The organism is Bacillus sp. 105MF (assembly GCF_000374885.1).
Classification (GTDB): domain Bacteria; phylum Bacillota; class Bacilli; order Bacillales; family Bacillaceae_G; genus Bacillus_A; species Bacillus_A pseudomycoides.
The window spans coordinates 115,344-230,686 of record NZ_KB895569.1 but is presented as its reverse complement, the minus strand read 5'-3'; the positions used below and the strand labels follow the sequence as shown (position 1 = coordinate 230,686).

Annotated in this window: 108 protein-coding genes, 1 tRNA gene, 1 other RNA gene, 1 pseudogene and 1 other annotated feature (1 of these 112 only partly in view); of the genes and pseudogenes, 81 read left to right on the top strand and 30 right to left on the bottom strand. The window is 37.0% G+C overall.

The annotated features are described in order from the left end of the window. A protein-coding gene (locus C564_RS0109375; protein ID WP_018765134.1) for a chromate transporter crosses the window boundary here: on the bottom strand, positions 1 to 131 show its 5' portion. It extends 1,030 nt beyond the left edge of the window; the window shows 131 of its 1,161 coding nt (coding positions 1–131); its start codon is at positions 129 to 131; its stop codon lies off the left edge, out of view. Positions 132 to 356: 225 nt separating this feature from the next. Between C564_RS0109375 and C564_RS0109370 the strand changes: the two genes are divergently transcribed. Further along, a complete protein-coding gene (locus C564_RS0109370; RefSeq protein ID WP_018765133.1) occupies positions 357 to 782 on the top strand; it encodes a CHRD domain-containing protein in 426 nt (141 codons plus the stop codon). Positions 783 to 825: 43 nt separating this feature from the next. Here the strand turns inward: C564_RS0109370 and C564_RS0109365 are convergent, their stop codons facing one another. The 3 genes from C564_RS0109365 to C564_RS0109355 form a co-directional block, all read right to left on the bottom strand. After that, positions 826 to 3,501 (bottom strand): PRD domain-containing protein, encoded by a 2,676-nt coding sequence (locus tag C564_RS0109365; RefSeq protein ID WP_018765132.1) that lies wholly within the window; start codon positions 3,499 to 3,501, stop codon positions 826 to 828. Between the two features lie 102 nt (positions 3,502 to 3,603). Beyond that, a complete protein-coding gene (locus C564_RS0109360) occupies positions 3,604 to 4,338 on the bottom strand; it encodes a polysaccharide deacetylase family protein (RefSeq protein ID WP_018765131.1) in 735 nt (244 codons plus the stop codon). A gap of 199 nt (positions 4,339 to 4,537) precedes the next feature. Further along, positions 4,538 to 5,608, bottom strand: a complete 1,071-nt coding sequence (locus C564_RS0109355) for a glycosyltransferase family 4 protein (RefSeq protein WP_003202041.1) — start codon at positions 5,606 to 5,608, stop codon at positions 4,538 to 4,540. Between the two features lie 644 nt (positions 5,609 to 6,252). On the opposite strand from C564_RS0109355, the gene C564_RS0109350 reads away from it, so the two are divergent. Continuing rightward, positions 6,253 to 7,578 carry a UDP-glucose dehydrogenase family protein gene (locus C564_RS0109350; protein ID WP_018765130.1) on the top strand — a complete coding sequence of 442 codons (1,326 nt, stop codon included), beginning with the start codon at positions 6,253 to 6,255 and terminating at the stop codon, positions 7,576 to 7,578. A 270-nt stretch (positions 7,579 to 7,848) separates the two neighbouring features. Then, positions 7,849 to 8,967, top strand: coding sequence for a non-hydrolyzing UDP-N-acetylglucosamine 2-epimerase (wecB, locus tag C564_RS0109340; RefSeq protein ID WP_018765128.1), 1,119 nt, complete (start codon positions 7,849 to 7,851; stop codon positions 8,965 to 8,967). Positions 8,968 to 9,036: 69 nt separating this feature from the next. Here the strand turns inward: wecB and C564_RS0109335 are convergent, their stop codons facing one another. Together C564_RS0109335 and C564_RS0109330 are read right to left on the bottom strand one after the other, a co-directional pair. After that, positions 9,037 to 10,137: an LCP family protein gene (locus C564_RS0109335; RefSeq protein ID WP_018765127.1), complete on the bottom strand. Its 1,101-nt coding sequence runs from the start codon at positions 10,135 to 10,137 to the stop codon at positions 9,037 to 9,039. A gap of 27 nt (positions 10,138 to 10,164) precedes the next feature. Next, positions 10,165 to 10,806 (bottom strand): YigZ family protein, encoded by a 642-nt coding sequence (locus C564_RS0109330; RefSeq protein WP_018765126.1) that lies wholly within the window; start codon positions 10,804 to 10,806, stop codon positions 10,165 to 10,167. Positions 10,807 to 11,046: 240 nt separating this feature from the next. Here C564_RS0109330 and C564_RS0109325 point away from each other — a divergent pair, with 240 nt between their 5' ends. The 15 genes from C564_RS0109325 (at position 11,047) to C564_RS0109250 (ending at position 29,046) form a co-directional block, all read left to right on the top strand. After that, the gene (locus C564_RS0109325) at positions 11,047 to 11,889 is read left to right on the top strand and encodes a DegV family protein (protein ID WP_018765125.1); all 843 of its coding nucleotides are present in this window, start codon (positions 11,047 to 11,049) and stop codon (positions 11,887 to 11,889) included. A gap of 378 nt (positions 11,890 to 12,267) precedes the next feature. Further along, complete coding sequence (locus C564_RS0109320) at positions 12,268 to 12,582, top strand: winged helix-turn-helix transcriptional regulator (protein ID WP_016112543.1); 315 nt, start codon at positions 12,268 to 12,270, stop codon at positions 12,580 to 12,582. A 274-nt stretch (positions 12,583 to 12,856) separates the two neighbouring features. Further along, positions 12,857 to 14,134, top strand: a complete 1,278-nt coding sequence (locus C564_RS0109315; RefSeq protein ID WP_018765123.1) for a C40 family peptidase — start codon at positions 12,857 to 12,859, stop codon at positions 14,132 to 14,134. A 517-nt stretch (positions 14,135 to 14,651) separates the two neighbouring features. Next, on the top strand, positions 14,652 to 15,998 hold the full coding sequence (locus C564_RS0109310) for a DEAD/DEAH box helicase (protein WP_018765122.1): 1,347 nt from the start codon (positions 14,652 to 14,654) through the stop codon (positions 15,996 to 15,998). Then, on the top strand, positions 15,998 to 16,702 hold the full coding sequence (locus tag C564_RS0109305) for a ComF family protein (RefSeq protein WP_026008514.1): 705 nt from the start codon (positions 15,998 to 16,000) through the stop codon (positions 16,700 to 16,702). The genes C564_RS0109310 and C564_RS0109305 overlap by 1 nt, the downstream gene beginning before the upstream one ends. Before the next feature lie 126 nt (positions 16,703 to 16,828). Continuing rightward, complete coding sequence (gene cspC, locus C564_RS0109300) at positions 16,829 to 17,026, top strand: cold shock protein CspC (RefSeq protein WP_001162040.1); 198 nt, start codon at positions 16,829 to 16,831, stop codon at positions 17,024 to 17,026. 667 nt (positions 17,027 to 17,693) lie between these two features. Next, positions 17,694 to 18,236, top strand: a complete 543-nt coding sequence (hpf, locus tag C564_RS0109295; protein ID WP_003201824.1) for a ribosome hibernation-promoting factor, HPF/YfiA family — start codon at positions 17,694 to 17,696, stop codon at positions 18,234 to 18,236. Between the two features lie 413 nt (positions 18,237 to 18,649). After that, a complete protein-coding gene (secA, locus tag C564_RS0109290) occupies positions 18,650 to 21,160 on the top strand; it encodes a preprotein translocase subunit SecA (protein ID WP_018765119.1) in 2,511 nt (836 codons plus the stop codon). Positions 21,161 to 21,494: 334 nt separating this feature from the next. Continuing rightward, positions 21,495 to 22,596, top strand: a protein-coding gene (gene prfB, locus C564_RS0109285; protein WP_098161088.1) for a peptide chain release factor 2 whose coding sequence is annotated in 2 segments (ribosomal slippage) — positions 21,495 to 21,566 and positions 21,568 to 22,596 — 1,101 coding nt in all. Because the reading frame shifts where the segments join, the coding sequence is not laid out codon by codon here. A 454-nt stretch (positions 22,597 to 23,050) separates the two neighbouring features. Further along, entirely contained in the window at positions 23,051 to 23,374 is a 324-nt protein-coding gene (cccB, locus tag C564_RS0109280; protein ID WP_003201828.1) for a cytochrome c551, read from the top strand. A 768-nt stretch (positions 23,375 to 24,142) separates the two neighbouring features. Then, positions 24,143 to 24,829 carry a cell division ATP-binding protein FtsE gene (gene ftsE / locus C564_RS0109275; protein WP_003209063.1) on the top strand — a complete coding sequence of 229 codons (687 nt, stop codon included), beginning with the start codon at positions 24,143 to 24,145 and terminating at the stop codon, positions 24,827 to 24,829. Continuing rightward, positions 24,819 to 25,712 carry a permease-like cell division protein FtsX gene (gene ftsX, locus C564_RS0109270; RefSeq protein WP_018765117.1) on the top strand — a complete coding sequence of 298 codons (894 nt, stop codon included), beginning with the start codon at positions 24,819 to 24,821 and terminating at the stop codon, positions 25,710 to 25,712. The genes ftsE and ftsX overlap by 11 nt, the downstream gene beginning before the upstream one ends. Positions 25,713 to 25,830: 118 nt before the next feature. Next, entirely contained in the window at positions 25,831 to 27,267 is a 1,437-nt protein-coding gene (locus tag C564_RS0109265; RefSeq protein WP_018765116.1) for a S41 family peptidase, read from the top strand. 174 nt (positions 27,268 to 27,441) lie between these two features. Next, a complete protein-coding gene (locus tag C564_RS0109255; protein ID WP_026008511.1) occupies positions 27,442 to 28,644 on the top strand; it encodes a PDZ domain-containing protein in 1,203 nt (400 codons plus the stop codon). A 90-nt stretch (positions 28,645 to 28,734) separates the two neighbouring features. Further along, complete coding sequence (locus tag C564_RS0109250; RefSeq protein WP_003201842.1) at positions 28,735 to 29,046, top strand: heavy metal-binding domain-containing protein; 312 nt, start codon at positions 28,735 to 28,737, stop codon at positions 29,044 to 29,046. A 158-nt stretch (positions 29,047 to 29,204) separates the two neighbouring features. On the opposite strand, the gene abc-f is transcribed toward C564_RS0109250, so the two are convergent. The 4 genes from abc-f to C564_RS0109230 form a co-directional block, all read right to left on the bottom strand. Then, complete coding sequence (gene abc-f, locus C564_RS0109245) at positions 29,205 to 30,839, bottom strand: ribosomal protection-like ABC-F family protein (protein ID WP_018765114.1); 1,635 nt, start codon at positions 30,837 to 30,839, stop codon at positions 29,205 to 29,207. Between the two features lie 284 nt (positions 30,840 to 31,123). After that, the gene (locus C564_RS0109240) at positions 31,124 to 31,657 is read right to left on the bottom strand and encodes a flavodoxin family protein (protein WP_018765113.1); all 534 of its coding nucleotides are present in this window, start codon (positions 31,655 to 31,657) and stop codon (positions 31,124 to 31,126) included. Between the two features lie 6 nt (positions 31,658 to 31,663). Beyond that, positions 31,664 to 32,032 (bottom strand): MerR family transcriptional regulator, encoded by a 369-nt coding sequence (locus C564_RS0109235; RefSeq protein WP_018765112.1) that lies wholly within the window; start codon positions 32,030 to 32,032, stop codon positions 31,664 to 31,666. A 51-nt stretch (positions 32,033 to 32,083) separates the two neighbouring features. Next, entirely contained in the window at positions 32,084 to 32,977 is an 894-nt protein-coding gene (locus tag C564_RS0109230) for a LysR family transcriptional regulator (RefSeq protein WP_018765111.1), read from the bottom strand. A gap of 302 nt (positions 32,978 to 33,279) precedes the next feature. Between C564_RS0109230 and C564_RS0109225 the strand changes: the two genes are divergently transcribed. The 3 genes from C564_RS0109225 to C564_RS0109215 all read left to right on the top strand — a co-directional run bounded on the left by C564_RS0109225 (position 33,280) and on the right by C564_RS0109215 (position 35,777). Further along, positions 33,280 to 34,302, top strand: coding sequence for a YeiH family protein (locus C564_RS0109225; protein ID WP_003201850.1), 1,023 nt, complete (start codon positions 33,280 to 33,282; stop codon positions 34,300 to 34,302). A 105-nt stretch (positions 34,303 to 34,407) separates the two neighbouring features. After that, complete coding sequence (locus tag C564_RS0109220; RefSeq protein WP_018765110.1) at positions 34,408 to 35,169, top strand: MerR family transcriptional regulator; 762 nt, start codon at positions 34,408 to 34,410, stop codon at positions 35,167 to 35,169. Continuing rightward, the gene (locus tag C564_RS0109215; RefSeq protein WP_018765109.1) at positions 35,166 to 35,777 is read left to right on the top strand and encodes a hypothetical protein; all 612 of its coding nucleotides are present in this window, start codon (positions 35,166 to 35,168) and stop codon (positions 35,775 to 35,777) included. Before C564_RS0109220 ends, C564_RS0109215 begins: the two co-directional genes overlap by 4 nt. Positions 35,778 to 35,796: 19 nt before the next feature. Here the strand turns inward: C564_RS0109215 and C564_RS0109210 are convergent, their stop codons facing one another. Then, positions 35,797 to 37,206 carry an amino acid permease gene (locus C564_RS0109210; protein ID WP_018765108.1) on the bottom strand — a complete coding sequence of 470 codons (1,410 nt, stop codon included), beginning with the start codon at positions 37,204 to 37,206 and terminating at the stop codon, positions 35,797 to 35,799. 212 nt (positions 37,207 to 37,418) lie between these two features. Here C564_RS0109210 and C564_RS0109205 point away from each other — a divergent pair, with 212 nt between their 5' ends. From C564_RS0109205 to C564_RS0109115, 19 genes are all read left to right on the top strand, one after another. Next, on the top strand, positions 37,419 to 37,847 hold the full coding sequence (locus tag C564_RS0109205) for a DUF4362 domain-containing protein (RefSeq protein ID WP_018765107.1): 429 nt from the start codon (positions 37,419 to 37,421) through the stop codon (positions 37,845 to 37,847). Between the two features lie 310 nt (positions 37,848 to 38,157). Further along, positions 38,158 to 40,134 carry an excinuclease ABC subunit B gene (gene uvrB / locus C564_RS0109200; RefSeq protein ID WP_018765106.1) on the top strand — a complete coding sequence of 659 codons (1,977 nt, stop codon included), beginning with the start codon at positions 38,158 to 38,160 and terminating at the stop codon, positions 40,132 to 40,134. A 5-nt stretch (positions 40,135 to 40,139) separates the two neighbouring features. Next, positions 40,140 to 43,010 carry an excinuclease ABC subunit UvrA gene (gene uvrA, locus C564_RS0109195; RefSeq protein WP_006096545.1) on the top strand — a complete coding sequence of 957 codons (2,871 nt, stop codon included), beginning with the start codon at positions 40,140 to 40,142 and terminating at the stop codon, positions 43,008 to 43,010. Between the two features lie 318 nt (positions 43,011 to 43,328). Further along, positions 43,329 to 43,703 (top strand): phage holin family protein, encoded by a 375-nt coding sequence (locus C564_RS0109190; RefSeq protein ID WP_018765105.1) that lies wholly within the window; start codon positions 43,329 to 43,331, stop codon positions 43,701 to 43,703. A gap of 162 nt (positions 43,704 to 43,865) precedes the next feature. Further along, a complete protein-coding gene (gene hprK / locus C564_RS0109185; protein WP_016112515.1) occupies positions 43,866 to 44,795 on the top strand; it encodes an HPr(Ser) kinase/phosphatase in 930 nt (309 codons plus the stop codon). Between the two features lie 23 nt (positions 44,796 to 44,818). Beyond that, positions 44,819 to 45,631, top strand: coding sequence for a prolipoprotein diacylglyceryl transferase (gene lgt, locus C564_RS0109180; RefSeq protein WP_003201869.1), 813 nt, complete (start codon positions 44,819 to 44,821; stop codon positions 45,629 to 45,631). Positions 45,632 to 45,696: 65 nt separating this feature from the next. Continuing rightward, the gene (gene ppaX, locus C564_RS0109175; RefSeq protein WP_003201871.1) at positions 45,697 to 46,335 is read left to right on the top strand and encodes a pyrophosphatase PpaX; all 639 of its coding nucleotides are present in this window, start codon (positions 45,697 to 45,699) and stop codon (positions 46,333 to 46,335) included. A 21-nt stretch (positions 46,336 to 46,356) separates the two neighbouring features. Continuing rightward, positions 46,357 to 46,878 (top strand): acyltransferase, encoded by a 522-nt coding sequence (locus tag C564_RS0109170; protein ID WP_003201873.1) that lies wholly within the window; start codon positions 46,357 to 46,359, stop codon positions 46,876 to 46,878. Between the two features lie 131 nt (positions 46,879 to 47,009). Next, entirely contained in the window at positions 47,010 to 48,521 is a 1,512-nt protein-coding gene (locus tag C564_RS0109165) for a tetratricopeptide repeat protein (protein ID WP_003201874.1), read from the top strand. A 77-nt stretch (positions 48,522 to 48,598) separates the two neighbouring features. Further along, complete coding sequence (gene trxB / locus C564_RS0109160; protein WP_003201876.1) at positions 48,599 to 49,555, top strand: thioredoxin-disulfide reductase; 957 nt, start codon at positions 48,599 to 48,601, stop codon at positions 49,553 to 49,555. A gap of 173 nt (positions 49,556 to 49,728) precedes the next feature. After that, the gene (locus C564_RS0109155) at positions 49,729 to 50,538 is read left to right on the top strand and encodes a DUF368 domain-containing protein (RefSeq protein ID WP_018765104.1); all 810 of its coding nucleotides are present in this window, start codon (positions 49,729 to 49,731) and stop codon (positions 50,536 to 50,538) included. A 214-nt stretch (positions 50,539 to 50,752) separates the two neighbouring features. Next, on the top strand, positions 50,753 to 51,478 hold the full coding sequence (locus tag C564_RS0109150; RefSeq protein ID WP_003201880.1) for a (Fe-S)-binding protein: 726 nt from the start codon (positions 50,753 to 50,755) through the stop codon (positions 51,476 to 51,478). 16 nt (positions 51,479 to 51,494) lie between these two features. Beyond that, positions 51,495 to 52,928 carry a LutB/LldF family L-lactate oxidation iron-sulfur protein gene (locus tag C564_RS0109145; RefSeq protein ID WP_018765103.1) on the top strand — a complete coding sequence of 478 codons (1,434 nt, stop codon included), beginning with the start codon at positions 51,495 to 51,497 and terminating at the stop codon, positions 52,926 to 52,928. After that, the gene (locus C564_RS0109140) at positions 52,909 to 53,610 is read left to right on the top strand and encodes a LutC/YkgG family protein (protein ID WP_018765102.1); all 702 of its coding nucleotides are present in this window, start codon (positions 52,909 to 52,911) and stop codon (positions 53,608 to 53,610) included. Before C564_RS0109145 ends, C564_RS0109140 begins: the two co-directional genes overlap by 20 nt. 244 nt (positions 53,611 to 53,854) lie before the next feature. Next, positions 53,855 to 54,313, top strand: coding sequence for an NUDIX hydrolase (locus C564_RS0109135; protein WP_001190078.1), 459 nt, complete (start codon positions 53,855 to 53,857; stop codon positions 54,311 to 54,313). Between the two features lie 20 nt (positions 54,314 to 54,333). Continuing rightward, positions 54,334 to 55,215, top strand: a complete 882-nt coding sequence (gene rapZ / locus C564_RS0109130; RefSeq protein ID WP_003201889.1) for an RNase adapter RapZ — start codon at positions 54,334 to 54,336, stop codon at positions 55,213 to 55,215. Positions 55,216 to 55,218: 3 nt separating this feature from the next. After that, positions 55,219 to 56,172, top strand: a complete 954-nt coding sequence (locus C564_RS0109125) for a gluconeogenesis factor YvcK family protein (protein ID WP_003201891.1) — start codon at positions 55,219 to 55,221, stop codon at positions 56,170 to 56,172. 87 nt (positions 56,173 to 56,259) lie between these two features. Then, complete coding sequence (gene whiA / locus C564_RS0109120) at positions 56,260 to 57,210, top strand: DNA-binding protein WhiA (protein WP_003201892.1); 951 nt, start codon at positions 56,260 to 56,262, stop codon at positions 57,208 to 57,210. 23 nt (positions 57,211 to 57,233) lie between these two features. After that, positions 57,234 to 57,491 carry an HPr family phosphocarrier protein gene (locus C564_RS0109115; RefSeq protein WP_018765101.1) on the top strand — a complete coding sequence of 86 codons (258 nt, stop codon included), beginning with the start codon at positions 57,234 to 57,236 and terminating at the stop codon, positions 57,489 to 57,491. Positions 57,492 to 57,584: 93 nt separating this feature from the next. On the opposite strand, the gene C564_RS0109110 is transcribed toward C564_RS0109115, so the two are convergent. From C564_RS0109110 to ric, 4 genes are all read right to left on the bottom strand, one after another. Continuing rightward, the gene (locus C564_RS0109110; protein ID WP_018765100.1) at positions 57,585 to 58,814 is read right to left on the bottom strand and encodes a DUF438 domain-containing protein; all 1,230 of its coding nucleotides are present in this window, start codon (positions 58,812 to 58,814) and stop codon (positions 57,585 to 57,587) included. Between the two features lie 12 nt (positions 58,815 to 58,826). Then, positions 58,827 to 59,054, bottom strand: a complete 228-nt coding sequence (locus C564_RS0109105) for a DUF1858 domain-containing protein (protein WP_003201898.1) — start codon at positions 59,052 to 59,054, stop codon at positions 58,827 to 58,829. Positions 59,055 to 59,380: 326 nt separating this feature from the next. Further along, positions 59,381 to 60,034, bottom strand: coding sequence for a Crp/Fnr family transcriptional regulator (locus tag C564_RS0109100; RefSeq protein ID WP_018765099.1), 654 nt, complete (start codon positions 60,032 to 60,034; stop codon positions 59,381 to 59,383). 216 nt (positions 60,035 to 60,250) lie between these two features. Next, a complete protein-coding gene (gene ric, locus C564_RS0109095; RefSeq protein ID WP_003201903.1) occupies positions 60,251 to 60,958 on the bottom strand; it encodes an iron-sulfur cluster repair di-iron protein in 708 nt (235 codons plus the stop codon). A gap of 350 nt (positions 60,959 to 61,308) precedes the next feature. Here ric and C564_RS0109090 point away from each other — a divergent pair, with 350 nt between their 5' ends. The 6 genes from C564_RS0109090 (at position 61,309) to C564_RS0109065 (ending at position 66,705) form a co-directional block, all read left to right on the top strand. Next, positions 61,309 to 62,031 carry a YwiC-like family protein gene (locus C564_RS0109090; RefSeq protein WP_018765098.1) on the top strand — a complete coding sequence of 241 codons (723 nt, stop codon included), beginning with the start codon at positions 61,309 to 61,311 and terminating at the stop codon, positions 62,029 to 62,031. A gap of 164 nt (positions 62,032 to 62,195) precedes the next feature. Next, positions 62,196 to 62,903 carry a class I SAM-dependent methyltransferase gene (locus C564_RS0109085; RefSeq protein WP_018765097.1) on the top strand — a complete coding sequence of 236 codons (708 nt, stop codon included), beginning with the start codon at positions 62,196 to 62,198 and terminating at the stop codon, positions 62,901 to 62,903. Between the two features lie 163 nt (positions 62,904 to 63,066). Beyond that, positions 63,067 to 64,302: an FprA family A-type flavoprotein gene (locus C564_RS0109080; RefSeq protein WP_018765096.1), complete on the top strand. Its 1,236-nt coding sequence runs from the start codon at positions 63,067 to 63,069 to the stop codon at positions 64,300 to 64,302. Positions 64,303 to 64,323: 21 nt separating this feature from the next. After that, positions 64,324 to 65,544, top strand: a complete 1,221-nt coding sequence (locus C564_RS0109075; protein ID WP_018765095.1) for an NAD(P)/FAD-dependent oxidoreductase — start codon at positions 64,324 to 64,326, stop codon at positions 65,542 to 65,544. 26 nt (positions 65,545 to 65,570) lie between these two features. Continuing rightward, on the top strand, positions 65,571 to 65,735 hold the full coding sequence (gene rd, locus C564_RS0109070; RefSeq protein WP_000759862.1) for a rubredoxin: 165 nt from the start codon (positions 65,571 to 65,573) through the stop codon (positions 65,733 to 65,735). Between the two features lie 259 nt (positions 65,736 to 65,994). Then, on the top strand, positions 65,995 to 66,705 hold the full coding sequence (locus C564_RS0109065) for a Crp/Fnr family transcriptional regulator (protein ID WP_018765094.1): 711 nt from the start codon (positions 65,995 to 65,997) through the stop codon (positions 66,703 to 66,705). A 203-nt stretch (positions 66,706 to 66,908) separates the two neighbouring features. Here C564_RS0109065 and clpP read toward each other — a convergent pair whose 3' ends face one another. The 8 genes from clpP to C564_RS0109025 form a co-directional block, all read right to left on the bottom strand. Further along, positions 66,909 to 67,490, bottom strand: a complete 582-nt coding sequence (gene clpP, locus C564_RS0109060; RefSeq protein WP_001049163.1) for an ATP-dependent Clp endopeptidase proteolytic subunit ClpP — start codon at positions 67,488 to 67,490, stop codon at positions 66,909 to 66,911. Positions 67,491 to 67,740: 250 nt separating this feature from the next. Continuing rightward, positions 67,741 to 68,616 (bottom strand): DUF421 domain-containing protein, encoded by an 876-nt coding sequence (locus C564_RS0109055; RefSeq protein WP_018765093.1) that lies wholly within the window; start codon positions 68,614 to 68,616, stop codon positions 67,741 to 67,743. Between the two features lie 20 nt (positions 68,617 to 68,636). Continuing rightward, on the bottom strand, positions 68,637 to 68,843 hold the full coding sequence (locus C564_RS0109050; RefSeq protein WP_003201916.1) for a DUF1657 domain-containing protein: 207 nt from the start codon (positions 68,841 to 68,843) through the stop codon (positions 68,637 to 68,639). A gap of 11 nt (positions 68,844 to 68,854) precedes the next feature. Beyond that, positions 68,855 to 69,205 (bottom strand): stage V sporulation protein AE, encoded by a 351-nt coding sequence (gene spoVAE, locus C564_RS0109045; RefSeq protein ID WP_016112492.1) that lies wholly within the window; start codon positions 69,203 to 69,205, stop codon positions 68,855 to 68,857. Next, entirely contained in the window at positions 69,202 to 70,218 is a 1,017-nt protein-coding gene (spoVAD, locus tag C564_RS0109040) for a stage V sporulation protein AD (RefSeq protein WP_018765092.1), read from the bottom strand. The genes spoVAE and spoVAD overlap by 4 nt, the downstream gene beginning before the upstream one ends. Then, positions 70,219 to 70,695, bottom strand: coding sequence for a stage V sporulation protein AC (gene spoVAC, locus C564_RS0109035; RefSeq protein WP_003201921.1), 477 nt, complete (start codon positions 70,693 to 70,695; stop codon positions 70,219 to 70,221). A gap of 34 nt (positions 70,696 to 70,729) precedes the next feature. Beyond that, positions 70,730 to 71,218: a YhcN/YlaJ family sporulation lipoprotein gene (locus C564_RS0109030; RefSeq protein WP_018765091.1), complete on the bottom strand. Its 489-nt coding sequence runs from the start codon at positions 71,216 to 71,218 to the stop codon at positions 70,730 to 70,732. 115 nt (positions 71,219 to 71,333) lie between these two features. Further along, entirely contained in the window at positions 71,334 to 71,540 is a 207-nt protein-coding gene (locus C564_RS0109025; protein ID WP_003201925.1) for a DUF1657 domain-containing protein, read from the bottom strand. 182 nt (positions 71,541 to 71,722) lie between these two features. On the opposite strand from C564_RS0109025, the gene C564_RS0109020 reads away from it, so the two are divergent. The 17 genes from C564_RS0109020 to ssrA all read left to right on the top strand — a co-directional run bounded on the left by C564_RS0109020 (position 71,723) and on the right by ssrA (position 88,257). Next, positions 71,723 to 71,798 (top strand) — tRNA-Arg (locus tag C564_RS0109020). 453 nt (positions 71,799 to 72,251) lie between these two features. Continuing rightward, positions 72,252 to 73,559 (top strand): RNA polymerase factor sigma-54, encoded by a 1,308-nt coding sequence (rpoN, locus tag C564_RS0109015; protein ID WP_018765090.1) that lies wholly within the window; start codon positions 72,252 to 72,254, stop codon positions 73,557 to 73,559. A 9-nt stretch (positions 73,560 to 73,568) separates the two neighbouring features. Next, positions 73,569 to 73,814, top strand: coding sequence for a glutaredoxin family protein (locus tag C564_RS0109010; RefSeq protein WP_018765089.1), 246 nt, complete (start codon positions 73,569 to 73,571; stop codon positions 73,812 to 73,814). A 135-nt stretch (positions 73,815 to 73,949) separates the two neighbouring features. Continuing rightward, positions 73,950 to 74,978, top strand: a complete 1,029-nt coding sequence (gene cggR / locus C564_RS0109005; RefSeq protein WP_018765088.1) for a gapA transcriptional regulator CggR — start codon at positions 73,950 to 73,952, stop codon at positions 74,976 to 74,978. Between the two features lie 26 nt (positions 74,979 to 75,004). Then, entirely contained in the window at positions 75,005 to 76,009 is a 1,005-nt protein-coding gene (gap, locus tag C564_RS0109000; RefSeq protein WP_006096526.1) for a type I glyceraldehyde-3-phosphate dehydrogenase, read from the top strand. A 136-nt stretch (positions 76,010 to 76,145) separates the two neighbouring features. Beyond that, the gene (locus C564_RS0108995) at positions 76,146 to 77,330 is read left to right on the top strand and encodes a phosphoglycerate kinase (RefSeq protein WP_018765087.1); all 1,185 of its coding nucleotides are present in this window, start codon (positions 76,146 to 76,148) and stop codon (positions 77,328 to 77,330) included. A 32-nt stretch (positions 77,331 to 77,362) separates the two neighbouring features. Continuing rightward, positions 77,363 to 78,118: a triose-phosphate isomerase gene (tpiA, locus tag C564_RS0108990; protein WP_003201936.1), complete on the top strand. Its 756-nt coding sequence runs from the start codon at positions 77,363 to 77,365 to the stop codon at positions 78,116 to 78,118. Further along, positions 78,115 to 79,644 carry a 2,3-bisphosphoglycerate-independent phosphoglycerate mutase gene (gpmI, locus tag C564_RS0108985; RefSeq protein WP_018765086.1) on the top strand — a complete coding sequence of 510 codons (1,530 nt, stop codon included), beginning with the start codon at positions 78,115 to 78,117 and terminating at the stop codon, positions 79,642 to 79,644. Before tpiA ends, gpmI begins: the two co-directional genes overlap by 4 nt. A 33-nt stretch (positions 79,645 to 79,677) precedes the next feature. Then, positions 79,678 to 80,970, top strand: coding sequence for a phosphopyruvate hydratase (gene eno, locus C564_RS0108980; protein WP_003201939.1), 1,293 nt, complete (start codon positions 79,678 to 79,680; stop codon positions 80,968 to 80,970). A 177-nt stretch (positions 80,971 to 81,147) separates the two neighbouring features. Next, positions 81,148 to 81,696 (top strand): hypothetical protein, encoded by a 549-nt coding sequence (locus C564_RS0108975; protein ID WP_018765085.1) that lies wholly within the window; start codon positions 81,148 to 81,150, stop codon positions 81,694 to 81,696. A gap of 316 nt (positions 81,697 to 82,012) precedes the next feature. Then, a complete protein-coding gene (locus C564_RS0108970; RefSeq protein ID WP_018765084.1) occupies positions 82,013 to 82,381 on the top strand; it encodes a CidA/LrgA family holin-like protein in 369 nt (122 codons plus the stop codon). Then, positions 82,378 to 83,070: an LrgB family protein gene (locus C564_RS0108965; RefSeq protein WP_018765083.1), complete on the top strand. Its 693-nt coding sequence runs from the start codon at positions 82,378 to 82,380 to the stop codon at positions 83,068 to 83,070. The genes C564_RS0108970 and C564_RS0108965 overlap by 4 nt, the downstream gene beginning before the upstream one ends. 94 nt (positions 83,071 to 83,164) lie before the next feature. Beyond that, complete coding sequence (gene secG / locus C564_RS0108960; protein ID WP_003201945.1) at positions 83,165 to 83,398, top strand: preprotein translocase subunit SecG; 234 nt, start codon at positions 83,165 to 83,167, stop codon at positions 83,396 to 83,398. 199 nt (positions 83,399 to 83,597) lie between these two features. After that, positions 83,598 to 84,338, top strand: a complete 741-nt coding sequence (locus C564_RS0108955) for an alpha/beta hydrolase (RefSeq protein WP_018765082.1) — start codon at positions 83,598 to 83,600, stop codon at positions 84,336 to 84,338. Positions 84,339 to 84,668: 330 nt separating this feature from the next. Continuing rightward, entirely contained in the window at positions 84,669 to 87,083 is a 2,415-nt protein-coding gene (rnr, locus tag C564_RS0108950) for a ribonuclease R (RefSeq protein ID WP_018765081.1), read from the top strand. 221 nt (positions 87,084 to 87,304) lie between these two features. Next, positions 87,305 to 87,772, top strand: a complete 468-nt coding sequence (smpB, locus tag C564_RS0108945; protein WP_001123909.1) for an SsrA-binding protein SmpB — start codon at positions 87,305 to 87,307, stop codon at positions 87,770 to 87,772. A 126-nt stretch (positions 87,773 to 87,898) separates the two neighbouring features. Beyond that, positions 87,899 to 88,257, top strand: a transfer-messenger RNA (tmRNA) gene (ssrA, locus tag C564_RS34545). Positions 88,258 to 88,557: 300 nt separating this feature from the next. On the opposite strand, the pseudogene C564_RS33370 reads toward ssrA, so the two are convergent. The 3 genes and pseudogenes from C564_RS33370 to C564_RS0108930 all read right to left on the bottom strand — a co-directional run bounded on the left by C564_RS33370 (position 88,558) and on the right by C564_RS0108930 (position 91,380). After that, positions 88,558 to 90,052, bottom strand: a pseudogene (locus C564_RS33370) (peptide MFS transporter). 229 nt (positions 90,053 to 90,281) lie between these two features. Further along, on the bottom strand, positions 90,282 to 91,049 hold the full coding sequence (locus tag C564_RS0108935; RefSeq protein ID WP_018765080.1) for an NADH dehydrogenase: 768 nt from the start codon (positions 91,047 to 91,049) through the stop codon (positions 90,282 to 90,284). 1 nt (position 91,050) lies between these two features. Next, on the bottom strand, positions 91,051 to 91,380 hold the full coding sequence (locus C564_RS0108930; RefSeq protein WP_003201969.1) for a PadR family transcriptional regulator: 330 nt from the start codon (positions 91,378 to 91,380) through the stop codon (positions 91,051 to 91,053). A gap of 367 nt (positions 91,381 to 91,747) precedes the next feature. On the opposite strand from C564_RS0108930, the gene psiE reads away from it, so the two are divergent. The 12 genes from psiE to tyrS all read left to right on the top strand — a co-directional run bounded on the left by psiE (position 91,748) and on the right by tyrS (position 104,180). Then, a complete protein-coding gene (psiE, locus tag C564_RS0108925) occupies positions 91,748 to 92,152 on the top strand; it encodes a phosphate-starvation-inducible protein PsiE (protein WP_003201971.1) in 405 nt (134 codons plus the stop codon). Between the two features lie 261 nt (positions 92,153 to 92,413). After that, positions 92,414 to 92,932 carry a spermidine N1-acetyltransferase gene (gene speG / locus C564_RS0108920; RefSeq protein ID WP_016112470.1) on the top strand — a complete coding sequence of 173 codons (519 nt, stop codon included), beginning with the start codon at positions 92,414 to 92,416 and terminating at the stop codon, positions 92,930 to 92,932. A 199-nt stretch (positions 92,933 to 93,131) separates the two neighbouring features. Beyond that, a complete protein-coding gene (locus C564_RS34540) occupies positions 93,132 to 93,314 on the top strand; it encodes a DUF3955 domain-containing protein (RefSeq protein WP_098018459.1) in 183 nt (60 codons plus the stop codon). Positions 93,315 to 93,779: 465 nt separating this feature from the next. After that, positions 93,780 to 95,327, top strand: coding sequence for a spore germination protein (locus C564_RS0108910; protein WP_371391950.1), 1,548 nt, complete (start codon positions 93,780 to 93,782; stop codon positions 95,325 to 95,327). Then, positions 95,324 to 96,430 carry a spore germination protein gene (locus C564_RS0108905; protein WP_018765079.1) on the top strand — a complete coding sequence of 369 codons (1,107 nt, stop codon included), beginning with the start codon at positions 95,324 to 95,326 and terminating at the stop codon, positions 96,428 to 96,430. The genes C564_RS0108910 and C564_RS0108905 overlap by 4 nt, the downstream gene beginning before the upstream one ends. Beyond that, positions 96,411 to 97,613: a Ger(x)C family spore germination protein gene (locus C564_RS0108900; protein WP_018765078.1), complete on the top strand. Its 1,203-nt coding sequence runs from the start codon at positions 96,411 to 96,413 to the stop codon at positions 97,611 to 97,613. Before C564_RS0108905 ends, C564_RS0108900 begins: the two co-directional genes overlap by 20 nt. A 347-nt stretch (positions 97,614 to 97,960) precedes the next feature. Continuing rightward, positions 97,961 to 98,449, top strand: coding sequence for a YndM family protein (locus C564_RS0108895; protein ID WP_018765077.1), 489 nt, complete (start codon positions 97,961 to 97,963; stop codon positions 98,447 to 98,449). A 222-nt stretch (positions 98,450 to 98,671) separates the two neighbouring features. Beyond that, entirely contained in the window at positions 98,672 to 99,067 is a 396-nt protein-coding gene (locus C564_RS0108890; RefSeq protein ID WP_018765076.1) for an SET domain-containing protein, read from the top strand. 114 nt (positions 99,068 to 99,181) lie between these two features. Beyond that, the gene (locus C564_RS0108885; RefSeq protein ID WP_018765075.1) at positions 99,182 to 99,742 is read left to right on the top strand and encodes a sigma-70 family RNA polymerase sigma factor; all 561 of its coding nucleotides are present in this window, start codon (positions 99,182 to 99,184) and stop codon (positions 99,740 to 99,742) included. Then, positions 99,712 to 101,106, top strand: coding sequence for a DUF4179 domain-containing protein (locus tag C564_RS0108880; protein WP_018765074.1), 1,395 nt, complete (start codon positions 99,712 to 99,714; stop codon positions 101,104 to 101,106). The genes C564_RS0108885 and C564_RS0108880 overlap by 31 nt, the downstream gene beginning before the upstream one ends. 474 nt (positions 101,107 to 101,580) lie before the next feature. After that, positions 101,581 to 102,498: a UDP-N-acetylmuramate dehydrogenase gene (gene murB / locus C564_RS0108875; RefSeq protein ID WP_018765073.1), complete on the top strand. Its 918-nt coding sequence runs from the start codon at positions 101,581 to 101,583 to the stop codon at positions 102,496 to 102,498. A gap of 127 nt (positions 102,499 to 102,625) precedes the next feature. Next, positions 102,626 to 102,847 (top strand) — a binding site (T-box leader). Between the two features lie 70 nt (positions 102,848 to 102,917). After that, on the top strand, positions 102,918 to 104,180 hold the full coding sequence (tyrS, locus tag C564_RS0108865) for a tyrosine--tRNA ligase (RefSeq protein WP_018765071.1): 1,263 nt from the start codon (positions 102,918 to 102,920) through the stop codon (positions 104,178 to 104,180). Positions 104,181 to 104,503: 323 nt separating this feature from the next. On the opposite strand, the gene C564_RS0108860 is transcribed toward tyrS, so the two are convergent. From C564_RS0108860 to C564_RS0108850, 3 genes are all read right to left on the bottom strand, one after another. Beyond that, on the bottom strand, positions 104,504 to 105,682 hold the full coding sequence (locus C564_RS0108860) for an NAD(P)/FAD-dependent oxidoreductase (protein ID WP_003201996.1): 1,179 nt from the start codon (positions 105,680 to 105,682) through the stop codon (positions 104,504 to 104,506). Between the two features lie 44 nt (positions 105,683 to 105,726). Further along, the gene (locus tag C564_RS0108855; protein WP_003201998.1) at positions 105,727 to 106,167 is read right to left on the bottom strand and encodes a DUF1641 domain-containing protein; all 441 of its coding nucleotides are present in this window, start codon (positions 106,165 to 106,167) and stop codon (positions 105,727 to 105,729) included. A gap of 451 nt (positions 106,168 to 106,618) precedes the next feature. After that, entirely contained in the window at positions 106,619 to 106,969 is a 351-nt protein-coding gene (locus C564_RS0108850; RefSeq protein ID WP_003202000.1) for a winged helix-turn-helix transcriptional regulator, read from the bottom strand. 319 nt (positions 106,970 to 107,288) lie between these two features. Here C564_RS0108850 and C564_RS0108845 point away from each other — a divergent pair, with 319 nt between their 5' ends. The 4 genes from C564_RS0108845 (at position 107,289) to C564_RS0108830 (ending at position 111,152) form a co-directional block, all read left to right on the top strand. Next, positions 107,289 to 108,506: an MFS transporter gene (locus tag C564_RS0108845; protein WP_018765070.1), complete on the top strand. Its 1,218-nt coding sequence runs from the start codon at positions 107,289 to 107,291 to the stop codon at positions 108,504 to 108,506. Positions 108,507 to 108,562: 56 nt separating this feature from the next. After that, a complete protein-coding gene (locus C564_RS0108840; RefSeq protein ID WP_018765069.1) occupies positions 108,563 to 109,405 on the top strand; it encodes an aldo/keto reductase in 843 nt (280 codons plus the stop codon). Positions 109,406 to 109,547: 142 nt separating this feature from the next. Then, positions 109,548 to 110,108, top strand: a complete 561-nt coding sequence (locus C564_RS0108835) for a biotin transporter BioY (protein WP_018765068.1) — start codon at positions 109,548 to 109,550, stop codon at positions 110,106 to 110,108. Positions 110,109 to 110,249: 141 nt separating this feature from the next. Next, entirely contained in the window at positions 110,250 to 111,152 is a 903-nt protein-coding gene (locus tag C564_RS0108830; protein ID WP_003202008.1) for a thioester domain-containing protein, read from the top strand. Between the two features lie 36 nt (positions 111,153 to 111,188). Here C564_RS0108830 and C564_RS0108825 read toward each other — a convergent pair whose 3' ends face one another. Continuing rightward, positions 111,189 to 111,827, bottom strand: a complete 639-nt coding sequence (locus tag C564_RS0108825) for an NAD(P)-dependent oxidoreductase (RefSeq protein WP_018765067.1) — start codon at positions 111,825 to 111,827, stop codon at positions 111,189 to 111,191. A 324-nt stretch (positions 111,828 to 112,151) separates the two neighbouring features. Here C564_RS0108825 and C564_RS0108820 point away from each other — a divergent pair, with 324 nt between their 5' ends. Further along, positions 112,152 to 113,588, top strand: coding sequence for an alanine/glycine:cation symporter family protein (locus C564_RS0108820; RefSeq protein ID WP_018765066.1), 1,437 nt, complete (start codon positions 112,152 to 112,154; stop codon positions 113,586 to 113,588). A 300-nt stretch (positions 113,589 to 113,888) separates the two neighbouring features. Then, a complete protein-coding gene (locus C564_RS0108815; RefSeq protein WP_006096459.1) occupies positions 113,889 to 115,070 on the top strand; it encodes a NupC/NupG family nucleoside CNT transporter in 1,182 nt (393 codons plus the stop codon). Positions 115,071 to 115,343 lie beyond the last annotated feature (273 nt).

Here is a 115,343-nt window from a genome sequence, read left to right as displayed (position 1 = left end):
CCCCGCTCATCCATCCATTTTCGTTTTTGTACATATTCGTGATGAAAGTACCCAAGATGAGCCACGGGTCCTCCAAAAGAAGTAAGGCCTAACTTGAGTGATACGAGAAAGATTTCTATTATTGTTTTCAAGAAGAACCTCCTAAAGAAATTTTAAATCTACGAGCATTATATAGTAAGCAGTGTGCTGTCAGGAATGATTGTTATGTAATATTTTTGTAAATATTTCTTGAGTAGACTAACCATCATGAAAAAGCATTTCTGAAAGAGTCATAATTAATCGTGTCCCGGCAATAAATTAGTTAAAGAGATACCAGCTATTCAAATTGAAATTTATATAAGGAGAATGTTGCTAGTATGACAAAACATTTTGTTGCTAAGCTGAAAGGCGGTAATGAATTACCTCCTGTAAAATCGAAAGCCTATGGGGTCGCGGAGCTTATTTTTAATAGCGACTTTACGAAACTACATTATAGGGTGATATTGAAAAATATTGAGAAGGTAACATCCTGTCAAATTCATTTAGGGAAAGGAAATCAGACCGGGCCAGTAGTTGTGTTTTTATATGGACCTGTGAAGCATGGAATTAGCGTAAATGAAGGAACGATAACGGGTGTGGTGTCCACTGAAGATTTAGAGGGACCTTTGCAAGGGAAGACGTTTGAAAATCTTGTGCAGGCAATTGATGAAGCGAATGCATATGTAAATGTTTATACAAAAGCACATGCAAGCGGAGAAATTCGTGGGAAGGTAAAAGAATATATCAGGTCCATGAGCCGGTAAATAAACATGCCCATGAATTTTGAAGTTCACGGGCATGTTTACGTTACTCTCTTTTTTCTGGTTGATTCTTTATGAAGAAGTCCATTACATAAAAAACTTCATCATCTGGAATTTGTATTTCAAATGTGTTTTCAATTGGTTGCAATGCTTTTTTTACTTTCATATACATCCAATATTCATCTTGTCTACGTGCTTCTTTGTCAGGATAAGGGAGGAGCTTTTCTCCCTTTTGTAGCCGGTCAATCATACAGCTCATATGCAAAATAACTCCCATTAAACTATCGGGGTTTAACTGTAAGGAGATGAGCTCTTGAATTGTATTGAGCGCGTACCGTATTGTTTTAATCATCAGTGCCCCATCATCGCGCTGCATTTGTTGCCCGAGAATATCAGCCATTTTTGCATATGTTTCTTCATAGGTAATTAATTCTTGAATCGGTTGAATGGCTTTGTAGTTTACAATATCTTGGAAATGATAAGTTAAACATGGTACTTGTACATCAAAGTTTGTCACAATACAAATCATATTGCGTTCTTTCTTTATATTTTCGATCATTTTTGTTAAATCTTTTTCATGAACGATACTAATCGGAATAATTTCTATTAAATCTTTATCGAATCGTAAATAGTTTTCAAGCATTTTTTGAATGGCCAGTGCGCTTCCTTCTCCTGTTAAACAAGCTGTTAAAATGACTGATTTCATTGGAGCGAGTGGCTTTTTCTTTTCTTCTTGTACATTAAGGTAAAACGGTGTTAAGTTTTTCACGGTTTCGTATAATGCATCTAATGAGTACCCGAGCTGAGCTTTTCTTGCTGCTTCTAATGCGTGCGGTGTACTTGTCATCGAAAGAACGCGTACAGGGATATGAAATTCTGTCTCTAGTATATCCCCGATATAGGCGAGTGAACCCATATCGACAAGTAAGAGAAGACCATTTATATGTCCCAGTGTTTTCATGTACACTTTTACTCGTTCTAAGAAATCTTTCGGTGATTCATGAAGCGGCATATCAATTCCTGTTACTTCATCAATACCGAGGAGTTCATTCGCGACATTTGCCATTTCTGTTGCGATACCATTGCCGTGGGCTAAAATTAATACTTTTACTTCTGTTTGGAAAGCAGGAATGGGATCAACAACGAAAAACATCGTTAAGAATCCAGCTTCATCAATTGGCATCGTTACTTGTAATTCTTCTTCTAATAGTTGAATACATTGCATGGCAACTGAGAAAGCTTCTTTATATTTCGTACGAATTTGATTCAGCTGCGGATGATGAATTTGTTTCCCGCCCTGCAGTCGTTGTAAAGTTGTCTGTACATGTAAATTTAAAGCAAGAAAGACTTTTTCATCAAATGTCTTAGCTAAATGTTTTTCGGCTAGTTCAGCGATTTTTTCGCATACAGAAACAATATTGCGATCGACAATTTTAAAGACATTTTCATGACTTGTCTTTTGTGACATTTGATTAAAATACTGAACGAAAAAGCTTTGGAGATCATTGTCTATTAGTAATTCTAATTCTTCTTCTTCAATACCGCGTGCTTGTAATTCTTCATATTTATGATCAATGTAATCATAAATGGAAGAACGTGAATCTTCTGTTTTATGTTTGCTCCATCCTTCGTCACTCGTAAATACAAATGTTTCGTTTGGCACTTGATACAGATGACGGCTTTTTCTTTCAATAAACAAGCCTTCCTTCATGTACCATGGCAAGTCAGCACTTGAAACGCGGACATGATCTCTTTTCTTTGTTACGAAATCAGAATAGGCTTTCGCACAGGCAATTTGTACATCGGTTTTTAATTGTCCGATATTGTTTGGACATTGATAAAAGACGAAAGCACGCATTGCGTTCGGACTGACATGAATTTTTTTTCGCAGACGAATTGCTTCATTTGTAAAAAAGAGCTGCAAGAGGGCGAAGCGTTCCTGATGCGTTCGCTCACGAAGTGGTGGAAGCGTTACGGTCATCGGAATCCGTCTTGTAAAGGTTTTGAGTAAAAAAGAGTTTGGTTCTTCTGTTGTTGCAGTAATAATTAATACTCGTGCTCGGCGCTCGTTCTCTGTTTCTCCAAGGCGGCGATACACACCGCGGTCAATAAATGTGAATAACATTTCTTGACCTTCTGGCGGGAGGCGGTGCACCTCATCCAAGAAGAGAATTCCTTCGTGGGCTTTTTCGATTAACCCTTTTTGGTCACTTGCACCAGTGTAAGCCCCCTTTTTTATCCCGAAAAGTTGTCCAAGCAGGAGCTGTGGATTATTTGCGTAATCCGCACAGTTAAAAACGATAAACGGTGCATCTTTTGGGAGCTGATTTACTTCAATTGCATACTCGTGCATTAAAGAGGCAAACATAGATTTCCCGACACCCGTTTCTCCAAGTAGTAATGTATGCATACCATTTGGAGGATAGAGTACAGCAGCCTTTGCTTTTTCAATCGCAATTTTGAGGCTTGTGTTTTTTCTTGCAAAGGCATCGAGTGAAGTATTATTTTGTGAATGCGCTTCCACGTGGGAGTTGGCTCCTAAATAGAAACGGACAGGGCGTGTTCCCGTTTTGGATAAACGACCATCTTTCACAAGTTTATTTAAATCGCTGCTTACATTTGCACGGTCTAGCTGTAGAAGTGTAGCGAGTTCAGATGCTGTTACACCTTCTGAGTAATTCCCTTTTTGCATTGCATTATAAATGAGGTCCATTCGTTTCATTTTTCTTCACCTCGAAACTTCGTCACTATTTAAAATTTTACACAAAAATGGGAAGTGTGGGAAGAGAAAAAGAATAAACAGCTCTAGTATATACTAAAGCTGTTACAATCTTGCGTCCTTCCAGAAATTCACTTCTGAATGAGAGGAAGGATTATAGGGAAGAAGTGTGTATCCTTTCGCCTTAAGGTAGTCAATTACCTTTGGAAGAATTTTCACTGTAACGCTAGAATCATGCATTAAAATAACTTCAACTTGTTCGTCGCTTTGGTTCATAACACGCTCTAATATAGCAGAAGGATTATGATAACTTTTCCAGTCATATGTATCGATTGTCCAATCCCACATTTTGTACTGAGCGGAAACAAGTGCATCACGATAATTCTTTTTTAAATAAGGCATACTACCATATGGAACGCGAACAAGGTGTGTATCTAAATTTGCTATATGGCGGACAATAGAGCGGGCCTGCTCCATTTCGGTAATTAAAACGGATGGATCACCAGTATATAAACGCTTTACGTCATGAGACATGCTATGAAGACCGATATAATGACCTTCTTGTATGAAACGTTTCATTGTTTGTGGATAATGTGAAGCCTTGCCACCAATTACAAAGAAGGTTGCCTTTCCCTGCTTTTGCTTTAAGATGTTTAAAATTTGTGATGTGTATTTGTTTGGCCCATCATCAAATGTTAAGTATGCAATTTTAGGCGGAAGGGCCGCGTTCTGAATCGTAGATTGATGTGTAAGTGGGGAGTTAGCGGCTGCTTCAGTATAAGATACCGAACATGTAGTAATACTTAAAAATATAATAATACATTGAAACGTTTGCTTCATCAAAATACTCACCCTCAGTCTAACAGTCATGGAGAAGGAGTTAAGATTGTAGTCTCATTATCCTCTTTACATGTATATCTTTCTCCAATAGAAGAACTCTCAAACAAACTATATTTTGGAAATAAAAAATAGCACTCTTTCTTAAGAAGAAAGAGTGCTATTTGAATATTTTACACTAATAAAGGCTATACTACAGTTATTATTCGCGTTTTTTTACTTTTTTATAGAAGGAAATAATTGGTTTGTAACGTTCGTGCACAAGACCAATTACTTCTGCTACGATTTCAGTAAAGAAGATTAAAGCGAACAGAAGGATAATGGATAACCACAATGTTGCGCTAGTGAAAATAATTGCATTTACGCTAAAGAAAATACCAAATGCGTAAATGATAAGTACCGTCGTACGATGAGAAAAGCCCATTGCCAATAGACGATGATGTAAATGCGATTTATCTGGTGCAGAAATTGGTTTTTTATTCACAATTCGTCTGATAATTGCAAATGTGGTATCAAAGATAGGTACACCTAAAATGATAATAGGAACAAGGAAACTGAATAACGTTACACTTTTGTATAATCCCAGTAACGATATAACAGAAATACAATATCCTAAAAATAATGCACCTGTGTCTCCCATGAAAATTTTAGCTGGATGGAAGTTATAGAATAAAAATCCAAGTGTACTTGCAAGTGCAATGAGTGCTAGTGGCAGAATAATAACAGCACCAGTACCCATAGGGCTAGTAAAGGCCATATATGCTAATGTTGCAAGGACGATAGATGAAATCCCAGCGGATAATCCATCTAATCCATCAATTAAGTTAATGGCATTTGTAATACCTACAATCCAAAATACTGTAATTGGATATGCAAGGATACCAAGTTCAGTATCTCCTAAGATTGGAATATACAACACCTGTACTAATAATCCACTTTTTACAATAAGTACGGCAACTAACAGTTGTCCACCGAACTTTACCTTTGCTGATAATTCGTACATATCATCTAAAATACCGATGATGATAATGATAACAGCACCTATAGTAATCGACATCATTCTTTGTTCATATAATCCACTAACAAAGAACCCAACGGCTACACCAATGAAAATTGCCAGTCCACCTAGACGAGGCATAATTTTTTGGTGTACTTTACGTGCGTTTGGCTTATCAGTTGCTCCAATCTTAAATGCTAATTTGATAACGAAAGGAGTAACAACTAATACGGTAATGAAAGATGCCAAAACAGCATAAATCACTTGTGAGTCCATTAATACCCCACCTTTTATATTTTAACGTAATTTTTCGAACAAGTTATCTGAAAATTATGATGATTGTTTGCAGGCTCATAACATATGGTATCACAAAAAGATTAGAATTCAATCTTTTTTTCTATTCACTGTAATTGGAAATAGATAAAATATATGACAAGTTTATAATAAATACGATGTCGCACAAGAAGGTTATAATATATCTTATCATTAACTTGTATTGCATAGTTTTTAAATTGTGGTACAGATTTATGACATTTACATATAAGTCTGTTCCTAGTAGGGATGGTAGGATGTGACCGATTCTCTTTACTATAAGTGTTGCACGTTAAAATACGTACGTTTCGCGTTAAAATATGGAAATATGAAATGAGCCAGTAATAAAGCAGTTTGTAAAGAAAAATGTCCAATTGGAGGGCGTTATTTTACAAAATCTTAAAAAAGGAAAGGGCAGGTGTCTCATATAATAGGGAGTGAGGGCTTGCATGCTATCTCATTTTTATATATTTAAAAGCAACAACTTCATGTCTTAGTACGGGAAAAAGAGTGCCTTAAAGACATCGACATATATTCAGTTTTAGTATGAAAGGGGGAAGCCCAGAATATCTAAACTATAATCTTAGGTATTCTGGGCGGAACATCTAATGAAAATTACGGTGATAGGTACTGGATATGTAGGATTAATTACTGGAGTAGGATTAGCCACATTAGGTCATTCGGTTACTTGTTTTGATATAAATCAAGGGAAAATAGCGAAAATGAAGCAAGGGGAAATGCCAATTTATGAACCTGGTCTGGGGCAATTAGTAGATGCAGCAGTCCAAGAAAAACGATTAGCATTTACATCAAGTCAAACAGAGGCATTTAAACATTCAGATTTCATATTTGTAGCAGTAGGAACACCATCTTTACCGGATGGAACGGCAGATTTAACATATATTCGTAATAGTTGTTATGAAATTGGTATGTGTGCCAATTCAGATATAATTGTGGTTACAAAAAGTACGGTTCCTGTAGGTACGAACGATCAAATGAAAGAATGGATTCAGGAGAAGCTACAAGGGCGGCATATGATACATATGGTATCGAATCCGGAATTTTTACGTGAAGGTTCTGGTATACATGACTTTTTTCATGGTGATCGCATCGTCATAGGAGCGGAGACAGAAGAAATCGCGCAGAAGGTAGAGAGGCTATACAGTAAGCTGTTAATTGAAACGTTTGTTACAGATATCCGCAGTGCGGAGATGATTAAATATGCTTCAAATGCTTTTTTGGCTACGAAAATTAGCTTCATAAATGAAATTTCTAATATATGTGAGAAAGTGGGCGCAGATGTGTTAGAAGTAGCAGGTGGCATGGGAATAGATCGGCGAATCGGTCCCCATTTTTTACAGGCAGGTATCGGTTATGGGGGTTCATGTTTCCCAAAAGATACAAATGCTCTCGTTCAAATTGCAGGTAATGTTGCGCATGATTTTAGATTGTTAAAAGCAGTAATTGAAGTGAATAACAAACAACAGATGTTGCTTGTTCGGAAAGCTAGAAGCGTAATGGATATGAGGGGAAAGCAGGTTGCGGTGTTAGGAGCAGCCTTTAAGCCGAATACAGATGATATTAGGGAAGCACCGTCTCTTCTTATTATAAAAGAGTTATTAGAGATGGGAGCAAATGTAATTGTATACGACCCGCAAGCTATTTTGCATGTGCAGCAGTTGTTTGGAGAAGAAATAAAATATACAACTGATTTAGATGAGGCAATCACAGAAGTGGACGCGGCGTTTATTGTAACCGATTGGGAATGCATACGAACGTATCCATTAGAAAGGTATGTGCAACTTATGGGTGAACCTATTTTATTTGATGGGAGAAATTGTTATACTGGGAAAGATGTTGAGAAACATAGAATGGATTACTATTCCGTTGGCAGAAAGAGCATTCGTAATAGGAAAGTTTCTACCGTCTGTTAAGAACGCTTTTTTTGTCCTTTTATCTTCTCAATATATAATGGTGAGTGTAACAATACTATATAAATCCATGTTGATTAGCTGGTATATAAGTTGCGGCTATGAAAATAAAAGGAGATTTCCACTCGTTTTCTCCGTTTGTTTTCACATGGCATGGGAGCTAATGGGTCTGATCGCTTCTATGCATAGCCGGACGCTCTTTCCCACTCAAAAGGGGAGGTTTTATGTTAGTTTTTCATATATCGTAACTAGTGAAAGAAAAGAGGCATTGAAATGACTGAACGTTTAAAAGTAATGACGATTTTTGGAACACGTCCAGAAGCGATTAAAATGGCACCTCTTGTGTTAGAGTTGCAAAAACATCCTGAGAAAATTGAATCAATTGTAGCAGTGACAGCACAGCATCGCCAAATGTTAGATCAAGTATTGAATATCTTTGGTATTACGCCGGATTTTGATTTGAATATCATGAAAGACCGTCAAACATTAATTGATATTACAACACGTGGTTTAGAGGGCTTAGATAAAGTAATGAAGGAAGCAAAGCCACATATCGTTCTTGTACATGGTGATACAACAACTACTTTTATTGCGAGCCTTGCTGCTTTCTATAATCAAATTCCGGTTGGCCATGTTGAAGCTGGACTTCGTACATGGGATAAATATTCTCCATACCCGGAAGAAATGAACCGTCAATTAACAGGTGTAATGGCAGATCTTCATTTCTCGCCTACTGCAAAATCAGCAATGAACTTGCAACAAGAAAATAAAAATGAAGCACGTATTTTCGTAACAGGAAATACAGCGATTGATGCACTAAAAACAACAGTGAAAGAAGAATATAGTCATCCAGTACTAGAGAAGCTTGGAAATGACCGACTTGTACTTATGACAGCACATCGTCGTGAAAATTTAGGTGAACCAATGCGCAATATGTTCCGTGCAATTAAACGCCTTGTTGAAAAGTACGAAGATGTACAAGTTGTGTACCCAGTTCATATGAATCCTGTTGTTCGTGAAACAGCTAACGATATTTTAGGAGATCATAATCGTATTCACTTAATTGAACCACTAGATGTAATTGATTTCCATAACGTTGCAGCACGTTCATACTTAATGTTAACAGATTCTGGTGGTGTGCAGGAGGAAGCACCTTCTCTTGGCGTACCGGTTCTTGTTCTACGTGATACGACAGAACGTCCGGAAGGTATTGAAGCAGGTACATTAAAATTAGCAGGTACAGACGAAGAAACAATCTTTACACTTGCAGACGAATTATTATCTAATAAAGAAGCACATGATAAAATGGCGCAAGCATCTAATCCTTATGGTGATGGCCTTGCTTCAGAGCGTATTGTAGAAGCAATTTTACAATATTTTAATAAAAAATAAGTAGAAAAAAGAGCCGCTCCTCATATCTGTTGATATAAGAAGCGGCTCCTTTCTTTTAAGTAGTAATCTCTACTGATGATTTCGCATTAACCATTCCGCGTTAGCGTTCGTAGACGGAGATTCCTGTTCTTTTTTCTTAGTAGATGAATTTGTTGAATTCGTATCAGAATTAGAACTTGTATTGGTTGTAGAATTCGTGTCTGTTTTATCTTGTCCTAAGTTTTTCAAAATTTCATTACGAACATTTTGAACGCTCATTTCATCCGGAATAAAGTAATAGATATCATTTAGTTTTTTATCTTCACCTTCTAATTTAATCGTTTTTATGTTAGAAGGATCGAATCCAGATAACTTATTATATAAGGCAAGTCCATCGGATACAGGTATATCAGTTTTTACATATTTTCCAACAACCTCCGCTAAATCTTTAATCTTAAAGACTGTAGAAGCGGAATTTAGTTTATGGACAACCGCGGCAAGTACTTGTCGTTGTCTTGCAGCTCGGCCATAATCTCCATTTGGATCTTGCTTTCGCATACGGACATAAGCGAGTGCTTCTTCGCCATTTAATTCTTGTTGTCCTTGTTTAAATTGAATCAGCTTGTAGTAATCTATATCAGATCGTTCCTCGAAATTAAATGGAACATCGACTGTAATGCCACCAACGGCATCGACGATTCCTTTAAAGCCTTTGAAATCAATTTTCACGTAGTGGTCAACAGGCACCCGTAAAAAATTCTCGACGGTGTCTAATGCCATTTTTTCTCCGCCGTAAGCATGCGCCGCGTTAATTTTATCTTTTTTATTTTTTCCAGCAATCGTAACACGTGAGTCACGCGGGATACTCATGAGTGAAACATTTTTTGTTTTTGGGTTAATTGTTGCGAACATAAGAGAATCTGTTCGTCCATTTTGTCCATCCGTTGCATAATCTTCAATTCCCATAATAAGGACGCTGAAAGGTTCTTTTGTAATTTCTACATCTTGCGTACGTAATTTTGATTTATCACGAGTAAAGCCACTATACATCTCCATGAGTGAAGAGTAAGAGTTAAACATGTAAAGCCCTACACTACCAATTAAGGACATAAAAATGAGATAGATAAACAATCTACGTCTGCGCTTTTTTTTCACTCTTCTTTTCTGGAGATGATGATAACGCTCTTCCATACATAAACTCCTTTTAATATATATATGTTATTGTTGCACAATGTCTTGTTCTAAATACAGCATGTCATCTTCTTGTATTGTACATTTCCCATTTGTTAGTTCAATCATCCACTCTGTGAAAGTTTGTTTTTGATCTTCTTCCACATAAGTGTCAAATGTCACATTTTCTAGGTAATGAATCTCTTTAATAGCATATTTTGAGTGGCGTAATTCATTTTCAATTTTTCCAAGTAGTGTATAATCAATTTCTGTCTTCATAACTCGCATTAATTTTCGTTCGACAACACCTACATAGTTAATTCCTTCACTTGTACATTTTCCATATGCACGAATTAAACCACCGGCACCAAGTTTAATGCCGCCAAAATATCGTGTGACAACAACAACGGTATCTTTCAATCCACGTTTTTTTAATACTTCTAGCATAGGTACACCAGCTGTACCGCTTGGTTCACCGTCATCATTTGCCTTTTGAATTTGATCTTGCTCCCCAATTAAATAGGCTGAGCAGTTGTGTGTTGCGTTCCAATGCTGCTTTTTTATCTTTTGAATAAATTCTTGTGCTCCTTCTTCTGTTTTCGCTCGACTTATATAGCAAATAAACCGTGACTTTTGAATGACAATTTCGTGCTCACCGTAGCCTTTGATTGTTAAATATTGTAATAACAATGATATACGCCCCTACCTTTCAAGATTACTAGTACTTTTTATTGTAAAAGGGGGAGTTTTCAGATTCAAACATTTTTTGTAGGAAAATAGCAAATTCTATTATAAATTTAATATTTTTGTTGTAAATTGTCCAAGTGTTTATTATAATCTTACCCCGGCATTTTTCATACATTAATGCACCTTTTCCTATTTTCGTGTAAAATTAGGAAATAAAAACTTTTTTATAAGGCAGGTACGAAAATGAGAACAGCTATTGTTACTGATAGTACAGCATATATACCGAAGCATATTCGTGAAGAACTCAATATACATATGATTCCATTAAATGTGATTTTTGGAACGAATTCTTATCAAGAAGAAGCAGAAATTACAGCGGATGATTTTTATGTAAAAGTACGTGAACATGAAGAACTTCCAAAAACTTCTCAACCAGCAATTGGAAAATTTGTGGAACTATTTGAAGAACTGGCAAAAGAATACGATGCGGTGATTTGTATCCATCTTTCAAGCGGAATTAGCGGTACATATCAAACAGCAACGACAGCTGGGCAAATGGTCGAAGGGATAAACGTATATACGTATGATTCTGAAATTAGTTGTGAAGTACAAGGGTTTTATGTGCGTGAAGGTGCAAGAATGGTAAGCGAAGGAAAGGCGCCAGAAGAGATTTTAGCTAGGTTTGATGAAATGAAGCAAACGATAGATGCTTATTTTGTTGTTGATGATCTCCATCATTTGCAACGCGGTGGCCGTTTAAATAGCGCGCAAGCATTTATCGGTAGCTTATTGCAAGTAAAGCCAGTTTTATATTTTAGAGATAAAGTTATTATCCCGTTTGAAAAAATTCGCACACGCAAAAAGGCACTAAAGCGTATCGTTGAAATTTTCGATGAACATGCGAGTAAAGGTATGCCGATGGAAGCTGTTATCATTCATGCAAATCGTGAAGAAGAAGCGAAAGAGTGGCAGCAAGAATTAGAGGAAAAGTACCCTCAGGTTACAATCCGCATCAGTTATTTTGGTGCTGTAATTGGAACGCACTTAGGAGAGGGATCACTAGGTCTAGGGTGGTATACAAAATAATAAAAATGTAAAAGCTCTCTTTTTGTAGAGAGTTTTTTACGGATATACGTATGCCTATTTGACAAGTTAATATTTTGAAGTGATAAAATTTAATTTATATAAATACGGATTGAAAGACCGACATAAAGTGAAACTTTAATCAGTGGGGGCTCCATCCCCCACTGATTATTAGCCCTCGCCAATCGGGCTTAGGGACAGTGCCTTTTTTAGCCCTATTCCATGTGAAAACAGAAGGAGAAAATGAGTGGGAGTCTCCTTGTGTTCTTCATAGTCGCAATTTATATGTTGGGAAATCAAAATGCATTTATAAAAATAAGGAAAGTTTTATTACTTACTTTTTATAAGAAACTATTTTATAATAAAGGAGAGGTGAAACATATGGAGCATAATTCTTGTTTATGTCCAAAGTTTGAGTCGGCTTTTACACTTCTTAGTAAAAAGTGGACGGGTTTAATTATTAAATCTTTGTTAGAAGAGCCGAAGCGATTTAGAGAAATTGCGGATATTATCCCAAATATGAGTGATCGTATGTTGTCAGAGCGTTTAAAAGAATTAGAGAGCGAAGGTGTAGTCGTTCGTAATGTGTATCCAGAAGTACCTGTTAGAATCGAATACGGATTAACAGACAAGGGAAAAGCATTAGAAAGTGTTATGAATGAAGTCCAAAATTGGGCTGAAAAATGGGTGAAATAATAGATTGTTCGATGAATAGAGAGAAAAAAGCACAAGGAGTGTTCCTTGTGTTTTTTTTATAACAAATGTATGACAATTGTACAAAAAATAGCGCGATTCCCTTAAGATTCTACAAGAAAATACAGGATTAGAAGGAAAATGTCAGGAAATTACAAACGTAATATTACATTTATTTTACAAAATCGTAACATTGATAAAATATCTCCCGAAATATGGTATAAATTTAAATAGATTATATACGGAAAAGAAAAAAAGAAAGCGGTGTAAAAACAAAATGAAAAAGCTAAAAATGGCATCTTGCGCATTGGCTGCAGGATTTATGATGTTTTCAGTGGTAACACCAAATGTATTTGCGGAAAAGATTGAGGATGTAAAAACACAAATCAACTCACAAAATGACACTTTACATAAACAACAACAAGAACGTGACGAGCTTCAAAAACAAATGAATGACTTAAATAAAACGGTTCAAGATTTAGATACGTCTGTTCAAGAAAATGCAGCAAAACTTGATGAAACAACGAAAAAAGTTGGAGAAACACAAGCATTAATCGAGAAGAAAAATCAAAACATTGCAGATTTACAAACGAAAATTGCAAAACGTGAAGAGTTATTAAGAAAGCGTTTAGTAGCGCTTCAAGAGCAACCAAATACAAACGTTGTAACAGAAGTTGTTGTAAACTCTAAAAACATTGCAGATTTAGTAGATCGTTTAACTTCTGTTTCGAAAATTCTTGAATCTGATGAAGATATCATGACAACACAACAACAAGATCAAGCAACTGTGAAAAAAGATGTTGAAACGGTAAAAGAAAAACAAAAAGAATTAAAAGAAGCGCAAGTAAAAATCGAAACTGCAAAGAAAGAACTTGATGCTGAAAAAGCGAAAAAACAAGAAGCAGTGAACGATTTAAGCGGTAAAATGGATACAGTTGTAAACAGCATGACAAGCACAGAGGGTCAATTAAAAGAGCTTGAAAAGCAAGCATTATACTTACAACAACTAGCTGAAAAAGAAGCGCAAGAAAAAGCAGCACAAGAAGCTGCTGCGAAGAAACAAGCAGAGCAAGCTCAGCAACAAGCTCAGCAACCGGCACCAGCAAATAATGGTGAACAAGCTAAGAAAGAAGATGTTAAGCCAGCACCAGCACCTGCTCCAAAACCAGTTTCAAAACCAGTTTCAAAACCAGTTCCAGATACAGGTGTAATTGGAAAAGCAAAAAGCTTAGTTGGTATGAAATATGTTTGGGGTAGTTCTTCACCGTCAAATGGCGGTTTTGACTGTAGTGGATTAGTTTCTTATGTATATGGTTTAGGACAACAAGATACAAGAAGTTTATGGGGATCTGTACAAAAAATTAGCGCATCTGAAGCGCAACCAGGTGACCTTATCTTCTTACAAGGTACTTACAGAGCAGGCGTATCACACGTTGGTATTTACATTGGTGATGGTCAAATGATTCACGCTGCTGATGAATCAACTGGTGTTACGTACGGTAGTGTAAATAGCAGTTATAACACAGCTCATTTCTTAGGTTACGGTAGATTATAAGATTTTTAACTAAATAAAACATGTGTATAAAGTCGATAGCTTACTATTTTAAAAGTAGGTTATCGGCTTTTTTGAGTTTTTACGAGAGAAAGAGAAAGGCTTATAGTAAAGCTATATAAATATGAATACGCATAGAAAGACCGACATAAAACCATTCCTTTTAGGTGGGAGAGAGTATCCGCTTATGGATAGGAGCGGTCAGTGCCTTTTTTAGCCCCATGCCAAGTAAAAACAGAAGGAGAAAATGAGTGGAGAACTTCTTTTGTTTTCATAACCGCGACTTATATGCCAGAAAATTAAAATGGATATATAAGTGTAAATTGAAAAAATGAAATAAAACCTTTCTTTTTAGACGGGAGAGAGCATCCGCTTATGGATAGGAGCGGTCAAGTGCCTTTTTTAGTCCCATGCCATGTTTAAAACCAAAAGAGAAAACAAGTAGCGGTCACCTTTTATTCTTCGTAACCGCGACTTATATGCTGAAAAATCAAAATGGATTTATATAGGGGGCGTTACTATGCTAGTAGGAAGACAAATGCTACGAGAAGAACTTTCGTTTTCGAAAGATGAACTAGAGCGTTTGGAAAGACAAGGAGATATTTCTTTGGAAAGAGGTGTAATAAAGAAATCGTCACATTATGTATGTCAGCGCTGCGGAAATAGCGAGCAACGGTTATTTGCTTCGTTTTTATGTAAAAGGTGTAATCAAATGTGCACGTATTGCCGAAAGTGCATCACGATGGGGCGAGTGGGAGAATGTACAGTAATTGTTCGCGGTACTCGTGATATAGAAAGCGAGTCCTTGTCACAACCTTTGCAGTGGGAGGGACAGCTATCACCTGGACAAGAAATAGCAGCGCGCGGCGTAACGGAAGCTGTCCGCCGAAAAGAATCTTTTTTTATATGGGCAGTATGCGGAGCTGGTAAGACAGAGATGCTTTTTTATGGTATAGATGAAGCTTTACGAAAAGGCGAGCGGGTTTGTATTGCAACACCGCGGACTGATGTGGTGTTAGAGCTCGCACCCCGTTTACAAACTGTTTTTCCAGATGTACCGATTGCTGCGTTATATGGTGGTAGTTTGGACCGTGAAAAGGAAGCGAGACTCATCGTTTCTACAACGCACCAGTTGCTTCGTTATTATAGAGCATTTGATGTTATGATTGTGGATGAAATTGATGCTTTTCCATATGCGATGGACAAGATGCTTCATCATGCAGTAGAGCAAGCGAGTAAAGAGCGAGCTGCGCAAATTTATTTAACTGCAACCCCGGCAGAAACATGGAAACGTAAGCTATGGAGTGGTAAACAAAAAGGTGTAATCATTCCGGGGCGTTATCATGGTCAGCCTTTGCCAGTTCCAAGGTTCCGGTGGTGCGGTAATTGGAAAAAGGCGCTAAAACGAAAAGAAATCCCGCATGTTGTTTTTGAATGGCTACAGTATCATCTCCTTAAACAATCTCCTATTTTTCTATTTGTTCCTCATGTACGTTATATTGATGAAGTAAGTGTATTATTAAAAAAAATAGATGATCGCATTGAAGGTGTTCATGCGGAGGATCCAAAGCGAAAAGAAAAGGTAGCTGCGTTTCGAAAAGGAAATATCCCATTATTAGTAACAACGACGATTTTGGAACGCGGCGTGACGGTAGAGAATTTGCAAGTAGCTGTGTTAGGGACGGAAGAAGTCATTTTTTCGGAAAGTGCACTTGTACAAATTGCTGGCAGGGCCGGCAGAAGTCATCGCAGGCCAGATGGTGATATTCTTTATTTTCATTATGGAAAAACAGAAGCAATGATACGCGCAAAAAAACATATTCAATTTATGAATAAAAAGGCAAAGCAAGAAGGGTTGATACATTAATGCATTGTCTACTTTGTCATGATTTTATTTCAGAAAGCGTTAGCTGGTATTCTTTTTTTATTCAGTCTGACAGGCGGTGTATATGTGAGCGATGTGAACGGAAACTTTCCTATATTATAGGAGAAATTTGTGATGACTGCGGCAGACCATTTGAGTCTCTGTCAGAGGAGTATAGAGAAGGTAACCTTTGCAAGGATTGCGTAAGATGGCAGGAAGAGAGAAATTTTCTACCTATAAAAAATCGATCTGTGTACGTCTATAATGATTGGATGAAGGAAGTATTAGCTCAGTTTAAATTTCGTGGGGATGCTGAGCTTGTTCGTATTTTTTATGCGCACTTTGTAGCTACATTTCGTAAGTGTTTTTCAGACTGTCATGCGATGATTCCGATTCCGCTTAGTAAGGAGCGAGAATACGAGCGTGGTTTTAATCAAGCGGAATTGTTAGCATCTTGTTTACCACTTAGTTTTCTACAAACATCTTTAAGTAGAAAAGACACGGAAAAGCAAAGTAAAAAGAAACGTATAGAGAGGCTTTCAGTAGCGAATCCCTTTTATTTTCACAAAGAAGAAATGTTTATTGGGCAGCATCTTTTACTCATTGATGATGTGTATACGACAGGAATTACGGTTAGGCAAGTTGCAAAGTGCCTGTATGATGCAGGTGCTCAAAAAATTTCTAGCCTTACTCTTTGCCGTGGGTAATATATGTATGTCGAAAGATACAATAAAAAGGCGACAAGACTTCTTTGACTTGATATGTTGTCATTCGTTATAGTCAAATTATGGGGTAAATGCCCTTATTTTTAGAGTGAAGGGAATGGAACGAACATGCAAGGAAGAGTAAAATGGTTTAATGCAGAAAAAGGATTTGGGTTTATCGAGCGTGAGGACGGTGATGATGTTTTTGTTCATTTTTCTGCAATTCAACAGGATGGGTATAAGTCGTTAGAAGAGGGACAAAAAGTAGAATTTGACATTGTAGATGGTGCGCGTGGACCACAAGCAGCGAATGTTGTGAAATTATAATTTCGAACGAAGAGTTTTGTGAGAAACATAGAGCTGGGGTTGTGGCAACGGTTTATATATATTCAATTTGATCTTCCGAAATATAAATTGCGGCTATGAAGAACAGAAGGAGACTTTCACCTATTGTCCCCTTCTGTTTTTTTTTTTTTTGCGTGGCATGGGGAAAAAGTCCTGTCCACTCTTATGCAAAGACGGACGCTCGTTCTCACCAAAAAGAAATGGTTGTATATGGTTCTTTCAATTTATAACTTTAATTTGATTTCACGGCACATAAATTACGGTTATGAAAAACAAACAGAGACTTCCGCCCATTGTCTCCTTGTGTTCTTACATGGCACGGGGTTAAAAAAAGTCCCTGCCCGCTACTAGCCATGGGCGGATGCTCCCTCCCACCTAAAAGAGATGGTTGTGTTTTCGGTCGGTCTTTCCATTCAAATGATAAAAATGTTGTCAAAAAGTTGTTTCTTTTCTGTAACGAATTGTCCATACTTATATTCGTTATTTACGATGTTAATAGGGTAAAATGTAAATAGAAACGATGCATCTTTTCTTTTCAACAAAAAACGATAAAAAATTTCAATTTCCCTAACTTTTTCAAAAAAGTTAGCAGGATTTTTTAAGCCATTGTCGAAATTGTATACATAGGCTTGAAAGGAGGAATTCATCTATGAAATTCAACATTCGTGGTGAAAATATTGAAGTAACTCCAGCATTAAAGGAATATGTAGAGAAAAAACTTAGCAAATTAGAGCGTTATTTTGATACATTCCCAGAGGTTAAAGTTAATTTAAAAGTATACTCTGACAAGCAACGTGTCGAGGTAACAATCCCATTTACAGATTTATTACTTCGTGCAGAAGAAACTCATAGCGATATGTACGCTGCAATTGATTTAGTGGTTGATAAAGTTGAGCGACAAATTCGTAAACATAAAACAAAAGTAAATCGTAAATTACGTGAAAAAGGCTCTCCGAAAACTGCATTTATCCTTACAGAGCCAGCGGCAACGTTGGAGGAAGTGAAAGAGGATGAATTAGAGCTTGTACGTACAAAACGATTTGATTTAAAACCAATGGATGTTGAAGAAGCCATTTTACAAATGGATATGTTAGGTCATAACTTCTTCGTCTTCACAAATGCGGATACAAATGAAACTAATGTTGTCTATGGCCGCAAAGATGGAAAATATGGATTAATTGAAACAAAATAATAAGTAAAGAACGCAGCTGTAAAAGGCTGCGTTTTTTTATTGTTTATAAAATGTTTTACGTGTAGACTGATGAAACATATGAAAGTCTTTGAGTTTTCACTCTGTTATTTTTGGAAAGACATACCGCTGTCTCAGAATGGAACAGGAAACAAAGAAGTTTAGTAAAGGATGAAATCGCTATAAAACGCCTATTAATCAAAATTTCAGCTAATTTAGGCTATGCGTTTGGCCAGTTGTTGTCATAGCTATAAAACAAGTGTTACAATTATCATTAGGTTTATACTTTTTTTGTTTTTTTAATTAGGAGAGAAAATGCTAGAAAATAAATTTGCGTTTTATAACGACTGATTAGTGAACAGAAATATAGAGCACGATCGGAAGTTTTATTTTAATAAAAGAGGAGCGTATTTCCTATGATCGGTATTTTAAAAAAGGTGTTTGATGTAAACCAGCGCCAAATTAAACGTATGCAGAAATCTGTGGATCAAATAGAAGGGTTTGAATCATCGATTCAATCGTTAACTGACGAACAATTAAAAGGGAAAACAATTGAATTTAAAGAGCGTCTTACGAAAGGCGAGACAGTAGACGATTTATTACCAGAAGCTTTTGCGGTTGTTCGTGAAGCAGCGACACGCGTTCTTGGTATGCGCCCCTATCCTGTGCAATTAATGGGTGGTATTGCCTTACATGAAGGGAATATCTCTGAGATGAAAACAGGGGAAGGTAAAACATTAACTTCTACTTTACCGGTTTATTTGAATGCTTTAACAGGTAAAGGTGTTCATGTTGTTACAGTCAATGAATATTTAGCGCAGCGTGACGCAGGGGAAATGGGACAACTACATGAGTTCCTTGGCTTAACAGTAGGAATTAACTTGAATAGCATGTCACGTGAAGAAAAGCAAGCTGCTTACGCTGCTGATATCACATATAGTACAAACAACGAGCTTGGTTTTGACTATTTGCGTGATAACATGGTGCTATATAAAGAGCAACGTGTTCAGCGTCCGCTTCATTTCGCAATCATTGATGAAGTCGATTCCATTTTAGTTGATGAAGCGCGTACGCCGCTTATCATTTCTGGACAAGCACAAAAATCAACAGAACTATATATCTTTGCAAATGCATTTATTCGTACGTTAGAAAATGAAAAAGATTACTCATTTGACGTGAAAACGAAAAATGTCATGTTAACAGAAGACGGGATTACGAGAGCAGAGAAAGCTTTCCATATTGAAAACTTATTTGATTTAAAACACGTTGCACTTCTTCACCATATTAATCAGGCGCTTCGTGCACACGTTGTAATGCACCGCGATACAGATTATGTTGTACAAGAAGGCGAAATTGTAATTGTAGACCAATTCACTGGTCGTCTTATGAAAGGCCGCCGCTATAGTGAAGGTTTACACCAAGCGATTGAAGCAAAAGAAGGCGTAGAAATTCAAAATGAAAGTATGACATTAGCAACCATTACATTCCAAAACTACTTCCGTATGTACGAAAAGTTATCAGGTATGACTGGTACAGCGAAAACGGAAGAAGAGGAATTCCGTAACATTTATAATATGAATGTTATCGTGATACCAACAAACAGACCAGTTGTTCGTGATGACCGTGCCGATTTAATTTTCAAAACGATGGAAGGAAAATTTAATGCGGTTGTTGAGGATATTGTAAAACGCCATAAGCAAGGGCAACCAGTTCTTGTTGGTACAGTTGCAATTGAAACATCTGAACTTATTTCAAACATGTTAACACGTAAAGGTGTACGTCATAACGTCTTGAATGCGAAAAATCATGCGCGTGAAGCGGATATTATTACAGAAGCAGGATTTAAAGGCTCTGTAACGATTGCGACAAACATGGCTGGTCGTGGTACGGATATTAAACTAGGCGAAGGTGTAAAAGAAGCTGGTGGCCTAGCGGTTATCGGTACAGAACGTCATGAAAGTCGTCGTATTGATAATCAGTTACGTGGTCGTTCTGGTCGTCAAGGAGACCCTGGTGTGACGCAGTTCTACTTATCAATGGAAGATGAATTAATGCGCCGCTTCGGTGCAGATAATATGAAAGCGATGATGGATCGCCTTGGTATGGATGATTCACAACCAATCGAAAGTAAAATGGTATCTCGTGCTGTAGAATCTGCGCAAAAACGTGTAGAAGGAAACAACTACGATGCACGTAAACAGCTCTTGCAGTATGACGATGTACTTCGCCAACAACGTGAAGTAATTTATAAACAACGTCAAGAAGTAATGGAATCTGAAAACTTACGAGGCATTATCGAAGGTATGATGAAATCTACTGTAGAACGTGCTGTTGCCCTTCATACGCAAGAGGAAATTGAAGAGGATTGGAACATTAAAGGTCTGATTGACTACTTAAATACAAACCTTCTTGAGGAAGGTGATGTTAAGGAAGAAGAATTACGTCGCCTTGCACCAGAAGAAATGAGCGAGCTAATCATTGCAAAATTAATAGAGCGTTATGATGAAAAAGAAAAACTTCTACCAGAAGAACAAATGCGTGAATTTGAAAAGGTTGTTGTATTCCGCGTTGTAGATACGAAATGGATGGATCATATCGATGCGATGGATCATCTTCGTGAAGGTATTCATTTACGTGCTTACGGTCAAATTGACCCGCTTCGTGAATACCAAATGGAAGGATTCGCAATGTTTGAATCCATGATCGCTTCCATTGAAGAAGAGGTTTCTCGTTACATTATGAAAGCAGAAATCGAACAAAACTTAGAGCGCCAAGAAGTAGCTCAAGGTGAAGCAGTTCATCCGAAAGATGACGGTGAAGAAGTGAAAAAGAAACCAGTCGTAAAAGGTGAACAAGTAGGACGTAACAACCTATGCAAATGTGGCAGTGGTAAGAAATATAAAAACTGCTGTGATATTGGGAAATAAGGAAAAGTGGCGCCGACTGTTCAGCCCCGTTGGCTAAGGTTCTTTCCTGTGCGGAAGGTTCTTAGACATGAGGGGCTAGGAGGCAGAACTGGATCAAAAGAAAAGCGGAAGCGGCTCGTTCAGAATGTGAGAAGGATGGAGCTCCTGACAGAGAGGCGTAGTTTGCCTCGCAGGAGGGCGCTCCAAATCGACCTTACACGAAATTTTATTTTCAAAATGGAAAAGTTTTAAAAATATCCATATAATAAAAAGGGACAAACTCTCTCTGTAATAAGCGGAGGGAGTTTCCCTTGTTTTATATAAAAGCGATAGCAATTACATAGAGGTGAAGAGCATGGAATTAGTAGAAATTAGGCAAGAATTAGAGAAAATGGCTAAGAGATTAGCGGCTTTTAGGGGGTCTCTTTGACCTTCCTACAAAGGAAAAACGCATTGCAGAATTAGAAGAAACAATGATGGGTGCAGGCTTTTGGGATGATCAACAAGGCGCACAAACTGTAATTAATGAGGCGAATGCGTTAAAAGAAATGGTTGGGAAGTTTCGTCAGTTAGATGAAACATTCGAAAATTTAGAAGTGACACATGAACTTTTAAAAGAAGAATATGATGAAGATTTACATGAGGAATTAGAATCTGAAGTGAAATCTTTAGTTCGAGAAATGAATGAGTACGAGCTTCAGCTATTATTAAGCGATCCTTATGATAAAAATAATGCAATTTTAGAACTACATCCAGGTGCTGGTGGAACAGAATCACAAGACTGGGGTTCTATGCTATTACGTATGTATACACGCTGGGCTGAAAAACGCGGGTTTAAAGTAGATACAGTCGATTATTTACCAGGCGATGAAGCAGGAATCAAAAGCGTAACATTGTTAATTAAAGGTCATAACGCTTACGGTTACTTGAAAGCAGAGAAAGGTGTACATCGTCTTGTACGTATTTCACCGTTTGACTCTTCAGGCCGTCGTCATACATCGTTCGTATCTTGTGAAGTTGTACCTGAATTTAATGATGATATCGAGATTGAAGTGCGTACGGAAGATTTGAAAATAGATACGTACCGTGCAAGTGGTGCGGGTGGACAGCACATTAATACGACGGATTCAGCGGTTCGTATTACACATACGCCAACGAATACGGTTGTAACATGTCAATCCGAGCGTTCGCAAATTAAAAACCGTGAACATGCGATGAAAATGTTAAAGGCGAAATTATATCAAAAGAAATTAGAAGAACAGCAAGCGGAGTTAAATGAAATTCGTGGTGAACAAAAAGAAATTGGCTGGGGTAGCCAAATTCGTTCTTACGTATTCCACCCATACTCTCTAGTGAAAGACCACCGTACAAATACGGAAGTTGGTAATGTACAAGCGGTTATGGATGGAGAAATTGATCCGTTTATTGATGCATATTTACGCTCTCGTATTTCTTAAGAAAAAAAGCCAACGGACTGTTGGCCTATCGTTGAGGAGATAGAGGGGAATAATGAGGTACATCTTGTCTGTATTGATAAGAGAAGGAGGAAGAGGAGTTGGGTGACAACTTCTCTTTTTGATGAGCTTGGTTTTATGATACAAGGTCGTATATTGTTTTGTAAAAAGTAAAAAATATTAAGAAGCAAGCTATAAATGATAAGGAAGCCGTATAGAATTTTTTCTTTTCTGTTTTGTAAAAACAGTATCTTTATAGTAATTTACATTTGTTCACAGAATTGAAACAATTGGTGAAAGCTTTATATGAGTAGGGTTCTCATCCCTTTTGTAAAAAATATCCTATGGAGGTTGGTTTTTCTATAAGGGGATAATTATTATAATGGCAAGTGAGAGCTATGTGAAAGTATGGCTATATCAATAATAAGAAGGATATCAACAATGGGGAGCGATATAAGTGAAAAAGAAATTGTTGGCTATTGCATTAGGAACATCATTAGCTTTTACTATAGGAGCATGTGGAAAGAAAGAAGAAAATAAATCTTCTAATCAATCTGCAAGTACAGATAGTGCAGAGCAAATTTTCAAAAAAAGTTGTGCAGGTTGTCATGCTAGCGACTTATCTGGTGCAACTGGACCTGATTTACGAAAAGTAGGCGGTAAATACGACGCGGCGGAGATTGAAAATATTATCAAAAAAGGACGCGGTTCAATGCCAGCGGAACTTATTCAAGGTGAGGATGCAAAAAAAGTATCAGAGTGGTTAGCAGAACATAAGTAAGAAAAGTGGAAGTAGCTTGTTTAAAATCGTAGGACGTTGGAACCCCCGACAGAGAGGCATTTTTTGTCTCGTCCGAGGGAGTGAAACGGCCGGAGATTTTAGCCACTGCAGCTAGACAAAAGAAAAGCGGAAGTGGCTTGTTTAGAATAGAAGGAAGAAGCAAAGCCACTGAGCATTCTAGCTGCTAAAGCTAGAACGTAAAAAAAGTGGAGCTGACTGTTTAGCAGTGTTGGCTAAGGGGCTTTTTTGTGTGGAAGGTTCTTAGACATGATGGGCTAAACAGTCAGTTTTTTGGGCTATTTTATAAAAAGCTAGACTTATAAGATGATTCATAAAATGATATAGACTTGTTTATGATATATATGTATCTATTTTGATTTTAAAATAGATAAACTGCTGCTATGAAGAACAAAAGGTGACCTGTACTCGTTTTCTCTCTTTGTTTTAACTTGGCATGGGGTAGGAAAAGGAGCTTTGAATAACTGCTTTTTCTTGTTTCTTTTTGCGCTGTAACATAACTGTAACAAAATTGTATCCGAATTGGAAACCTAATGATGTTACAATGTAGTTTGTAGAATTTTGCTGAAACATGTACATAAGCAACAGTGATAGACTGAAACTGCTGTTACTGTTATTTGAAACAACAGAAATACTTTAATAGGTTTGTAGTACAGCAGAGTGTAAGTAAGAGTGGGAACTTTTGCTTTCATGTTCAGATAGACAGAAAAAGTATGTCGAAAAAAATCATTAAGTATTGGGTGATAAATAATGATAAAAATGACGAATGTTTATAAGGAGTATCCAAATGGTATGAAAGCCATCGATGGACTCACAGTTAGCATTAAGCAGGGTGAATTTGTATACGTAGTTGGACCGAGTGGAGCCGGAAAATCTACATTTATTAAGATGATGTATCGTGAAGAAAAACCAACAACAGGATCTATCAATGTGAATGGACTTGTAATTGAAACGTTAGCAGAGCGAGATGTACCATATTTTCGCCGTCAGTTAGGCGTAATTTTCCAAGACTTTAAATTGCTACCTAAATTAACGGTATATGAGAATGTAGCGTTTGCTTTAGAAGTAATTGAAGAAGAGCCTGATGCAATTCGTGAGCGTGTTACTGAAGTACTGGGTCTTGTAAGCCTTGAAGATCGTGCGGACGCACTTCCAACTGAACTTTCAGGTGGAGAACAACAGCGTGTGGCGATTGCAAGGGCGATTGTAAATAAGCCAAAAGTTGTGATTGCCGATGAGCCGACAGGAAACTTAGATATTGATACAGCACTTGATATTATGAGTATCTTTAAACGTATTAATGAGCGCGGTACAACAATTGTTATGGCAACACATAACGCAGATATCGTAAATACAATTCGTCATCGCGTAATTGCGATTGAAGGCGGAAAAATTGTTCGAGATGAGATTGAGGGAGGATACGGATATGAAGACTAAAACCCTTAGTCGGCATTTACGAGAAGGTGTAAAAAATCTATCCCGTAACGGATGGATGACGTTTGCTTCTGTAAGTGCAGTAACAGTTACATTATTACTTGTAGGTGTCTTTTTAACAGCGATTATGAATATGAACCACTTTGCAACGAAAGTGGAGCAAGATGTAGAAATTCGTGTACACATTGATCCAGCAGCGAAAGAAGCGGATCAAAAGAAATTGGAAAAAGATCTTAGCAAAATTGCAAAAGTAGATTCTGTTAAATATTCTTCTAAAGAAGAAGAGTTAAAACGTTTGATTAAAAGCTTAGGTGACAGCGGGAAAACGTTTGAGTTATTTGAGCAAGATAATCCACTTAAAAACGTATTTATTGTAAAGGCGAAAGAACCAACAGATACAGCTACAATTGCGAAAAAAGTTGAAAAAATGCAGTTTGTAAGTACAGTTCAATATGGTAAAGGCCAAGTTGAAAAATTATTTGATACAGTGAACACAGGCCGTAATATTGGGATTTTGTTAATTGCTGGTCTATTATTCACAGCAATGTTCTTAATCTCTAATACAATCAAAATTACAATTTATGCACGAAGCACGGAGATTGAAATTATGAAACTTGTAGGTGCGACAAACTGGTTTATCCGTTGGCCGTTCTTATTAGAAGGTTTATTCTTAGGTGTACTTGGTTCAATTCTCCCAATTGTTGTAATTTTATCTACTTATAATTCGCTTCAAGGTATGTTTAACCAGAAGCTTGGAGGAACGATTTTCGAACTTCTTCCATATAGTCCGTTTGTATTCCAACTTTCCGGTTTATTAGTATTAATTGGTGCATTAATCGGTATGTGGGGAAGCGTAATGTCAATTCGTCGCTTCTTAAAAGTATAAAAAGTTGCAAACATAATTCGTACAAGCTTATCATATAGTAGAAATAGGTAAAGGCATCACACAATGTGTGATGCCTTTTGCTACACCACCTGTGTGTTCTGGAAAGGGGAATTCCGCATTGAAACGTAGAGTTGCGATTATTGGAATGATTGTTGCATTTTTAATTGGTGCTGGCGGAATGTTTGCAGGTATGTATATGTTTGGAATCAATCCATCATATATGGCGCAAACAATTACAGGCGATAGTGCCGGCACGAAACAAGGGGATTTAGCTAAAATTAATGAGGCGTATGCACTGATTGATTCGCGTTATGTGGAAGACGTGAAGGATGAAAAGCTTGTTGAGGGTGCGATACAGGGTATGTTGTCGACGCTGAAGGACCCTTATTCCACGTATATGGATAAGGAAACAGCGAAGCAATTTACAGAGTCGCTTGATCCGGAGCTTGAAGGTATTGGTGCTGAGGTGAACAAAACGGATGGAAAACTGATCATTGTCTCTCCGATTAAAGGGTCACCAGCAGAAAAAGCAGGCATTAAGCCAAATGATCAAATTTTATCAGTAAATGGAAACAGTGTAAAAGATTTATCACGTGAAGAAGCGGTCTTAAAGATTCGTGGTAAACAAGGAACGGACGTTACGCTTGAGATAAAGCGTTCAGGAGTTGCAGATCCACTAGAATTTAAAATTAAACGTGAAAAAATTCCGATTTTTACTGTGTTTAGTTCTGTAAAGAAAGAGAAGGAGAAAAATATTGGTTATATCCAAATTACATCTTTCTCTGAAAATACAGCGAAAGAATTTAAAGATCAATTAAAAGAACTTGAAAAGAAAGATATAAAAGGCCTTGTCATTGATGTACGTGGTAATCCAGGAGGTTACTTAAATAGCGTACAAGATATTTTAGGATTAATTATGACGGACAAAAAGCCAATGATGCAAGTTGAACAACGAAATGGTGAGAAAAAGAAATTCTCAACTGCATTAAAAGAGAGAAAATCATATCCGATTTCAGTATTAATTGATAAAGGAAGTGCATCGGCTTCAGAAATTTTAGCAGGTGCATTAAAAGAAGGCGAAGGATATGATTTAGTTGGTGAAAAAACATTTGGAAAAGGTACTGTTCAGCAAGCTGTTCCGTTTAAAGATGGCAGCAATATTAAACTGACAATGTTTAAATGGCTTACACCAGATGGCAATTGGATTCATAAGAAAGGAATTGCTCCAACGGTGGAAGTGAAACAGCCAGATTATTATCATGCAACGCCAATTCAAATTGAGAAAACACTTTCTTATAATTCAAATGATGTACAAGTGAAGCATGCGCAAGAAATGCTGAAAAGTTTAGGATATGTACCTGGACGTGAGGATGGATACTTTAGTAAGGAAACAGAGTCGGCTTTAAAAGCATTCCAAAATGCAAATGAAATGGAAATGACAGGTCAGCTTGATAAAAAGACAGCTGAAGCGATTCAAAATAAAATCATTGAAAAGATTCGCTCTGGTGAAAATGATCTGCAATTGCAGGCAGCATTAAAATTAATGGCGAAATAAGGAAAAATACAGGCATATTATTGCCTGTATTTTTTTGTAGGTGTTTATCCCGCTACTTATGAACGGTAACACTTCTATCTCAAAATTTAGAAAAAGAAAAGAAGGTAGATGGGGGATGGAGAAAACGCCACTGATTAAAGTTTCACTTTATGATAAGATAAAAAGAAAGAATAAATGGTGGTGAAGCGATTCGTGGAGGCGTGGTCTTTTGAGATAATGCGAGCAGTTGGGCGTTTTTTCTTACACCCTGCTGTCTATGTATTTTTGATAAGTAGCATTTTTGTTGGATACTTACGTATATTACGAGAACGAAAAGATTTTTCTTTTAAAGTATATGATATTTGGTTTGAACTACGAACATCCTTATTTTCAGGAGTTGGATATGGATTCGTTGTATCCATCATAACAGTTGGAGCCGGACTAGTTATGTCGCAAGCAAGTATATGGATGATTTTAATTTGGACACTAGTATTTGGACTAGCTGCTCAATATAGATATTTATCTTCTGCTTACACATTTGGCGTGGCGATTGTAGCAGCTTTATTATCTTCTAAACTTCCAATCTCTTTCTTACAGCTTGGAGAAGGAGAAGAGAGTACCATTGCATCACTTGCCATTTTACTAGGCTTGATGTTAGTAGTAGAAGGATTATTAATTTCGAAAAATGCGGTGCGGCATTCAACGCCTAAAATGCGTAAAGGAAAGCGCGGTTTAAATATTGGACTACATGAATCAAAGCGTTTATGGCTCGTTCCGATTTTTATTCTTGTGCCGGGAGATGCTGTTACACAATTTGTTTCGTGGTGGCCGGTCATTTCTGTTGGTTCACAAACGTATTCCTTATTCCTTGTACCGTTTTTAATTGGCTTTATGCGAACAATTAGAAGTGAGGAACCGACAGAAGCATTATTATTTACAGGAAGACGTATATTTGGTTTAGCAACCCTTGTTCTTGTTTTAGGAGTGATCAGTTATTGGTGGCCTGTTGTAGCTATTCTTGCGATGGGAGTCGCGATGCTTGGTCGCTTTACTATTGCGATGCGGGAACGTATAGCTGATGAAACGTGCCCAGCATATTTTGCAGCGCGCGACGATGGATTAGTTGTATTAGGTATAATTCCGAATACAGTCGGTGTAGAAATGAACCTGAAGCCCGGAGAGGTTATTACGAAAGTAAACGGTGTAATTCCTAAAAGTGCAGAAGAGTTTTATGATGCGCTTCAGTCCAAGACGACAGGGGCATTTTGTAAATTAGAAGTACTTGATACAAAAGGCGAGCTCCGCCTTGCTCAAACGGCACTATATGCAGATGGACATCATGAATTGGGAATTGTGTTTGTAGAACAGAATCATAAGTGGGATACGGAAGCAGTGTAATTTAAAAGACCTTGTATATGTAATTTTAACAGAATTAGCGTACCATATAGGTAGGTAAGAAAAAGATACATATATAGGGGGCTGTAAAAAATGATTGTAACAACAACTTCTGTTATTCAAGGGAAAGAAATTATCGAGTACATTGATATCGTAAACGGTGAAGCAATTATGGGTGCAAATATCGTCCGCGACTTATTTGCTTCTGTTCGTGACATTGTCGGTGGCCGTTCTGGTGCATATGAAAGTAAATTAAAAGAAGCACGTGATATTGCGATGGAAGAGATGAAATCTCTTGCGAAGCAAAAAGGTGCAAATGCGATTGTTGGCATTGACGTAGACTATGAGGTAGTTCGCGAAGGGATGTTAATGGTTGCGGTAAGTGGAACAGCTGTCCGTGTGTAGAATATAAAGAAAGAAGCCGTGCTTAATGCACGGCTTTTTGTATGCTTGCTTATGTCGTATATTGTCGAAGTGTCGATATATTTGCAGCATCTTAGCATGTCGAAGCATCAATATTTCTTGGGAAATGGCAGCGGCCTCGTCGAGATATAGGGAAGACATTAGAGTGCTTCCTTACAATTCCTGATTTTCTCCAATAACTGCTCATATTCTTGTTCAAGAATTGTAACATCATCCTGTCGATCAGGCATCGAAATTCGGCTGATGATTTCTGTTAATTTTGTTTGCAATCGCAACAGTTCTTGCTCGGTAGTGTTTACAGAAGTTTGTTCTGTTCGATTCATATATTGATCATAATTTCCGTGGAAGAGTCGTGGTTCAGTCTCATCTATGTGTAAGATATAATCTGCAACCGAACGAATAAATGCACGGTCATGGCTAATGAAAAGGACGGTGCCAGGATATTCTTGCAACATGTTTTCTAGTTCTTCCTGAGTTGTTAAATCTAAATAGTTCGTCGGTTCATCGAGCAGAAGCATGTTATAGTTTCCTAAAAACACTTTCGCTAGTGCTACCTTTGTTCGCTCGCCACCGCTCAATACATGCACAGGTTTATGCACATCTTCGCGCCGGAAGAGAAGGCGAGCTAATATTGTTCTGACGAAAGCTTCCGTATAATTTGTTTCTTCTAAAACATTCTCTAAAATTGTTTTATCTGTTTTTAAAATAGATAATGTCTGTTCAAAGTATCCAATTTTACAGCTTTTTGAAAGCTGAATGCCACGCTCATTTGAGAGAATCATTTTGAATAACGTTGTTTTCCCGCTTCCGTTTGCACCTAAAATGGCAATTTTTGCACCGGGAGAAACACTGCCGTTCATATTTTGAAACAGTGTACGGTCGCCTAGCCTTTTCGTTGTTTTATTAAATTGTACAGCTGTTTTACTATGAATCGGTGCATGGTGTTGTACATCAAACTGAGTTTGAGCTAACTCTTTCGGTTTTTCTTTCTTTTCTAGTTTTTCAAGTCTCGTTTCTAATGCTTTTGCTGCTTTACTAACGTTTTCTTGGCCATGGGCAGCACCTAACTTATAAAGCCTAGACTCAGAAGAACTATACCGGGTTGGAACCTTTGTCATACTAGAAGCGCGCTGTTTTCGGTGTAAAATAGATTGTTCTAATCGTTTCTTTTCTTGTACATATTGTTCATATTCAGCTCTTTGTTCAGTGCGTTCACGTTCTTTTTGTTCCCGATAATTTGAATAGTTCCCTTTATATTCACGAACTGTACCGTCTTCAATTTCAATGATCTTTGTACAAATCGTATCTAGAAATGCACGATCATGAGAAACTAGAACGAGTGCACCTTTATAAGATAAGAGTGCTTGTTCTAATTGCTCTGTGCCATACATATCTAAATGACTTGTCGGTTCATCTGCAAATAAGATGGAAGCTTCCTGCTCAAGAGCATGAGCGATCTTTAAGCGCATTCGTTCACCGCCACTCATTGCATCTGAAACGTTTGAAATGTTCCACTTTCCTTTTGCGAAAGTGGAAGTATATTCCAATGTTTCCTCGCTAAATTGAGGGATAATGGCGATCGAACCATAATGTGAGACAGAACCTTCGTCCGGCTCTATTTCTTTGCTTAATATTTGTAGTAGCGTAGATTTTCCGGCTCCATTGACTCCGACAATGCCGATGCGGTCATTTCCTTGAATTTCAAGCGATTGTACTGTAAATATAGTGCGGTCACCAAAGTTTTTTTCAATATTGCGTGCGAATAAAATGGTCATAAAAAAACCTCCCTAGTTTCACTAGAGAGGATAGACGTCACCCATAGATGTAAAAAAGTGTGCAGAAATAAGCGATGCACATATTTTTACACGATCGCGATAAAAGAAAGTATCGACAAATGGACAGACTAATCCTCTTCTAGTTTTCATCATTTTGTTTCACTATGCGTGATGGATGAATAAATAAGAGAATTAGAACTTCATTGGCCGGATTACCTTCCTTTCATAATGTTATTTTTATTGTATGCGTATACAAAGAGAATTGTCAAACTAGTTCCTGGTTATTATTTCCGGAATTGTTCATTGTATAGTTTCGCTTTTGCTAATGCTTCTTTATCGTTTGAAATTTCATCCGGTGCATTAGCATCACCGATAATGTAGCCTTCAAAAGAAGAACCGGTAAAATCAAAGATGTATTGAAATTGTGCGATAAGTGGTAATGCTTTTAACTTTGGATTATCTCCACCAACAATGACAACGTACATCTTTTTTTCTTTCATCTTTTCTTTAAAATGAAGGGATCTATCACGTAAACTTTGTGACCAGCGATCAACAAAGTTTTTCATATGTCCGCTCATCCCATACCAATATAGAGGTGTAGCGAAAATAATTGTGTCGTGTTCTAGCATTTGCTCAATTAGGTTTTGGTAATCATCATCTACTGGTTGAAATCCTTCTGCTTCATGACGTTGGTCTGTAATAGGATGAACGGTATGATCTCGTAAATAAATTTGTTCTGCATCGATACCATCAATCATCATGTGTGTAAGGGCTTCTGTATTTCCATTTGAACGGGAGCTTCCGTGTATAACGAACATATGCAATCATTCCTTTTTCTTCGTTTTTTTTAGGAGTGAAACATGCTTCTGTAAATTCGCTTGAATATTGGAGAGCAGTGAAATTTGCTTTGTTACCTCAGCCAGCTTGTCTTCGTAAAGTGTAAGAATACTACTGCATGGATTTTCGTATAATTGTGGTTCAATTTCTAAGCAGCGCAGCATTCTTGCAGTTTCTTCTAAATTTAAGCCAAGCTGTAAGTACATCTGAATGAGTTCAACTTTTCTGGTGGCACTTGCCTCAAAATCACGATAGCCATTTGTAAGGCGTTTCGAAGGAAGCAACCCTTTTTCTTCATAATGCCTTAATGAACGTTCACTGACGCCAGTTCGCTTTGATAATTCTCCAATTCGCACTGCATTTCACTCCTTTCGTATATATTGTAAACCTTCACACTAATGTGAAGGTCAACTCTGTTTTTGTGCAAATGAATGAACGTGGTCTAAAAAGACTTGAATGGCTTTGGAAGGAATAAAGTATTTGCCACGAACGATAGAGAAAGGACGGATGAGTTTTTCGTTTGGAACTTCGACATGGAAAAGTTCTTTTGCTTGTAGCTCTTTCCTTACGGTCCAGTCAGAAAGGATTGCAATGCCGAGCCCAGCAGCAACGGCTTCTTTTACGCTTTGAATGCTGCTAAATGTAAAGAAACGCTTCAGTTTTAAATGGTGCTGATGGATAAAACGATCGCTATAGGCGCGTGTTCCAGATCCCATCTCCCTGAGGATCCATACTTGATCTTGAAGTGAAGCTTCGTTAATTGCATGTGCACCCAGAAGAGGATGTTTTGGTGGAACGACTAGTTTCATTTCATCTTTCATAAAAGTCTCTACATCTATATCAGTGTATACGACTTGACCCTCTACTAAGCCAATATCGATTTGGTTGGAACGAATGCTTTGGAGAACTTCTTCTGTGTTGGAGATAAACGTGTGTACTTCCACACGCGGATTTTCATTGGCGTAGCGTGCTAATATTTTTGGGAGTAAATATTCACCAATTGTAAAACTTGCCCCGATGCGCAGTGTACCTGTAACAACGTTATGTAGTTCGTTAATTTCTTGTTTTGCTTCTTCATAAAGGGATAGCATTTGCTTCGCATGTATGTATAGAATATTGCCAGCTTCCGTAACTTGGACGTGTTTTGGAGAACGCTGAATGAGTGTAGTGCCAAATTCGTTTTCTAAATTGCGAATATGCATGCTGACGCCAGGCTGAGAGAGATTGAGCAATTCTGCCGCACGAGAGAAATGCTTTTGTTCTACGACGGTCACAAATATTTTTAAAATATCGACGTTCATGATGTTTGCTCCTTTGCTCTTTTGTTATTGATCTAGAGATTAGCTTCGGCTTTTCTATTGTCTAGCTCCGGCAGCTAAAATCTCCGGTCGTTTCGTCCCCTCGGACGAGGCAAAAAGTGCCTCTCTGTCGGGGGCTCCAACGCCCTGAGATTTTGAACGAGCCGCCTCCATTTTTTTAGTTTATCATAAGTTTTTCTGATGGTTGAGATTGAATATTGGTATTAAACTTATTATTGGAATGCTTTTATAATGGAAGTATAAGAAACATGCATGTTTTAATACGATTATTGGAGTGATCCAAAGTGGAACAAACACTTGTTATACAAAAGAAGAAGCGTCTCGGTTTTTCGCAGGGGATTGGGATTACATTGTTGATTGCGATTAGCGCGAAATATTTAGCGGAGCTCCCATTTTTAAATATTATGGGCCAATTAGTTATCGCTATTCTAATTGGAATGATTTGGAGAGCTACAATTGGTGTTCCAAGCGAAGCGATAGCGGGAACGAATTTTGCGAGTAAGAAGTTACTTCGCTTCGGAATTATTTTGCTAGGTATGCGATTAAATCTTGTTGATATTGCAAAGGCTGGGCCAAAGGTGCTAGTTATTGCAGCGATTGTCATTGCTTTTACACTTGTTGTTGTATACGCATTAACACGTGTTTTTAAAGTAGATAAAACACTTGGGATTTTAACAGCATGCGGGACGGCAATTTGCGGCGCGGCCGCGGTCGTGGCAATTGCACCGCAAGTGAAAGCGAAGGACGATGAAACAGCGGTCGGTGCAGCGATTATTGCTATTTTAGGTACAATTTTTACGTTGATTTATACTTTATTATACCCAGTTCTTGGATTATCCCCGTATGGTTACGGTGTATTTTCTGGAGCGACGCTGCATGAGATTGCACATGTCATCGCTGCTGCGGCGCCAGGTGGAAGCGCGTCTGTTGATATTGCGGTTATTGTAAAATTAACGCGTGTTGCCATGCTTGTACCAGTAGCGATTTTAATTGGCTTATGGTTTAAGCGTAGTGAGGGAAATGGGCAAAAAGGCTCTTGGCGTGATATTCCGATTCCGTGGTTTATCTTAGGGTTCTTGGCAATGAGTGCATTTCATTCATTAGGTGTTATACCGGAAGTGGTAGCAGGCTATATCGTAATCCTTGCTTATATGCTCATTGCGATGGCAATGGCGGGACTTGGTTTAAATGTAGAATTTACGACATTCCGTAAATTAGGAAGTAGAGCATTTGTAGCTGGATTGGTAGGATCTGTGTGCCTTTCTGTTCTTGGGTATATTCTCGTATATGCGTTAGGCTTTATGTAAGGTAACAAAAGGAGACATAGTGAATATGTCTCTTTTTTGAATTTTTTTACAAAAACACTTGAAAGTTACGTTACGTCATCTTTTACAATGAAAGAGGAAAGGGTGATGGAAATGATCTCGATTCAAGAACTTACAAAGGAAACAGGAGTTACGGTAAGAACACTTCGTTATTATGATCAAATTGATTTGTTGAAACCAAGCGGGAAAACAGATGGTGGACACCGTTTATATAGTGAAGGGGACGTCATTCGTTTGCAACAAATTTTATTTTTAAAAGAAATGGGTTTCTCGTTAAAAGAGATTATGAATATACTAATGACAGATGAATTTAGCTTAAGAGAATCATTGGAAAAACAGCTTAAGTTTGTACAAGAAGAGCAGAAAAAGTTTAATCGGATGGAACGGATTTTACAAGCTGTTGTGTATTCGGCTGAGTTAGAGGGAGAGTTAGATTGGAAAATTATGTTCGAACTTATTCAACTTTCGAGGCAGTCTCCTCGTATACGTGAAATATTTCAAAAGCAAGTGTTTTCAGAGGGTGAGCAAAAACTTCTTCGCAATTTGCCAAATATGAGCGAGGAGGATGAGAATGTTCGAGAATGGGTAGATGTGTTAAAACAGTTACGCAGCTTTATGAAAGAAGGGAAGGATGCATCTCATGATGCTGTGCAAGAAACTATAAAAAAGCTAATGGCTAAGTGTTTGGAGATGGCAAATGGGGATGAAGCATTTCTAGATAAATTATGGGAAGTACGAAAGTCAAAAGAAGACTCGCAGAAGATGAATATGTATCCAATTGAAGAGGAGCTTCTAGTGTATATGGATGAGGCTTTTCGTATATATGATGAGAAGGAGCGCGGAAAATGAGTATACTTGCAGAGTATCGTTGGTATTTCTTAATTGGTGCAGAAATTGTGTTTTGGATATCAGCAATTGGTTTCTTTTTACTTCGTTACGGATTTCGATTACGGAAAGCTAGTTTCATTGCTGGCGTTGTGTTACTTGTCAATGAAGTCTTTATTTTAGCTTTAGGTGTCATGGATTATTATGAAACTGGTAAGTTTTCTAACTTTCAAATCATTACATTAGTGATATTGCTATATGCACTCTTTTATGGGAAAAAAGATTTAAAGAAATTAGATATACGTGTACAGAAACTCGTTGCGAAATGGCGGAATGAACCACTTACACATATAGAAGAACCACTAGAGCTAACAGGCTGGGCTTACACAAAGCAGGAGATTGGAGAATGGAGTTTACATCTCGTTTTGTTTATCGTTGTTCATATTGTCTTTTTCTTTATGTATGGATTCGTGCCGATTGAGCAGTGGGGAAATTGGCTTGAAAAAGGAATTGTGTTAAATGAGGCAGCCAGCCGTGTGAGTCAAGTTTGGGGAATTGTATTTTTAGTTGATACGGTAATTACATTTTCATATGTGTTTTTTCCGAAAAAAGAAAAAAAGCTGCTGTCCTAATGGGACAACAGCTTTTTCATTATGCAACGTCTTCTTTTTGTTTATTTTGTAGCGTACTATTTTTGTAACCGTAACTGAAGTAGACAACAAGTCCAATTACAAGCCATACTACAAAGCCGATCCATGTTGTTGCTGGGAGCTGCAATGCTAGGTATCCACAGAATAGAACAGCTAAAGCAGGAATCCATGGTACTAATGGCACTTTAAAAGCACGCGGTAGTTCTGGTTGTTTTTTGCGTAAGATGATTACCCCAATGGATACAACGATGAATGCGAATAGTGTACCGATATTTGTTAATTCTGCTAGTTTGTTTAAAGGAATGAAACCAGCAAAGAAAGCAACCATAGTTGCAGTAATCCAACTATTGATAACAGGTGTTTTTGTTTTCTTGTTCACGCGAGAAAGTGCTTTTGGTAGTAAGCCATCGCGGCTAATTGCGTAAAATAAACGTGTTTGTCCATATAACATAACGAGTAACACAGTTGTAATTCCAGTAATTGCTCCTAAAGAAATGAAACCTGCGATCCAATCTTGTTGGATGTATTGTAGTGCAAATGCAACAGGGTTTTTAACACCTAACTGATCGTAAGGCACAATTCCAGTTAAAATTAATGAAACAACGATATATAAAATTGTACAGATTGTTAAAGAAGCAATAATGCCGATCGGCATGTTACGCTGTGGGTTTTTCACTTCTTCAGCAGCTGTTGATACAGCGTCAAATCCGATGTAAGCAAAGAATACAGTTGCAGCTCCAGTTGTTACGCCAGAGAAGCCGAACGGCATAAATGGTGTCCAGTTTTCAGGTTTGACATAGAAAGCGCCAACACCGATAAATAGTAAGACAACAAAGAGTTTGATAGCTACCATGATCGCATTAAAGCGAGCTGATTTTTTTGCTCCTCTTGTTAACAACAATGTCATTAGAAAGATAATACAGATTGCCGGTAAGTCTACGTATGTTCCAGCTTCAGGATTATATGCGCTTGTTAAAGCGGTAGGTAATGTAATCCCGAATCCACTTAATAATCCTTGGAAATATCCTGACCAACCAGAGGCAACAGCTGAGGAAGCTAAGCCGTATTCTAAAATTAAATCCCACCCTAAAATCCAGGCGATTAATTCTCCAAATGTTGCATAGCTATAAGTGTATGCACTACCAGATACCGGTACAGTTGATGCGAATTCAGAATAACATAGTGCTGCAAATACACAGGCTAAACCGGATAAAATAAACGATAGAATAAGTGCTGGTCCTGCGTGTTCTGCTGCGGCAACACCAGTAAGAACGAAAATGCCTGTTCCAATAATGGCGCCGACCCCGAGCATTGTGAGATCAAATGCACCGAGTTCTTTCTTTAAAGATGCCCCTTTTTTTTCTGCCTGTGCTAATAATGCTGAAATGGATTTTTTCCGAAATAGATTCATATAGATCCCTCACCTCTTAGCTGTTATAATATTCTGAAAAACATTCCCATTTTGTCGTATCTTGTCGAATCTTTGTAGTTCGTATTCTAAAGTAAAATAATATTTTTGTAAATATTTATTTTTTAGAAAATTCTACCTATTAATATTATTCTTCTAGTTAATCTCGTGTTGAATAATAGTATAAAGCCAAAACAAGCTGGAGAGGATTTAATATGAGAAAAGGAATTGCTTCATTGTGTTTTCTATTTTGTATTGGAAGCTTAGTAGCATGTTCACAATCGGGCGGTAAAATTGATGAGAATAATGATGTGATTGCAAAAGGACATAAAATTTCTAATTTACATAAATTCGAGAAGTTCTTCATGAATGTTGAAAAAGGTAGAGCGGATAAAATATGCATTGTGAATTATACACATGAAGGAGATCCAATCTTTCAAACGCTAGAATATGTTGGGAGAGAAATCAGCTATAAGGTAGATAATTCTTATGATAAATTTGCTGGTAAAGATAAAGGAATTTACTCCGATACTTGTAAAAAGATAATGAAAGATACTCGTGAAGATATAAGGTATACGCTACATGATTGTGTGAAAGAAACAGGTCATAATGGATATGACCTGTTACGTATACCGGCAAAATAAATGGGATTAAAAAAGGAAGGGGCTTATAAAAAGAAGAAACCTTCCTTTTGCTATGTTTATCCCGCTATTTGCGGGCAGTAAGACCCCCATCTCAAGATTCAGAGAGAAACGAGGAAGATAGGCGGGGGACAACTGCCCGTAAAAGACAGATTCATTAATCATCAGTGGAGATGAAGAAAACCCCTACTGATGGAAGTTTCACTTTATATTGTCGAAAACTTTACCGAATATCTGTTCGTTTTCTTGGTTTTTTCATGGGCATTCGTGGTAAAATGAGAATACAGATTTTTTACGAGGAGGTCGGTTTTGTTTGGAATATCAATTTGAGATTGTCTCAGAATATTCCCCGCAAGGTGATCAGCCAAGAGCGATACAGCAGCTGGTAGCGGGGATTAATAATGGTAAGAAACATCAAGTGTTGCTTGGAGCGACAGGAACGGGAAAGACATTTACGATTTCGAATGTTATTAAAGAAGTGAAGAAGCCAACGCTTGTAATGGCTCATAATAAAACATTAGCAGGACAACTGTATAGTGAACTCAAAGATTTCTTTCCGAACAATGCTGTTGAGTATTTTGTGAGTTATTACGATTATTATCAACCGGAAGCGTATGTACCACAAACCGATACGTTTATTGAAAAAGATGCACAAATCAATGATGAGATTGATAAATTACGTCACTCAGCGACATCAGCTTTATTTGAACGAGATGATGTCATTATTGTAGCAAGTGTTTCTTGTATTTACGGCTTAGGTTCGCCAGAAGAATACCGTGAACTTGTGGTTTCTTTGCGCGTTGGTATGGAAAAGGACCGTAATCAATTGCTTCGTGAACTTGTTGATGTGCAGTACGGTCGTAATGATATTGATTTTAAACGCGGAACATTTCGAGTGCGCGGAGATGTAGTTGAGATTTTCCCAGCATCGCTTGATGAACATTGTATTCGGATTGAGTTTTTTGGCGATGAGATTGATCGTATCCGTGAAGTGAATGCCTTAACAGGTGAAGTATTAGCAGAACGTGAACATGTAGCAATCTTTCCGGCATCTCACTTCGTTACACGTGAAGAAAAAATGAAAGTTGCCATTGAAAATATTGAAAAAGAATTAGAAGAACGTTTAAAAGAATTAAATGATAACGGTAAATTGTTAGAAGCCCAGCGTATTGAGCAGCGAACTCGTTACGATTTAGAAATGATGCGAGAGATGGGATTTTGTTCGGGGATTGAAAACTACTCCCGTCATTTGACGCTCCGTCCAGCTGGTTCAACACCATATACATTAATAGATTATTTCCCTAAAGATTTCCTAATTGTTATGGATGAGTCGCATGTAACAGTGCCACAAGTAAGAGCGATGTATAATGGGGACCAAGCGCGTAAACAAGTGCTTGTTGACCATGGATTTCGCTTGCCGTCAGCGATGGATAATAGACCGCTTATGTTTGAAGAGTTTGAAGAGAAAACGAATCAAGTTGTGTATGTATCAGCAACACCGGGTCCATATGAACTAGAGCTTACACCGGAAGTTGTGGAGCAAATTATCCGTCCAACGGGGCTTTTAGATCCGCAAATTGATGTAAGACCAATTGAAGGACAAATAGATGATTTATTAGGAGAAATCCATGACCGTATTGCGAAAAATGAGCGTGTATTGATTACGACATTAACAAAGAAAATGTCAGAGGATTTAACAGATTATTTAAAAGATGTTGGTATTAAAGTAAACTACTTACATTCTGAAATTAAAACGCTAGAGCGGATTGAAATTATTCGAGATCTTCGCCTTGGTAAATTTGATGTGCTTATTGGTATTAACTTGTTGCGAGAAGGGCTTGATATTCCAGAAGTATCACTCGTAGCGATTTTAGATGCGGACAAAGAAGGGTTCCTACGTTCAGAGCGATCATTGATTCAGACAATTGGTCGTGCCGCGCGTAATGAACACGGTCATGTAATCATGTACGCAGATCGCATAACGAGATCGATGGGAATTGCAATTGAAGAGACGAAACGCCGTCGTCAAAAGCAAGAAGCTTACAACGTGGAACATGGCATTACACCGAAAACAATTCAAAAAGAAGTACGTGACGTGATTCGTGCAACAACAGCTGCAGAAGAAACAGAAGTGTATGAAGCTGGGCCGGCTAAGAAAATGACGAAGAAAGAACGAGAAAAAACAATCGCGAAGATGGAAGCAGAAATGAAGGAAGCGGCAAAGGCACTAGACTTCGAGCGTGCAGCTGAGCTGAGAGATTTACTGCTAGAATTAAAAGCGGAAGGGTGAAAATAGTGAGCAAAGATTTTATCGTTGTAAAAGGTGCGAGGGCGCATAACTTGAAAAATATTGATGTAACCATTCCGAGAAATCAGCTCGTTGTTGTGACAGGTCTGTCTGGTTCAGGGAAATCATCATTAGCATTTGATACGATTTATGCCGAAGGGCAGCGCAGATACGTGGAGTCTTTATCCGCGTATGCGCGCCAATTTTTAGGGCAAATGGATAAACCGGATGTGGATACAATTGAAGGGTTATCACCAGCAATTTCAATTGATCAAAAAACGACGAGTCGTAACCCGCGTTCAACAGTCGGAACGGTGACAGAGATTTATGATTATTTACGCCTATTATTTGCGCGTATTGGGACACCAATCTGTCCGAACCACGGGATTGAAATTACATCACAAACGGTAGAACAAATGGTAGACCGTGTTTTGGAATATCCAGAGCGCACGAAATTACAAGTGTTAGCACCGATTGTATCAGGTCGTAAAGGTGCACACGTGAAAGTATTAGAGGATATAAAGAAACAAGGTTATGTTCGCGTTCGTGTTGATGGAGAAATGCTTGATGTGTCTGAAGAAATTACGTTAGATAAAAACAAGAAGCATTCCATTGAAGTCGTAATTGACCGTATCGTTGTGAAAGAAGGGGTTGCAAGCCGCCTTGCAGATTCTCTTGAAAGTGCATTGAAACTAGGTGGAGGTCGTGTATTAATCGATGTGATTGGAGAAGAGGAGCTTTTATTTAGTGAGCATCATGCTTGCCCGCATTGTGGTTTTTCGATCGGTGAATTAGAACCTCGTATGTTCTCTTTCAATAGCCCATTTGGTGCGTGTCCGTCTTGTGATGGGCTTGGCTCAAAATTAGAGGTAGATTTAGAACTTGTAATTCCAAATTGGGATTTATCGTTAAATGGGCATGCGATTGCCCCTTGGGAACCGACTAGTTCGCAATATTATCCGCAATTGCTGCAATCTGTGTGTAATCATTACGGCATTGATATGGATATGCCTGTGAAGGATATACCGAAAGAGTTATTTGATAAAGTGTTGTACGGAAGTGGAGAAGAGAAGGTTTATTTCCGTTATGTGAATGACTTTGGACAAGTGAAAGAAAGTGATATTTTATTTGAAGGAGTTATTCCAAATATTGAACGTCGCTACCGTGAAACAAGTTCTGATTACATTCGTGAACAAATGGAGAAGTATATGGCGGAGCAGGCGTGTCCGAAATGTAAGGGCGGCCGCTTGAAGCCAGAAAGCTTAGCTGTTTTTGTTGGCGGAAAAACGATTGCGGATGTAACGAAGTACTCTGTTCAAGAAGTTTATGATTTCTTCGAGGGCATTGAGCTGACAGAAAAACAAGAAAAGATTGCTCGTTTAATTTTACGTGAAATTAAAGAGCGCGTAAGTTTCTTAATTAACGTTGGACTTGATTATTTAACATTAAGCCGTGCAGCAGGAACATTATCAGGTGGGGAAGCACAGCGTATTCGTCTTGCAACGCAAATTGGTTCTCGTTTAACTGGTGTATTGTATATTCTTGATGAACCTTCTATCGGTTTACATCAGCGTGACAATGATCGCCTGATTCGTACACTACAGGAAATGCGTGATTTAGGAAATACGCTAATCGTTGTTGAACATGATGAAGATACAATGATGGCGGCCGATTATTTACTTGATATTGGCCCTGGCGCAGGAATTCATGGTGGGCAAGTTGTGTCATCTGGCTCGCCAGATGAAGTAATGAATGATGATAATTCATTAACAGGGCAATATTTAAGCGGTAAGAAATTTATTCCGGTCCCACTTGAGAGACGTAAAGGGGATGGGCGTAAGGTCGAGATTATTGGTGCAAAAGAAAATAACTTAAAAAATGCGAAGATGTCATTCCCGCTTGGGACATTTGTAGCAGTAACCGGCGTATCTGGATCAGGAAAAAGTACGATGATCAATGAAGTTCTATATAAATCGTTAGCACAGAAATTATATAAGGCGAAAAGTAAGCCAGGAGCTCATAAGGAAATTAAAGGCCTTGAGCATTTAGATAAAGTTATTGATATTGATCAATCACCAATCGGACGTACACCGCGCTCGAATCCAGCAACATACACAGGCGTTTTCGATGATATCCGTGATGTGTTTGCGCAAACAAATGAAGCAAAAGTACGTGGGTATCAAAAGGGACGTTTTAGTTTTAACGTGAAAGGTGGCCGTTGTGAGGCTTGCCGCGGTGATGGGATTATTAAAATTGAAATGCATTTCTTACCGGATGTATATGTTCCATGTGAAGTATGTCATGGAAAACGTTATAATCGTGAAACGTTAGAAGTGAAATATAAAGATAAGAACATTTCTGAAGTACTAGGAATGACGATTGAAGATGGGGTAGAATTCTTTGCCAACATCCCGAAAATTAAACGGAAGTTGCAGACGCTTGTAGATGTAGGGCTGGGCTATATGAAATTAGGGCAGCCGGCTACTACATTATCGGGTGGTGAAGCGCAGCGTGTGAAACTTGCATCTGAATTACATCGTCGTTCTACAGGTCGTACGTTATATATTTTAGATGAGCCGACAACCGGCTTACATGCACATGATATTGCACGACTTCTAGAAGTATTACAGCGCCTTGTTGAAAGTGGGGAAACTGTGCTTGTTATCGAGCATAACCTAGATGTAATTAAGACAGCAGATTACATTGTTGACCTTGGTCCAGAAGGCGGAGACAAAGGTGGTCAAATCATTGCGTCAGGTACGCCGGAGCAAGTTGTAAAAGAAGAGCGTTCCTATACAGGGAAGTATTTAAAAGAGATTTTAGAGCGTGATACGGCTCGTATGAAAGAGAAGATGAATGAGGTTGAGGTAGGGAGCTAAGCCAATTGGCTAGCTCCTTGTTTTTGTTTGGGAGAGGATTTAGCGTGACAGGTATACAAGTATAAGGGCTGGAATAAGTTGTTATATAGACTTATTTCGATTTTCAGCATACAAATCACGGCTACGAAGCCAAAAGGAGACTCCTACTCATTTCCTCCCTCTGTTTTCACATGGCATGGAGCGAACCTCCTATGCATGGGTGGATGCTCTCTTCCCAAAAAAAAGAAAGGTTTTCCCTCGCTTTTTTTTATGGTTACTTGGCGTTTGCTATCCATTAGCGTATGATTAAGTATATATATCAAAAGGATGTGTAAGAAAATGAGATGGATTCTATCACTTCTTGTGAATAGCGTCGTATTAATTGTTGTATCAGGTCTTCTAAAGGGAATTGCACCAGACGCATTTTACATAGAAAACATACAAACCGCGATTATCGCGAGCGTTATTTTGTCGATTTTAAATGTATTTGTAAAACCGTTATTAATTTTAATTACGTTACCGATTACTGTTTTAACATTTGGTTTCTTCCTAATTGTAATTAATGCAATTACATTAGAGATGACAGATTCTTTGTTAGGTGATGCTTTTAACATATCAGGATTTGGTGTAGCAATTCTTGCGGCAATTTGTATTTCTATTTTAAATATGCTGATTGATAAAGTAATTGTCGAGCCATTATCTGAGAAAAAATAGAAAAATGACAAAAAGAAAAACATTTCATGAATCTCATGAAATGTTTTTTTCTATTTAGTAGAAACCATATTTCTTGTTTTCAGAAAAAAATGGTACAATATCGGTTAGAATGGAATTTTACATCAAATGAGAATGAACCCGCAGCGGAGTGGAGGTTTACATATGCCGAAAGTAAGGACAAAAGATTTAATTGAGCAATTTCAATTGGAATTAGTAAGTGGTGAGGAAGGAATTCATCGTCCAATTGATACAAGTGATTTATCGCGACCTGGAATTGAAATGGCAGGATTCTTTACATATTATCCAGCAGATCGCGTACAGCTTCTTGGAAAAACGGAGCTTACTTTTTTTGATACATTAACAACTGAGCAAAAGCAAGAAAGAATGACAGCTCTTTGTACAGAAGAAACGCCGTGTATTATCGTAACGCGTAGTCAAGATGTACCTGGAGAATTATTGCAAGCATCACGTGAGTTTGGTGTGCCTCTTTTACGCTCTTCCCAAACGACGACAAGACTATCAAGTCGTTTAACAAATTATTTAGAAGGTAAGTTAGCACCAACAACTGCCGTTCACGGTGTATTAGTAGATATTTACGGCGTTGGTGTTTTAATTACAGGTCAAAGTGGCGTCGGGAAAAGTGAAACAGCACTTGAACTTGTTAAACGCGGTCACCGCTTAGTTGCGGATGATAGCGTAGAAATTCGTCAAGAAGATGAAGATACGTTAGTAGGAAGCTCACCAGATTTAATTGAGCATTTACTAGAAATTCGTGGTCTAGGTATCATTAACGTCATGACGTTATTTGGTGCAGGGGCTGTGCGAAACTACAAGCGTATTACACTTGTGATTAATCTTGAGATTTGGGATCAAAAGAAAAACTATGATCGTCTAGGTCTTGATGAAGAGAAAATGAAAATTATAGATACAGAACTTACGAAGATTACACTTCCAGTTCGTCCTGGCCGAAACTTGGCTGTTATTATTGAAGTAGCAGCAATGAACTTCAGATTAAAACGAATGGGAGTCAATGCAGCACAACAATTTTCTGAGCGCTTAATGAGTGCGATTGAACTAGGAAATCAAGAATAAATTAGGAGAGAGAGGTCATACATATGCTGTTAGGTTCTGTACCACAGCTAGATCGTGTAGCGATTCAACTTGGACCGTTCCCAGTCTATTGGTATGGGATTATTATTGGGACAGGTGTTTTGCTTGGACTTTGGCTAGCTACGCGCGAGGGTGAACGATTAGGTATTCCAAAAGATACTTTTGTCGATCTTGTTTTAATTGCGGTACCAATTGCGATTATTTGCGCACGCGCATACTATGTTATTTTTGAGTGGGAATATTATGTGCAAGACCCAAGGCAAATTATTAATATTCGTCAAGGTGGATTGGCGATTCATGGTGGTTTAATCGGAGCGGTGATTACGGGGATTTTCTTTGCGAAAAAACGCGGTATTTCCTTCTGGAAGCTGGCTGATATTGCAGCACCAAGTATTCTTCTTGGACAAGCAATTGGCCGATGGGGGAACTTTATGAACCAAGAGGCTCACGGCGGTGAGGTAACAAGACAGTTTTTAGAAGGCTTACATTTACCAGAGTTTATTGTGAATCAAATGTATATTGATGGTGTATATTATCATCCAACGTTCTTATATGAATCATTATGGAATTTTGCAGGTGTAATTCTATTATTGTTATTACGCAAAGCGAATTTACGCCGTGGTGAATTATTCTTTACGTATTTAATTTGGTATTCAGTTGGACGTTTCTTTGTGGAAGGCTTACGTACGGATAGCTTAATGTTAGGACCGCTTCGCATTGCGCAAGTGATGTCCATCGGGCTTGTTGTTATTTCTATCATTTTCATTATTGTGAGACGTATAATGGGGCAAGCTGATAAAAGATATTCAGAAAACTAGAGAAAAGTAGCATCTTATATGAGATGCTGCTTCTTTCATATTCAGGCAGTGAAAGGATCGAGCATATGAAAATAAATACAGTGTTATTTGATTTAGATGGAACATTAATAAATACAAATGAACTTATTATTTCTTCTTTTTTACACACGTTAAATAAGTACTATCCAGATCAGTATAAGCGCGAAGATATATTGCCATTTATCGGTCCATCTTTGCATGAGACGTTTCGTTCAATGGATGAGGGCAAGGTAGATGAGATGATTCAGTGCTATCGTCAGTTTAATCATGACCATCATGATGAACTAGTGGAAGAATATGAAACTGTCTATGAAACCGTTCAGGAATTAAAGAAACAAGGTTATAAAATTGGAATTGTGACCACGAAGGCGAGACAAACAGTAGAAATGGGTTTAAAGCTTTCAAAATTAAAGGAGTTCTTTGATGTTGTTGTAACAATTGATGATGTAGAACACGTGAAACCACATCCAGAACCCATTCAAAAAGCATTGAAACTATTGGATGCAAAACCGGAAGAAACATTAATGGTTGGTGATAACCATCATGATATAGTAGGCGGACAAAACGCAGGTACGAAAACAGCGGCAGTGGCATGGACGATTAAAGGTAGAGAGTACTTAGAATCGTATAAGCCGGATTATGTACTAGATAGAATGAGTGATTTATTATCCATTTTGTCTGAATAGTAGATAAGGGGAGAGAGCAAAGTGCGACGGACAACGCGCTACCCTGTTTCAGGAGCAAATTCATTATGGAATGTGTATAAAACAGTATCCTTCTTTAAGGTAATGAAAAATTTTATTGTTATTCAAATTGCACGCTATACGCCATTTTTATCCGTGAAGAACTGGTTGTATCGCACGTTTTTACGGATGAAAGTCGGAGAGCAAACATCATTTGCACTTATGGCTATGCCTGATACTATGTTTCCAGAAAAGATTACAGTTGGAGCAAATTCAATAATTGGCTACAATACAACGATTTTAGCTCACGAATATTTAATTACGGAATATCGTCTTGGAGAAGTAATCATAGGGAATGAAGTGATGATTGGAGCAAATTCCACTGTATTGCCAGGTGTGAAGATTGGGGACGGTGCTATTGTTTCAGCAGGTACGCTTGTTCACCGTGATGTACCAAGCGGTGCTTTTGTAGGTGGAAATCCAATGCGTATCATTTATACGAAGGAAGAGATGGCAGAGAGGAGAAAGTCAATGTTAAAAATGTAACATTTCCCTTCTCTTTTTATGAATAAAAAGGAAATAATTGATTATAATATACTGTTTTGTTTTTTACGGAATCGTTTATACTTATAAATAGAAGAAGGTATGAACGAAGAAAACAAAAAACTGGAGGATATATGGGGAAAAATCAAAGAATATTTAAGGAGAACGGACAAGTTATCTCTTTTAATCAATTAGCTGATTTCTTTTATAAAAAAGGGATGAAGTCTTATCGCAATCATAAATTACAAGATGCGATTAAATATTTTCGAAGAGCGGCACAAAGTGAGAAAGAGCCGTTTATTTTATGTCAATTAGCTACGGTATTATCGGAAGTCGGTGAGTATCAAGAATCAAATCAAATTTTCTTGAAACTGATTCGTTCGAATTCTAATATTGAACAGTGCTATTATTTTGTAGCAAATAATTACGCATATCTTGGCTTGTTTCAGCAGGCGAAGAAGTATGCGGAGCAATATTTAGAGATAGCTACAGAGAAGGAATTTGTGGAAGAGACGTTAGAATTGCTTGAAATTATGGAAGAAGAATCAATGGATGCGGAAGAGTTTGAAGATGAAGATGAGTTAATTGTCATGCAGGAACAAGCGAACCGTTATATTCGCAACGGACAATTAGAAGAAGCAATTGCTACACTTGAAGTTGTTACGAAAGATTATCCGGAATTTTGGTCGGGTTATAATAATTTAGCAATTGCTCATTTTCAGTTAGGAAATGTAGATAAAGCATTAAAGTTAACAGAGATGATTTTAGAGAAAAATCCTGGTAATATGCATGCGTTATGTAATACGCTTATTTTTCTATATTCAATTGGAGAGCATAAGCAAGTAGAAGCGTTAGCGAAGCAACTAGAATCCGTATATCCGATGTCATTTGAGCATCGATTAAAGCTAGGAACAACATTCGCGACAATTGGTCACTTTGCATCGGCATATAAATGGTTAAGGTTATTAAAGCGTCAAGGTTATGAAGGAGATGTCAGCTTTTACTATTGGTTTGCATACTCTGCTTATATGATAAAAGATCAACAGACAGCGGAAAAGATGTGGCAATCTGTTGTAGAATTACACCCTGATAAAAAAGGGAAAGAGCCGTGGAATGCCCTGCATTTAGCTGATGAAGGACAGAATGTTTTGTTTGAAGAGCTGAGGAAATCTTTCCAGCAAAGTACAACGTTAGAAGAGCAAATGTTAGCACTGTATTTAATGAATGAATTAACAACACCTGAGAAGATTGGCTTTTTCTTTGATGTGACGCAGGCGAAAAATCGTGTGCCAATTGTTTCGCAACTGGCAAAATACTTCTTTTTAATGAGCAGTCATAAGAGTATTCCGAGCGAGTTACAACCGTTTGAACAATGTATTCGGATTGCGGATGCCTTATATAACTATACAAATAAAGAAGATGAATTGATTGAAGAGTGCTTACATTTTTGGTTTTGTACTTTTATACGCCTATATACATCTGGGACGGTATTTACAAACGTGTTTGGTTGGTCTGCGGCAATCGAGTATATTGTGCGCGGAGAGCAGAGAAATAAAATGACACAGGCCGAACTTGGAAATATATATAATGTATCTGTGGCAACTGTGAGAAAATATGTGCAAGTAGTAAAGCGTACTCACGCGTAGGCAAATCATTGGGAAAAAACAGATGCTAACAGTATAATGAGGGTAAGTTATGGTAGGAATGAATAGGAGTGAATAGTGTGTCAGAAGAAAAAATTTATGATGTCATTATTATTGGTGCTGGGCCAGCTGGGATGACAGCTGCAGTGTATACGTCTCGTGCAAATTTAAGCACGCTTATGCTTGAACGTGGTATTCCAGGCGGACAAATGGCAAACACAGAAGATGTAGAAAACTATCCAGGTTATGAATCTATTTTAGGACCCGATTTATCAAATAAAATGTTCGAGCATGCGAAGAAATTCGGTGCTGAATATGCATATGGTGATGTGAAAGAAGTCATCGATGGCAAAGAATACAAAACAGTTGTAGCTGGTAAAAAAGAATACAAAACACGCGCAATTATCGTTGCAAGTGGTGCAGAGTATAAAAAGATCGGTGTACCAGGTGAAAAAGAACTTGGCGGCCGTGGTGTATCATATTGCGCGGTATGTGACGGCGCTTTCTTTAAAGGGAAAGAACTTGTTGTTATTGGCGGCGGAGATTCTGCTGTTGAAGAAGGTGTGTATTTAACACGTTTCGCATCAAAAGTAACAATCGTTCACCGTCGTGATGCTCTTCGCGCACAGAAAATTCTTCAAGACCGTGCTTTCCAAAATGAGAAAGTGGACTTCATTTGGAATCATACTGTAAAAGAAATTAACGAAGAGAATGGTAAGGTAGGTAGTGTAACACTTGTAGATGTTAACACTGGTGAAGAACAAGAATTTAAGGCAGACGGTGCTTTTATCTATATCGGAATGTTACCATTATCAAAACCATTTACTGAGCTGGGCATTACAAATGAAAATGGTTATATCGAAACAAACGAACGCATGGAAACAAAAGTTCCTGGTATTTTCGCAGCTGGTGATGTTCGCGAAAAGATGCTTCGTCAAATTGTAACTGCAACTGGCGATGGCAGTATTGCAGCACAAAGTGCACAGCACTACGTAGAAGAGTTGTTAGAGGAATTAAAAACTGTAACAGAAAAATAAGGATGTAAATCCTTTTCGAAGAAGAAAGCTACCTTCGTATAGAAGGTAGCTTTCTTTATTTTTCGTTTGGAATGTAAAATATTTGTCAAATTTCTCATGGAGCACACAAATGGTTATTGTTATACTAGAATCTACGGAAAAAATGATTATGGGAAATGAGGAGTTTATTCAGTATGGAATGGCGTAATATATATCGTGGTTTTTGTATGGGAGTTAGTGATTTAATTCCTGGTGTAAGCGGCGGGACAATTGCTGTTGTACTAGGGATTTATGAAAGATTGCTTGCGGCAATTAGCGGATTCTTTAGTCGTGAATGGAAAAAACATTTAGGCTTTTTAATTCCGCTTGCTGCTGGTGTGGCGGTGGCACTTTTAACATTAAGTCATGTGATTAAGTATTTGCTGGAATATCATTATGAGCCAACACAGTTTTTCTTCCTTGGTTTAATTTTAAGTATTTTACCAATGTTAATGAAGGAAGCGAATGCAAAGGAAACATTTAAAGCAGGACATATTGTTATACTAATCGTTGCAGCGGCTCTTGTAGCTGTAACAGCATTCTTTAAGCCAGATAAAGCGGCAGATCCAATTACTATGTTAACAATTTTAAATACAATTGGGCTATTTTTGGCAGGATGGATGGCGAGTATGGCTATGCTACTTCCAGGGATTAGCGGATCATTTATTTTATTAATCATTGGTGTATATCCAACAGCGATTAATGCATTAACAACATTAAACCTACCGCTAATTGCAGTCATTGGTGCAGGTGTTATGGTTGGATTTGTGGTGAGTAGTAAAGGGATTAGCTACTTATTAGCACATTTTAAAAGTGCAACATTCGCTGCAATTATTGGGCTTGTCATCGGATCGATTGCAGTAGTGTTTCCTGGGATTCCAGCCGGTGGTATGTCGATTGTAAGTTCTATTATTACGTTTATTTTAGGATTTGCGATTGTATCGTATTTTAGTAAGAAAAAGTGATTGAGAGATAGCTCTCAATCACTTTTTTTGTTATTTGTATTTATATTTTTTGTATTTTTTACCAAGAATATACGAAAGCGATCGTTTTGGTGAAAAAGTTACTTGAGCTTACTTTTCTGCTTTATCTTGCCCCTTAACATTTGGTAGGAAAGTAAACCACCTGTAAAAGTACAATTCATGATGGGCTACTTTACTTTATTTGGGGGTGTCAAATATGAAAGTGTCAATATTTATCACTTGTGTTGCAGATGTTTTTTATCCAGAAGTAGGAAAAGATGTTGTGGAAATTCTTGAAGATTTAGGGTGTGAAGTTGATTTCCCTAAAGACCAAACCTGCTGCGGACAGCCTGCTTATAATAGCGGTTATCATAAAGAAACAAAAACAGCTGCAAAACATATGATTAAAGCTTTTGCTAATTCGGAATATGTTGTAGCGCCATCAGGATCTTGCGCTATGATGGTTCACGAGTTTTCTAGTTTATTTTCTGAAAGTGAAGCAGAGTGGAAGAAAAAAGCTACTGAACTTGCAAATAAAACATATGAATTCACACAGTTTCTTGTTGAAGTATTAGGGAAAGAAGACTTAGGTGCGGAGCTTCATAAAAAAGCAACGGTTCATACATCTTGCCATATGAGCCGATTAATGGGGATTAAGGAACCGCCGCAAAAATTATTAAAATGTGTAAAGGGACTGGAAGTTGTTTCGTTACCACATAATTATGATTGCTGTGGATTTGGGGGCACATTCTCAGTGAAAATGCCAGAAATCTCTGAGCAAATGGTCGATGAAAAAGTAAAGCATATTATGGAAACCGGTGCAGAACTGTTAATCGGGATGGATTGTAGCTGCTTAATGAATATAAAAGGACGTTTAACACGCAATGGTTATCCAATTGATGTAAAACATATTGCTCAAGTATTAAATGAAGATCGAAAATAAGAGGGGGGATATAAAGATGGGAATGAAAATTGGGAATGATCCTTTTCATAAGCGTGCTGAAACAGGTATAGGGGATCAATTCATGAGACAGGCTGTCAGGAAAGCGCAAGATGGTCTTAGAGGCAAGAAATTAAAAGCTACTGAGAGTCTTGGGAATTGGGAGGAATGGCGAGCTTTAGGGGAAGAAATTCGAAAGCATACATTAGAAAACCTTGATTATTATTTGTATCAACTGAGTGAAAATATTGAGAAAAATGGTGGTTTTGTTTATTTTGCAAAGACTGCAGAAGACGCAAGGGAATATGTAAAAGGGATTGTAAAAAAGAAAAACGCGAAAAAAATTGTGAAATCAAAATCTATGGTAACGGAAGAGATTAGTTTAAATGAAGCGATTGAAGAGGCTGGAGGAGAAGTGTTAGAAACGGACCTTGCCGAATTTATTCTGCAAGTGAATGACCACGATCCTCCATCACATATTGTTGTTCCGTGTCTTCATAAGGATAAAGAACACATTTGTGAAATATTTAAAACAAAGTTAGATTATACTGGAACATCTGATCCTACGGAAATGGCGAGGTTTGTAAGGGATTATTTGCGTGATGATTTCTTTACAGCGGATGTAGGGGTGACAGGATGTAACTTTGCTGTTGCAGAGTCTGGGTCTATTTCTATCGTGGCAAACGAAGGAAATGCAAGACTTACCACGACGCTTCCGAAAACGTTAATTACAGTTATGGGAATGGAACGTATTGTTCCAACATGGGAAGAGCTTGATGTATTAGTAACACTTCTATGCCGAAGTTCTGTAGGACAAAAGTTAACAAGTTATATTACAGGGTTAACCGAGCCCGGTGGGACAGACGGACCTGAGGAGTTTCATTTAGTCATTGTTGATAATGGTCGTTCTAATATTTTAGGAACAGAATTTCAAAGTATCCTTCAGTGCATTCGCTGTGCGGCATGTATTAATGTATGTCCCATATATCGGCATATCGGTGGACATGCGTATGGCTCCATTTATCCAGGACCGATTGGAGCTGTGTTGACACCACTTTTAGGAGGATATGATGAATATAAAGATTTACCTTATGCATCTAGCCTTTGTGGAGCTTGTACAGAAGCGTGTCCAGTGAAAATACCGTTACACGATTTATTAATTAAACATCGCCGCCACATTGTAGAAGAAGCGAAACAATCACCTGTGGCTTGGAACGTTGCTATGAAAGGTTTTGAAAAAGCGGTGAATAGCTCCAGATTATTTTCTCTTGCTGCAAAGACCGCTCCGTATGCATTAAAGCCTCTTATAAAAGGGGACAAGATCGAGCGTGGAATCGGTCCGTTAAAAGCTTGGACGGATGCGAGAGATTTTCCAGTTCCAGAAAAACAACCGTTTAGAGATTGGTTTAAAAAACGTGAAAAGGAGAACGATAATGGCCATCCAAAATCGTGAGGAATTTTTATTCCAATTATCAGAAAAGCTTGGCAGAAAACGTCCGGAAGCAGTAAAAAAACCGAACTGGTCTTTTTCTCCGCAGTGGACTGTTTTTGACGGATTAACACAAGATGAACTTGTATTGAAATTAATAGAGCAATGCGAGGTAATCCATACACAAGTTAAGCGAACAACAAAGGCCAGGCTTGTTGAAACATTACAATCTTTTCTCACAGAATGGAATATTCAATCTGCTGTGTATTCTGATGATGAACGGTTTGAGGAATATGGTCTCAGTCAATTTTTAAGCAATGAAGGTACAATGCATTTTCGTAAGTGGGGCTTAGATCATAAAGAAGAGAACATAGAATTTGCGAAAGCTGCTGACCTTGGCATTACGTTCAGTGATATCGCTCTTGCTGAATCAGGAACCGTTGTTCTATTTAATGATGGATTAAAAGGAAGGCACGTTAGTCTTCTTCCTGAGTCATATATTGCAATTGTTCCTAAAAGTACGATTGTGCCAAGGTTAACCCAGGCTACAAAAGTCATTCACTATCAAAATAAAGCGGGAGACAAATTGCCAGCTTGTGTGAATTTCGTTTCTGGTCCGTCAAATAGTGCAGATATTGAAATGAATCTCGTCGTAGGTGTACATGGGCCAATCAGAACAGCGTATATTATTGTGGATGATCAATAAGGATTTACGTCTCCTTACCAAATAATGAGTTAAAAGATTTGACTTGATCTTTGTATATTGCGTATAAGATATGCCAATTGTGAGGGATTCTATTTTGTAATCCAACAGCGATGGGAATTAATTTCCATCGTTTTTTTGTTTCTTTAGGCCGGGAGCTCCTTCATTGTGACAAAGTGTTTTTGATAGTATAATGAAATGAGTATGTGATGAAGAAATTCATCATAAGTAGCTGAGGTGAAGAAACATGCAAAGAGTAACAAACTGTGTGTTAATCAAAGATAATGAAGTTCTCCTATTACAAAAACCTCGTCGGAACTGGTGGGTTGCACCGGGCGGGAAAATGGAACGCGGTGAAACAGTAAGAGATTCCGTTGTTCGCGAATATCGTGAAGAAACAGGTATTTATTTAAAGAACCCAGCGTTAAAGGGGGTCTTCACTTTTGTCATTCAAGAAGGTGATAAAGTTGTTTCTGAATGGATGATGTTCTCCTTTTTAGCGACAGATTTTGCAGGAGAAAACAAATTGGAAAGCGAAGAAGGCATCATTGGCTGGCATACATTTGATAAAATTGATGAGTTAGCAATGGCACCAGGAGATTATCACATTATTGATTATTTAATTAAAGGAAATGGAATAATCTACGGTACGTTTGTATATACACCAGATTTTGAATTACTTTCATATCGATTGGATCCGAGCTAAACCGTCAAGGAGGGGATACAATGACAGCGAATAATGATATTAAAATGGTAATTATTACAGGAATGTCCGGTGCAGGAAAAACAGTAGCCTTACAAAGTTTTGAAGATTTAGGATATTTTTGTGTAGATAACTTACCACCGATGTTATTGCCGAAGTTTGTTGAACTTATGGCAGATTCGAAAGGGAAAATGAATAAAGTGGCACTTGGTATTGATTTGCGTGGCCGCGAATTTTTTGAACATTTATGGGGAGCGCTTGATGATTTATCAGAACGCACTTGGATCATTCCTCATATTTTATTTTTAGATGCGAAAGATAGCACGCTTGTAACGCGTTACAAAGAAACGAGACGTTCGCATCCGCTTGCGCCGACTGGTTTGCCGTTAAAAGGGATTGAGGCAGAGCGTGATTTATTAACAGACATGAAGGCAAGAGCTAATATTGTACTCGATACGTCTGAGTTAAAACCGAAAGAATTGCGCGAGAAAATTGTTCATCTGTTTTCAACAGAAAATGAGCAAGCGTTTCGTGTAAATGTGATGTCATTTGGATTTAAGTACGGTATTCCGATTGATGCTGATTTAGTATTTGATGTTCGTTTTTTACCAAATCCATATTATATTCCACAGATGAAGCCTTTAACAGGACTGGATGAAGAAGTTTCGTCATATGTGCTCAAATTTAATGAAACACATAAATTTTTAGAAAAGCTGACGGATCTCATTACTTTCATGCTTCCTCATTATAAAAGAGAAGGTAAGAGTCAACTTGTAATTGCAATTGGATGTACAGGTGGGCAACATCGTTCTGTTACGCTTGCAGAATACCTTGGAAAACATTTGAAACCAGAATATATCGTTCATGTATCTCATCGTGATGTGGAGAAGAGAAAGGGCCATTAGGGGATGAAAAAAGAGAGAAAACCTAAAATTGTCATCATGGGAGGAGGAACTGGACTATCTGTTTTATTAAGAGGATTGAAGAAATATCCTGTTGATATTACAGCGGTTGTTACAGTAGCTGATGATGGTGGCAGTTCAGGTAGATTGCGTGATGAGTTAGAAATTCCACCACCAGGCGACATTCGTAACGTACTTGTTGCGTTATCAGATGTAGAGCCGCTTGTGGAAGCTTTATTTCAACATCGTTTTACATCCGGAGAAGGTTTAACGGGTCATGCATTAGGTAATTTATTGCTAGCTGGGATGACGTCGATTACAGGAGACTTTTTCCATGCCATTACAGAAACGAGTAAAGTGTTAAATGTAAGAGGGCGTGTTTTACCAGCGGCCAACCAAAGTGTTGTGCTTCATGCAGAACTGGAAGATGGGCAAATTGTAACAGGCGAATCGAAAATCCCGTATTTTGGGAAAAAGATTAATCGTGTGTTTTTAACACCGGGTGATGTAGAACCACTGTCTGAGACATTGATGGAGATTCAGCGGGCTGATTTGCTTGTTTTTGGTCCTGGTAGTTTGTATACAAGTATCTTACCGAATTTAATCGTGAAAAAAATCGGGGACGCTGTTCTTACTGCAAAGGCGAAAAAGGTATATGTATGTAATGTCATGACACAAGCCGGTGAAACGATGGGGTATACAGCATTTGATCATGTGCAAGCTTTGCATGATCATCTTGGAGCACCTTTCATCGATACAGCGATTGTAAATAATCATGATATTCCTGCTGAATTACGTAAACTGTATGCAAAAGAGCTGTCTGAACCTGTTGTGGTTGATGAAGATCGTTTTGCTGAAAGTAAGATTCGTTTAATTCAAGATGAATTAGCAAAGTATGATGATCAAGTTGTAAGACATGATACATTAAAACTAGCTTCTATTTTATATTCGTTGTTATAAGCATGCGTTATCTCTTTATGAGATAACGCTACTCATTCATATAGGACAAAATTGTTGTTCCCAAATATCGTATAAGGAGGTGGGGCTGTGTCATTTGCATCAGAAACAAAGAAAGAGCTGACAAAGCTTGAGATGAAGGAGTGCTGTGAGAAAGCGGAGTTATCAGCATTGCTTCGAATGAACGGATCACTTTCTTTTTCAAACCGTCGTCTTTCGATTGATATTCAAACAGAAAATGCAGCAATTGCCAGAAGAATTTACACATTGCTGAAAAAAGGATATGACGTAACGGTAGAATTACTTGTTCGTAAAAAGATGCGACTTAAGAAAAATAATGTATATATCGTTCGGCTTGTTGAAAAATCACGTGAAATATTAGCAGATTTGCATATTGTAAGAGAAGACTTTTCATTTATTCGCAATATCTCACAGGAATTGATTGAAAAGAAATGCTGTAAACGATCGTATTTAAGAGGTGCATTTTTAGCAGGTGGTTCAGTAAATAACCCAGAAACATCATCTTATCATTTAGAGGTCTTTTCGCTATACAAGGAACATAATGATTCTATATGTGAACTGATGAACGGATTTGATTTAAATAGTAAGACGTTGGAAAGGCGTAAAGGGTATATTACGTATTTAAAAGAAGCGGAGAAAATTACGGAGTTCTTAAACATTATTGGTGCACATAATGCGTTGTTAAGATTTGAAGATATTCGTATTGTTCGCGATATGCGTAATTCGGTCAATCGTTTAGTGAATTGCGAAACAGCTAATTTAAATAAAACAATTGGTGCTGCTTTAAGGCAAATCGAAAATATTCGTTACATTGATGAGACGGTGGGACTGGATGTCTTGCCAGATAAACTGCGCGAGATTGCACAATTACGTATTAATTATCAAGATGTAACATTGAAAGAATTAGGCGAGATGGTATCTGGGGGGAAAATCAGTAAATCAGGTATTAATCATCGCTTGCGTAAAATCGATGAAATTGCAGAGAAATTACGCGCGGGGGAACCGGTAGCAAAAAAATAACGGTAAAGGGGAGAAATGGAGCTATGGTTCAAAAACAGGTTGAGGTTGCATTAAAAAACGGCTTGCAAGCACGTCCGGCTGCGTTGTTTGTACAAGAGGCGAATCGTTTTCATGCTGATATTTTCATTGAGAAAGATGGTAAAACAGTCAATGCGAAGAGCATAATGGGAATTATGAGCTTAGCGATTGGATCTGGCAGTAACGTAACGATTATAACAGAAGGGGCAGATGCAGAAGCTGCTTTAGAAGCGTTGGCTGCTTATGTGCAAAATAAACAGTAAAAGCTATCGCATGTAGCGATAGCTTTTTTACTGTAAATGGTCGATATGTTGTGTTGAATCGTCAATGAGTTTACTTTATCATTCTCATATAAATTATGAAAGAATCCGTTTTTCTCCTTGGAGCTCACGAATTGGTTGAATGTTTTGTGTGAATTCGACAGTTCCTATATATTTTCCATCTGCATTTCGCACTGCGAAGTAACGAATATATACATATTTATCTTGAAATTGAATCCAAAAATCTTCGCAATCTTTTTTTCCAGATTTGAAATCTTCTAAGAGCTTTTCAACGACATGAACGCTTTTTGGTGGATGACAGTTTTGCACTGTTCGATCAATGACAGCTTTCGTACGAGCAAAGATTCGTTCTTTTCCATGAGAGAAGTAACGCACAACATCATTTTCATCAATGAATGTAATATCAACAGGTAAGTGATTTAACATTAGTTCTAACTGTTTTAAAGATAATATACCTGTTTCAAAACGAATCAGGCCTTCGGATAGGGCTTCTTCTTTGATCATATTTCTTTCTGGTTTCCATGTACTTGTAGGACTTGTTAAGCAGTAGCCAATTTCATCACTTTCATGAGCGATTTTTAGCCATTCATCTTCTGTAAGAGTTTGAAGGGCCATCGGAAATAAAATATTTTCTTCTTTAAAAATCATTTCAGTTACGTCATGGATGACGAAGGAAACGCTGTCTAAGACTGATTTTTTATCTTGATTATAATTTACTAATTTTTGTTTTGCTTCTTTAATAGCAGCACGAATTCTGTCATCAACGCCCCACATAACTTGAGTTGGTCCATAAATGCCGTATTTCTCTAGATAAGGGAAAAGTAGATTTTCTTTCCGGCTATAATGTTTATCAACATCGATTAATAAATTTAAGTCTTCTATTAGTTTATAAATATTTTCTTCGCTATCTTCTTTTTCAAAACGTTCATAGTGAAGTTGAAGTTTGAAATTCACAAGTAGATCGATTTCTTTGTTTTCCATTTTAAATGTATGAATGGGATGGCCTGGTTGCTCTTCTTGTTTATTAGATTGATGAATTTCTTCAATGGATCCTTTAAAAACAGCTGTATGAACGGAGCATAAGCGTTGGACTTCTTCAACTGGAATTCCTTCTTCTTCCATAAGTGCCTGTTCGAGCTTTGAAATTTCTGCTACGGTAATATTTCCGATCGCTTCTTGAAACTGAGCTGTTACATCTTCAATATTTTTTCCGTTATGAAGATCTTTAATAATAGTCTTTAAGACTGTTTGTCGTTCAGAGTTATTTATACTTTCTTGTTCCCTGTTATTAATGATTTCGCTCATAAGAATTCTCCTCTACTCGTTAATGTGAAATTCATTATTTTTAAAACTTTCCTTTACTGTATCAAGTGAAATTCCTTTCATTCGGCATCCGTTTGGAATTGTCATTATACGGCCGGCTGTTTGAAGCATATTAGGTTTCGTTATATTTTCAAAGCCAAGATCTTTTAAAAGAGGGATGATCTCAGGGTATTGGGTAGTTAAATCATAAACAGTTTGATGAAAATCAATTAACTTTGTCATTATTCTCACCTCGAAAACAAATGATAGTAATTTTCAATTACAATGTAACATAAAGGTAGGGATAGAATTGTGAGTCAAATCACACATTCTTTCTTTTTAACAAGTTTGTCACTTTTGCTTTTATCTTACTATTCTCAATTAGTAACATTGCGATATTAAGATTTAAAGGGAAAAAGGAAGTTAGAGCAGAGTGCACAGTCTTGTAAAAAGCTGTCATGAAGGATCGCCATCAGTGGAGGATGGAGAGCCTCCACTGATGGGAGTATCACTAATGAAAGGGTGATGACTTCGAATAGAATATTGATTTAGGACAGCTTGGGATCAGATTATATAATTTCATTTTCCAACTTGTTTAGATCGATAAGGAAATGACCATCTCCATCCGTAGCAATTAGTTCATTTTTTCTTAAGTAAGTAATGGTTCGGCTCATAGTTTCTCTTGATGTTCCAATCATGTTGGCGAGCTCTCGGTTCGTAAAATGGGTTGTTATTTTATATTTTTCATTTATCTGTACATCATTTGACTTACATAGGCGTAGCAGTAGCATAATAATTCTCGCATATGTGTCATGAAGAATTTGTTCTTCTAATCTATTTTGAAGATCTACGATTTTCTCTCCAAGAACTCTAAATAATTTAATACATAATTCAGGGTACTTAATTAAAATCATCTCAAAATCAACGATAGGAATGACAATTAATTGGGCATCTTCAAGAATTTCAGCATGAGCAGGAAATGAACCTTTTCGAAAGAAGCCAGAGTGAGGAAACATTTCTCCATCTTGAAGTATAGAAACAATTTGTTCTTTGCCAGAGCGAATAAAAAATACTCGGTCAAGTGTATCACCCTGCATAAATACAAATGATTTTGCTTTATACATTCGCATTCGTGAAATTTCCACAATGGGTTGAATTTCTTCTTCTGAAAGTTCTTTAAAGAGGGAAACGCCCTGTAAGTGTTTTTTTATTATTTCTGACATGTATTCATCACTCCTAACATCATCCAAAAGATAGTGCTTTTCTTATTAATGTATCCTAAATAGAAAAATGAAGCAGTGATAAAAATCATACTTTTGGTGAAGGTGAGATGAATTTCAAAAACAAAATTGGAACTTGTAAGATTTGTGAAAAATAAGAGAGGAAGATGGAGGTATACGCTTTTCATGAATGCAGATGTCGGCCTGTTTTATTCTTATTTAAGCTTGTGCAATTGCACGTGGAAATAAAACGTTATTTTCTAAATGTATATGCTCGAATAAATCAGATTCAAGAGCTTCAAGTCGTTGATAGACAAGACGATAAGTGCCACAAGCGCCTACTGGGGGAGTAAAGTCATTTGTAACTTTACGAAGTTCTTTAATAATATCACCAGCGTGGTTGTGTTCATTTTCTAATTCATCTACTACTTTGCGTAATTTCATATAATTTTCATCAGTTGGATTTTGTTCAAATGCTAAAATCAAAGGGAAATCTTCTGTTTCTTCTTTAATTAAATGTTGCTCTAATTCTGTTTTTAATTCATGGAATAGCTTATGAATTTGAGCTAAATGTGGTTGTCCTGCTCCATGAACGCGTAATACTTTTGTTACGTAGGGGCTTAACAACGGTAATTCTTCATTCAAATAGCGATGATGTTTATTCACAATATAATCGATTAATTCACTATACGAAGCTGTTTTCCAATCAATTTCAGATTCGTTTAATTGTTTTGTTTCATGATAGAGCGTATTTAACTTTGTTAAAATTTCTTCTGAGGATAAATTTCTTTCATTAATAGCATCGATAATGGGTCTATTACCACCACAGCAAAAATCTATTCTATATGATTTGAAAAGGTCACTTGCCTTTGGAAATTGTGTAACAATATCACCAATAACGGAATCTTCGGTAAAAATATGTTTCATATGAATACCTCCATAAAGTTTAAATGTTTGATCTGGGTTAAGAATATCGATAATTTAGCGTTCATGTGGTGATATAAATCACTTATAATGAGTGAATTTTATCATTAGTGATTTTTATATAAATTTAAAATTGCAAAGAAAAAATAATGCAGTGATTTTACTCACAGTATCCTTTTTGAACATGGCTTATCTTTAATGAAAGAGGATATAGGGAATCTATTTTATATAAATATTGATCTCGATCCTTTTGTTTGATTCAGTAGCAAAGCATTATAAAAACATTTGAAATATTTTTGTATGTAGCACGTATGACATTATTGATCAAAACTTTGGGGGAGAGTGTCGAAAGAATGAAGTTAATTATTCCAAAGCAGCATGGAGCATGGGGAATGTTACTTATTCCATTTATCTTGAGCGTTTTAATTGGTAAAGGGACGTGGTACCATATTCCGCTTTTTTTTGCATGGTTATTCGTATACTTAGCTACGTATCCTTTACTAATGTATGTGAAGCAACCAAGGAAGAAGTATTACCTATATTATTTCTTTCTTTATTTTAGTGTGGCCTGTGTGTTCGCGATTGTCGCTCTTATATATGAATGGCGTATTTTATTGTTCTCCATTGTTATGCTTCCATGCTTTTTCATAAATATTTATTATTCACGTCAAAAAAACGAACGAGCTTTGTTAAATGATATATTTGCTATTATTTTGTTTTGTAAAGGTGGAATAATTAGTTATTATTTCACAATGAAAACAGTTGATGAGAAAGCATGTGTAATTGTAGTGATATCATTTTTATATTTTATGGGAAGTACGTTTTATGTAAAGTCGATGATTCGTGAGAAAAAGAATCCAACGTATCGTTTGGTTTCGTGGGGTTACCATTCTTTACTCGTGATTATTACTTTAATTGTATCACCGTGGTTTAGCATTATCTTTATACCAAGTTTAGTACGATCCATAATATTTTATGGTAGAAATATTTCAATTTTAAAATTGGGTATTTTAGAGATTGTAAATTCGATTTACTTTTTTATTACAGTAATGTTGTTAGCCAAAGCCTTACTGTAATAATTTCTCGTAATTATTACAGTAAATTTGTGATGGTTCAGTAATATTTTGATAAGGAAACTGATTCAAATAGCTTTTTTACATTTCATATATATTATCCTGCTATTTACGGGTAGTAATTGACTATGATTTGAATGCTAGATACTGAAAGGACTGTATAAATAATGACTTTCTATCAAACGTTAACGCCATATTATGATGAACTTTTTCCTGCAAATGAGAAACAAACAAATTTTATAGTCTCTTATTTACAAAAAGGTAGCTCTATACTGGATGTGGGCGCAGGAACAGGTAATGTAGCCCAAGCGCTAGTTGAAAAGGGTTTTGCTGTTACTGCAATGGAACCAGAGGAGACACTGGCTGCAAAAATTCGAGAGAAGGCTGCAGTTTACGAAGGGATATTTAGTGTAAATACATTTGGGATGCAACAAATTAAAAATGTGCCTGGAGTATTTGATGGTATTTATTGTATTGGAAATACACTTGTTCATTTAGATAATACGAAAGAAATCTTTAATTTTATCTGTGGATCTTATGAAAAATTAAAAGTAAACGGAAAACTAATGATTCAAATTGTAAATTATGAAAAAGTATTAGATGAAAATAATTTCAAATTTCCAATACTAGAGAAGAAACATTTCTCCTTTAAGCGTAATTATACGCTAGAAGGAGAAAAAGTATTATTTACTGCAACATTGAATGTAGATGATAAAGAATTATCAAATAGTATTTCGTTATATCCTATTACGAAAAAGGAATTACTGCCTATGTTAAAAGAATCTGGTTTTCGGACTATAGAAACGTTCGGTAATTTTGAGAAAGAGGCTTATTTACCTAATAAATCAGCATTAGTGCTTGTAGCTACAAAATAAATACGTTATTCAAGATGCCTTAGTGAAGGAGACCTTTCCCATTCGCTAAGGTGTTTTTTTATTTAGTTTTGCAAAATGTGATTCCAGTCATCTTTTTATCTTAGGAAAATTTTTATAATACAGTTGTTGTTAACAGATACCATTTGGAAGGCAGTGAAACAATATGGATAGAGAAGTGAAGCTAACAGAAGATATATATTGGGTTGGAAAGATTGATGATAGGGAAGTACCGTTTCATCGTTTGATTTTAGCAAAAGGAACAACTTATAATGCGTATCTTTTAAAAACTGAAAAACCAACAGTGATTGATACAGTTGATCTAGAGTTTGGAAGAGAATTTGTAGAATGTTTAAGTAAATTAATTGATCCACAAGAAATTCAATATATCGTAGTAAATCATACAGAGCCAGATCATTCAGGTGGCTTGGCAGCATTAGCCTCAAAGGCTACAAAGGCTACAATTGTATGCACAGAAATTGCAGTACCTGAGTTGCAGGAAATGTACAAATTGCATCACAGAAATTTCTTAGTCGTCAAAGATGGAGATACATTAGATATTGGTGGAAAAACGTTGAAATTTAAAGAAACCCCATATCTTCATACAGAAGAAACAATGATCACGTATTGTATCGAGGATAAAATTTTATTCCCATGTGATATTTTCAGTACACATGTAGCGAATTATGAATTCTTTAACGATGAAGTGAATGAAGATATTACGGAAGATTTCATAGGCTACTATAATGCGATCATTCATCCACATAGAAGATATGTTAGAACGTTAATAGAGGCATTAGAAGGTTTAGATGTACAAATGATCGCTCCATCTCATGGGTACATTTTACGAAAAGATGTCCAAAAATATATCGATTTATATGCAGAAATGAGTAAAGATACAACGCAAGGTAAAAAAGTAACAATTGTATATACAACTATTAAAAACAACACGAAAAAAATCGCGAATATCATTAAAGAAACATTCGAGGCAGATAATATTAAAGTAACAGTATTTAATGCTGATAAATCGGATAAAGCTCAGATTCTAGGAAGTATTCAAGAAGCAGATGCAGTCTTCATCGGATCGTCAACTAAATATGCAGATATGATTGGAAACTTAGAAGAAATTTTAATAGAAATGAAGGAAATGAACTTAGAAGGGAAAATCGCAGCTGTATTCGGATCATACGGTTGGAGTGGTGAAGCAATCGAGGTAGTACAAGATTACCTAAATGAAACAAACATGAGAGTCCAAAGTACATCAAATGTTATTAAATCTACAGGTATGACTCATGTTGAATTCCCTATTCGCATAAGATTTTCTCCAAAGAGTGAAGAAAAAACACAACAAATCAAACATGCAACAACATTTGTTACAGATTTATTATTAAGCTCTATTTAATAGAAAAACGTAGGTGAAGACATGGAAAAGAATTTTGTTATTATCGGAAGCGGAGTAGCTGCTGTAAATGCTGCAAAAATAGTTAGAGACCATGATAAAGATTCAAATATATTCATTTTTGGTGAAGAATCATCTTTACCCTATAACAGAATTAAACTATCAAAAGAGTTATACACAGATTTGCATAGCGAAAAAGTTTTAATCAAAAAAGAGAAGTGGTACCAAAAAAATAATATATCAATTTTTACAAATACAAAGGTGGTAAAAATTGATACGGAGCAGCAACATATTGTTACAGCGAATAATGAAAAAATTGCTTATTACAAACTGTTAATCTGTACAGGTGCAAATAATAAGAAGCTACGAATAGATGGAATAAATAAAAAAAATGTCTTTACGATTAGAGACATGCATGACGCGGGTGATTTTAAAACATGTTTAGAAGGTAAAAAGAGTGTTGTAAACATTGGGGGAGGCGTACAAGGATTAGAAACAGCTTGGTCTATCGTGAACGCGGGTAAAAAAGTATCCATTGTGGAAGTTGCAGATAAATTAATGGGAAGACAATTAGATGAGAAAACGTCTCTTTTATTAAAACAAAAAATTGAAAGTGCAGGAGTAAAGGTATATGTAAATACAACTATTGATTCTATTCTCGGAGGAGAAGAAGTAACTGGAATTAAAGTAAATGGTGATCAACGAATTGCTTGTGATAGTGTTGTGTATTCAATTGGAGTCACTCCTAACATTTCACTAGTGAATTATACTCCTATCCACGTAAATAGAGGTATTGTTGTCAATGAGATGATGGAAACGAATGTGGAATCTGTATATGCTGCTGGGGATGTAGCGGAGGTAAATGGTGAAATTGACGGTCTATGGGGACGAGCAATAGATCAAGGGAAAATTGCAGGTAGTAACATGGTTTCTATTTCTGCTACTTACAAGAAAGCAATTCCAGTTACAATCTTTAATGCGTTTGATATATCTTTATTCTCAATTGGATGTATTGATGAAAAACAATGTGATACAACGATTGTTGAAGAGGATGGCAAAGAGAAATATACAAGGTTGTTTATTAAAGATAATAAAATAGTAGGTGTTATCTCATTAGAAGGAGTAGTTGCATCTATCCCTTACAAATCCGCTATTGAAGAACAAGTATCATTGGAAGAGATTGATATGAAAAATACGAATATAAGTGAAATAATGAGCAAGGTAAAAGAGAAACTACAATCTTAATATGGTAATAGAAAGAGGGCATTATAATGAAAAAATATATTTGTTTACCATGTGGTTATATTTATGATCCAGAAATTGGAGATCCAGATGAAGATATAGAACCAGGAACAAGTTTTGAAGATTTACCAGAAGATTGGGTGTGTCCGGTATGTGGAGAAGATACTGAACATTTTGCGCCAGTAGAAGAATAGTACAAAAAGTAATGAGAAGATTATTTAATCTCTCGTTACTTTTTTATAAGGAAAGAGTTTTTAAGTGATTGGGGTCACACGTGAGGACTTTAGGAAAAGCTATAATAATGTAGATACGATTAAAATTCAGCAAAAGTAGAGAAGTAAGGCGAGAGATAAGCTGTCTGTAAAAGCTCGGAATAATCATTAGAGGATAAAGAGGATTCTTACTGATTAAAGTTTCACTTTATATAATATATTTAAAGTTAGGTGAGGTAATGTGAAAGAAAAATGTTATCGTAAAAATACAGTGAAGCCTTGTCCAAGAAAGGTCCTTATTTTTCAGTCCCTATCTGATGAAGAAATTTTAAAAATAGCTTCAATGACAAAACATAAGCAATTTAAAAAGGGGCAACCATTAATTCATGAAGGAGAGAAGTCAGATACATTATTTATTATTAATCAGGGGCAAGTAAAGTTATCCAAATTAACTCTTCAAGGAAAAGAGCAAATCTTGCATATTTTAACAAGTGGTGAATGTTTTTGTGAATTGAATATATTTAATTGCGATGAGAAGAGTAATTTCAGTGCATATGCTATAGAAGATACAAAAATTTGTATGTTAACAAAAGCTGATATGGATAGTATTATGGAGCGGAACCCAGGTATTGCATTAAAATTGTTAAAAACAGTTACAAAACGGTTAGCACATACGGAGAATTTAGCACACAATCTGGCAACAAATGATCCGGAAGTTAGAATCGCCTATATAATTCTAGAATTTTGTGAAACGTATGGTAAAGATACTGATAAAGGAATACTTATAAACTTACCATTGACACGAGAAGAAATGGCAAACTATATAGGAATGACAAGAGAAACAATTAGTCGTAAATTAAGTAAATTTGAAGAGTTAGGATTTATGACGTCAATTGGAAATAAGCAGATTATAGTTGAAAATAAGTTAGCTTTTAGAGAATATATCGAGTAAATGGGTAGGGATATTAAACTAAAAGCAATGTTATGGAGACTACACATAATATTGAATTCCTTTCTACTTTTGGAAACATATTGCTCTTAATCTGTTCTTTCGTAGAATTAGCCACTACTTTATAAGAAAAAAGCTATCGCATGTACGATAGCTTTTTTTGTGAAGCGGCTCTTTTGAACGAGCCGCTTCCGCTTTTAAGTATATTAACGATTTGTAAAGATTTTATCGATTAAGCCGTATTCTAGTGCTCTTTCTGCTGTCATGAAGTTGTCGCGGTCTGTGTCGCGTTGTAGAACTTCTAATGGTTGACCTGTGCGATCAGCAAGAATTTGGTTTAATTTTTCACGTAAGAATAGGATACGTTTTGCAGCGATTTCGATTTCAGTCGCTTGACCTTGTGCTCCGCCAAGTGGTTGGTGAATCATTACTTCACTGTTTGGAAGTGCATAACGTTTTCCTTTTTCACCTGCTGCAAGTAGGAAAGCACCCATAGATGCTGCCATACCGATACAAATTGTTGATACTTGTGGTTTAATAAACTGCATTGTATCGTAAATTGCCATACCTGCTGTGATAGAACCGCCAGGACTGTTGATGTAGATGTGAATATCTTTTTCTGGATCCTGAGATTCCAAGAATAAAAGCTGGGAAACGATTGAGTTTGCTACGTTGTCATCAATTGCGCTACCAAGCATAATGATGCGGTCTTTTAATAGTCGAGAGTAAATATCGTAAGCGCGTTCTCCACGATTTGTTTGTTCAATTACTGTAGGAATTAAATTCATCTGTTATTTCCTCCTTTGAAAGCTTTCTTAGTCTTATAATACAATTATGGTCAATAAAGGTCAAACGAAACCACTTTAAATCAAAAAAATATGTAGTTGTATCATGATTTATTCGCTATGTTTTTGGAATTCCCTGCTTATGTATCTTCAACATCATAACCGAATTATATAAATTTAAACGTAATAGGAGAAGTATAGTATTCGCGAAAAACAAAAGAACGCCTTTTTCGTAGAAGCGTCCTTTTGTTTCCTATTCTTTTAAGAGGTAGGTTACTTTATTTAAAATATGTTCGATTTGTTTTGCATTTTTGCTATACATTTGACTTGCTGATTTCGATTTTGTTTCTAAAGAAAATAATTCAAGATCAGCATGACATTTTTTTAAAGAAGCTAATAGCAATGGCTTATTTTGAGGCGAAGGCATTTGGATTTTGTCATTATAGATGTCGACAGTAAGTTGTCCGTAAGAGTCGACTTGTCCAAGAAAGACATTTTCTATTACAACTCCAATCTTCTCTAACTCCATGTGAAGCCAAGCGCGATTATGACCGCTAGCTGAAAGTGGTTCATCTAGTACATTGCCATCCATAATTACTGTATGTGTTTCCTTTTCGTTCGGCACTTTTAGTCCGATGTCTTTTGCGGTTAGTGGTTGTCTATCCTTTTTCAATAAGACGTTTAATTCGCCATTTGGCTCTAATACAGCAAATTCAACATCAGCTATGTTGAATACATCTTTTTTACGAAGGAGTTCGAGTAATTCATCGCTTGTATATTTTTCCTTTTTCAAATTATCTTCGAGTACTTTTCCATCTTTTATAAAAACAGTAGATTTTCCCTCAAAGAAGTCTCTTACTGTTTTGTTTTTTAAAGAAGCAAGTCCAGCGAAAAAAGGTACGATCGCAAAAACAAGTATACTGGAAACACCGTGGAAAAAGTTTTGTTCTAGCCCAGTCGATACTTCAGCAGCGATATCACCAATTGTCATACCGGCTATGTATTCGAAAAAAGAAAGCTGAGAGATTTGTCTTTTTCCAAGCCATTTTGTGATAGCGAATAAAATAATCAAGATACATAAAGAACGTATAATGACAAGTGGCCATTCTGGTATGTGAATGTGAGGCATATAAATTCCCTCCAGTTTGCCTAAAATCCTTTATATTGTGGTTCTTCCCGTTCTAACATCGAAATTCTGTTCTTTAAATCAGCGATAACACTATCCATTTCTAACATACATTCATGGAAAACGCGTTTTGCTTCTTCGTCAGCCGCGTCTTGTGAAAGGGTACTTAAACTTGCTTGTGCACCTTTTAAACTAGCGAGGCATGTTTTTACACTAGCAACAACGGTCATGGGAACACCTCTTATCCTTTTGGTTTAAATAGTAATGCGCCGATAAATCCGAATATAATGGCTGCGGAGATACCAGCACTTGTTACTTTAAACATACCTGTTATAACGCCGACAATCCCGTGCTTTGCCGCCTCTGCCATTGCTCCATGAACAAGGGCGTTTCCGAAACTTGTAATCGGAACGGTTGCCCCAGCTCCGGCAAAATCGATTAGTGGTTCATATAAATTAAATCCATCTAATATAGCACCAGCAACAACGAGTGTTGCCATTGTGTGAGCGGGCGTGAGCTTACCGACATCAAACATAAGCTGCCCGATTACGCAGATGAGTCCACCGATGACAAAAGCCCAGAAAAATATCATTGCTCTACACCTCCAAATTCAATCGATACGGCATGGGCGATGCACGGAATGGTTTCTTCTTGTTGAAATGTAAGAGGAGACAATAAAGCGCCGGTCGCTACGACAAGCATCCTTTTGAACTCACCCTTCTTCATTCGGTTTAATAAATGTCCGTATACGACTGTTGCTGAACAACCTGCCCCGCTTCCACCAGCTAATACGGGTTGGCCTTCCCGATAAATGAGCAATCCACAATCTTGAAATTGCTCGCTCTTTACTTTTGTTCCGTGCTTATGCAGTAAATCATAGGAAATTTCACGTCCGACATGACCTAGGTCGCCCGTTACGATTAAATCATAGTGAGATGCATCAATTTGCATATCGCGTAAATGTGCTTCGATTGTATCGACAGCAGCTGGAGCCATCGCGCCTCCCATGTTAAAGGGGTCAGTTAAGCCCATATCAACAACCCGTCCAATTGTTGCGGATGTCACACGCGGTCCATCTCCTGTACTACTTAAAAGCGCAGCACCAGCACCAGTTACGGTCCATTGAGCGGTAGGTGGTTTTTGACCGCCGTATTCAGTTGGATAGCGGAATTGTTTTTCCACGGCTGTATTATGACTTGATGAACCTGTTAATAAATATTTTGCTCCTTTTGCATTTACAATGCTTGCACCGAGAGCAAGGCCTTCCATAGAAGTAGAGCAAGCACCAAATAATCCAAGATAAGGAGTGCCAAGTGTACGACAAGCAAAGCTTGAAGGTGTAATTTGGTTAATTAAGTCTCCGGCGAGTACAAATTGAATATCTTCTTTACGAAGTCTTGCTTTTTCCGTTGCACGGCTACAAGCTTCTTCAAATAAAATTTTATGCGCCTTTTCATAAGAATCTTGTCCGAGCCATAAATCTTCATGAAGAGTATCAAAGTCTTCAGGGATTTTTCCTTTTGCTTCAAATGGCCCACCGACTACACCTGTTGAGATGATAACTGGTTTATTTTCAAATACCCATGTTCGGTGTCCTTGTAACATTTACAAGCCTCCCCATTGAACAAGAATGGTTTTAATAAGAGCGATTACGAAAGCAGAAAATACACCAAATAAAATAACAGATCCTGCTAATTTAAACATGTTGCCACCTACCCCAAGGACAAAGCCTTCCGTTCGGTGTTCGATGCATGCGGCGATAACAGAATTGCCAAAACCAGTAACCGGTACGGCTGTACCAGCGCCAGCAAATTGTCCAAGACGGTCATACACACCGAATCCAGTTAGTAACATAGAGATGAAAATGAGTGTCGCTACTGTTGGGTTTCCTGCAGATCTTTCAGTGAAATCGAAATAGGTGATATAAAAGGTAGAGATGAGTTGGCCGATAAAACAGATAAGACCGCCAACAAAAAAAGCTTTTATACAATTTTTTAAAACAGGCCGTTTCGGTTCGCGCTGTTGTGCAAATTTTTTATATTCCTGTTGTACAGGTGTTAAATTTTTGTCTTTACTGGACATTTGGATCCTTCCTTTTCTTTTAGAAAACGTACAATTACGTATCGGATTTCACTTCTGATTGAATGAGTTTTAATTGCTTTTTGATCTGATCCTTGTTTACTTCTTTTTTCTTAATTTTGTTCTCCAGGTTATCTAATAGCATGAAAATTTTTCGATCTGTACTTACTTGAATATTGAAAGTAGGATACTCATCGCTCAATTGTTTTTTGATTTTGGTGCGCAGAGGTTTTAAACCGAATCTTTCGTGATGCTCTGGTTTGACAGCTATGTAAAGATCTAAGTTGGAGTTAACGGCTGTGGCTTTTATTATTTCCTCCATAGCAAGTACTTTCTTCTTTGCTTCTTGAGAGATAGACTGATTAAAGGATTCTGTACTCATCTTCGTTAACTTTGGACCATTCTTTTCCTCTGTTCGTTTCGCTTCTTCTTTTTTTACTTTTTTATCTAATGGACTACTACCACAGCCGGTAAATGAGCTGAGTAGTAGTACGAATAACGCGGTTATGATTCCAAGTTTTCGCATTACGATCATTCCATTTCTATTGCTTTATGTAATCTGAGTGAAAAAGGATGATATGGAATCATCCTTTTTCTGTTTCTCAAAAAGTGAGTGCCATGAGATGGTATAGTACTTTCACTTATTGTTGTCCGTATTGAGGCTCTTCTTGCTGAACTTCATCAACACGTGGGTTTAAAGAATCAATAATAGATTGTGTTTGTTGTGCAGCTGTTTGGAAAAGTTGTTTTGCTTGTTGGTTGTCCGTATCAAGAGCGAACCCCTCTAAGCTTGCTTGCGCACTTTTTAATCCAGAAACAGTTTGTTTTAATTTTGTAATTACAGTCATTGAATGAAGCCTCCTTAAGAATATGAATTCAATGATTATAATTTGTGAGTAGCCCCAAAAATATAATTACCAAATTTAGGATTGACGATTTGTTTTTGAAGAAATAGTGAGGAGAGCTTTTTTATATGATAGTAGTTGCGTACATTGACATAAGAAGATATAATTACCAATATATCGTTTATGCGCCCATAGCTCAGTCGGATAGAGCGGTGGTTTCCGGTACCACGTCTGCCGGGGGTTCGAATCCCTCTGGGCGCGTCAAAAAGTCTTAACTTACATTTGTAGGTTAGGACTTTTTTATTTCCTTCTTGTTATATCTGTTCATAAGATTTACTATTAGTACATGGTAATAAAAATGTTCTATATATTCATTTAGATTTTCAAGCCTATAAGCCGGGGCTATGAACAGAAAAGGAGGTCTCCACGCACTTTCTCCTTTTGTGTTCGCTTGGCAAGGGGCTAAAAAAGGAACTGACCGCTTCTACGTATGATCGGATTATCTCTTCCATTCCAAAAGAAAGGTTTTATGTCAGTTCTTCAACTTGTATTTATATATATTTTTTATTGTTTTCTTTCAATATTATCCATTTTTCAGTTGTAAGATGTAAATTTCATTAATACATATAAATTAATAATATTTGGAATGGGTATCTGCGCAGGATTCTCCTTTTAGGAAACTTATTGTACAATAGAAACAAGGGGGAGATTAGATTGAAGGCAAGTCTTTTACAAGAACAAAGCTTACGTTTGGCCATGACACAAGAGTTAAGACAAGCGATTACAATGCTCCAATATAATGTGCAGGAATTATCGGAGTTTTTGTATGAGCAATCGTTAGAGAATCCCCTTATTGAGTTAGGTGGCTTTGAGAGGGAGAAGAAAAAGAGCTCAAGCAAAAGTAAAAGTACAAGCAAACAAGTTAATAATCAAATGGAAATTTACAGTGTGGATTCGACAACGATTCAGCAACACTTATTAGATCAAATACAGTATTATAAAATAGATGAAGAGCAGCGAAAAGCAGCTTCTTTCATCATTATGAACATGGATGAGAATGGTTATTTACAAGAAACCAATGAAGAATTAGCAGAACTACTTGCAGCACATATTGATGTAGTGGACTGTTCTATGGAGCTTGTCCAGTCATTAGAGCCAGCAGGGGTGGGAGCGCGTAATATTCAGGAGTGTCTATCACTTCAATTGAAGCGCTTACAAAAACGGGATGAGCTGGCAGAAATGATTGTGGATGAACATTTCGTGTATTTTGTTAAGAAAGATTGGCGGAAACTTATCCATGTTATGAAATGTAATAATGAAGAATTACAATCAGCTGTTGATTGTATTACATCGCTTCAGCCAAAACCAGGGCTTGCGTTTAGCTCTGAAAAACCGCTTTATATTGTTCCTGATATGGCTGTTAAAAAAGACGGCGATCGTCTCGTTTTACAAATGAATGAACGTAACATGCCAAGGATTGAAATTCATTCAGAGTATAGTGCACTTCTTCATAATAGTGAAAGTGAGGTTGCTTCTTATGTATCTGAGAAGTATCAGCATGTGCAGTGGATTATGCGCAGTTTAAAGCAACGGAAACAAACGCTTTTGCAAGTGATGGAAATCATTATGAAGAAACAACGTGATTTCTTTTGGCAGGGGCCAGAGTACTTAAAACCACTCTCCTTAAAAGAAGTAGCTGAAGAACTAAGTGTACATGAATCTACAATTAGCCGTGCTACCCGTAATAAATATGTACAAACGCCGCACGGATTGTTTGAAATGAAGTCATTTTTTAGTAACGCAGTGGTTACAACAGAAGATGAGGCTGTTTCTACAAAGCGTGTTAAACAATTGATGCAAGCGCTTGTAGAAAAAGAAAACAAGAAAAAACCACTTTCAGATCAAAAAATTTCAAAATTGTTAGAAGAAGAGCATGAAATCGTTATTTCAAGAAGAACGGTTGCGAAATATCGAGAACAAATGAATATTCCTGCTTCTTCTCTTCGAAAAACAATTGGATAGGTGAAGAAGATGAAGGTTGTTTTATATACGAAAACGGATTGTGGCCTTTGTGAGAAGGCAAAACAGCTGTTGAAAGAAGTGCAACATGAATATTCTTTTGAAATCGAGGAAATAGATATATATGAAGATGATGAGCTTTTAGAAAAGTATCAAATTATGATTCCTGTTGTGGAAATTGACGGAAAACAGGCGGAATGCGGTGTCATTCACAAAGATGTCATAATAAACTATATAAAGAATGCAGTTAAGAGTTGAATAAGTTTCTATCTCCTGTTACAATAATAAACGTAGCAGGGATTATTTTTTTAAACCTAGTGGGACGTAAAATGTCACTATGGGACACAAAGTGACCACGAGGGAAAATGAACCGATGCAGTGAGGAGAAAAGATATGCGCTCATGGATTCAAAATACAAAAAAATTATTACCTGATCTGCTACCTGTTATGCAAACGAGAATGCAAATTCTTCAGCACATTCGTCTCATGCAGCCGATTGGCAGAAGAAATTTATCTGCAAGTCTTGGTATGACAGAACGAGTATTGCGAAGTGAAGTACAAGTTTTGAAAGAACAAAACTTAGTTCACGTCGCCTCTTCTGGAATGACTTTAACAGAAGAAGGAACAACTGTGGTTCTTGCTTTGGAAGACTTTATGAAAGAAATTTCCGGGTTAAAGGTTTTAGAAAAACAACTTAAGGAAACATTAGACTTGGATGAAGTTTTCGTTGTCCCTGGTGATAGTGATGAATCACCTTGGGTCAAACTGGAGATGGGCCGTGCTTGTGTGACTTGTATAAAAGACCGTCTGACAGCGAATAATATCGTTGCTGTGGCTGGAGGAACAACGCTAGCTGCTGCTGCGGACATGATGCAACTAGATTGCAAAGATTTACATATGCTATTTGTCCCAGCGCGTGGTGGAATTGGAGAAGGTGTCGAATTAGAGGCCAATACCATTTGTGCGAAGATGGCACAAAATACGATGAGTAATTATCGCTTATTGTATGTTCCAGACCATGTAAGTAGCGAAGCATATGCGTCTATTGTGACAGAGCCTTCCGTGAAAGAAGTTCTTGAGTTGATTCGATCTTCCAATATCGTCATTCATGGAATTGGTGATGCGTTAACAATGGCACGGCGCAGAAATACTTCAGAAGCAGATTGGATGAAAATTAAAGCAAGTGAAGCAGTCGGCGAGGCCTTCGGTTATTATTTCAATGAACAAGGTAATGTCGTTCATAAAGTACAAACAGTAGGTATGCAACTGAAAGATTTACAACACGTATCTCACGTTGTTGCGGTCGCTGGAGGATCTTCAAAAGCAAAAGCAATACAGGCTGTAATTAAACAAGGGCACACTTCGATTCTAATTACAGATGAAGGTGCAGCGAAACAATTAACAAAGGGTATTACCCTTTAATATAATCCCCCAAGGAGGAAATTCAAATGACTAAAATTGGTATTAATGGATTTGGACGTATCGGACGTAACGTATTCCGCGCAGCTCTTAACAACCCAGAGGTAGAAGTAGTAGCAATCAACGACTTAACAGACGCTAAAACTTTAGCTCACCTTTTAAAATATGACACAGTTCACGGAACTTTAAATGCAGAAGTATCTGCTAACGAAAGCAGCATCGTTGTTAACGGTAAAGAAATTAAAGTTATCGCTGAGCGTGACCCAGCTCAATTACCATGGAGCGACTACGGAGTAGAAATCGTAGTAGAATCTACTGGACGTTTCACTAAAAAAGCAGACGCTGAAAAACACTTAGGTGGATCAGTTAAAAAAGTTATCATCTCTGCACCAGCTTCTGACGAAGATATCACTGTTGTTATGGGTGTTAACCACGAACAATACGATGCAGCTAGCCACAACGTAGTATCTAACGCTTCTTGTACTACAAACTGCTTAGCTCCATTCGCTAAAGTATTAAACGAAAAATTCGGCGTAAAACGCGGAATGATGACAACAATTCACTCTTACACTAACGACCAACAAATCTTAGACTTACCACACAAAGATTTACGTCGTGCTCGTGCAGCAGCTGAAAACATGATCCCAACATCTACTGGTGCAGCTAAAGCTGTAGCATTAGTATTACCAGAACTTAAAGGTAAATTAAACGGTGGCGCAGTACGTGTTCCAACTGCTAACGTTTCTCTTGTTGACTTAGTTGTTGAACTTGACAAGGAAGTAACAGTGGAAGAGATCAATGCAGCATTCAAAGCAGCTGCTGAAGGCGAATTAAAAGGTATCCTTGGATACAGCGAAGAGCCATTAGTATCTATCGACTATAACGGATGCACAAACTCTTCTACAATCGATGCATTATCTACAATGGTAATGGAAGGTAACATGGTTAAAGTACTTTCTTGGTACGATAACGAAACTGGTTACTCTAACCGTGTAGTAGACTTAGCTGCATACATGACTTCTAAAGGTCTTTAATTCTTAAGTTTATAAGTTCTCAATGACAAAACGAGGGAGAGGGTTTGTTCCCTCTCTCTCTTCTTTCGTTTTAGAAGCAAATGTGATAAGCTTTTGAATGGGTTTTGTCAATCCTAACTAGTCGGAGGGAAATCCAATGAACAAAAAATCAATTCGTGACGTAGATTTAAAAGGTAAACGAGTATTTTGCCGCGTTGACTTCAACGTACCTATGAAAGAGGGCAAAATTACAGACGAGACCCGTATTCGTGCAGCTCTTCCTACAATTCAATATTTAGTAGAGCAAGGTGCGAAAGTAATTTTAGCAAGCCATTTAGCTCGTCCAAAAGGACAAGTAGTAGAAGAAATGCGTCTTACTCCAGTAGCAGCACGTTTAGGTGAGCTTCTTGGTAAAGACGTGAAAAAAGCAGACGAAGCATTCGGACCAGCTGTGCAAGAAATGGTTGCAGCAATGAACGAAGGCGACGTATTAGTTCTTGAAAACGTACGTTTCTATGCGGGTGAAGAAAAGAACGATGCAGAACTAGCGAAAGAATTTGCAGCTCTTGCTGATCTATTCGTTAACGATGCATTCGGTGCAGCTCACCGTGCTCATGCTTCTACTGCAGGTATTGCAGACTACCTACCAGCAGTATCTGGTTTCCTAATGGAAAAAGAGTTAGAAGTATTAGGTAAAGCACTTTCTAACCCAGAACGCCCATTTACAGCAATTATCGGTGGTGCGAAAGTAAAAGATAAAATCGGTGTAATTCGTCATCTATTAGACAAAGTAGATAACCTAATTATCGGTGGTGGCCTTGCTTACACATTCGTAAAAGCATTAGGACATGAAATCGGACAATCTCTATGTGAAAATGACAAAATTGACTTAGCAAAAGAGTTTATGGAACTTGCAAAAGAAAAGGGCGTAAACTTCTATATGCCAGTTGATGTTGTAATTACAGAAGAGTTCTCTGAAACTGCAACAACAAAAGTTGTAGGTATCGATGCAATTCCTGAAACTTGGGAAGGCGTGGATATCGGACCGAAAACAAGTGAAATTTATGCTGATGTAATTAAAAACTCTAAGCTTGTTGTATGGAACGGACCAATGGGTGTATTTGAAATGACTCCATTTGCAGAAGGTACAAAAGCAGTAGGACAAGCATTAGCAGATGCAGAAGGTACATACTCTGTTATCGGCGGTGGTGACTCTGCAGCAGCTGTTGAAAAATTCGGTATGGCTGACAAAATGAGCCACATTTCTACTGGCGGCGGTGCGTCATTAGAATTTATGGAAGGTAAAGAACTTCCAGGTGTAGTTTGTCTTAACGACAAATAAGTAGCAGCCAAAGAAAAAGGACGGTGCAAAGCATGCGTAAACCAATTATCGCAGGTAACTGGAAAATGAATAAAACTTTATCTGAAGCAGTTAGCTTCGTAGAGGAAGTAAAAGGTCAAATCCCAGCAGCTTCAGCTGTTGATGCAGTAGTTTGCTCTCCAGCTCTTTTCTTAGAGCGCTTAGTAGCGGCAACTGAAGGAACGGACTTAAAAGTAGGTGCACAAAACATGCACTTCGAAAAAAATGGTGCATTCACTGGCGAAATTAGCCCAGTAGCACTTAGCGATTTAAAAGTGAGCTACGTAGTACTTGGCCACTCTGAGCGTCGTGAAATGTTTGCTGAAACAGACGAAACAGTAAACAAAAAGACTCTTGCAGCATTTGAACATGGTTTAACACCAATCGTTTGCTGTGGTGAAACTTTAGAAGAGCGCGAAAGCGGAAAAACATTTGATCTAGTAGCAGGTCAAGTGACAAAAGCACTTGCAGGTTTAACAGAAGAGCAAGTGAAAGCTACTGTTATCGCATATGAGCCAATTTGGGCGATCGGTACAGGCAAATCTTCTTCTTCTGCAGATGCAAACGAAGTATGTGCGCACATCCGTAAAGTTGTTGCAGAAGCTGTTTCTCCAGCAGCTGCAGAAGCTGTTCGTATTCAATACGGCGGTAGCGTAAAACCAGAAAACATTAAAGAATACATGGCACAATCTGACATCGACGGCGCTTTAGTTGGCGGTGCTAGCTTAGAGCCTGCTTCCTTCTTAGGTCTTCTGGGGGCGGTAAAATGAGAAAGCCAACAGCTTTAATCATTCTTGACGGTTTCGGACTACGTGAAGAAACTTACGGGAATGCTGTAGCACAAGCTAAGAAACCTAATTTTGATGGTTACTGGAACAAGTTCCCTCACACAACGCTTACAGCATGTGGCGAGGCAGTGGGTCTTCCAGAAGGTCAAATGGGTAACTCTGAGGTTGGTCACTTAAATATCGGTGCTGGCCGCGTAGTATATCAAAGCTTAACACGTGTGAACGTTGCAATTCGTGAAGGTGAGTTCGATAAGAACGAAACATTCCAAAATGCAATTAAAAGCGTAAAAGAAAAAGGTACAGCTCTTCATTTATTCGGTTTACTTTCTGATGGTGGTGTGCACAGTCACATGAACCATATGTTTGCTCTTCTTCGCTTAGCAGCAAAAGAAGGCGTGGAGAAAGTATACATCCATGCATTCTTAGATGGCCGCGATGTTGGACCACAAACAGCAAAAGGTTATATCGATGCAACAAATGAAGTAATTAAAGAAACAGGAGTAGGCCAATTCGCAACAATCTCTGGTCGTTATTACTCCATGGACCGTGACAAGCGTTGGGATCGCGTTGAAAAATGTTACCGTGCTATGGTGAATGGCGAAGGACCTACTTATAAATCAGCACATCAATGCGTAGAGGACTCTTATGCAAATGGTATCTATGATGAATTCGTATTGCCATCTGTAATTGTTAATGAAGATGAAACGCCAGTTGCAACAATCAATGATGATGATGCAGTTATCTTCTATAACTTCCGTCCAGACCGCGCAATTCAAATTGCACGTGTATTTACAAATGAAGACTTCCGTGAGTTCGATCGTGGTGAAAAAGTACCTCACATTCCAGAATTCGTTTGTATGACACACTTTAGTGAAACAGTAGATGGTTACGTGGCATTCAAGCCAATGAACCTTGATAACACATTAGGTGAAGTTGTTGCGCAAGCGGGATTAAAACAACTTCGCATCGCGGAAACTGAAAAGTATCCGCACGTTACATTCTTCTTTAGCGGTGGTCGTGAGGCTGAATTCCCAGGAGAAGAGCGTATCTTAATTAACTCACCTAAGGTTGCAACTTATGACTTGAAACCTGAAATGAGCATTTACGAAGTAACCGACGCTTTAGTAAATGAAATCGAAAATGATAAACATGATGTTATCATTCTTAACTTTGCAAACTGTGATATGGTTGGCCATTCTGGGATGATGGAACCAACAATTAAAGCAGTAGAAGCAACTGACGAATGTTTAGGAAAAGTTGTAGAAGCGATTCTTGCAAAAGATGGTGTAGCACTTATTACTGCTGACCATGGTAATGCTGATCAAGAGTTAACTCCTGACGGTGGGCCAATGACAGCTCATACAACGAACCCGGTTCCTTTCATCGTTACGAAAAATGATGTTGAATTACGTGAAGATGGCATCTTAGGAGATATCGCTCCAACAATGCTTACACTTCTAAATGTTGAACAACCGAAAGAAATGACAGGTAAAACAATTATTAAATAATTAAATTGCACATATAAAAGGAGAGAAAATATTATGTCAACAATTATTGATGTTTATGCTCGCGAAGTCCTAGACTCTCGTGGTAACCCAACTGTAGAAGTAGAAGTTTACACAGAAAGTGGCGCATTCGGACGCGCTATCGTACCAAGTGGTGCATCTACTGGTGAGCACGAAGCAGTAGAATTACGTGACGGTGACAAATCTCGTTACCTTGGTAAAGGTGTTGTTAACGCAGTAAACAACGTTAACGAAATTATCGCTCCAGAAATCGTTGGTTTCGACGTAACTGATCAAGCTGGTATCGACAACGCTATGATCGAATTAGATGGCACTCCAAACAAAGGTAAATTAGGCGCTAACGCTATCCTTGGTGTATCTATGGCAGTAGCTCACGCAGCAGCTGACTTTGTAGGTCTTCCATTATACCGTTACCTTGGTGGATTCAATGCAAAACAATTACCAACTCCAATGATGAACATCATCAACGGTGGTTCTCACGCTGATAACAACGTTGACTTCCAAGAGTTCATGATCTTACCAGTTGGTGCTCCAACATTCAAAGAATCAATCCGTATGGGTGCTGAAGTATTCCATGCATTAAAAGCTGTATTACATGACAAAGGTCTTAACACTGCAGTAGGTGACGAAGGTGGATTCGCTCCAAACCTTGGTTCTAACCGTGAAGCATTAGAAGTAATCATCGAAGCTATCGAAAAAGCTGGTTACAAAGCTGGCGAGAACGTATTCTTAGGAATGGACGTTGCTTCTTCTGAGTTCTACAACAAAGAAACTGGTAAATACGATCTTACAGGCGAAGGCCGCAGCATGACTTCTGCAGAAATGGTTGATTTCTACGAAGGTCTTTGCAACGACTTCCCAATCATCTCTATCGAAGATGGTTTAGACGAAAACGACTGGGATGGCCACAAATTATTAACTGACCGTCTTGGCAAAAAAGTTCAATTAGTTGGTGACGATTTATTCGTAACGAACACTCAAAAACTTGCTGAAGGTATCGAAAAAGGTATCTCTAACTCAATCTTAATTAAAGTTAACCAAATCGGTACTTTAACTGAGACTTTCGAAGCAATCGAAATGGCTAAACGTGCTGGTTACACAGCAGTTGTATCTCACCGTTCTGGTGAAACTGAAGATGCTACAATCGCTGACATCGCAGTTGCAACGAATGCTGGCCAAATCAAAACTGGTTCTATGAGCCGTACTGACCGTATTGCTAAGTACAACCAATTATTACGCATCGAAGACGAACTAGGCGAAATCGCTGTTTACGATGGTTTAAAATCTTTCTATAACTTAAAAAAATAATTTAAATGTAGTTTTTAATTGTTTAAATTAAGTGATAAAAAACCTCCTATTTATGATAGGAGGTTTTTTTATATGTTTGTAATGCATGTGAGTTAACATCAATAAAATAATTTAATATAATGAACCTGTGATATAAATAGAAAATGTTTAATCAAGAGAGGAAATGGGGTAATGAGAATGGTTAAACTGACTACAGCGATAGATAATGAAGAATCTAATGAAATTACAGAATGGTTAGAAAAATACATCTTTCCAATTGATTTTCTGGAAGACTGCTACTTTGATGTAAACACCATTTTATATTCAGTCAATTTAGCCAAACATCATACAATAGTATGTTCAGTTGTTCATAATTCCGAACCCGCCACTTTTTCTCCAGAAGAGCTAAACGCAGCTGTATTAGAAGGGTGTAGAAAAACAGGACTAAATGAAGGGTGTTACTATTTTAACGTTAATGTTCATGATAATATTGCAAGGGTAGTAGAGAGTATTGGATCATATAGCTTAAAGAGAGCAGAAAAGAACTATGCGCTATTCCCATTGTATTACCTATTAACAGAAAACAGAGCAGTTGAAGGTGGCACAAGTTATACGGGGCTTATTGGAAGAAATAAAGATTGGATGCTAACAATTGAATTTGCAACGAAGATAAATTTCATAGTACATGGGAGTAAAGAATTTTGTGATGTAGTATATCAGGCATTATATAAAAAGGACACTAGGTAACGTATTAGTGTTCTTTTTATGTTTTTTAGGAAAAATTTTTAGGGATATTGTGAACTTGATTCGTATATTTAAAGAAATCTATATGAGGATATTTCTTTTTTAAAATAGTAAATCCTGAAAATCAGAAAATATAAACTTTTTATTTTAGGTCAATGCTTTTGACGTAAATTCCGCTCGGAAACCCAGTCATACCAAGGGTGTAAGCGTATAACATATGTCATTTTTGTTGTCAAGTTGATAAATTGCAGCTTTTTACAATTTATACTATGATAAGAATAGAAAACAGAAGATCGTATAAACATGAGGGATGATGAACATGAAGTTTACTAAGATTATTGTCCAAGTTGTAGCTCTGTACGTGTTTTACATGATTGGAACATGGGTGCAAGAAATGTTGAATATTCCAATTCCAGGTAGTTTGATTGGCTTATTTTTGTTGCTTATTTTACTTAGCATGAAGGTTCTTCCTGTGAAATGGTTTGATTTAGGAGCAGAAACACTCGTTGCTATTATGCCGTTTTTATTGATTCCGCCAACGATTGGCTTAATGAATTACGGTGCTTTTTTTATGAGTAAAGGAATTTCTCTTTTCATTACAATTGTAGCGAGTACATTTTTAATTATTATTGTCGCAGGACATACAGGACAATACCTTGCGAATAGAAAGGAAAAAGAATCGCGATGAGCCAAATATTAATCGGAATTGGTTGGGTTATTCTTACATTGTTATTATATCAATTATCTAAAAAGATTTATAAAGTATTGCCAACACCATTTACCATTCCAATGCTTGTAGCAACAGCATTAATGATTGTCTTATTACTTGTGCTGGATATACCATATCAACAATACATGCAGAGTGGTGGGGGCTGGATTTCAAAACTGCTTGGTCCAGGGGTGGTAGCATTTGCTATTCCACTATATAAACAGCGTCATGTGTTGCAAAAATATATTGTACCGATTGCGGGTGGTGTATTAGTCGGAACAACAGTTGCGATTGCAAGTGACTTAGTGATTGCAACGCTTATGGGAACAGATAAAAGCTTAATTTTATCTTCTTTACCAAAATCCGTAACAATGCCAGTTGCAATGAGTGTATCTGAGCAGGTTGGCGGCGTTCCATCTTTAACAGCAGCATTCGTTGTTGTTGCAGGGATTACAGGAACAATTACAGGTCCGCTTTTATTGAAATGGAGCCGCGTTACAAACTCTGTTGGTAAAGGGATTGGTTTTGGATGTGCATCACATATTATGGGTGTGATGAGAGCGATGAAAAACAATGAACATGAAGGTGTTATTGGATCGGTAACAATGACATTGACGGCTATTTTAACTTGTCTGCTTGGACCGCTATTTGCAACCATGTTTATGTAATAGATGAAAGCGAGAGCAATAGGAACAGCTCTCGCTTTTCTGTTGGATTTGTGCTACAGTTAAATTAACTGAATCTTTGTAGGAGGTACGCCAGGTGCATACGTTATTATCAGTTTTACTTATTATTGTATCGATTTTAATGATTGTTATGGTACTTATGCAGTCTAGTAATAGTTCAGGCCTTTCAGGTGCTATTTCAGGCGGTGCAGAGCAATTATTTGGTAAGCAAAAAGCACGCGGAATTGAAGCGGTATTAAACCGTATTACAGTTGTTTTAGCTGTACTATTCTTTGCACTAACAATTGGAGTTACGTACTTAAGCATATAAGTAAAGGTCTTGCTTTTTGACAGATATGAAAAAAGAAGAAGCGTTAGCGGATTCGCGCTAATGGTTCTTCTTTTTTTGTCTCATTTGTATTTCATTATTCGCAAAAAGTTTCTAATTAGATTATGGAAATGGAACTATGGTAAACTAAGGATAGAAACAATACGACTAGATTATAGAAGAGAAAGAGGAGAAGAAGATGATGAAATTAGCATCTCCGAAACCATTTACATTTGAAGGTGGAGACCGTGCTGTTTTATTACTACATGGATTCACGGGAAATTCAGCTGATGTACGTATGCTCGGGCGTTTTTTAGAGAAAAAAGGCTATACTTGCCACGCCCCAATTTATAAAGGTCATGGTGTACCGCCAGAACAACTTGTTCGTACAGGTCCTGAAGACTGGTGGAAAGATGCTATGGCTGCGTATCAACATTTGAAGGATCAAGGATATGAGAAGATTGCGGCTGTTGGACTATCACTGGGCGGTGTATTCTCGTTAAAACTTGCTTATACATTACCGATTTTAGGTGTTGTACCAATGTGTGCGCCAATGTACATTAAGAGCGAAGAAATTATGTACCAAGGTATATTGGCATACGCACGTGAATATAAAAAACGTGAGCAGAAATCACCAGAGCAAATTGCAGAAGAAATGATGGAATTTAAAAAGACACCAATGAATACATTAAAAGCATTACAAGATTTAATTCGTGACGTACGCAATAATGTTGATATGATTTATGCTCCAACATTTGTTGTACAAGCACGCCATGATGAAATGATTAATACAGACAGTGCAAACATTATCTATAATGGTGTAGAGTCCACGTTAAAAGAAATTAAGTGGTATGAAGATTCTACGCATGTTATTACGCTTGATAAACAACGTGATGAGCTACACGAGGATGTATATAACTTCTTGGAGCAACTAGATTGGTAAGATCTAGTTGCCTCTTTTTTTCATGAGGTATTAAAACCATTCTTTTTAGGGTGGAAGAGAGGGTCCATCGATGGATAGAAGTGGTCAGTGCCTTTTTTCGCCCCATGCTGTGTGAGAACAGAAGGAGAGAATGAGTGGAGGGCTTCTTTTATAGACGCAACGTAGGTTCCTGTAAATCAAAAGGGGTTTATATAGAAATAAACTTTTGAGATGAGGATTACGCAGCAGAATAAATGGTGAAAAACGAGTGTTTATAGAAGTTTCACTTTATATAGAGTCAATGTTTCGGATACACTAAATAATATGAGGATTTAAAGGAGGTATTTGTGCTTGGAAGACATTATTCAAGAACATATTGATAAATTATTGTTATTTATGAAAGAAGAAGCGTATAAGCCGCTAACGATACAAGAATTAGAAGCTGCTTTTGGAATTGTAGATTCCGCTGGCTTCAAAGATTTTGTAAAGGCACTTGTTATGATGGAAGAGAAAGGACTTGTTGTTCGTACACGTAGCAATCGCTATGGCCTTCCAGAAAAGATGAATTTAGTGCGCGGTAAGTTAATTGGACATGCACGTGGTTTTGCATTTGTCGTGCCGGAAGAGAAGAAGACAGGCGACGATGATATTTTTATCCCGCCCACAGAATTAAATGGTGCACTTCATGGCGATACAGTGTTAGCTCGTATTAATTCACAATCTAGCGGATCACGCCAAGAAGGTACGATCATTCGTATTGTAGAACGTGGTACGAAGGAACTAGTTGGTACATATACAGAATCAAAAAATTTTGGATTTGTACTTCCTGATAATAAACGTTGGACAAGTGACATTTTTATTCCGAAAAGTGCATCTATGGGTGCGGTAGAAGGGCATAAAGTTGTTGTGAAAATTACAAGCTATCCGCAAGATCGTTTAAGTGCGGAGGGGGAAGTTATTCAAATTCTAGGTCATAAAAATGACCCAGGGGTAGATATCTTATCTGTTATTCATAAACATCATTTGCCATTAGCATTCCCGGAAGATGTAATGGAACACGCGAACAGTGTACCAGAAACGATTTCAGAAGAAGATTTAAAAGACCGCCGAGATCTTCGTGATCAAATGATTGTGACAATTGATGGTGCAGATGCAAAAGACTTAGATGATGCGGTAACAGTAACAAGGCTTGAGAATGGTAATTATAAACTTGGTGTTCATATTGCGGATGTAAGTCATTATGTCCATGAAGGATCTCCAATTGATGTTGAAGCAGCAGAGAGAGCAACGAGTGTGTATCTTGTTGACCGTGTAATTCCGATGATTCCACATCGTTTATCAAACGGAATCTGTTCCTTGAATCCGAAAGTGGATCGCCTTACACTATCTTGTGAAATGGAAATTAACAATCTTGGTGATGTTGTGAGCCATGAGATTTTCCAAAGTGTCATTAAAACGACAGAGCGTATGACATACGCTGATGTAAGAAGTATTTTAGAAGATGAAGACAAAGAGTTAATTAAACGTTATGAGCCATTAGTACCGATGTTTAAAGAGATGGGTCAGTTAGCGCAAATCTTACGTGAAAAACGTATGAGACGTGGTGCGATTGACTTTGACTTTAAAGAAGCAAAAGTACTAGTAGATGAAGAAGGTAAACCGACAGATGTTGTAATGCGTGATCGTTCGGTATCAGAAAAGCTAATTGAAGAATTCATGCTTGTTGCCAATGAAACGGTAGCAGAGCATTTCCATTGGATGAACGTACCGTTTATGTACCGTGTCCATGAAGATCCGAAAGAAGATAAATTAGAGCGTTTCTTCGAATTTGTAACAAACTTTGGCTATGCGGTAAAAGGACGTGCGAATGAAATACATCCTCGCGCGCTGCAACAAATTCTTGAAATGGTACAAGGGCAGCCTGAGGAAGTCGTGATTTCAACAGTTATGCTTCGTTCGATGAAACAAGCTCGTTACGATGCAGATAGCTTAGGTCACTTCGGTTTATCAACAGAATTCTATACACATTTCACATCACCAATTCGTCGTTATCCAGATACGATTGTTCACCGATTAATTCGTGAATATATTATTAACGGTAAAATTGATAACGAAACACAAGCAAAATGGCGTGAAAAGTTACCAGAGATTGCAGAGCATTCTTCTAACATGGAACGCCGCGCTGTTGAGGCAGAACGCGAAACAGACGAACTGAAAAAAGCAGAATATATGCTTGATAAGATCGGTGAAGAGTACGACGGTATGATTAGTTCTGTAACAAACTTCGGTTTATTCGTAGAGCTTCCGAATACAATTGAAGGTCTTGTTCACGTTAGCTATTTAACGGATGATTACTATCGTTATGACGAACAGCACTTTGCGATGATCGGTGAACGTACAGGTAACGTCTTCCGCATCGGTGATGAAATTACAATTCGCGTTATTAATGTAAACAAAGATGAACGCGCAATTGATTTTGAAATCGTCGGTATGAAAGGTAGCCCAAGACGTAAATTCAAAGATCGTCCAGTTGTGATTGAACAGCCAAAAGGTGGTAGAAAGAGACGCAGTGGTCGCGGCGAACGTAATAATGAGCGCGGCGGTGCACGTGACAATGAACGTGGTAGTGGAAGAAAATACGAACGTGGTGGTCAAGGGAAAGAATCCTCTGGTCGTCCAGGGAAAAAAGATGGTAACGGTAAAAAGAAAAAGCCATTCTTTGAAAATGTCCCAGGATTTAAGAAGAAAAAGAAAAAGCGTAAGTAAGAAGGAGGGCTTTGCTTATATACTGAGCGAAGCCACTTCTTTTCTGGTGGTATCTAGTTAAGGCGGCAAGCTCTTCGTGTTTAAGAACCTTCTGCAAAAGAAGATAAAAAGCATCCTCTATGCGAAAGAACCTTAGCCGATCAGAGCCGAACATTCTGAGCGAGCACTTCCACTTTTTCGTAATTTTTGTTAAAATGGTACAAATAGAGGAGGGACATAAAATGCCAAAAGGTAGTGGTAAGGTTATTGCACAAAATAAAAAAGTATTTCATGATTATTTCATCGACGAAACATACGAAGCAGGGCTTGTCCTTCAAGGAACGGAAATTAAGTCTATTCGCGCCGGACGCGTAAACTTAAAAGATGCTTTCGCACGTATACATAATGGTGAAGTTTGGGTGTATAATATGCATATTAGTCCATATGAGCAAGGGAATCGTTTCAATCACGAGCCACTTCGTACAAGGAAATTACTTCTTCATAAGAAAGAAATCGACAAGCTAATTGGCTATTCAAAAGAAACAGGTTATACGCTTGTTCCAGTTAAAATCTATTTAAAAAATGGATTTGCGAAAATGGCACTTGGTGTAGCACGAGGGAAGAAACAATATGATAAGCGTCATGATTTAAAAGAGAAGGAAGCGAAACGCGAAATCGCACGTGCATTCCGTGATCGTCAAAAGATGTAATACAAAAATTTACATTTGTAAAATGTTGAACGTATGATATAATAATTCATGTAAGGCCAGTGAACATTGAAAAACAGCTCATTAAGTAGCTATCACGAATATACTTCGTATGCTCCATTCTTATATGGGGACGTTACGGATTCGACAGGGGTAGTTTGAGCTTAAGTTGCGAGTCGAGGGGATCGGCCTCGTTAAAACGTCAAAGCCAATAACTGGCAAACAACAAAACAACTTCGCTTTAGCTGCTTAATACAGCTTAGCGGTTCCTCCCTCCATCGTCCATGTGGTAGGGTAAGGGACTCAAACTAAGTGGACTACGCCGGAGTTCGCCGTCTGAGGACGAAGGAAGAGAACAATCAGACTAGCAATTTAGAAGCCTGTCGATAGGCCGAAGAGTTCGCGAAATGCCAATATATCGACTACACTCGTAGAAGCTTAAGTGTCAATATCTTTGGACGTGGGTTCGACTCCCACCGTCTCCACCAATACATATTTGGTGGTTTTTTTATTTTGTTGTGATATGAACCATAAGTTTGCCGGAACGGCAAGCTTATGGTTCTTTTTGTTTGTGGTAAAGTGATTGTTCTGAAAAATGAAGTGGATAGAGAATCCGATTGTTGAGTGTGTAATGTTTTTATGTAAAAGAATCAAAAAGTGACAATGGCATAAAAAATAATTCCATTTATAAAAAATAAAGAAGTTGGTATAGTACCAGCTTCTTTATTTTTTATGAAATAGATATTGAATTGAAATAACTTATATCGTTGAACGATTCGAGTGACTCTTTACTGAAGTCCTTTCATGAAGCTTTGAATTTTTGTTGATAGCATAAATAAAGTGATACTTACTATAATGGATATAGCTCCAATTACTCCAAAGTAAATGATTTCTGTTGCGGGATTATACAGTTTTACAACTTGTGCATTTATGGCTTGTGCGGATGCGGTAGATAGAAACCATAAACTGATTGTTTGTGCTGAAAAAGCAGCTGGAGCTAATTTTGTTGTTATTGATAATCCAGCAGGCGATAAACAAACTTCCCCAATTACGATTAACAAAAAGCTAAGAACTAGCCATATAGGGCTTGCTAGAGATTCTGTACCGTTAATAAAGGCAGGGATCATCATGATTAAAAATGACAATCCAGCAAAAAGTAATCCAATAGCGAATTTTTTAGGAGTGGGAGGTTGTTTTGTATTCAGTTTTACCCAAATCCACGCGAATATTGGTGCTAGTATTACTATAAATATAGGACTTAATGATTGGAACCATGCGGGTTGTATTTTAAATCCAGCGAATTGTAACTGAGTTCGTTGATCTGCATATGTTGCTAAAATAATTGCACCTTGTTCTTGTATCGCCCAAAATATCGCAGCTGAAATAAATAGGGGTATATAAGCAAGCAGGCGAGAACGTTCAACTTTAGTGGTTTTTGGACTACGATACATATAAATAAAGTAACAAGTAGGAATAATAATTCCTAAGATACTAATTAAAAAAGTAAAACGATTAATAGTTAATATACCCGTTGGTATTGTAATAGCACATAAAAGTATGATTACAATGATACTGATGCTAAAGTGTTTAATAGTTTTTTTTCTTTCAATATCTGTTAAAGGGTTTGGCACTTGAGTGCCAGCTACTCCAAGAGTCTTTTTTTTTCGTAAAAACAAATAGTATTAAACCTATTACCATACCAATTGCTGCGACTCCGAAACCAAGATGGAAGTTATATTGTTGTCCTAATGTACCGACAACTAAAGGAGCTACAAGAGCACCTAAATTAATGCCCATATAAAAAATACTGAAACCAGAGTCTCGGCGTGTGTCTGATTCATGATATAAATTTCCAACAATGCTAGAGATATTTGGTTTTAATAATCCTGTCCCAAGTATTAAAAATACCATAGAAATAAATAAAGTAATGATACTACCCGGCAATGTTAGAATAAGGTGGCCAATCATAATTAAAACGCCACCCCAAAAGACTGTTTTACTTGAACCGAGTAAACGATCAGAGACCCAGCCGCCGATAACACTGGACATGTATAATAGAGAGCCGTAAATTGCCATGATTGAAGTGGCAGTAGCTTGATCAAGTCCTAATCCACCTTTTGCGATGGAATAATACATATAGTAAAGTAAAATAGCTCTCATTCCATAATAAGAAAATCTTTCCCAAAATTCGGTGAAAAATAAAGTGAATAAACCTTTAGGGTGACCAAAAAAACCTTGTTGAGGGATACTCTCCATCATTGTTTGTTTTTCTTTCATATCCATACCGCTTTCTCCTTCATATATTTATATATTATTTTAGTATAACGTAAAAGTTTAGGATTGAAAGTAGAATATTGAAATGTATCTTTTTAAATTTATCCCGCATTAACGGACAGTAACACTCCCACCTCAAAATTCAGCGAAAGCAAAGAAGTTAGGTGAGAGATCAATCGCCCATAAAAGCCCGATTAGTGAGGGGGAATAATCAGTGGAATAGGAAGAAAACCACTTCCTAAGTATTGGAAGTGGTTTTCGCCTTCTTGTAGAAATAGATTACTAGCAAAATACCTATGACGATACTAATGATAATCGTTAGTGTAATATATATTGGATCTTTATTTATTTCACTTGGAATAACGTGTTCTAAAAGCGGACCGATACATATTGTGAATGCAGCAAAAATTGTAACCCATGATTTTGTATACAATGCAAACAAAATAAAAATAAGGACACATACGCCAGCGATGATATAGTTTTGCGTAGTAGTTGCTACAAAGTAATCTGTATCAAGTCGTCCATCTAACCAAAAATAAAAACCAACCCATCCGCCGATGGTAATAAGATGAGCTACTATTAAAAGAAAAATTGTGTTTTTTCTAGATGGGTATACTTTTGGAAGTCCTTTAAATAGCGTAAATGCAAATATAGCAAGGGCCAAGAATAAAGGTAATGATCCAAATAACAATATGTTTTGTGAAATTTTGAACTGCCCTCTTACTGCTGGAGCAAAGCACATAGAAGCAACGATAACTAAAATCGCTGCAGGAATGATGACGAGCAATCCTTCCTTGTCTACAGGTAGTTCTTTCCCAATATTCTTCATGTGCTGTTTACGACTTTTTCCAATAATATGATCAACATTCTGGCCTCTTTGTTCAGCTTCTGCTAAATGAACTTCTAGTTCGTCTACTATTGCATTTATATCTTCATCTTTTTTTCCGCGTTGCAGTAAGTACATTCTGAGTTCAATTAAAAATTGTTCAGACTTTGTTGATAACATTCTATTCGCCCCCTTTATTAATCACTTTTTCAACAGATAGCTTTAAATCAGTCCAGCGCTCTTTGAAGTTGTTTAATTCTTTCTCCCCTAATTCTGATAGTTGATAGTACTTCCGCTTAGGGCCAGCAGTTGATTCCCTTAATACGCTCGTAACCAATCCTTCTTTTTGCATACGTAATAGTAATGGATAGATCGTGCCCTCACTAAAAGAGTGAAAACCATAGCTATGTAATTTCTCTGTTAATTCGTAACCGTATATTTCACCTTCTTGAATAATGGCTAAAATACAACCATCCAAAATTCCTTTTAGCATTTGCGTTGAGTCAGCCATTTTAGCCCTCCTGTTCGTATATCTTTATATATATCTTGTAATACAAGGTATATAATTGTGAGGATACCTTGCAATGCAAGTGTTGTAATAAAGGTAACATAAAATTAACTTGTAATGCAAGGTATGTGAATTTAATTTCAATGGTATTTCTCAATGTGCATATAAGTATGCTTTACAGGATTATGCACTTATTTTAGGAGTGATGATTATCAATTGATAATTTATGAATATTAAATAAAATTAATTCATACGATAAGACTTGCTTATACGAGGAAGAAACTACGATTTAATGCTTCTGCAATTTATATAGCAGGATAATTTTGCTATAATATATGAGCATGACATATACGTAGAGGAGTGCTAGAAAATGCGATCATTTAATGTCGATGACTTTATTGCCAGTGTTTTACAATGGATATTAAATACAGCTTTAATCATATTATCCATTGTTCTATCTATCTTTTTAATTAATGAAACAATTACATTTATACAATACATATTTTCCGCAAAGAAATACACATCCTATAAATTAGTTGAAAGTATTATTGTTTACTTTTTATACTTTGAATTTATTGCATTGATTATTAAATATTTTAAATCGAATTATCATTTTCCATTACGTTATTTTATTTACATAGGAATTACAGCTCTAATTCGATTAATTATTGTTTCTCATGAAGAGCCATTTGAAACATTATTATATGCAGGATCTATTCTCATTTTAGTGATTGCTTTATATATATCTAATATGAGGGATTTGAAGAAACATTAAATATGATTTTGATGCAAAGCTATATCGTATATGAAACCACTTTTGCATGAATTACATAAAGCATACTAAAAAGTAGTGCAGACCAAGGTATTGGTTCGCACTACTTTTTTCATTCTAGTGATGAAAAGAGACAAAATGTATGTTTACTTCCTCCTTGACCTTCAAGTTACTTGAAGGATTAGAATGTGAGTAGAGAGTTGTAAGGGAGCGTTTTGAAGTGAAAACTGTTGAGAAATGAAATGAAGAATGGAGATTGAAAAAATGAGTCAAGAACCTAAACTGCGCCCATTAGAACGAGAAGATTTGAAATTTGTTCATGAACTTAACAACAATGCACATATTATGTCTTATTGGTTTGAAGAACCTTATGAAGCTTTTGTGGAGTTGCAGGATCTATATGATAAGCACATTCATGATCAAAGTGAACGTCGATTTATAGTAGAAAAAGATAATAATATGATTGGATTAGTTGAATTAGTGGAGATTGATTACATTCATCGAAGAACAGAATTTCAAATTATCATTGATCCAAAGTATCAAGGGTATGGTTATGCAGCGTGCGCAACCCGTTTAGCGATGAATTACGCCTTTTCAGTATTAAATATGCACAAACTTTATTTAGTAGTGGATAAAGAAAATGAAAAAGCTACGCATATTTACAAAAAAGTCGGTTTTACGATTGAAGGCGAGTTACAAGATGAATTTTTTGTTGATGGTAACTACCATAATGCAATCAGAATGTGTATTTTCCAGCATCAATATTTAGAAATGAAATCATAAGTTTTAATGTATGATGAAAAATAAATATTTATCCCGCATTAACGGACAGTAACACTCCCATCTCAAAATTCAGCGAAAGCAAAGAAGTTAGGTGGGAGATGAACTGTACGTAAAAGCCCGATTGGTGAGGGCTAATAATCAGTGGGGGATGGAGAAAACCCCCACTGATTAAAATTTCACTTTATTAGCTTCTACACCAATATTTTTAGGGATTTTATGCTTAGTTATCTATAGTATGATCTGCTCAAGAGTGGAACCAGACGGTACTTTGGTGGAGCCTTTCTTCTTAATTCCATTAAGTTATTTATTTGTTTTTAGTGGTATTATTGCAATATTGTTTGTGGCTATCATTTCGATGTTCAAAAAAGGGAAACTTAATTAATTCAATTGATGTACCGTTATAAATATATAAAAGGAAGCATAACTTAGGGTTATGCTTCTTTTTTGATTGTCCAAGGGTATGCTTCATCGTTAGTAATAAACAAAGAAGTCCCAATCTTTATAAAAAGATGGGCTTTTTTGTCTAATCCTACATCCAATTATAAGTTTTTGATAGTAGAAGGCTAATATCAACAAGAAAGTAATGATAAAGCTTTGAATGGATTAAATTTCCGTACATTCGACATAATAATGCTTAAGAAATTCCAATTAGGGTGAGAAATCGCAGTGTCAACTGCGGATATTGGGTGATTAAAATGTGGAAAATGCTTGTTTCTTATCTTCCAGATTGGAAAGTGTTTGTGCAAACTTTTATAGTATTTTTCGTTCCTTATGTGACCTCAAGAGTTTTTAGTTGGATCCGTACATTAGAGAAAGAGTGATGAGGATGAAAGAGAAGGAATCAAAGATGAGGCAACAAACCGATACATATCAGGATAAGCCTTTTCAAAACGTAACAGATTATTTTACAGGCGATTTTACCTTGGATCTAGAGCTTGTAAAAAAAGAAGTTAGTTATAACTCGGATGCCCACTTTCGAGAGTTTAACATAGGGGGGACAAATATTCGAGCGGCGCTTGTTTTTGTGGAAGGACTGTCGGATAAGGATCTCATTAATATGCATATTTTGAAGTCATTGATGTTTAATTTTTATGAAGAATATAAGAGTGCACCATCTTATGTGGAAGGTACCATTTCAAAAGAGTTTATTAAGAATCGCGTCCTTTCTATTAGTGAGGTAGAAGAAGTCTATTCTATAAAAGAGTTGATGGCAAAAGTGTTGATAGGTTCAACGGCACTCTTAGTTGATGGATTAGCAGGTGTATTAATTCTTGGTACAAAAAAAGGAAAAACACGCAATGTTGAAGAGCCGATATCAGAGGGATCAGTTAGAGGTCCACGGGTAGGTTTCACAGAAGTTTTGTCTGATAATACCGCTCTTTTACGGCTACATGGCGAAAACGAGGGATTGTCATTAACAAAATTTCATGTAGGAGAGCGGGCAAAAAAAGAGTTGGTTATTGCCTATATGAAAGAGATTGCTGATTCGGAATTGGTAGAAGAGGTTAAGAAAAGAATTCAGAAAATCAATATTGATAATGTGCCAGAATCAGGATATGTGGAGCAGCTCATCGAAGATAATTACCTCAGCCCGTTTCCACAAGCACAGAGTACGGAGCGCCCTGATCGCGTCATCGCAGCGTTGATGGAAGGGCGTGTTGCGATTTTATTGGATGGAACACCTTTTGCCCTGATTGTTCCAGTTACATTTAGCATGCTGATGCAATCGCCCGAAGATTATTATGAACGTTGGATTCCAGGCACGTTTATCCGTTTATTGCGTTTTGGAGCAGCTATTATTTCTCTTTTTGCACCTGCTTTGTACATTTCCTTTATCTCATTTCATCCTGGATTAATTCCGACCAAGTTGGCTATTTCAATTCTTGGGGGACGGGAAGGAGTTCCGTTTCCTGCAATTATAGAAGCATTATTTATGGAAATAGCCATCGAAATTTTGCGGGAAGCAGGGCTACGCCTGCCTAAGCCGATTGGTTCAGCGATGGGAATTGTCGGTGGATTAATCATTGGACAGGCTGCCGTAGAAGCGGGAATTATTAGTCCAATTATGGTAATTGTAGTAGCGGCCACTGCTATTTCTTCCTTTGCGCTCCCTCATTATAGTACAGCAATTCCACTACGGATCCTTCGCTTTGTAGCTATGTTTTGCGCTGCCATATTTGGACTATACGGAGTCATTCTGTTTTTTCTCGTTCTATGCAGTCATATAGCGAGATTGAAGAGTTTCGGCGTACCATATGCCAGTCCAGCTGTTGTTTATCATTTAAGCGATTGGAAAGATTTCATGATTCGCATGCCACTTCAGATGATGAAACGTCGCCCAAAAATGATGAATATGAAAGATTCGATACGAAAAGGAAGTGAAGAAGAGGGATGATTACCAACTCTAAAGATCGAATTCCGACTTCGCAAGCGGCTGTCATTCTTATCAATTATATACTCGCAGTAGGAATTCTCACCTTGCCCAGAACAGCTGCTGAGAAAGTAAACACACCAGATGTTTGGATAACCGTTATTTTAGGCGGATTAATTGCGATGGTTGCAGGGATAATCATGGTCAAATTAAGTCAACAATTTCCTGGAAAAACATTTTATCAATATAATCAAGAAATTGTAGGGAAATGGGTAGGAGCGATACTTAGTCTATTTATTGTAGGTTACTTTTTTATGCTTTCTTCATTTGAAGTCAAAACACTGGAAGGAATAACAAGTTTCTTTTTACTGGAAGGAACACCTGGATGGGCTATTATCATGCCATTTATGTGGGTGAGTCTCTATTTAAACCTAGGCGGAATAAACTCAATAGCACGTTTATTTGAAATTATATTTCCAATTACAGTCTTTATTTTCTTGTTCACTTCCTTTATGAGCATTGGAATATTTGAGATAGACAATCTTCGTCCTGTATTAGGGTTAGGGATTATCCCAGTACTAAAAGGCTTAAAAACAACAACGCTTGCATATTCAGGTGCCGAAATCATGTTGCTCCTTTTGGCATTTATGAAACAACCACGCCAAGCTGTAAAAGTCGTTCTAATTGGAACTGCTATTCCCTTAATTTTTTATGTCATTACAGTTGTGATGGTTATAGGAACGTTTTCTGTCGATGGGGTATTAATGAGAACATGGCCTACGATCGATCTTATGCGAAGTTTTGAACTCCCTGGTTTGATATTTGAGAGATTTGAGTCTTTATTACTTGTGATATGGATTATGCAAATCTTCGCAACTTATACAATTTGCTATTATGCTGCTGCTTTGGGACTGGCACAGCTCTTTAATAAAAATATTCATTCCTTTTTGTATGGGCTACTCCCGGTTATTTATATCGTTTCTCAAATTCCGAAAAACATTAATGATCTATTTAAATTGGGGGATGTGATTGGTAATGCGGCGATGATATTATTTGGTATCCTACCACTGCTTCTCCTTGTAATTTCAAGATGGAGGAAGAGAAAGAATGAACCGAAGTGTGAATAATGTACGACTTCTTTTGGCTTTATCATCAGTTCTTTTGCTGCTGGCTCTTACAGGGTGTTGGAGCAGTCGTGAAATTGAAGAGCAGGGGTTCGCGGTAGGGCTGGCATTTGATAAAGGGAAGGAGACGAAAGTTGAGAAAGAGATAGAAGAACATGGAGGAGGTTATCGAAAAAGGAATCTTATAACATCGACCTATCAGTTTGTTAAACCAGAATTATCAGGTAAAGGAAAGGGTGGAGGGGGACAACAAAAAGCCTACACGAATATTTCTGAAACCGGAGATTCTCTTCACCAATCGATTCGTGAAGTCGCATTAAGAAGGCAGCGTCCTATAATCTTCCATCACACGAAAGTGATTGTTGTTAGTGAAAGTCTTGCACGAATGTATAGTTTGAAGCAGTTACTGGATATTTACATCCGTGATAATGAGATGAGACCAAGTTGCCTCGTGTTAATTAGTAAGGGGCGAGCTAGTGAGACATTGAAATCGAGGGAAGCAGGAGAAATTCCAGCGTTCCTTTTGATCGGAATTGGGGATAATCAATATAGATCATCACGGATTTTACCTCCCGTGCCGCTGGCTAAATTACCAGGAAAGATCCATTCAGGGGCTAGTTTTCTTTTGCCAAATGTGATTTCGATAAATGGAGAAGTGAAATTTGCGGGGGCTGCCGTAATCAAAGGAAAGACAAAAAAGCTGCGCGGTTTTTTGAATGAAAATGAGTTAGAGGGGTTAACATGGATAACTGGGAAAGGGAAAAGCGGTTTGGTGAAAAGTTTTGATGAAAAGACAGGAAAGCCCATCCTGTATGAAGTGAAATCTATGAAAAGTAAAATCCAACCCCACGTTAAAGGAAATAACATCTCTTTTGATGTGAACATCCAATCAGAGGGACGGCTATCTGAAAACTGGGTCGCTTCAGGAGAACCTTTTGAAAATAAATTTCTAAGAAGTGTAGAAAAATCTGCGGAACAAGAAGTGAATCGATTGGTGAAGCGGACATTAAAAAAGATTCAAAAGGAATATCAGGTCGATGTCGCTGGCTTCGGTAACAGATTAAAAATTGAGTATCCAAAAGTATGGAAAAAGGTCGAAAAAGATTGGGATAAAACATTTAGTAAGGTTCCAATCAAATATAGCGTAAAGTTAACTATTGAGGACTATGGTACGGAAGGGACTTAGAAGTGAGATTCTTTATCCCGCATTAACGGACAGTAACACTCCCACTTCAAAATTCAGTGAAAGCAAAGAAGTTAGGTGGGAGATGAACTGTCCGTAAAAGCCCGATTGGTGAGGGCTAATAATCAGTGGAGGATGGAGAAAACCCCCACTGATTAAAGTTCCACTTTATTGCATGACATAGTATGAGATAAATGAAAAAATGTTGGTGGAATAGTGAGTGACCTTCCGCCAACATTTTTTTTGTTTATAATTTCCTGTATGTTTTTACAGTACGAACACAATCTAATATAAGGTATAAAAATGAAAATTTTATTTCTAAATGAAAGCTGGAAAATGGAGGAGCACGAATGAAACATATCGTTGCTTTATTAATCAAATATACTGCAATTAGTGCTGTGTTACTCATGATATTAAGTATTTTTCAAGGTGTTTCTATTCCTAGGGTTTTGTTTATTTCGTTAGTAATTACAGGAGTAGCCTATCTAATTGGAGATTTGTTTATTTTGCCTAAGTATGGAAATACGGTTGCTACAATTGTTGACTTTGGCTTAAGTTTTTTAGGAATTTGGATATTAACTTATTTTCTTACAAATGTTAATGTGCCTCGTGGCATTACAGCAGCTTCATTTTGGTCGGCTCTTCTTATTGGTGTAGTAGAAATACTTTTTCATATCTATATGAAGAGATTGGTTCTACATGAAGATGACCAGTTACGAGGAGTATCTTATCATAAGAGATATGCTACGGAATTCTCAGAGGAGTATATAGATCACGCTATAATACAAAAAAAGCGTTTATCTGAGAAGGTAGAAGATCGAGATAATGAATGGAAATAAAAAGTGGCTTTAGTCAATTTTTATCATTTAATTATATATGATCTAGGGATTAATGGAATATTAGCTCCCATTTATATAAAAAGGAAAAATAAAACCAATTGCTTTTCTTCTCATTATCTGCCAAGCTTAAGGAGATAAAGTGAAACTTCCATTAGTGGGGGTCTTACTGCCCGTTAATGCGGGACAAAATACTTCAGAGAAAGAAATGTATAGGTGAAGAATATGATTGAAATCAAGACTTCCGCACTTAGCGATGGAGAATTTAATAGAGGAGTATTCGCAAAGCGTGATATAAAAAAGGGCGAACTTCTACACGAAGCACCCGTTATCTCTTATCCGAATGAACAGCATGAGTTTATAGAGAAAACATTACTTGCTGACTACGCATTTGAGTATGGAGTGAATCATACGGCAATTCTTTTAGGTTACGGTATGTTATTTAATCATTCTTATACGCCGAATGCGACGTATGAGATCGTTTTTGAGAATCACACGTTTAAATTCTTTGCTTACACGGATATAAAAGCAGGAGAAGAAATTCTGATCAACTATAATGGTGATGTTGATGATGATGAATTATTATGGTTTGATAGGGAAAAAGAAGAAAACGATAAATAATTAAGTGTAAAAAGAGCACATTCGATTGGATGTGCTCTTTTGTATGGAACAAAAATAAATTTTTGAAACCAAACTGCCCTTCTATCTATCTAATAAATGAAAGGAGGGGATACGATGGATGAAATAAAATTAGTCAAAAAGGCAAGAAAAGGTGACGATGCAGCTTTCGAACAGCTTATTAGTTTATATCAAGATCAATTGTATCGGACTGCTTATCTGTATGTACAGAATAAAGAAGATGCACTAGATATTGTACAAGAAACAGTTTATAAAGCGTATTTATCCATAGAGCAATTAAAGAAACCGAACTATTTTTTGACATGGTTGACACGTATTCTTATACATAATGCCTATCAGCTATTAAGTGAAAAGAAAAAAGTGAAGAAGATAGAGGACGGAAGAGAAGCGGATACATATGGCGAGATGCCAAATAAATTACATCAAATTGAACAAAATATCGACTTACAAGAAGCAATTCAAAAATTGGATGAAAATTATCAAACAGTAATCATTTTATATTATTATCATGATCTTTCAATCAATAAAATTGCTTGGCAAATGAATATACCAGAGGGAACAGTAAAGACATATTTGCACCGGGCAAGAAAAGCGTTAAAAAATTTATTAGGGGGGAGTGAAGAGAATTGGATAAGCAGTGGTTTAATGACGAGGTAAATAAAATTGATGTTCCAAAAAAAGAATTAAATTTGACTATACAAAAAGGGATTGCTAGAGCGAAGGCGGAAAAACCTGTTAAAAGAACATATAAGAAAAGAAGAATCGCTTTGTTAACTGCCGCTTCAATCTGTATAGGTGTATTAGGCTCTGGATTTGTGTTTCCACAAATGAGCCGTGTCTTGGCGGAAGTTCCGATTATCGGGAAAATTTATTCGCATTTTCATGATACAATTGGTCAAAATCTGTCGGCAAGTAAGCTTGTAACAGAGTTAAATCAGCAGGCGGTGAGCAATGGGATTAGCGTAACAATGAATAGTGTTTATTATGATGGTGGTAGAATTGGTATTACATTTAAAGTGGATAACCCAGATGAAGTAGAGATAAGGCATAATTCTGACAGAGACTTTTATTATGATTTTAAACTTGTTGATGGAAGCGAGAAATGGATGCGTGCAGCTTCATTTGATGGCAAAATAACAAAAGACGGTTGGTTCGGAAATATTCATATTAATTATCCAGAAAAAGAGCTTCCCCAAAATACTACATTACCAATTACCATTACGTCTATCGGAGACACAAAAGGGATTTGGAAATTTGATATTCCAGTAAAGCAACTAGAAAATAAAATGATTAACCCGCAGCAATCCGTAAGTAGTGAAGATAAAGAACATACATTTAACTTTGAAAAGATTACAGTGGGAAAAGGATCCGTTGCTATCGACTATAAAGCAATGTATCCACTTGCCGGAGAAAATGATTTAGTAAGAATTGGAAAGGTAACTGATGATAAGGGGAATGAAATTGATTTTAAAACATCAGGTATTGAATTTGGAAGAGAAAAGGTTGGAAATCAGATAGAATCTGATGAACGATCTATTTTCGGGAAAATTCCAGAGGGAGCGGAATTTATTACGCTACATCCGAATGTGAGATTATCTGAAAAGCCGTCTATTCAGGCTTTAAATCAAAAGACACCATTTGAAATACAAAGCACTCGTAGTGATTTAAAGATTGTCGTGAATAAAATTCAACATAAAAAACAGCGATTAATCGTACAGTATACACTTCAAAATGCCGATACAAAACATAAATCTATGGATGAATTGATAAATTGTGGGGAAGTTATGAATTTAATGGATTCTTCATATGTAGATAAGGAATTTGCACCAATTGGTCATGTTGTAAAGGGCAGTGATGTGAAGGTATTGAATAAGGAGAAGTTACAATTCCAGGCAACGTTTCAGCTAGATGGCGAATATGGTGTGAAGAATTTTAGTTTAAAGAATTATGTATTAGAAGTGGAGATGTCACCATATCATCCTGAAAAACCATTATCGCCAGTCAAAATTCAATTAAAATAATCGAAAAAAGGATGCCCTTAACATATAAGGAGGCATCCTTTTATATTACAAGAGCCTTACAGTTTTGTAATGTCTATTTTTGATATGACAAAATATAGACATTTTTATCAGTTTGAAAAGTTCCATCTTTAAACATATTTTTTCGCATTGACATGCGATATAATAGAGTTTTGTAAAGGAAGAGATTAGATTTTAAATTTTTCTATCTTAAACTTGATTATACCGGAAAATTTTTGAAGGTAAAGTTTTCTTCTCGATTTTTTGATAAGATAGAGACGGAAGCTATCTTACTAAACTATTTAGGTAATCTATGTGGTGGCCGATTATCTACTTATTTTCAGCATGGCATTACATGTAGTGTAGTGAATGAACTTGTAAGCGAAATGGAAGAGAATAAGAGAACTAGTTTTAAGAATGCTGGAACTATCGAGAGGATAGGCCATTAATTATTAATAGAAATAGAGGAATCATAGAATGAATATGCAGGAAGTATATAAATATTTACGTACAGTATTACCGGAAGAACATGTAAAACAAGATGAGATGTTAAAGAATCATACGCATATAAAAGTAGGGGGAAAAGCAGATGTGTTTGTACAGCCTACTACCTATACTGAGATTCAACAAGTTGTACAGTATGCAAATAAACACAACATTCCAATTACGTTTTTAGGAAACGGCTCGAATGTCATTATAAAAGACGGTGGTATTCGTGGAATTACATTAAGTTTGACTCATATTACGGATGTTACTGTGAACGAGCAGACAATTGTAGCACAAAGTGGTGCAGCGATTATTGATATATCAAGAATAGCATTAGAACATTCTTTAACAGGGCTTGAATTTGCTTGTGGTATACCGGGATCTGTTGGGGGAGCTCTATATATGAATGCAGGTGCATACGGTGGTGAGGTAGCATATGTATTAACAAAAGCGGTTGTCATGACAAAAGAGGGAGAGCTAATTACTCTTTCAAAAGACGACTTTGATTTTGGATATCGTAAAAGTAGATTTGCCAATAATCATTACATCATACTTGAAGCTACATTTGAACTTGAGAAAGGTGTATATGAAGAGATTAAAGAAAAAATGGATGATTTAACGTATAAAAGAGAATCGAAACAGCCATTAGAATATCCTTCATGCGGTAGTGTTTTCAAGCGTCCGCCTAATAACTTTGCTGGTAAGCTTATTCAAGACTCTGAACTACAAGGAACGCGAATTGGCGGTGTGGAAGTTTCAACAAAACATGCTGGATTCATGGTAAACGTTGATAATGGAACGGCGCAAGATTATATCGATTTAATTCATTTCGTTCAAAAGACAGTTAAAGAGAAGTTTGGTGTTACGTTAGAAAGAGAAGTAAGGATTATTGGAGAAGATTTAAAGTAAAAGGTTTAAGGAATAAATGGCGTAATATGTTTATCTTTTTATGCTTCAAGAAATAAATTGTGAATATTTTTTGGGCATAATTGACAATGTGTTTTCAATTCACTATAATTGGCTATAATTTAACATATTAAATACGTTGAAAGAGCCCAGTAGCAGTTTGTCACTGTTATCGAGAAAGCTAGGGGTTGATGGAACCTAGCACAAACAAACTTGTGAATTACACTCTGGAGTATCTTAGGTAATGCTAAGCGGAGTGGCAATCGATATTATTGCTAAGAGTGGTATGGATAGTGAAATTGTTCCTATTTGTGCAATCTGGGTGGTAACACGGTTAATAATCGTCCCTATGTCTAATGTAGACATAGGGGCTTTTTTGTTTTTTAAATTGAAATTTTAAATATTAAAGGGGATGGAAAGACATGAACATTATTGATGAATTAGAATGGCGCGATGCCATTAATCAACAAACAGATGCAGACGGATTACGTGAATTAGTAGAAGAGAAAAAGATTTCCTTGTACTGTGGTGTAGATCCAACAGGTGACAGTATGCATATTGGACATTTGATTCCGTTTATGATGATGAAACGGTTTCAATTAGCTGGGCATCATCCAGTGATTTTAGTTGGGGGAGCAACAGGGACGATTGGGGATCCAAGTGGACGCCAAACAGAGCGTCAGTTGCAGACGTTAGAACAGGTACAGCATAATGTTGACGCATTAACAGCACAAATGCAAAAGCTATTTGATTTTGGCGGCAATAGTGAAGTGAAAATGGTAAATAACTACGACTGGACGCATCAAATCAATATTATCAAGTTTTTACGTGACTACGGTAAAAACTTTAGTATAAATAGTATGTTAGCGAAAGATATAGTAGCGAGCCGTTTAGATACAGGGATTTCATTTACGGAATTCACATACCAAATATTACAAGCAATGGATTTCCATCACTTATACAAAGAAGAAGGGGTACAACTACAAATTGGTGGTAGTGACCAGTGGGGAAATATTACAAGTGGTTTAGATTTAATTCGTAAATTAGAAGGGCATGAAGCCAAAGTTTTTGGATTAACAATTCCATTATTATTAAAATCAGACGGTACGAAATTTGGTAAATCAGCAGGCGGAGCAGTTTGGTTAGATCCTGAAAAAACAACGCCATTTGAATTCTACCAGTTCTGGGTGAATACGGATGACCGTGATGTAGTTAAGTACTTGAAATACTTTACGTTCTTAACGAAGGATAGAATTGATGAATTAGTAGTGAAGGTTCAAACGGAGCCACATAAGCGTGAAGCGCAAAAAGTGCTAGCAGAAGAAATGACGAAATTTGTTCATGGTGAGCATGCACTGTCCCAAGCACTAAAAATTACAGAAGCATTATTTAGTGGGGATATTAAATCATTAACTGCGGATGAAATTGAACAAGGATTTAAAGATATGCCGACTTTCCATGCTTCAAAAGAAACAAAAAATATCGTTGAGTGGTTAGTTGATTTAGGAATTGAACCTTCTAGACGTCAAGCCAGAGAAGATATTAATAATGGAGCTATTTCTATGAACGGTGAAAAAGTGACTGATGTGAATACACATGTTACAGTAGAAAATTCATTCGATGGAAGATTTATTATTATCCGTAAAGGTAAAAAGAATTACAGCTTGGTGAAATTAGGAGAATAAAGTTTGTTATAGAGTAGAAGTAAGGAGATATCCTCATTTCTACTCTTTTTATGTACACAATTTCGTCATAAAAAGTCAGTATATTAAGATTGTTATGGAGGTTTATTTAGTTTTCATGCCGAATAAGAATAATATATAAATCGTTGCCACGAAGAACAAAAGGAGCCTTGCACTCATCATTTCTCTTTGTTTTAAACATGGCATGGGGCAAAAAAAAGGAACTGCCCGCTCCTATGCATGGGCGGATGCTCTCTTCTATCTAAAAAAGAAAGTTTTTTAAGAATAAAAAAAAGCCCGAATCACGATTCGGGCTAGTAATCAGATTAGTAAGCTAAGCTGAATAATCCTTTAATATGTGATAAGTAACGAACGTTACTTGCTTCTTTCATTAATGATGCTGGTAAGCCTTTAAGTGGAGTTGAGCTTGCTCCGATTGTAGCAACAGCATCTTTACGACCTAGACTTGCGAGTGTTCCAGAGTTTACTGGTGCGAACTCTTCGAATGCTTTGCCTTCTAGTGCTGCGTATAAGTTGTATCCAATTAACTCACCCATTTGCCAAGCGATTTGTGCAGTTGGTGGGTATGGACGACCTTCTGGACCGAAGACAACAGCGCTGTCTCCAGCAACGAATACGTCTTTGTGAGAAGTAGATTGTAGGTATGCATCAACAGTTGCACGACCACGGTTTACTTCAAGACCTGATTCACCGATTAATGGGTTACCTTGTACGCCACCTGTCCAAACGAATGTGTTTGCAACGATTTTTTGACCGTCTTTTAAGTCAATTTCATTGCCTGCAACGTTTGTTACAGGAAGACCTGTTAAGAATTTAACGCCGCGTGCTTCTAAGCTAGTAGTTGCACGTTCAATTAAATCGTCTGGTAATACTGGAAGGATTTTTGGACCTGCTTCAACAAGAAGTAATTTTACTTCTTTAGGGTTTACGCCGTGGCTTTTTGCAAGTTTAGGCATAATGTCAGCAAGCTCACCAACTAGCTCAACGCCAGTTAATCCGCCACCACCGATTAAGATTGTAGCATCAGCTTCATTTTTTGTTTTTGCGTATTCACGAATACGATCTTCAACATGTTTGTAGATTTTGTTTGCATCAGCAGCAGATTTTAATACCATGCTGTTTTCTTCTAGTCCTGGAATGCCGAAGTAAGCAGTTTTACTTCCTAAAGCAACTACAAGTGCATCGTAAGATAAAGTAGTGCCACCAGCTAGTTTTATTTCTTTTTTGTCTACTGAGAATGACTCAACTGTTGCAATTTTAAGATCGATGTCTTTGCCTTTGAAAAGTTTTGTAAGTGGCATTGCAATAGCTTGTTCAGAAACGTTACCTGCTGCTAGGCGGTGTAGTTCTGTAATGATTTGGTGTGTTGGGTATTGGTTGATTACTGTAACTTGTGCTTCTGATTTGCTGTAATATTTACGTACATTTAAAGCGGCAAGAAGTCCGCCATAACCAGCGCCTAAGATGACAATTTGTTTTGACATAGTATGATATCTCCCGTCTTTACTAATTGTTGTTATAAGATAAATTATTTATTATTGCGTTCTGCACTAATTTGAAGATAAGCATTGATAAAACGGAACATTTTTTGTGCTTGTGGATCTTTTAGTAATTTTAACAGACCGAAAAGACCGATAACTTCAGAGCTTTCTTCAGCACGATCTTTTGCTTCGATAGCAGTTGCTGCCATGCTTTTCACTGTATCTTTTACAGGCTCTACAATCTCTTGGATTGCGCCAACAGTGTCGCTTTTTAATACTTCGTCAGTAGCAACAGTTTGAGCGAAGTCATAAGACTTAGTTAAAATGTTAACAAGCTCAGTTAATTTTGGAAGCTGTTCTACTAGTGTAGTTAATGACTCTTGTACTTCAGGTTTTAACAATTGATCAAGTACATCAAGTTGTCCTTGGCTAGCAGAAATTTGTAAAGATTCTTGTTCAGGCTTTGTTTGAGTGATAGTTTCTGGCATCTCCAATTCTCCTTTACGATAGCAATACTCTTATTTTTTTAGGAATAAAACATTCCCAAGTAACAGGTAAGCGTTAGCAAAACTTTATACAAAGCTTCACAAAACGCAATAAAATGCCTTTAAATTTATGATTGCAAGTAGTAGACAATCATAAATTCAAAACCATAATTTCTTACCTATTATTTATGGACTGTCCGATACATGGCTTGTCCGTATAATGGAAACTTCCTTTATCGGAAAGTGTATATAATATATATCTTATATTATATACTATATACACCCAGGTTAACATAAAAATGATCCCTAATTATTTGACTTTGAGTCCATAACTTAGTATTAGCAAGGGAAAAAAGCATATATTTTATTTTACTGTTACCTAAAATATACTTAATTATAGAGAAAAAAAGGAAAAAATGAGCAAATGAATGTTCATTTTTTCCTTTTTTTCTGATTAAGATTGATCTGTTTGCGGGATAAGCATGGACGAATTCCCGTTCTTTTCAAGATGGCACTCCCCCCAAGTGCAAAGGGAATCAAGAATCGCTTCTAAGGACCGACCGTAGTCGGTAAGAGAGTATTCAACTTTTGGTGGTACTTGATTATATACCTTTCTTTGAATAACCCCATCTTCTTCTAATTCACGCAATTGCTGTGTGAGCATCTTTTGCGTAATGCCAGGCATTAAACGCTTTAATTCACTTGTTCGTTTTGTTCCTTTTGTTAAGTGACAAAGGATGACGACTTTCCATTTTCCCCCGATTACTTCTAAGGTTGCTTCTACAGGAATATTATATGTCTTCATATATTACAACCACCTTTAATGAACTTTTATATAATCATATATTACTTTTTAGTGCCTATAGCACTTTAAAGTACGTACTGTTTTTCATGTTGAACATGTTTCATAATAGCATACGTAAGAGGTAAATGAGTAGTACGGTACCAAAAAGTAACTATGTTACCTTTTGGTACCTATCGCACTTTAAAGTGCGTTCTTTCGAAAAAGAATGAAACCATTCATAATAGCAGTTGTGAGCAGTAAAACTGTGTTTATTAGAAGATAAAAGGGCCTTTTTATCATACTATTATGATTGGATTTCTCATATTAAGGAGGAGTTCGATTGAGTTCATATACAGTACCGTCTTCAGATGTTCAAACAAATAGAAGAAGTGTGTTTGCTTTATTAGCATTAGCGATTAGTGCGTTTGGAATTGGTACAACTGAATTTATTAGCGTCGGTTTATTGCCATCTATTTCGAACGATTTACATGTTTCAGTTACAACAGCAGGTTTAACCGTGTCTTTATATGCACTAGGAGTAGCATTTGGCGCTCCTATATTAACGTCGTTGACAGCTAGTATGTCACGGAAAACGTTATTAATGTGGATTATGATTGTTTTCATTATTGGTAATGGTATTGCAGGAGTGGCAACAGGCTTTGGTGTACTGCTTGTTGCGAGAGTTGTATCTGCATTTGCGCATGGGGTATTTATGTCGATAGGTTCAACAATCGCTGCAGCTCTTGTACCAGAAGATAAACGTGCTAGTGCAATTGCTTTTATGTTCACAGGCTTAACAGTCGCAACTATCACAGGTGTACCAATTGGAACATTTATTGGTCAACAATTTGGCTGGAGAGCTTCGTTTATGGTTATCGTAGCAATTGGAATTGTTGCCCTTATCGCAAACAGTTTGTTAATTCCATCTAGTTTAAAAAAAGGTACGTCTGTATCATTTCGCGATCAATTTAAATTAATAACAAACGGAAGACTATTACTTGTTTTCGTAATTACCGCATTAGGGTACGGCGGAACATTTGTAACATTTACGTACTTGTCTCCATTATTACAAGAGGTGACAGGGTTTAAAGCAAGTACAGTTACAATCATTTTGTTAGTGTATGGGATTGCAATTGCGATTGGAAATATGATTGGTGGAAAACTATCGAACCATAATCCAATTCGTGCATTATTCTATATGTTTTTCATTCAAGCGATTGTGCTATTCGTACTCACATTTACGGCGCCGTTTAAGGTAGCAGGGCTCATCACGATTATTTTAATGGGATTATTCGCGTTTATGAATGTTCCAGGATTACAAGTATATGTTGTGATATTAGCTGAACGCTTTGTTCCGAGCGCTGTAGATGTTGCATCTGCAATTAACATTGCCTCCTTTAATGCAGGGATTGCTCTTGGGGCTTACCTTGGTGGCATTGTAACGAATTCATTAGGGTTAATTCATACAGCGTGGGTCGGCGCGATTATGGTAGTTGGTGCAGTCATATTAACGGCATGGAGTATGGGATTAGAAAAACGAGATCAGGTAAAAAGTTAATATTTATAAGTGAACCATATTATATAAATGAAAAGATGATAGGAGAGAAAGAGAATATGATTAAGAATTTACAAGATCGTGTAGCGTTGCATAACGGCGTGGAAATGCCTTGGTTTGGTTTAGGTGTATTTAAAGTAGAGGAAGGACCTGAACTTGTTAATGCAGTAAAAACGGCGATTAAACAAGGATATCGCAGCATTGATACAGCGGCGATTTATGCAAATGAAAAAGCGGTAGGAGAAGGAATTCGCGAAGGTATTAAAGAAGCAGGTATCTCAAGAGAAGACTTATTCATCACTTCAAAAGTATGGAACAAAGATCAAGGATACGAAGAGACGTTAGCAGCTTATGAAGAAAGTCTACAAAAGTTAGGGCTTGAGTATTTAGATTTATATCTTGTTCATTGGCCGGTAGGAGGAAAATATAAAGATACGTGGAGAGCATTAGAAAAGTTATATAAAGAAGGACGCGTACGTGCAATTGGTGTGAGTAACTTCCAAATTCATCATTTGAAAGATGTAATGGAAGATACAGAAGTGAAACCGATGATTAACCAAGTAGAATATCATCCACGTTTAACGCAAAAAGAATTGCGGGACTTCTGTCGTGAACAAGGTATTCAAATGGAGGCTTGGTCACCTCTTATGCAAGGGCAGTTATTAGACAACGAAACATTACAAGAAATCGCAGATAAATACGGTAAAACGACTGCGCAAATTATCTTGCGCTGGGATTTACAAAATGAAGTTGTAACGATTCCGAAATCAACAAAAGAACACCGTATTACCCAAAATGCGGACATATTTAATTTTGAATTAACAAAAGAAGATATGAAACAAATTGATGCGTTAAATCAGAATCATCGCGTTGGTCCAGATCCGGATAACTTTGATTTCTAAAATGAACAGAAGAGAGGGGCACAAAAAAATTTGTGCTCTTCTTTTTAATTACAGAAAACTAAAAATTCAAACAAATATTTACTCTGTATATGAAATAGGATATCTTAAATTTATAATATGAAATTTTCCTAGGGAGGCACATATGAACAATCATCGTACAAATCATTTCCGCATGTTAATTGTTACTGCACTATTTGCTGCTATTATTGGTATTTTGGCCCAAGTTACAATTCCTCTGCCGCTCGTTCCGATAACAGGACAAACATTAGCGATTGGTCTTACTGCTACAATTTTGGGTTCACGTTATGGCACTTTATCTGTACTGTTATATGTTTTAATTGGTGCAACTGGAATTCCTGTTTATGCTGGGTTTAGTGGCGGTTTATCCGTTTTATTTGGTCCTACAGGCGGCTTCCTATTAGCCTTCATTCCAACTGCTTTTTTAATTGGTTTGTTAACTGAGAAGACAAAGCTTACATTTTGGAATTCGTTAATGGCAAATGTTTTAGGAATGTTTGTGACATTAACAATTGGGACTGTATTCTTAAAGTATGTGGCATCGCTAGGATGGCAAGCGGCTTTCATGGGTGGTTTTGTGCCCTTCCTTATTGTAGGTGTAATAAAAGCTTCATTAGCTGCATGGGTTGGGATTAAGGTAAGAGGAGCGTTAGTGCGTTCGAAATTATTATTGCAAGAAAACTAAATGATAATAGAAACACGCGTAGAATGATCTCTGCGCGTGTTTTTTTATAGCGTCTTAAGAAGGGAAAAGTAATGTATAAAAAGACTTTTTAACTAGATACTATACAGTAGTAAATTTGTTATTTTATAAGGGGTTGTGAACATGAATATTAAACAATCGTATAAGTTATTGGTTGCTTTTTTGAGTGTTTTATTTGTATTTGCGAATTTATTATTCCCACTCCAAAAAGCATCGGCAGAAGTCATGGATCATACAAAGTATCAAATGGATTGGAGCTACAGTAAATCAAAAAAGAAACCAATCCGAACAGAGCTTATTAAAACAGCAGATGGGAAAATTGCATTCTGCTTGAATGTAGATTTGAAATCACCAAGCGGTCAAGATTTACCTGAAATAGGTAAGGTGGATATTGGGGTGTACCGCGTGTTATTAAATGGATATCCACAGAAGAGTCCACAAGAATTAGGTGTCTCTGATTGGAGAGAGGCGCATTATGCGACGCAGCTCGCTGTATGGAATGCGCTGGGACAAGTGGATATTAATGATTTAGATTTTCGTAATAAAAATGTAGAAAAAGTAATGAAAGATATTGTTGCGAAAGCAAAGAGCAGTGAAGAAGTACAAGAAATTACGATGAGTGTTACGCCGTCAGAAAAGCAAGAAGCAGTATTAAAAGATGAGTTCTTCGAAACAGGTTTATATACGGTGCAAACAAATGCGAAAAGTGGAACGTACCAAGTGCAAGCAACTGGTGCGCCTGCAGGAGTTAAATTTGTGAATGAAAAGGGCGAAACAAAAACACAGTTTAATGTGGGGGAAAAGTTCCGTATTTTAATTCCAAAACAGACGCCATCTGGTGAATTTAGCTTTAAAGTATCAGGAACTTTAACAAAATTACAAGGTATCGCGCATAAGGGAACACCGAAAATTCAAGATGCGGTAGTTTTATTAGAGCGCAGTGAAGAAAAAACAAGCCCAGATTTAGCGGTAAGCTGGAAAAAGACTGAAGCTCCGCAGAAACCGAATAAGCCTTATAAACGATAAAAAAGCGCTGGCGTTTGCCAGCGCTTTTTTCTATTATTATTCAGCTTCTGATACAACTGTAAAGCGTTCGTTCACGTGTTTTGGATTTTCAATTTCATCAAGTGCAGCTACAGCGAAGTCTTCGTAACTTACATAGCTGTCGCCTTTTTCGTTAACAAGAAGGTGGTCTTTACCAGCTTTGTAAGAACCAGTACGTTTTCCTAATGCGAATAGAGCAGAAGGACTAATGAATGTCCAAGTGATATCGTTTGTTTGTTGTAAAATTTCTAGGTTTTTTCCTTGGTTTTGAGCTGTTGCAAGATATTCTTTAGGGAAATCTGGTGTATCAAATACACGTGTTGTTTTTGCCTCATCTACAAATAAACTTCCAGCGCCTCCGACAACAAGTAACTTCGTATTAGGTGCACCTTTCATTGCCTCAATTAATACGTTTCCTGCATCTACGTGAAGATGTTCACTTCCAGCAGGAGCGCCAAACGCATTCACGATTATGTCAAATGCTTGTATGTCATTAGCAGTAAGATCGAAAACATCTTTTTCTAAAACTTTTACATTATTCTCTGTGATTTTTGCGGCGTTTCTTACGATTGCGGTAACTTCATGACCGCGATCAAGTGCTTCTTTCATAATACGACTTCCAGCTTTTCCGTTTGCTCCGATAATTCCGATTTTCATAATATATACCTCCAAATGTTTAATAGAATAAATGCCTAAAATGTATGTGCAAAAATGAATCGATGTCGTTAAGCAAGTTTGATACCACTAGTTGTAACTAGTATAGTTACAGAGTTGGTTTTTGTCAATCGCTTTGTTTATAAAAAATATTTCTTCAAGTAGTATGTGCGCTTCTAAAAATAAGAAGTCATATTTCTTAACAAGTAACACGATTGTGTTATAAAACCTAACATTTGGAAGCGATAATCTGTCGAAAAATGTTGATTTTTGAATATTTTTTAAATATAATTCAATTTATGAGAAGAAAAGGGAGGGATTAATCGTATGAATATTTTAGAACAGTTCGTTTCATCAACGAATACGATTCTTTGGTCATATATTCTTATCACAATGTTAATAGGCTTAGGGCTTTATTTTTCTATTAAATTGAAATTCGTACAAATTACCCATCTAGGCGAAATGGTACGATTAATGAGTGATGGATTAACTGGAAAGACACGTAAAAAGGGCAGCGTATCTTCTTTCCAAGCTTTCTGTATGAGTTCAGCAGCCCGCATTGGGATCGGGAACTTGGCTGGTGTGGCACTAGCTATTTCTATGGGAGGACCCGGCGCAGTCTTTTGGATGTGGGTAATTGCAATTATCGGGGCATCTTCAAGCTTTGTAGAAAGTACACTTGCACAGATTTATAAAGTAAAAGATGGCAGCGGCTTCCGTGGTGGTCCTGCTTATTATATGGAAAAAGGTTTAAATAAACGTTGGATGGGAATTTGGTTTTCTATTCTGATTACAATTAGTTACGGTTTAATTTTCAACTCAGTACAGGCAAATACAGTTACGCTAGCATTTAAAAATGCATTCGGTTTAGAGCGTTATGTTGTAGGAATCGCATTAGCTGCATTAGTCGCAGTTATTATTTTTGGCGGCGTTAAAAGTATTGCACGTATGTCAGAAATGATTGTTCCACCAATGGCAATTATTTATATAGCAGTAGCTGTTTTCGTTGTTATTAAAAACTTCTATTTACTACCAGATGTTTTCACAGAAATCTTTAAAGGTGCATTCGGTTTAGATTCAGCTGTAGGTGGCGGTATCGGGGCTGCGATGAAGTATGGTATTCAGCGTGGATTATTTGCGAACGAAGCAGGTATGGGTAGTGCGCCGAATGCGGCTGCGACAGCAGATGTAACGCATCCAGCTAAACAAGGATTTATTCAAACAATTGGAGTTTTAGTAGATACATTTTTAGTATGTACATCAACAGCGTTTATCGTACTATGCTCTGGAGCATATAAGGCAACGAATTTAGAAGGAATTGAATTAACACAAAAGGCGCTAAGCTCACAAATTGGTCCATGGGCAAGTAGCTTCTTAGCGATTATTATTTTCCTATTTGCGTTCAGTTCACTTCTAGGAAACTATTATTATGGTGAAACAAATATCGAATTCATTAAGAAAAGTAAAACATGGTTAATGATTTACCGTGCTGCAGTAGTTGGAATGGTGTTATTCGGTTCTGTTGCGACGCTTCAAGTCGTATGGAATATGGCAGACTTATTTATGGGTCTAATGGTAATCACAAACTTAATTGCGATTACACTTCTTGGCCGATTTGCATATGCTGCGTTGACAGACTATGTAAAGCAAAAGAAACAAGGGAAAGATCCAGTCTTCCATGCAAGCTCTATTCCAGGTTTGGAAAACACAGAATGCTGGGAAGATTCTATGGTAACAAAAGAAAAAGAAGAAAAAGCTGTATAATAAGGAAAGGGTATCAGAGAGAATCTGATGCCTTTTTTTATGGTTTGCAGGAAAAACCGAACATTAATAGAGTTTTTATGTTTATTATATTTTTTTAGAAATATAAAGATGTGAGTTGAAATTTATGTTAGAATGTATAAGGTCTTTCCAGGTAAGAGGTAAGACGGGTTTTGAGGTATAGCATATATATTTTTATATGTTAGGTGAAAGTTCGGATTATTTATTTTTTATATGGTCAGACGTTCAATGTTAAATAATTTTCTATAGCGTTGAATAAGGTTTAAATGGAGGATTTTATCTATGAAATTTGTTATGTTTCTTGTAGGATTACTCGTTGTATTTATACTCGGGTTTCTTATAAGTACGGATCGAAAGAAGATTAAGTATAAACCAATTGTGGTTATGCTTGTTATTCAGTTAGCATTATCGTACTTCTTATTAAATACACAGATTGGTTATATTTTAGTAAAAGGAATTTCTGATGGATTTGGAGCATTACTTACATATGCGGAATCTGGAATCGTTTTCGTATTTGGTGGTCTTGTTAATAAAGGGGAAATTTCCTTCTTCTTAACAGCATTATTACCAATCGTGTTCTTTGCCGTATTAATTGGGATCCTGCAACACTTTAAAATTTTACCGATATTTATTCGTTCAATTGGTACCCTGTTAAGTAAAGTAAATGGTTTAGGAAAGTTAGAATCATATAATGCAGTAGCGGCAGCAATCGTCGGGCAGGCTGAAGTATTTATTACGGTAAAAGATCAATTAAGCAAAATACCGAGGCATCGTTTATATACACTTTGTGCTTCTTCTATGTCGACAGTATCTATGTCGATTGTTGGATCATATATGAAAATGATTGATCCGAAATATGTAGTAACAGCACTTGTATTAAATTTATTTAGTGGTTTTATTATCATTCATATTATTAACCCGTATGATATTACGGAAGAAGAGGACACACTTAAGTTAGAAAATAAACAAAAGCAATCATTTTTCGAAATGCTTGGCGAATATATTATGCTTGGATTTACAATTGCGATTACAGTAGCAGCGATGTTACTTGGTTTCGTAGCGTTAATTACAGCAATTAATAGCTTGTTCGATTCTATTTTCGGCATTACATTCCAAGCAATATTAGGATACATTTTCTCACCACTTGCATTTGTAATGGGTATCCCGCAATCAGAAATGGTAACAGCGGGACAAATTATGGCAACAAAATTAGTATCAAATGAATTTGTTGCGATGCTTGACCTTGGAAAAGTAGGAGGAGAATTATCAGCTCGTACAGTTGGTATCCTTTCTGTATTCCTTGTATCATTTGCAAACTTCTCGTCTATTGGAATTATTGCAGGTGCAACGAAAGGGATTGATGAAAATCAATCAAATGTTGTTTCTTCATTTGGATTAAAGCTTGTATATGGTGCAACGTTAGTAAGTATTTTATCAGCAATTATTGTTGGTGTTATGTTATAGAAATAAAAAGCAGTGAGCAGAAGTTCATTGCTTTTTTATTTCATAGACATAAATTCTAGCGAGATTTGTAAGGGAGAAATTAACATATCATTTATTGAAAAAATTATGTTGCATTTCATCTGGATAACGCTTACAATTTGTTTGTGGGTGGTATCAGTTTCATACTTTAAATCAAGTAGGTAAGAAGAGACCACTAATTGTAAATTATAATTTATGTAAACGCTTACTGGTTTTAGGATACATTGTAAAGTAAATAGTATTTAGGGGTTCTAT

Bases quoted from the DNA above. Each gene is read 5' to 3' on its own strand.
- C564_RS0109370 (WP_018765133.1), top strand. From the start codon at position 357: ATGACAAAACATTTTGTTGCTAAGCTGAAAGGCGGTAATGAATTACCT.
- C564_RS0109365 (WP_018765132.1), bottom strand. From the start codon at position 3,501: ATGAAACGAATGGACCTCATTTATAATGCAATGCAAAAAGGGAATTAC.
- C564_RS0109360 (WP_018765131.1), bottom strand. From the start codon at position 4,338: ATGAAGCAAACGTTTCAATGTATTATTATATTTTTAAGTATTACTACA.
- C564_RS0109355 (WP_003202041.1), bottom strand. From the start codon at position 5,608: ATGGACTCACAAGTGATTTATGCTGTTTTGGCATCTTTCATTACCGTA.
- C564_RS0109350 (WP_018765130.1), top strand. From the start codon at position 6,253: ATGAAAATTACGGTGATAGGTACTGGATATGTAGGATTAATTACTGGA.
- wecB (WP_018765128.1), top strand. From the start codon at position 7,849: ATGACTGAACGTTTAAAAGTAATGACGATTTTTGGAACACGTCCAGAA.
- C564_RS0109335 (WP_018765127.1), bottom strand. From the start codon at position 10,137: ATGGAAGAGCGTTATCATCATCTCCAGAAAAGAAGAGTGAAAAAAAAG.
- C564_RS0109325 (WP_018765125.1), top strand. From the start codon at position 11,047: ATGAGAACAGCTATTGTTACTGATAGTACAGCATATATACCGAAGCAT.
- C564_RS0109320 (WP_016112543.1), top strand. From the start codon at position 12,268: ATGGAGCATAATTCTTGTTTATGTCCAAAGTTTGAGTCGGCTTTTACA.
- C564_RS0109315 (WP_018765123.1), top strand. From the start codon at position 12,857: ATGAAAAAGCTAAAAATGGCATCTTGCGCATTGGCTGCAGGATTTATG.
- C564_RS0109310 (WP_018765122.1), top strand. From the start codon at position 14,652: ATGCTAGTAGGAAGACAAATGCTACGAGAAGAACTTTCGTTTTCGAAA.
- C564_RS0109305 (WP_026008514.1), top strand. From the start codon at position 15,998: ATGCATTGTCTACTTTGTCATGATTTTATTTCAGAAAGCGTTAGCTGG.
- cspC (WP_001162040.1), top strand. From the start codon at position 16,829: ATGCAAGGAAGAGTAAAATGGTTTAATGCAGAAAAAGGATTTGGGTTT.
- hpf (WP_003201824.1), top strand. From the start codon at position 17,694: ATGAAATTCAACATTCGTGGTGAAAATATTGAAGTAACTCCAGCATTA.
- secA (WP_018765119.1), top strand. From the start codon at position 18,650: ATGATCGGTATTTTAAAAAAGGTGTTTGATGTAAACCAGCGCCAAATT.
- ftsE (WP_003209063.1), top strand. From the start codon at position 24,143: ATGATAAAAATGACGAATGTTTATAAGGAGTATCCAAATGGTATGAAA.
- ftsX (WP_018765117.1), top strand. From the start codon at position 24,819: ATGAAGACTAAAACCCTTAGTCGGCATTTACGAGAAGGTGTAAAAAAT.
- C564_RS0109255 (WP_026008511.1), top strand. From the start codon at position 27,442: ATGGTGGTGAAGCGATTCGTGGAGGCGTGGTCTTTTGAGATAATGCGA.
- C564_RS0109250 (WP_003201842.1), top strand. From the start codon at position 28,735: ATGATTGTAACAACAACTTCTGTTATTCAAGGGAAAGAAATTATCGAG.
- abc-f (WP_018765114.1), bottom strand. From the start codon at position 30,839: ATGACCATTTTATTCGCACGCAATATTGAAAAAAACTTTGGTGACCGC.
- C564_RS0109240 (WP_018765113.1), bottom strand. From the start codon at position 31,657: ATGTTCGTTATACACGGAAGCTCCCGTTCAAATGGAAATACAGAAGCC.
- C564_RS0109230 (WP_018765111.1), bottom strand. From the start codon at position 32,977: ATGAACGTCGATATTTTAAAAATATTTGTGACCGTCGTAGAACAAAAG.
- C564_RS0109220 (WP_018765110.1), top strand. From the start codon at position 34,408: ATGGAAATGATCTCGATTCAAGAACTTACAAAGGAAACAGGAGTTACG.
- C564_RS0109215 (WP_018765109.1), top strand. From the start codon at position 35,166: ATGAGTATACTTGCAGAGTATCGTTGGTATTTCTTAATTGGTGCAGAA.
- C564_RS0109210 (WP_018765108.1), bottom strand. From the start codon at position 37,206: ATGAATCTATTTCGGAAAAAATCCATTTCAGCATTATTAGCACAGGCA.
- C564_RS0109205 (WP_018765107.1), top strand. From the start codon at position 37,419: ATGAGAAAAGGAATTGCTTCATTGTGTTTTCTATTTTGTATTGGAAGC.
- C564_RS0109190 (WP_018765105.1), top strand. From the start codon at position 43,329: ATGAGATGGATTCTATCACTTCTTGTGAATAGCGTCGTATTAATTGTT.
- hprK (WP_016112515.1), top strand. From the start codon at position 43,866: ATGCCGAAAGTAAGGACAAAAGATTTAATTGAGCAATTTCAATTGGAA.
- lgt (WP_003201869.1), top strand. From the start codon at position 44,819: ATGCTGTTAGGTTCTGTACCACAGCTAGATCGTGTAGCGATTCAACTT.
- ppaX (WP_003201871.1), top strand. From the start codon at position 45,697: ATGAAAATAAATACAGTGTTATTTGATTTAGATGGAACATTAATAAAT.
- C564_RS0109165 (WP_003201874.1), top strand. From the start codon at position 47,010: ATGGGGAAAAATCAAAGAATATTTAAGGAGAACGGACAAGTTATCTCT.
- C564_RS0109155 (WP_018765104.1), top strand. From the start codon at position 49,729: ATGGAATGGCGTAATATATATCGTGGTTTTTGTATGGGAGTTAGTGAT.
- C564_RS0109150 (WP_003201880.1), top strand. From the start codon at position 50,753: ATGAAAGTGTCAATATTTATCACTTGTGTTGCAGATGTTTTTTATCCA.
- C564_RS0109145 (WP_018765103.1), top strand. From the start codon at position 51,495: ATGGGAATGAAAATTGGGAATGATCCTTTTCATAAGCGTGCTGAAACA.
- C564_RS0109140 (WP_018765102.1), top strand. From the start codon at position 52,909: ATGGCCATCCAAAATCGTGAGGAATTTTTATTCCAATTATCAGAAAAG.
- C564_RS0109135 (WP_001190078.1), top strand. From the start codon at position 53,855: ATGCAAAGAGTAACAAACTGTGTGTTAATCAAAGATAATGAAGTTCTC.
- rapZ (WP_003201889.1), top strand. From the start codon at position 54,334: ATGACAGCGAATAATGATATTAAAATGGTAATTATTACAGGAATGTCC.
- C564_RS0109125 (WP_003201891.1), top strand. From the start codon at position 55,219: ATGAAAAAAGAGAGAAAACCTAAAATTGTCATCATGGGAGGAGGAACT.
- C564_RS0109115 (WP_018765101.1), top strand. From the start codon at position 57,234: ATGGTTCAAAAACAGGTTGAGGTTGCATTAAAAAACGGCTTGCAAGCA.
- C564_RS0109110 (WP_018765100.1), bottom strand. From the start codon at position 58,814: ATGAGCGAAATCATTAATAACAGGGAACAAGAAAGTATAAATAACTCT.
- C564_RS0109105 (WP_003201898.1), bottom strand. From the start codon at position 59,054: ATGACAAAGTTAATTGATTTTCATCAAACTGTTTATGATTTAACTACC.
- C564_RS0109100 (WP_018765099.1), bottom strand. From the start codon at position 60,034: ATGTCAGAAATAATAAAAAAACACTTACAGGGCGTTTCCCTCTTTAAA.
- ric (WP_003201903.1), bottom strand. From the start codon at position 60,958: ATGAAACATATTTTTACCGAAGATTCCGTTATTGGTGATATTGTTACA.
- C564_RS0109090 (WP_018765098.1), top strand. From the start codon at position 61,309: ATGAAGTTAATTATTCCAAAGCAGCATGGAGCATGGGGAATGTTACTT.
- C564_RS0109085 (WP_018765097.1), top strand. From the start codon at position 62,196: ATGACTTTCTATCAAACGTTAACGCCATATTATGATGAACTTTTTCCT.
- C564_RS0109080 (WP_018765096.1), top strand. From the start codon at position 63,067: ATGGATAGAGAAGTGAAGCTAACAGAAGATATATATTGGGTTGGAAAG.
- C564_RS0109075 (WP_018765095.1), top strand. From the start codon at position 64,324: ATGGAAAAGAATTTTGTTATTATCGGAAGCGGAGTAGCTGCTGTAAAT.
- rd (WP_000759862.1), top strand. From the start codon at position 65,571: ATGAAAAAATATATTTGTTTACCATGTGGTTATATTTATGATCCAGAA.
- clpP (WP_001049163.1), bottom strand. From the start codon at position 67,490: ATGAATTTAATTCCTACAGTAATTGAACAAACAAATCGTGGAGAACGC.
- C564_RS0109055 (WP_018765093.1), bottom strand. From the start codon at position 68,616: ATGCCTCACATTCACATACCAGAATGGCCACTTGTCATTATACGTTCT.
- C564_RS0109050 (WP_003201916.1), bottom strand. From the start codon at position 68,843: ATGACCGTTGTTGCTAGTGTAAAAACATGCCTCGCTAGTTTAAAAGGT.
- spoVAE (WP_016112492.1), bottom strand. From the start codon at position 69,205: ATGATATTTTTCTGGGCTTTTGTCATCGGTGGACTCATCTGCGTAATC.
- spoVAD (WP_018765092.1), bottom strand. From the start codon at position 70,218: ATGTTACAAGGACACCGAACATGGGTATTTGAAAATAAACCAGTTATC.
- spoVAC (WP_003201921.1), bottom strand. From the start codon at position 70,695: ATGTCCAGTAAAGACAAAAATTTAACACCTGTACAACAGGAATATAAA.
- C564_RS0109030 (WP_018765091.1), bottom strand. From the start codon at position 71,218: ATGCGAAAACTTGGAATCATAACCGCGTTATTCGTACTACTACTCAGC.
- C564_RS0109025 (WP_003201925.1), bottom strand. From the start codon at position 71,540: ATGACTGTAATTACAAAATTAAAACAAACTGTTTCTGGATTAAAAAGT.
- C564_RS0109010 (WP_018765089.1), top strand. From the start codon at position 73,569: ATGAAGGTTGTTTTATATACGAAAACGGATTGTGGCCTTTGTGAGAAG.
- cggR (WP_018765088.1), top strand. From the start codon at position 73,950: ATGCGCTCATGGATTCAAAATACAAAAAAATTATTACCTGATCTGCTA.
- gap (WP_006096526.1), top strand. From the start codon at position 75,005: ATGACTAAAATTGGTATTAATGGATTTGGACGTATCGGACGTAACGTA.
- C564_RS0108995 (WP_018765087.1), top strand. From the start codon at position 76,146: ATGAACAAAAAATCAATTCGTGACGTAGATTTAAAAGGTAAACGAGTA.
- tpiA (WP_003201936.1), top strand. From the start codon at position 77,363: ATGCGTAAACCAATTATCGCAGGTAACTGGAAAATGAATAAAACTTTA.
- gpmI (WP_018765086.1), top strand. From the start codon at position 78,115: ATGAGAAAGCCAACAGCTTTAATCATTCTTGACGGTTTCGGACTACGT.
- eno (WP_003201939.1), top strand. From the start codon at position 79,678: ATGTCAACAATTATTGATGTTTATGCTCGCGAAGTCCTAGACTCTCGT.
- C564_RS0108975 (WP_018765085.1), top strand. From the start codon at position 81,148: ATGGTTAAACTGACTACAGCGATAGATAATGAAGAATCTAATGAAATT.
- C564_RS0108970 (WP_018765084.1), top strand. From the start codon at position 82,013: ATGAAGTTTACTAAGATTATTGTCCAAGTTGTAGCTCTGTACGTGTTT.
- C564_RS0108965 (WP_018765083.1), top strand. From the start codon at position 82,378: ATGAGCCAAATATTAATCGGAATTGGTTGGGTTATTCTTACATTGTTA.
- C564_RS0108955 (WP_018765082.1), top strand. From the start codon at position 83,598: ATGAAATTAGCATCTCCGAAACCATTTACATTTGAAGGTGGAGACCGT.
- smpB (WP_001123909.1), top strand. From the start codon at position 87,305: ATGCCAAAAGGTAGTGGTAAGGTTATTGCACAAAATAAAAAAGTATTT.
- C564_RS0108935 (WP_018765080.1), bottom strand. From the start codon at position 91,049: ATGTTATCAACAAAGTCTGAACAATTTTTAATTGAACTCAGAATGTAC.
- C564_RS0108930 (WP_003201969.1), bottom strand. From the start codon at position 91,380: ATGGCTGACTCAACGCAAATGCTAAAAGGAATTTTGGATGGTTGTATT.
- psiE (WP_003201971.1), top strand. From the start codon at position 91,748: ATGCGATCATTTAATGTCGATGACTTTATTGCCAGTGTTTTACAATGG.
- speG (WP_016112470.1), top strand. From the start codon at position 92,414: ATGAGTCAAGAACCTAAACTGCGCCCATTAGAACGAGAAGATTTGAAA.
- C564_RS0108910 (WP_371391950.1), top strand. From the start codon at position 93,780: ATGAGGCAACAAACCGATACATATCAGGATAAGCCTTTTCAAAACGTA.
- C564_RS0108905 (WP_018765079.1), top strand. From the start codon at position 95,324: ATGATTACCAACTCTAAAGATCGAATTCCGACTTCGCAAGCGGCTGTC.
- C564_RS0108900 (WP_018765078.1), top strand. From the start codon at position 96,411: ATGAACCGAAGTGTGAATAATGTACGACTTCTTTTGGCTTTATCATCA.
- C564_RS0108895 (WP_018765077.1), top strand. From the start codon at position 97,961: ATGAAACATATCGTTGCTTTATTAATCAAATATACTGCAATTAGTGCT.
- C564_RS0108890 (WP_018765076.1), top strand. From the start codon at position 98,672: ATGATTGAAATCAAGACTTCCGCACTTAGCGATGGAGAATTTAATAGA.
- C564_RS0108885 (WP_018765075.1), top strand. From the start codon at position 99,182: ATGGATGAAATAAAATTAGTCAAAAAGGCAAGAAAAGGTGACGATGCA.
- murB (WP_018765073.1), top strand. From the start codon at position 101,581: ATGAATATGCAGGAAGTATATAAATATTTACGTACAGTATTACCGGAA.
- tyrS (WP_018765071.1), top strand. From the start codon at position 102,918: ATGAACATTATTGATGAATTAGAATGGCGCGATGCCATTAATCAACAA.
- C564_RS0108860 (WP_003201996.1), bottom strand. From the start codon at position 105,682: ATGTCAAAACAAATTGTCATCTTAGGCGCTGGTTATGGCGGACTTCTT.
- C564_RS0108855 (WP_003201998.1), bottom strand. From the start codon at position 106,167: ATGCCAGAAACTATCACTCAAACAAAGCCTGAACAAGAATCTTTACAA.
- C564_RS0108850 (WP_003202000.1), bottom strand. From the start codon at position 106,969: ATGAAGACATATAATATTCCTGTAGAAGCAACCTTAGAAGTAATCGGG.
- C564_RS0108840 (WP_018765069.1), top strand. From the start codon at position 108,563: ATGATTAAGAATTTACAAGATCGTGTAGCGTTGCATAACGGCGTGGAA.
- C564_RS0108835 (WP_018765068.1), top strand. From the start codon at position 109,548: ATGAACAATCATCGTACAAATCATTTCCGCATGTTAATTGTTACTGCA.
- C564_RS0108830 (WP_003202008.1), top strand. From the start codon at position 110,250: ATGAATATTAAACAATCGTATAAGTTATTGGTTGCTTTTTTGAGTGTT.
- C564_RS0108825 (WP_018765067.1), bottom strand. From the start codon at position 111,827: ATGAAAATCGGAATTATCGGAGCAAACGGAAAAGCTGGAAGTCGTATT.
- C564_RS0108820 (WP_018765066.1), top strand. From the start codon at position 112,152: ATGAATATTTTAGAACAGTTCGTTTCATCAACGAATACGATTCTTTGG.
- C564_RS0108815 (WP_006096459.1), top strand. From the start codon at position 113,889: ATGAAATTTGTTATGTTTCTTGTAGGATTACTCGTTGTATTTATACTC.